This is a genomic window from Bradyrhizobium sp. Y36 (assembly GCF_002531575.1).
In the GTDB taxonomy this organism is placed as follows: Bacteria; Pseudomonadota; Alphaproteobacteria; order Rhizobiales; family Xanthobacteraceae; genus Bradyrhizobium.
This window is the reverse complement of record NZ_NWTI01000003.1, coordinates 224,782-338,930: the sequence shown is the minus strand read 5'-3', so window position 1 is coordinate 338,930 and position 114,149 is coordinate 224,782. Positions and strand designations below refer to the sequence as shown.

General features: G+C 65.6%; 102 protein-coding genes, 1 pseudogene and 3 riboswitches (2 of these 106 only partly in view). Of the genes and pseudogenes, 75 read left to right on the top strand and 28 right to left on the bottom strand.

The genetic code is table 11. The annotated features are described in order from the left end of the window. Together cbiB and cobD are read left to right on the top strand one after the other, a co-directional pair. A protein-coding gene (cbiB, locus tag CO669_RS08305) for an adenosylcobinamide-phosphate synthase CbiB (protein ID WP_097659405.1) crosses the window boundary here: on the top strand, window positions 1–532 show its 3' portion. It extends 392 nt beyond the left edge of the window; the window shows 532 of its 924 coding nt (coding positions 393–924); its start codon lies beyond the left edge, outside the window; its stop codon occupies window positions 530–532. Between the two features lie 11 nt (window positions 533–543). Next, window positions 544–1,509 carry a threonine-phosphate decarboxylase CobD gene (gene cobD, locus CO669_RS08300; RefSeq protein ID WP_198963895.1) on the top strand — a complete coding sequence of 322 codons (966 nt, stop codon included), beginning with the start codon at window positions 544–546 and terminating at the stop codon, window positions 1,507–1,509. Here cobD and CO669_RS08295 read toward each other — a convergent pair. Together CO669_RS08295 and cobO are read right to left on the bottom strand one after the other, a co-directional pair. Then, window positions 1,498–2,946 carry a cobyric acid synthase gene (locus CO669_RS08295; protein WP_097659288.1) on the bottom strand — a complete coding sequence of 483 codons (1,449 nt, stop codon included), beginning with the start codon at window positions 2,944–2,946 and terminating at the stop codon, window positions 1,498–1,500. The genes cobD and CO669_RS08295 overlap by 12 nt on opposite strands. Before the next feature lie 5 nt (window positions 2,947–2,951). Beyond that, the gene (cobO, locus tag CO669_RS08290) at window positions 2,952–3,587 is read right to left on the bottom strand and encodes a cob(I)yrinic acid a,c-diamide adenosyltransferase (RefSeq protein ID WP_097659287.1); all 636 of its coding nucleotides are present in this window, start codon (window positions 3,585–3,587) and stop codon (window positions 2,952–2,954) included. Between the two features lie 40 nt (window positions 3,588–3,627). After that, a riboswitch (cobalamin riboswitch) is annotated at window positions 3,628–3,849 on the top strand. A gap of 94 nt (window positions 3,850–3,943) precedes the next feature. Here cobO and CO669_RS08285 point away from each other — a divergent pair. Genes CO669_RS08285 through cobJ form a run of 7 tightly spaced genes read left to right on the top strand, consistent with a single transcriptional unit; the run spans window position 3,944 to window position 11,851 of the window. Further along, entirely contained in the window at window positions 3,944–4,318 is a 375-nt protein-coding gene (locus tag CO669_RS08285) for a DUF1636 family protein (RefSeq protein ID WP_097659286.1), read from the top strand. After that, complete coding sequence (gene cobW, locus CO669_RS08280) at window positions 4,315–5,349, top strand: cobalamin biosynthesis protein CobW (RefSeq protein WP_097659285.1); 1,035 nt, start codon at window positions 4,315–4,317, stop codon at window positions 5,347–5,349. Before CO669_RS08285 ends, cobW begins: the two co-directional genes overlap by 4 nt. Continuing rightward, window positions 5,349–8,597 (top strand): cobaltochelatase subunit CobN, encoded by a 3,249-nt coding sequence (gene cobN / locus CO669_RS08275; RefSeq protein ID WP_097659284.1) that lies wholly within the window; start codon window positions 5,349–5,351, stop codon window positions 8,595–8,597. Before cobW ends, cobN begins: the two co-directional genes overlap by 1 nt. Beyond that, entirely contained in the window at window positions 8,594–9,757 is a 1,164-nt protein-coding gene (cobG, locus tag CO669_RS08270) for a precorrin-3B synthase (protein ID WP_097659404.1), read from the top strand. Before cobN ends, cobG begins: the two co-directional genes overlap by 4 nt. After that, entirely contained in the window at window positions 9,757–10,386 is a 630-nt protein-coding gene (locus CO669_RS08265) for a precorrin-8X methylmutase (RefSeq protein ID WP_097659283.1), read from the top strand. Before cobG ends, CO669_RS08265 begins: the two co-directional genes overlap by 1 nt. A 2-nt stretch (window positions 10,387–10,388) precedes the next feature. Then, window positions 10,389–11,120, top strand: a complete 732-nt coding sequence (locus CO669_RS08260) for a precorrin-2 C(20)-methyltransferase (protein ID WP_097659282.1) — start codon at window positions 10,389–10,391, stop codon at window positions 11,118–11,120. After that, window positions 11,117–11,851 (top strand): precorrin-3B C(17)-methyltransferase, encoded by a 735-nt coding sequence (gene cobJ / locus CO669_RS08255; protein WP_097659281.1) that lies wholly within the window; start codon window positions 11,117–11,119, stop codon window positions 11,849–11,851. The genes CO669_RS08260 and cobJ overlap by 4 nt, the downstream gene beginning before the upstream one ends. Here the strand turns inward: cobJ and CO669_RS08250 are convergent. Then, on the bottom strand, window positions 11,827–12,591 hold the full coding sequence (locus tag CO669_RS08250) for a cobalt-precorrin-6A reductase (RefSeq protein ID WP_097659403.1): 765 nt from the start codon (window positions 12,589–12,591) through the stop codon (window positions 11,827–11,829). The genes cobJ and CO669_RS08250 overlap by 25 nt on opposite strands. Here CO669_RS08250 and cbiE point away from each other — a divergent pair. The 8 genes from cbiE (at window position 12,569) to cobT (ending at window position 19,765) form a co-directional block, all read left to right on the top strand. Further along, window positions 12,569–13,750 (top strand): precorrin-6y C5,15-methyltransferase (decarboxylating) subunit CbiE, encoded by a 1,182-nt coding sequence (gene cbiE, locus CO669_RS08245; protein ID WP_097659280.1) that lies wholly within the window; start codon window positions 12,569–12,571, stop codon window positions 13,748–13,750. The genes CO669_RS08250 and cbiE overlap by 23 nt on opposite strands. Then, entirely contained in the window at window positions 13,747–14,115 is a 369-nt protein-coding gene (locus tag CO669_RS08240; protein ID WP_198963894.1) for a cobalamin biosynthesis protein, read from the top strand. Before cbiE ends, CO669_RS08240 begins: the two co-directional genes overlap by 4 nt. Continuing rightward, a complete protein-coding gene (cobM, locus tag CO669_RS08235; protein WP_097659278.1) occupies window positions 14,112–14,894 on the top strand; it encodes a precorrin-4 C(11)-methyltransferase in 783 nt (260 codons plus the stop codon). The genes CO669_RS08240 and cobM overlap by 4 nt, the downstream gene beginning before the upstream one ends. Continuing rightward, window positions 14,894–16,204, top strand: a complete 1,311-nt coding sequence (locus CO669_RS08230; protein ID WP_097659277.1) for a cobyrinic acid a,c-diamide synthase CobB — start codon at window positions 14,894–14,896, stop codon at window positions 16,202–16,204. Before cobM ends, CO669_RS08230 begins: the two co-directional genes overlap by 1 nt. Further along, window positions 16,201–16,932, top strand: coding sequence for a uroporphyrinogen-III C-methyltransferase (gene cobA / locus CO669_RS08225; RefSeq protein ID WP_097659276.1), 732 nt, complete (start codon window positions 16,201–16,203; stop codon window positions 16,930–16,932). Before CO669_RS08230 ends, cobA begins: the two co-directional genes overlap by 4 nt. A gap of 45 nt (window positions 16,933–16,977) precedes the next feature. Then, a riboswitch (cobalamin riboswitch) is annotated at window positions 16,978–17,196 on the top strand. A 37-nt stretch (window positions 17,197–17,233) separates the two neighbouring features. Then, a complete protein-coding gene (locus CO669_RS08220; RefSeq protein ID WP_097659275.1) occupies window positions 17,234–17,911 on the top strand; it encodes an energy-coupling factor ABC transporter permease in 678 nt (225 codons plus the stop codon). Between the two features lie 41 nt (window positions 17,912–17,952). Further along, window positions 17,953–18,702, top strand: a complete 750-nt coding sequence (cobF, locus tag CO669_RS08215) for a precorrin-6A synthase (deacetylating) (protein ID WP_097659274.1) — start codon at window positions 17,953–17,955, stop codon at window positions 18,700–18,702. 10 nt (window positions 18,703–18,712) lie between these two features. Continuing rightward, a complete protein-coding gene (gene cobT / locus CO669_RS08210) occupies window positions 18,713–19,765 on the top strand; it encodes a nicotinate-nucleotide--dimethylbenzimidazole phosphoribosyltransferase (RefSeq protein WP_097659273.1) in 1,053 nt (350 codons plus the stop codon). Here the strand turns inward: cobT and CO669_RS08205 are convergent. After that, window positions 19,758–20,330 (bottom strand): histidine phosphatase family protein, encoded by a 573-nt coding sequence (locus tag CO669_RS08205; protein ID WP_097659402.1) that lies wholly within the window; start codon window positions 20,328–20,330, stop codon window positions 19,758–19,760. The genes cobT and CO669_RS08205 overlap by 8 nt on opposite strands. Window positions 20,331–20,405: 75 nt before the next feature. Beyond that, a riboswitch (cobalamin riboswitch) is annotated at window positions 20,406–20,607 on the top strand. Window positions 20,608–20,722: 115 nt separating this feature from the next. Between CO669_RS08205 and CO669_RS35915 the strand changes: the two genes are divergently transcribed. Beyond that, window positions 20,723–23,089, top strand: coding sequence for a TonB-dependent receptor (locus CO669_RS35915; protein ID WP_198963893.1), 2,367 nt, complete (start codon window positions 20,723–20,725; stop codon window positions 23,087–23,089). Window positions 23,090–23,101: 12 nt separating this feature from the next. Then, window positions 23,102–24,529 carry a PepSY domain-containing protein gene (locus tag CO669_RS08190; RefSeq protein WP_097659271.1) on the top strand — a complete coding sequence of 476 codons (1,428 nt, stop codon included), beginning with the start codon at window positions 23,102–23,104 and terminating at the stop codon, window positions 24,527–24,529. Between the two features lies 1 nt (window position 24,530). Here CO669_RS08190 and CO669_RS08185 read toward each other — a convergent pair whose 3' ends face one another. Continuing rightward, the gene (locus tag CO669_RS08185) at window positions 24,531–25,508 is read right to left on the bottom strand and encodes a serine hydrolase domain-containing protein (protein ID WP_245444232.1); all 978 of its coding nucleotides are present in this window, start codon (window positions 25,506–25,508) and stop codon (window positions 24,531–24,533) included. 428 nt (window positions 25,509–25,936) lie between these two features. Here CO669_RS08185 and CO669_RS08180 point away from each other — a divergent pair, with 428 nt between their 5' ends. Genes CO669_RS08180 through CO669_RS08160 form a run of 5 tightly spaced genes read left to right on the top strand, consistent with a single transcriptional unit; the run spans window position 25,937 to window position 31,415 of the window. Continuing rightward, window positions 25,937–27,538, top strand: a complete 1,602-nt coding sequence (locus CO669_RS08180) for an ABC transporter substrate-binding protein (protein ID WP_097659269.1) — start codon at window positions 25,937–25,939, stop codon at window positions 27,536–27,538. A 17-nt stretch (window positions 27,539–27,555) separates the two neighbouring features. Continuing rightward, window positions 27,556–28,497: an ABC transporter permease gene (locus CO669_RS08175; protein WP_097659268.1), complete on the top strand. Its 942-nt coding sequence runs from the start codon at window positions 27,556–27,558 to the stop codon at window positions 28,495–28,497. After that, on the top strand, window positions 28,494–29,417 hold the full coding sequence (locus CO669_RS08170) for an ABC transporter permease (protein ID WP_097659267.1): 924 nt from the start codon (window positions 28,494–28,496) through the stop codon (window positions 29,415–29,417). The genes CO669_RS08175 and CO669_RS08170 overlap by 4 nt, the downstream gene beginning before the upstream one ends. A gap of 19 nt (window positions 29,418–29,436) precedes the next feature. Next, on the top strand, window positions 29,437–30,426 hold the full coding sequence (locus CO669_RS08165; RefSeq protein WP_198963892.1) for an ABC transporter ATP-binding protein: 990 nt from the start codon (window positions 29,437–29,439) through the stop codon (window positions 30,424–30,426). Then, window positions 30,423–31,415 (top strand): ABC transporter ATP-binding protein, encoded by a 993-nt coding sequence (locus CO669_RS08160; protein ID WP_097659265.1) that lies wholly within the window; start codon window positions 30,423–30,425, stop codon window positions 31,413–31,415. Before CO669_RS08165 ends, CO669_RS08160 begins: the two co-directional genes overlap by 4 nt. Window positions 31,416–31,515: 100 nt before the next feature. Here the strand turns inward: CO669_RS08160 and CO669_RS08155 are convergent, their stop codons facing one another. Both CO669_RS08155 and CO669_RS36635 read right to left on the bottom strand, forming a co-directional pair. Beyond that, window positions 31,516–32,082: a hypothetical protein gene (locus tag CO669_RS08155; RefSeq protein WP_245444230.1), complete on the bottom strand. Its 567-nt coding sequence runs from the start codon at window positions 32,080–32,082 to the stop codon at window positions 31,516–31,518. A gap of 111 nt (window positions 32,083–32,193) precedes the next feature. Then, window positions 32,194–32,337, bottom strand: a pseudogene (locus CO669_RS36635) (HNH endonuclease); the annotation flags it as partial. Between the two features lie 36 nt (window positions 32,338–32,373). Between CO669_RS36635 and CO669_RS08150 the strand changes: the two are divergent. Both CO669_RS08150 and CO669_RS08145 read left to right on the top strand, forming a co-directional pair. Further along, on the top strand, window positions 32,374–34,563 hold the full coding sequence (locus CO669_RS08150; protein WP_097659263.1) for a GNAT family N-acetyltransferase: 2,190 nt from the start codon (window positions 32,374–32,376) through the stop codon (window positions 34,561–34,563). Further along, window positions 34,556–34,987 (top strand): ASCH domain-containing protein, encoded by a 432-nt coding sequence (locus CO669_RS08145; RefSeq protein ID WP_158228753.1) that lies wholly within the window; start codon window positions 34,556–34,558, stop codon window positions 34,985–34,987. The genes CO669_RS08150 and CO669_RS08145 overlap by 8 nt, the downstream gene beginning before the upstream one ends. Before the next feature lie 226 nt (window positions 34,988–35,213). Here the strand turns inward: CO669_RS08145 and CO669_RS08140 are convergent, their stop codons facing one another. The 11 genes from CO669_RS08140 to CO669_RS08090 form a co-directional block, all read right to left on the bottom strand. Continuing rightward, window positions 35,214–35,501 (bottom strand): YciI family protein, encoded by a 288-nt coding sequence (locus CO669_RS08140; RefSeq protein WP_097659261.1) that lies wholly within the window; start codon window positions 35,499–35,501, stop codon window positions 35,214–35,216. 73 nt (window positions 35,502–35,574) lie between these two features. Continuing rightward, window positions 35,575–36,549 carry a sugar ABC transporter substrate-binding protein gene (locus CO669_RS08135; protein WP_097659260.1) on the bottom strand — a complete coding sequence of 325 codons (975 nt, stop codon included), beginning with the start codon at window positions 36,547–36,549 and terminating at the stop codon, window positions 35,575–35,577. Window positions 36,550–36,591: 42 nt separating this feature from the next. Then, window positions 36,592–37,569 (bottom strand): ABC transporter permease, encoded by a 978-nt coding sequence (locus tag CO669_RS08130; protein ID WP_097659259.1) that lies wholly within the window; start codon window positions 37,567–37,569, stop codon window positions 36,592–36,594. Continuing rightward, entirely contained in the window at window positions 37,566–38,516 is a 951-nt protein-coding gene (locus CO669_RS08125; protein WP_097659258.1) for an ABC transporter permease, read from the bottom strand. Before CO669_RS08125 ends, CO669_RS08130 begins: the two co-directional genes overlap by 4 nt. Next, window positions 38,509–40,032, bottom strand: coding sequence for a sugar ABC transporter ATP-binding protein (locus tag CO669_RS08120; protein ID WP_097659257.1), 1,524 nt, complete (start codon window positions 40,030–40,032; stop codon window positions 38,509–38,511). The genes CO669_RS08125 and CO669_RS08120 overlap by 8 nt, the downstream gene beginning before the upstream one ends. Continuing rightward, window positions 40,029–41,423, bottom strand: a complete 1,395-nt coding sequence (locus tag CO669_RS08115) for an FAD-linked oxidase C-terminal domain-containing protein (protein ID WP_097659256.1) — start codon at window positions 41,421–41,423, stop codon at window positions 40,029–40,031. Before CO669_RS08115 ends, CO669_RS08120 begins: the two co-directional genes overlap by 4 nt. Before the next feature lie 55 nt (window positions 41,424–41,478). Beyond that, complete coding sequence (locus CO669_RS08110) at window positions 41,479–42,363, bottom strand: intradiol ring-cleavage dioxygenase (protein WP_097659255.1); 885 nt, start codon at window positions 42,361–42,363, stop codon at window positions 41,479–41,481. A 14-nt stretch (window positions 42,364–42,377) separates the two neighbouring features. Then, complete coding sequence (locus CO669_RS08105) at window positions 42,378–43,280, bottom strand: NAD(P)-dependent oxidoreductase (RefSeq protein WP_097659254.1); 903 nt, start codon at window positions 43,278–43,280, stop codon at window positions 42,378–42,380. A gap of 20 nt (window positions 43,281–43,300) precedes the next feature. Continuing rightward, complete coding sequence (locus CO669_RS08100; protein ID WP_097659253.1) at window positions 43,301–44,665, bottom strand: amidohydrolase family protein; 1,365 nt, start codon at window positions 44,663–44,665, stop codon at window positions 43,301–43,303. Between the two features lie 4 nt (window positions 44,666–44,669). After that, window positions 44,670–45,749 carry a maleylacetate reductase gene (locus CO669_RS08095; RefSeq protein WP_097659252.1) on the bottom strand — a complete coding sequence of 360 codons (1,080 nt, stop codon included), beginning with the start codon at window positions 45,747–45,749 and terminating at the stop codon, window positions 44,670–44,672. Then, entirely contained in the window at window positions 45,746–46,069 is a 324-nt protein-coding gene (locus CO669_RS08090) for a Dabb family protein (protein WP_097659251.1), read from the bottom strand. The genes CO669_RS08095 and CO669_RS08090 overlap by 4 nt, the downstream gene beginning before the upstream one ends. A 107-nt stretch (window positions 46,070–46,176) precedes the next feature. On the opposite strand from CO669_RS08090, the gene CO669_RS08085 reads away from it, so the two are divergent. The 7 genes from CO669_RS08085 to CO669_RS08055 all read left to right on the top strand — a co-directional run bounded on the left by CO669_RS08085 (window position 46,177) and on the right by CO669_RS08055 (window position 54,670). Further along, complete coding sequence (locus CO669_RS08085) at window positions 46,177–47,100, top strand: LysR family transcriptional regulator (protein WP_097659250.1); 924 nt, start codon at window positions 46,177–46,179, stop codon at window positions 47,098–47,100. A 13-nt stretch (window positions 47,101–47,113) separates the two neighbouring features. After that, entirely contained in the window at window positions 47,114–48,559 is a 1,446-nt protein-coding gene (gene xylB, locus CO669_RS08080; RefSeq protein WP_097659249.1) for a xylulokinase, read from the top strand. A 127-nt stretch (window positions 48,560–48,686) separates the two neighbouring features. Continuing rightward, window positions 48,687–50,210 (top strand): sugar ABC transporter ATP-binding protein, encoded by a 1,524-nt coding sequence (locus CO669_RS08075; protein ID WP_097659248.1) that lies wholly within the window; start codon window positions 48,687–48,689, stop codon window positions 50,208–50,210. Then, the gene (locus CO669_RS08070) at window positions 50,203–51,243 is read left to right on the top strand and encodes an ABC transporter permease subunit (protein WP_097659247.1); all 1,041 of its coding nucleotides are present in this window, start codon (window positions 50,203–50,205) and stop codon (window positions 51,241–51,243) included. The genes CO669_RS08075 and CO669_RS08070 overlap by 8 nt, the downstream gene beginning before the upstream one ends. Before the next feature lie 87 nt (window positions 51,244–51,330). Beyond that, window positions 51,331–52,278, top strand: a complete 948-nt coding sequence (locus CO669_RS08065; protein ID WP_097659246.1) for an ABC transporter substrate-binding protein — start codon at window positions 51,331–51,333, stop codon at window positions 52,276–52,278. A gap of 174 nt (window positions 52,279–52,452) precedes the next feature. Then, window positions 52,453–52,932, top strand: coding sequence for a MarR family winged helix-turn-helix transcriptional regulator (locus CO669_RS08060; RefSeq protein ID WP_198963891.1), 480 nt, complete (start codon window positions 52,453–52,455; stop codon window positions 52,930–52,932). A gap of 46 nt (window positions 52,933–52,978) precedes the next feature. Further along, window positions 52,979–54,670 carry an FAD-dependent oxidoreductase gene (locus tag CO669_RS08055; protein WP_097659244.1) on the top strand — a complete coding sequence of 564 codons (1,692 nt, stop codon included), beginning with the start codon at window positions 52,979–52,981 and terminating at the stop codon, window positions 54,668–54,670. 22 nt (window positions 54,671–54,692) lie between these two features. On the opposite strand, the gene CO669_RS08050 is transcribed toward CO669_RS08055, so the two are convergent. The 3 genes from CO669_RS08050 to CO669_RS08040 form a co-directional block, all read right to left on the bottom strand. After that, complete coding sequence (locus tag CO669_RS08050) at window positions 54,693–56,228, bottom strand: glucosamine inositolphosphorylceramide transferase family protein (protein ID WP_097659243.1); 1,536 nt, start codon at window positions 56,226–56,228, stop codon at window positions 54,693–54,695. 28 nt (window positions 56,229–56,256) lie between these two features. After that, entirely contained in the window at window positions 56,257–57,432 is a 1,176-nt protein-coding gene (locus CO669_RS08045; RefSeq protein ID WP_097659242.1) for a glycosyltransferase family 4 protein, read from the bottom strand. 238 nt (window positions 57,433–57,670) lie between these two features. Further along, window positions 57,671–59,017, bottom strand: a complete 1,347-nt coding sequence (locus tag CO669_RS08040; protein ID WP_097659241.1) for a lipopolysaccharide biosynthesis protein — start codon at window positions 59,015–59,017, stop codon at window positions 57,671–57,673. Between the two features lie 466 nt (window positions 59,018–59,483). Here CO669_RS08040 and CO669_RS08035 point away from each other — a divergent pair, with 466 nt between their 5' ends. Next, window positions 59,484–60,707, top strand: coding sequence for an FAD-dependent oxidoreductase (locus tag CO669_RS08035; RefSeq protein ID WP_097659401.1), 1,224 nt, complete (start codon window positions 59,484–59,486; stop codon window positions 60,705–60,707). A 28-nt stretch (window positions 60,708–60,735) separates the two neighbouring features. Here CO669_RS08035 and CO669_RS08030 read toward each other — a convergent pair whose 3' ends face one another. Continuing rightward, window positions 60,736–61,872 (bottom strand): GNAT family N-acetyltransferase, encoded by a 1,137-nt coding sequence (locus CO669_RS08030; protein WP_097659240.1) that lies wholly within the window; start codon window positions 61,870–61,872, stop codon window positions 60,736–60,738. A 210-nt stretch (window positions 61,873–62,082) separates the two neighbouring features. On the opposite strand from CO669_RS08030, the gene CO669_RS08025 reads away from it, so the two are divergent. Then, window positions 62,083–63,078, top strand: coding sequence for a Bug family tripartite tricarboxylate transporter substrate binding protein (locus CO669_RS08025; RefSeq protein WP_097659239.1), 996 nt, complete (start codon window positions 62,083–62,085; stop codon window positions 63,076–63,078). Between the two features lie 161 nt (window positions 63,079–63,239). Beyond that, complete coding sequence (locus CO669_RS08020; RefSeq protein WP_097659238.1) at window positions 63,240–63,695, top strand: potassium channel family protein; 456 nt, start codon at window positions 63,240–63,242, stop codon at window positions 63,693–63,695. Window positions 63,696–63,744: 49 nt separating this feature from the next. Here the strand turns inward: CO669_RS08020 and CO669_RS08015 are convergent, their stop codons facing one another. Beyond that, window positions 63,745–64,428, bottom strand: a complete 684-nt coding sequence (locus CO669_RS08015) for a helix-turn-helix domain-containing protein (protein WP_097659237.1) — start codon at window positions 64,426–64,428, stop codon at window positions 63,745–63,747. A 306-nt stretch (window positions 64,429–64,734) separates the two neighbouring features. Here CO669_RS08015 and CO669_RS08010 point away from each other — a divergent pair, with 306 nt between their 5' ends. Both CO669_RS08010 and CO669_RS08005 read left to right on the top strand, forming a co-directional pair. Beyond that, the gene (locus CO669_RS08010) at window positions 64,735–65,358 is read left to right on the top strand and encodes a response regulator transcription factor (RefSeq protein WP_198963907.1); all 624 of its coding nucleotides are present in this window, start codon (window positions 64,735–64,737) and stop codon (window positions 65,356–65,358) included. Window positions 65,359–65,610: 252 nt separating this feature from the next. Beyond that, entirely contained in the window at window positions 65,611–65,922 is a 312-nt protein-coding gene (locus CO669_RS08005; RefSeq protein WP_349627003.1) for a response regulator, read from the top strand. Between the two features lie 15 nt (window positions 65,923–65,937). Here the strand turns inward: CO669_RS08005 and CO669_RS08000 are convergent, their stop codons facing one another. From CO669_RS08000 to CO669_RS07990, 3 genes are read right to left on the bottom strand one after another with little or no spacing between them, the layout of a single operon-like run. After that, complete coding sequence (locus CO669_RS08000; RefSeq protein ID WP_097659235.1) at window positions 65,938–66,522, bottom strand: invasion associated locus B family protein; 585 nt, start codon at window positions 66,520–66,522, stop codon at window positions 65,938–65,940. Window positions 66,523–66,544: 22 nt separating this feature from the next. Beyond that, window positions 66,545–67,432: an alpha/beta hydrolase family protein gene (locus CO669_RS07995; protein ID WP_097659234.1), complete on the bottom strand. Its 888-nt coding sequence runs from the start codon at window positions 67,430–67,432 to the stop codon at window positions 66,545–66,547. Between the two features lie 12 nt (window positions 67,433–67,444). Then, the gene (locus CO669_RS07990) at window positions 67,445–69,133 is read right to left on the bottom strand and encodes an aspartate:alanine exchanger family transporter (RefSeq protein WP_097659399.1); all 1,689 of its coding nucleotides are present in this window, start codon (window positions 69,131–69,133) and stop codon (window positions 67,445–67,447) included. 135 nt (window positions 69,134–69,268) lie between these two features. Here CO669_RS07990 and CO669_RS07985 point away from each other — a divergent pair, with 135 nt between their 5' ends. From CO669_RS07985 to CO669_RS07965, 5 genes are all read left to right on the top strand, one after another. Beyond that, window positions 69,269–69,949 (top strand): YoaK family protein, encoded by a 681-nt coding sequence (locus CO669_RS07985; RefSeq protein WP_097659233.1) that lies wholly within the window; start codon window positions 69,269–69,271, stop codon window positions 69,947–69,949. Then, window positions 69,946–71,649, top strand: a complete 1,704-nt coding sequence (locus CO669_RS07980; protein WP_097659232.1) for a SulP family inorganic anion transporter — start codon at window positions 69,946–69,948, stop codon at window positions 71,647–71,649. Before CO669_RS07985 ends, CO669_RS07980 begins: the two co-directional genes overlap by 4 nt. A gap of 172 nt (window positions 71,650–71,821) precedes the next feature. After that, the gene (locus CO669_RS07975; RefSeq protein WP_097659231.1) at window positions 71,822–74,575 is read left to right on the top strand and encodes a decarboxylase; all 2,754 of its coding nucleotides are present in this window, start codon (window positions 71,822–71,824) and stop codon (window positions 74,573–74,575) included. A 17-nt stretch (window positions 74,576–74,592) separates the two neighbouring features. Further along, window positions 74,593–76,293, top strand: a complete 1,701-nt coding sequence (locus CO669_RS07970; protein ID WP_097659230.1) for an aspartate:alanine exchanger family transporter — start codon at window positions 74,593–74,595, stop codon at window positions 76,291–76,293. Window positions 76,294–76,313: 20 nt separating this feature from the next. Further along, on the top strand, window positions 76,314–76,748 hold the full coding sequence (locus CO669_RS07965; RefSeq protein ID WP_097659398.1) for a hypothetical protein: 435 nt from the start codon (window positions 76,314–76,316) through the stop codon (window positions 76,746–76,748). A 43-nt stretch (window positions 76,749–76,791) separates the two neighbouring features. Here the strand turns inward: CO669_RS07965 and ppk2 are convergent, their stop codons facing one another. Together ppk2 and CO669_RS07955 are read right to left on the bottom strand one after the other, a co-directional pair. Next, window positions 76,792–77,592 carry a polyphosphate kinase 2 gene (ppk2, locus tag CO669_RS07960; protein ID WP_097659229.1) on the bottom strand — a complete coding sequence of 267 codons (801 nt, stop codon included), beginning with the start codon at window positions 77,590–77,592 and terminating at the stop codon, window positions 76,792–76,794. A gap of 40 nt (window positions 77,593–77,632) precedes the next feature. Further along, window positions 77,633–78,085, bottom strand: a complete 453-nt coding sequence (locus tag CO669_RS07955; RefSeq protein WP_097659228.1) for a hypothetical protein — start codon at window positions 78,083–78,085, stop codon at window positions 77,633–77,635. 165 nt (window positions 78,086–78,250) lie between these two features. Between CO669_RS07955 and CO669_RS07950 the strand changes: the two genes are divergently transcribed. The 32 genes from CO669_RS07950 to CO669_RS07795 form a co-directional block, all read left to right on the top strand. Continuing rightward, complete coding sequence (locus tag CO669_RS07950) at window positions 78,251–78,664, top strand: hypothetical protein (protein ID WP_097659397.1); 414 nt, start codon at window positions 78,251–78,253, stop codon at window positions 78,662–78,664. After that, window positions 78,657–79,889 (top strand): HlyD family secretion protein, encoded by a 1,233-nt coding sequence (locus CO669_RS07945; RefSeq protein WP_097659227.1) that lies wholly within the window; start codon window positions 78,657–78,659, stop codon window positions 79,887–79,889. Before CO669_RS07950 ends, CO669_RS07945 begins: the two co-directional genes overlap by 8 nt. 104 nt (window positions 79,890–79,993) lie before the next feature. After that, window positions 79,994–81,877: a sensor histidine kinase gene (locus CO669_RS07940; RefSeq protein WP_097659226.1), complete on the top strand. Its 1,884-nt coding sequence runs from the start codon at window positions 79,994–79,996 to the stop codon at window positions 81,875–81,877. A 90-nt stretch (window positions 81,878–81,967) separates the two neighbouring features. Then, window positions 81,968–82,948 carry an ABC transporter substrate-binding protein gene (locus CO669_RS07935; RefSeq protein WP_097659225.1) on the top strand — a complete coding sequence of 327 codons (981 nt, stop codon included), beginning with the start codon at window positions 81,968–81,970 and terminating at the stop codon, window positions 82,946–82,948. A gap of 112 nt (window positions 82,949–83,060) precedes the next feature. Next, entirely contained in the window at window positions 83,061–84,773 is a 1,713-nt protein-coding gene (locus CO669_RS07930; RefSeq protein ID WP_097659224.1) for a DUF3300 domain-containing protein, read from the top strand. Further along, the gene (locus CO669_RS07925; protein WP_097659223.1) at window positions 84,770–85,687 is read left to right on the top strand and encodes a DUF2950 domain-containing protein; all 918 of its coding nucleotides are present in this window, start codon (window positions 84,770–84,772) and stop codon (window positions 85,685–85,687) included. Before CO669_RS07930 ends, CO669_RS07925 begins: the two co-directional genes overlap by 4 nt. A gap of 7 nt (window positions 85,688–85,694) precedes the next feature. Further along, entirely contained in the window at window positions 85,695–86,129 is a 435-nt protein-coding gene (locus CO669_RS07920) for a hypothetical protein (RefSeq protein WP_245444228.1), read from the top strand. A gap of 577 nt (window positions 86,130–86,706) precedes the next feature. Beyond that, window positions 86,707–88,833, top strand: coding sequence for a TonB-dependent receptor (locus CO669_RS07915; protein WP_245444226.1), 2,127 nt, complete (start codon window positions 86,707–86,709; stop codon window positions 88,831–88,833). A gap of 347 nt (window positions 88,834–89,180) precedes the next feature. Continuing rightward, a complete protein-coding gene (locus CO669_RS07910) occupies window positions 89,181–90,260 on the top strand; it encodes a HoxN/HupN/NixA family nickel/cobalt transporter (RefSeq protein ID WP_097659220.1) in 1,080 nt (359 codons plus the stop codon). Next, window positions 90,241–92,553, top strand: a complete 2,313-nt coding sequence (locus tag CO669_RS07905) for a TonB-dependent receptor (protein WP_097659219.1) — start codon at window positions 90,241–90,243, stop codon at window positions 92,551–92,553. The genes CO669_RS07910 and CO669_RS07905 overlap by 20 nt, the downstream gene beginning before the upstream one ends. Before the next feature lie 139 nt (window positions 92,554–92,692). Then, complete coding sequence (locus CO669_RS07900; protein ID WP_097659218.1) at window positions 92,693–94,012, top strand: DUF3422 domain-containing protein; 1,320 nt, start codon at window positions 92,693–92,695, stop codon at window positions 94,010–94,012. A 66-nt stretch (window positions 94,013–94,078) separates the two neighbouring features. After that, the gene (locus CO669_RS07895) at window positions 94,079–95,095 is read left to right on the top strand and encodes an NADH-quinone oxidoreductase subunit B family protein (protein ID WP_097659217.1); all 1,017 of its coding nucleotides are present in this window, start codon (window positions 94,079–94,081) and stop codon (window positions 95,093–95,095) included. Next, window positions 95,092–96,531: a nickel-dependent hydrogenase large subunit gene (locus CO669_RS07890; RefSeq protein ID WP_097659216.1), complete on the top strand. Its 1,440-nt coding sequence runs from the start codon at window positions 95,092–95,094 to the stop codon at window positions 96,529–96,531. Before CO669_RS07895 ends, CO669_RS07890 begins: the two co-directional genes overlap by 4 nt. Before the next feature lie 197 nt (window positions 96,532–96,728). Beyond that, a complete protein-coding gene (locus tag CO669_RS07885; RefSeq protein WP_097659215.1) occupies window positions 96,729–97,820 on the top strand; it encodes a hydrogenase small subunit in 1,092 nt (363 codons plus the stop codon). A 29-nt stretch (window positions 97,821–97,849) separates the two neighbouring features. Further along, window positions 97,850–99,640 (top strand): nickel-dependent hydrogenase large subunit, encoded by a 1,791-nt coding sequence (locus CO669_RS07880; RefSeq protein WP_097659214.1) that lies wholly within the window; start codon window positions 97,850–97,852, stop codon window positions 99,638–99,640. Between the two features lie 9 nt (window positions 99,641–99,649). Beyond that, on the top strand, window positions 99,650–100,393 hold the full coding sequence (cybH, locus tag CO669_RS07875) for a Ni/Fe-hydrogenase, b-type cytochrome subunit (protein WP_097659213.1): 744 nt from the start codon (window positions 99,650–99,652) through the stop codon (window positions 100,391–100,393). A gap of 17 nt (window positions 100,394–100,410) precedes the next feature. Next, window positions 100,411–100,989 carry a HyaD/HybD family hydrogenase maturation endopeptidase gene (locus tag CO669_RS07870; protein ID WP_097659212.1) on the top strand — a complete coding sequence of 193 codons (579 nt, stop codon included), beginning with the start codon at window positions 100,411–100,413 and terminating at the stop codon, window positions 100,987–100,989. Between the two features lie 26 nt (window positions 100,990–101,015). Then, the gene (locus CO669_RS07865; RefSeq protein WP_097659211.1) at window positions 101,016–101,312 is read left to right on the top strand and encodes a HypC/HybG/HupF family hydrogenase formation chaperone; all 297 of its coding nucleotides are present in this window, start codon (window positions 101,016–101,018) and stop codon (window positions 101,310–101,312) included. A gap of 269 nt (window positions 101,313–101,581) precedes the next feature. Next, window positions 101,582–102,028 carry a thioredoxin domain-containing protein gene (locus tag CO669_RS07860; protein WP_097659210.1) on the top strand — a complete coding sequence of 149 codons (447 nt, stop codon included), beginning with the start codon at window positions 101,582–101,584 and terminating at the stop codon, window positions 102,026–102,028. Continuing rightward, window positions 102,025–102,888 carry a hydrogenase expression/formation protein gene (locus CO669_RS07855; protein WP_097659209.1) on the top strand — a complete coding sequence of 288 codons (864 nt, stop codon included), beginning with the start codon at window positions 102,025–102,027 and terminating at the stop codon, window positions 102,886–102,888. Before CO669_RS07860 ends, CO669_RS07855 begins: the two co-directional genes overlap by 4 nt. Continuing rightward, a complete protein-coding gene (locus tag CO669_RS07850; protein WP_097659208.1) occupies window positions 102,885–103,094 on the top strand; it encodes a rubredoxin in 210 nt (69 codons plus the stop codon). Before CO669_RS07855 ends, CO669_RS07850 begins: the two co-directional genes overlap by 4 nt. Next, window positions 103,091–103,597, top strand: a complete 507-nt coding sequence (gene hybE / locus CO669_RS07845; protein WP_097659207.1) for a [NiFe]-hydrogenase assembly chaperone HybE — start codon at window positions 103,091–103,093, stop codon at window positions 103,595–103,597. Before CO669_RS07850 ends, hybE begins: the two co-directional genes overlap by 4 nt. Beyond that, window positions 103,594–104,682 carry a nickel-dependent hydrogenase large subunit gene (locus tag CO669_RS07840; RefSeq protein WP_097659206.1) on the top strand — a complete coding sequence of 363 codons (1,089 nt, stop codon included), beginning with the start codon at window positions 103,594–103,596 and terminating at the stop codon, window positions 104,680–104,682. Before hybE ends, CO669_RS07840 begins: the two co-directional genes overlap by 4 nt. After that, entirely contained in the window at window positions 104,675–105,016 is a 342-nt protein-coding gene (gene hypA / locus CO669_RS07835) for a hydrogenase maturation nickel metallochaperone HypA (protein ID WP_097659205.1), read from the top strand. Before CO669_RS07840 ends, hypA begins: the two co-directional genes overlap by 8 nt. Next, window positions 105,016–105,933, top strand: coding sequence for a hydrogenase nickel incorporation protein HypB (hypB, locus tag CO669_RS07830; RefSeq protein ID WP_097659204.1), 918 nt, complete (start codon window positions 105,016–105,018; stop codon window positions 105,931–105,933). Before hypA ends, hypB begins: the two co-directional genes overlap by 1 nt. Beyond that, complete coding sequence (hypF, locus tag CO669_RS07825) at window positions 105,930–108,191, top strand: carbamoyltransferase HypF (protein WP_097659203.1); 2,262 nt, start codon at window positions 105,930–105,932, stop codon at window positions 108,189–108,191. The genes hypB and hypF overlap by 4 nt, the downstream gene beginning before the upstream one ends. Then, window positions 108,191–108,427 carry a HypC/HybG/HupF family hydrogenase formation chaperone gene (locus CO669_RS07820; protein WP_097659202.1) on the top strand — a complete coding sequence of 79 codons (237 nt, stop codon included), beginning with the start codon at window positions 108,191–108,193 and terminating at the stop codon, window positions 108,425–108,427. The genes hypF and CO669_RS07820 overlap by 1 nt, the downstream gene beginning before the upstream one ends. Next, window positions 108,424–109,566: a hydrogenase formation protein HypD gene (gene hypD, locus CO669_RS07815; protein ID WP_097659201.1), complete on the top strand. Its 1,143-nt coding sequence runs from the start codon at window positions 108,424–108,426 to the stop codon at window positions 109,564–109,566. The genes CO669_RS07820 and hypD overlap by 4 nt, the downstream gene beginning before the upstream one ends. Further along, entirely contained in the window at window positions 109,563–110,603 is a 1,041-nt protein-coding gene (hypE, locus tag CO669_RS07810; RefSeq protein ID WP_097659200.1) for a hydrogenase expression/formation protein HypE, read from the top strand. The genes hypD and hypE overlap by 4 nt, the downstream gene beginning before the upstream one ends. A gap of 6 nt (window positions 110,604–110,609) precedes the next feature. Beyond that, window positions 110,610–112,313 carry a hydrogenase maturation protein gene (locus tag CO669_RS07805; protein ID WP_349627002.1) on the top strand — a complete coding sequence of 568 codons (1,704 nt, stop codon included), beginning with the start codon at window positions 110,610–110,612 and terminating at the stop codon, window positions 112,311–112,313. Continuing rightward, the gene (locus CO669_RS07800) at window positions 112,310–113,746 is read left to right on the top strand and encodes a sigma-54-dependent transcriptional regulator (protein WP_097659199.1); all 1,437 of its coding nucleotides are present in this window, start codon (window positions 112,310–112,312) and stop codon (window positions 113,744–113,746) included. The genes CO669_RS07805 and CO669_RS07800 overlap by 4 nt, the downstream gene beginning before the upstream one ends. Beyond that, window positions 113,739–114,149, top strand: partial view of a PAS domain-containing sensor histidine kinase gene (locus tag CO669_RS07795; protein ID WP_097659198.1) — the 5' end (the start) only. It continues 954 nt past the right edge of the window; only the first 411 of its 1,365 coding nucleotides appear in the window; its start codon is at window positions 113,739–113,741; the stop codon falls past the right edge of the window. Before CO669_RS07800 ends, CO669_RS07795 begins: the two co-directional genes overlap by 8 nt.

The following is a 114,149-nucleotide window of genomic DNA, read 5'->3' as shown; positions in this document are numbered from 1 at the left end:
GCTGGATGACGCCGGCATCGCCCGTGCGGCGATCGAGAGTCTTGCCGAGAATGCCTCGGACGGGATCGTAGCGCCGGTGTTCTGGGGCGCGCTGTTCGGTCTGCCGGGCATCCTCGGCTACAAGGCGATCAACACCCTGGACTCCATGATCGGCCACCGCAACGAACGGCACGAGGCCTTCGGCTGGGCCGCCGCGCGCATCGACGATGTCGCCAATTTCATTCCGGCGCGGCTGACCGGCTTTCTGTTCGTGCTGCTGGCGCCGAGGCGATCCGAGGCGCTGTCGTGCATGACGCGCGATGCGCGTCGTCACCGTTCGCCCAATGCCGGATGGCCGGAAGCGGCAATGGCGGGGGCGCTCGGCGTGCGGCTCAGCGGCCCCCGGATCTATCACGGAAGCATCACGAACGAGCCCTGGCTGAACGAGGGCGCCCGCGATCCGCGCGCGGCCGACATTGGCGAGGGGCTGACGGTCTATCGCCGCGCCATGCTGCTGCTTGCCGTCATGCTTGCGATCCTCGCCTTCGCGTGAAACAACGGGGCATGCGCGAGCACGGTGGAAATCTCGATCTGGCCCAGCAGGGTTTTGGTGGGCGCGCGGAGGACTGGATCGATCTGTCGACCGGGATCAACCGGCTGCCTTATCCCGCGGGCGAGGTGAGTGCGCGCGCGTGGAGCGCGCTGCCGTCACGTGCGGAAATCGACGCGCTGCATCAGGCCGCACGGCACGCCTATCGCACCAGCGCGCCGATTGTCGCGCTCGGCGGCGCGCAGGCGGCGATCCAGTTGCTGCCGCAATTGGCGCCGCGCGGTTGCGCGCGCATTCTCGCGCCGACCTATAATGAATATGCAGGCGTGCTGTCGGCCGCGGGCTGGGATGTGCTTGAGGCCAGCGAGCCCGGCGCGCTGGCAGGTGCGGACCTCGCCGTCGTTGTGAATCCCAATAATCCCGACGGCCGGCATCATTCGCCGAAGGATTTGCTGACATTGTTGCCGCGCGTCGGTCGTCTCGTGATCGACGAGAGCTTTGTCGATGCCGTTCCGCAATTGTCGCTCGCGCCCGAGGCGGACCGGCCGGGATTGTTGATCTTACGTTCCTTCGGGAAGTTCTATGGGCTGGCCGGCCTGCGGCTGGGCTTTGCGATCGGCAATGCCGCCGATATCGACCGGCTCGCGGCGATGTCGGGCCCGTGGCCGGTCTCGGGCGCAGCGATTGCGATCGGTTGCCGCGCCTTGCGCGACGATGCCTGGACCGAGGCCACGTCCACGCGCCTTGCGAAGGATTGTGCTCGCCTCGACGAGACGGCGCGCGCACAGGGCTGGCGGCTTGTCGGCGGCACGTCGCTGTTTCGTCTCTACGAGACGCCGGACGCATCGGCTGCGCAGGAGAAGCTCGCGCGTGGCCACATCTGGTCGCGTGTTTTCGCGAAAGAGCCGACATGGCTTCGGCTCGGGCTTCCCGGCAGCGAGGCCGAATGGACGCGCCTTGCCGAGGTGCTAGCGCGCTAGCGCAAGCAGACCTTCGACGTCGAGATGCTTCTCGATGTGATCGGCCAGCGCCTCGAGCGCGCCCTCGACCCTGGCGTGATAGGGCTCGTCGCCTGCGGGAATGTCCAGCTTCGCCAGATACGCCTTGCGGAAAGCGTCCGACGTGAACAGGCCGTGCAGATAGCTGCCCTGCACACGTCCGTCGCGCGAGATTGCGCCCTCCGGCTCGCCGTTCAGCTTTGCGAACGGACGGGCGCGATCGGGCCCGTCGGTGCGGCCGATATGAATTTCGTAAGCTTCGATCGGCTGCTCCGTGGCGGCATGCACCGCCGCGACGCGGGTCAGCGTCTTCTGCGGGCTCATGACCGTGTCCACATCGAGAAGTCCGAGGCCCGGCGTGTCACCTGCGGGGCCTTCAATGCCATCGGGGTCCGCGACGCTGCGACCGAGCATCTGATAGCCGCCGCAGAGGCCAAGCACATGGCCGCCCCTGCGGTAATGCGCGAGCAGGTCGATGTCCCAGCCCTGCGCGCGCAGGAAGGCGAGGTCGCCGCGGGTGGATTTTGAGCCGGGGATGATGACGAGGCGCACGTCGCCTGGAATGGCTTCGCCCGGGCGCACCATGACCAGATCGACGCTCGCTTCGAGCTTGAGCGGATCGAGATCGTCGAAGTTCGCGATGCGCGACAGCGCGAGGCAGGCGATCTTGCATTGGCCGGGCTTGCGTGCGTCGGTCAGGCCCAGCGCGTCTTCGGCCGGCAGTTCACCGGCGCGCGCAAACCAGGGCAGCACGCCGAATCCGCGCCACGATGTCCTTTGCTCGATCAGCCTGTAGCCATCGTCGAACAGCGTGGGATCGCCGCGGAACTTGTTGATGACAAAGCCCTGGATCATCGCGGCATCGTCGGGGGCGATCACCGTCTTGATGCCGACGAGCTGGGCGATGACGCCGCCGCGGTCGATGTCGCCGACCAGCACGACGGGTACGTCGGCCTTGCGCGCAAAGCCCATATTGGCGATGTCGGACTTGCGCAGGTTCACCTCGGCCGGACTGCCGGCCCCTTCGACCAGAACCAGGTCGGCGCGCGCCTTCAGCCGCTCAAAGCTCTCCAGCACCGCGCCCATCAGCGAAGGCTTCATCGCCGCATAGTCGCGGGCGCGCGCGGTCGCGATGCGCTTGCCATGCACGATCACCTGCGCGCCGACATCGGTCTCGGGCTTCAGCAGCACCGGATTCATGTCGGTGTGCGGCTCGACGCCGGCGGCGAGCGCCTGCAGCGCCTGGGCGCGGCCGATCTCGCCGCCATCGATGGTGACGGCCGCGTTGTTCGACATGTTCTGTGGCTTGAACGGGAGCACGCGCAAGGCCCGCCGCGTGAAGGCGCGCGCGAGGCCGGCGACGATGAGCGACTTGCCCACGTCCGAGCCGGCTCCCTGGATCATCAGCGCGCGTGCCATCGACGTCAGAACTCGACGCCGGCCTGCGCCTTGATGCCGGAGCGGAAGGGGTGCTTGACCAGCGTCATCTCGGTGACGAGATCGGCGATCTCGATCAGCTCGTCCTTGGCGTTGCGCCCGGTGAGCACGACATGGGTCATCTCGGGCTTCTGCGTCGTCAGGAATTCGACGACCTCGGCGATGTCGAGATAGTCGTAGCGCAGCGCGATGTTGATCTCGTCGAGCACGACCATGCGCAGGTTCTCGTCGAGGATCAGCTCCTTGGCCTTCTCCCAACCGGCGCGGGCGGCGGCGATGTCGCGGGCGCGGTCCTGCGTCTCCCAGGTGAAGCCTTCGCCCATCGCGTGGAACTGGCAGAGCTCGCCGAAATGGCCGGTGAGCAGGCGCCGCTCGCCGGTGTCCCAGGCGCCCTTGATGAACTGCACGACGGCGCAGGGAAAGCCATGCGCGACGCAGCGGACGATCATGCCGAAGGCGGACGAGGACTTGCCCTTGCCGGCGCCGGTGTGGACGATGATGAGGCCCTTCTCGCCGCTCTTGGTCGCCATGATCTTGTCGCGGGCGGCCTTCTTCTTCGCCATTTTTGCGGCGTGCCGGGCGTCTGTTTCCTCGGCTGTTTGGGTATCCGGTTCAGGCGTCATCGGTCCCGGTCCTTCGGCTTGACAAGAGGCGGCCACCGGCAAATGGTGGCCCGGCGTTGGTTCCTGTCCTATGACAGGCGAAGAGGGAATGCGATAGGGTCCGAATCGGCAAGATTTGGGTCCAAAATGCAGCCGCCCCCGCGACCGTGACCGGAGAGATGCCCGAAGCCACTGATTCCCTCTGGGAATCGGGAAGGCGGGGATCGAAGGGCCAAAACCCTGCTCCGCAAGCCGGGAGACCTGCCAGCGCGGACGAGTTTTGGACCGGCGGACGGGGTGTTCCGCGACGGGGAAACGGGCCTTCCGACGAATGGTCCGTGTGCCTCATCGCCTCCCGCTGATATCTGGAAGAGGCGATGACCGTCACACTTCATGTCTGCATCACCTGCCGTGCCGGCCAGACGCTCGGCGAGGGCGAGACCACGCCCGGCAAGCGCCTGCACGGCGCGATCCTCAAGGCCGGCGTGCCCGAGGGTGTCAATGTGGTTCCCGTGGAATGCCTCTCGGCCTGCAGCCAGGGCTGCTCGGTCGCGCTCAGTGCACCCGGCCGCTGGTCCTATGTCTATGGCCGGCTGTCGGATGCGCACGCGCAGGACGTGGTCGCGGGCGCCGCCGCCTATGCGGCCGCACCTGACGGACTCGTGCCCTGGCGCAGCCGCCCTGAAATCTTCCGCAAGCAATCGCTTGCGCGCATTCCCCCCATTGCCGTGTTGCCGGAGGCTGCCGAATGAACTCGCTCGCAAAAGTTCCGGTCACGGTGGTGACTGGCTTCCTCGGCTCCGGCAAGACGACGCTGATCCAGCATCTGCTCGCCAATCCCAACGGCAAGAAACTCGCCGTGCTCGTCAACGAGTTTGGCAGCGAGGGCGTCGACGGCCAGATCCTGAAATCCTGCGCCGATGCCAATTGCCCGGAAGAGAACATCGTCGAGCTCGCCAATGGCTGCATCTGCTGCACCGTCGCCGACGATTTCATTCCGACCATGGAGAAATTGCTGGCGCGCCCCGTGCGGCCCGATCACATCCTGATCGAGACCTCCGGGCTGGCGCTGCCAAAACCGCTGCTGAAGGCGTTCGACTGGCCGGAGATCCGCTCGCGCATCACGGTCGACGGCGTGATCGCGCTGGCGGATGCCGAGGCGGTCGCCGCCGGCCGCTTCGCGCCGGATCCGGACGCGGTCGAAGCGCAGCGCGCGGCGGACGAGAATCTCGATCACGAGACGCCGCTGTCGGAGGTGTTCGAAGACCAGATCGCCTGCGCCGACATCGTGCTGCTGACCAAGGCCGATCTTGCCGGTGCCGCGGGCATCGAAGCCGCCAGGGCCGCGATCACCGCCGAGATGCCGCGCCGCGTGCCGATGCTGTCCGTCACCGACGGCGCGATCGATGCGCGCGTCATCCTCGGCCTCGGCGCTGCCGCCGAGAACGATCTCGCCGCGCGTCCCTCGCATCATGACGGTGAGGAGGAGCACGAGCATGATGATTTCAATTCTGTCGTGATCGATCTTCCTGAGGTGACCGACGTCGATGCGCTAGTCGCATCGGTCCAGAAGCTCGCGCGCGAGCAGAACGTGCTGCGCGTCAAGGGCTACATCGCGGTGGCGGGCAAGCCGATGCGCCTCCTGCTGCAGGCGGTTGGCGAGCGCGTGCGCCACCAGTTCGACAAGCCCTGGGGCGCCGGCAACCGACAATCAAAGCTCGTCGTGATCGGCGAGCACGCCGATATCGACGAGGCTGCGATCAAGGCGGGATTGGGAGTCTGATGCACGTCGTCTTCCGCGAGAGCCGCGGTCTCGAGGAGACCGCGACGCCAAGGGACATCGGCCAGGATCCGGCCGATCTCGTGGTGCTCTCGTACTCGGATTCCGACTTGGCGGCGTTTGCGGCGGGCTGGCGGCGGGGGCGCGCGAGCTTGCCGTCGCTGCGGCTCGCCAATCTCGCCGAGCTGCGTCATCCGCTGTCGGTCGACACGTATGTCGAGCGCACGCTGTCGCAGGCGCGCGGCATTCTGGTGCGCCTGATCGGCGGTGAGTCCTATTGGCCCTACGGCCTCGCGGCCTTGCAGCAGCTCGCGAAGGACCGCGGCATCGTCCTCGCCGTGCTGCCGGCCGATGGCCGCGACGACATCAGGCTCGATGCGTATTCGACCTTGCCGGTCTCGACGCTGCGGAGGCTCAAGGTGCTCTGCGACACCGGCGGCCCGGTCGCGGCGCAAGCGGCGATCGCGCAGCTCGCGCTGGCCTCGGGTCTCTATGCCGGGCCTGTCATCGGCGAGATGACCGTGCCCGAGATGGGATTTTACGATCCCGCGCGCGGCGTCATTGCCGCGCCGGCAGCCGGCGAGGGGAAGCCGCGCGCGCTGGTGACGTTCTATCGCTCCTATCTCACCGCCGCGGACACGGGCCCGGTCGATGCGCTGATCGTAGCGCTGCGCGAGAAGGGTTTTGACGCCTGTGGCGCCTTCGTCACCTCGCTGAAGGCGCCAGGCGTCGCCGGTTGGCTGGGCGCGCATCTTGCGCAAAATCCGACGGCCGCGATCGTCAACGCGACGGCGTTTTCCGCCCTGGGCGACGAGGGCACCACGCCGTTCGATGTCGCCTCGTGCCCGGTGTTCCAGGTTGCGCTCTCCACAGCGCGGCGCGAGGACTGGGCGGACTCCCTGCGCGGCCTGTCGCCCGGCGACCTCGCCATGCATGTGGTGCTGCCCGAGGTCGATGGCCGCGTCTTCACCGGCGTGGTGAGCTTCAAGTCGGCTGCGATGCGCGACCGCGATCTGCAGTTCTCGCATCTGGCGCACCGGCCGGATGAGGAGCGTGTGAAAGCCGTCGCCGCGCGTGTCGCGGCCTGGCGGCGCCTTGCGGAGACGCCCGTTGCCGAGAAGCGGCTGGCGATCGTGCTCTCGAACTATCCGGGGCGCCCACACCAGATCGCGCATGCGGTCGGTCTCGATGCGCTGGCGTCGGTCGAGGCGCTGGTGTCCGATCTCGGGCAGGCCGGCTTCGAAATTGCGCCTGTCCATGCGCTCGGCGAGACGCTGCTGAAGCAGAGCTTGACCTGGAGCGTTGCCGAATATCGCGCCGCGCTCGCACGCCTGCCGCGATCTCTGCAGGATGATCTCGCGCAAGCCTGGGGCGCGCCGGAGACCGATCCGGGCTGCCGCGACGGTGCATTTCATTTTGCGGCCATCACGTGCGGTCGGTCGATCATCGCGGTCCAGCCGGAGCGCGGCGATGCGGCCACGCGCGATGGCGACTATCACGATCTCGCTCGCACGCCGCGCCACGCCTATGTCGCGTTCCATCTCTGGCTCCGCGAGCAGGGGATCGATGCCGTCGTGCACATGGGCGCGCATGGCACGCTGGAATGGCTGCCCGGCAAATCCGTCGCGCTGTCGTCTGCGTGCTGGCCGGAAGCGCTGATCGGCGATCTCCCCGTCATCTATCCCTTCATCGTCAACGATCCCGGCGAGGCCGCGCAGGCCAAGCGCCGCATCGGTGCCGTCACAATCGGCCATCTGCCGCCGCCGCTGGAGACATCCGCGGTGCCGGAAGGCCTGCGCCGGCTCGAACGCCTGCTCGACGAATATTCGACCGCCGACGGTCTCGATCCCGCGCGCCGCCAGCGGCTGATCGCGGCGATCCGCGACGAGGCGCGCGCGGCGGGCCTTGAGGACGATCTCGGCCTCGACGCCGCGGCCGCGCCCGCCGAAGCCATCCCGCGGATCGATCGCTTCGTCTGCGATCTCAAGGAAAGCCAGTTCGGCGACGGCCTGCACGTGTTCGGCCGCGGCGCCTGCGGCGACGCCGAGCGCGATGCGCTGCGTGCCGCGCTTGCCGGCCGGCGCGTTGCGCCGGGCCCATCCGGCTCGCCCTATCGCGGCCGTCAGGACGTGCTGCCGACGGGGCGCAATCTCTTTGCCGTCGATCCGCGCGCGGTGCCGACGCCGTCGGCGCATGCGCAAGGGATCAAACTCGCCGAAGAGCTGCTGCGCCGCCACCTGCAGGATCACGGTGACTGGCCGAAAGGCCTCGTGGTCGACCTCTGGGGCTCGGCGACGATGCGCACCGCCGGTGAAGAGTTCGCCATGGCGCTGCATCTGGCCGGCCTCGCGCCGCGCTGGGATCACGCCTCCGGCCGCGTCACCGGCTACGACATCGTCGCGCCGGCCGAGCTCGGTCGCCCCCGCATCGACGTCACGCTGCGGGTGTCGGGCCTGTTCCGCGACGTCTTCTCCGGCCTTGCGCAATTGTTCGAGGCAGCGTCCGAGGCGCTCGCGTCGCGCGACGACGAGGGCGAGGAGAATCCCTATCGTCATCGCACCTCGCGCGTGTTCGCGCCGCGTCCCGGACAATATGGTGTCGGCCTCTCGGCGATTCCCGATGCTTTCACGCCGGAAACGCGCGATGCCGCGGGCGAAGCCTGGCTGTCCGCGTCGTCCTGGGCGTTCGCGGCCGATGGCGAGATCAGGCCCGATCGCGCCGGCATCGAGCAGCGCCTCGCGGCCGCCGACGGCTTTGTCCACGTCCAGGACCTGCCGGAAACCGACCTGCTGCTCGCTGCCGATTATGCCGCGCATGAAGCCGGCGTTGCGGCGGCTGCAGCGCATCTCGGCGCCGCGGCGCCTGCGCTCTATCACTTCGATACGACGCGCCCGGAGCAGCCGAACGCACGCACGCTGACCGAAGAGATTTCTCGTGTCGTCCGCGCACGCGCGACCAACCCGGCCTGGATCGCCGGCATGATGCGGCACGGTTTTCGCGGCGCCGCCGAGATCACCGCGACGCTGGAGCACATGGCGGCCTTCGCGCATCTTGCCGGCGCCGTGCCGCCGCATCTGTTCGATCTCTATTACGACGCGACGCTCGGCAATGACGATGTCCGCGCCTTCATGGCGCGTGAAAATCCGTCGGCGCTCGCCGCGATGGAAACCTGTTTTGCGCGCCTGCATGATGCGGCACTGTGGCAGACGCGCCGCAATTCGATCGCCGCGGCGTTGCGGGAGGCCTCATGAGTGCGGCTTCGGTCAAGGGCTGGTGTCCCGGCGCGCTGCGCCCGATGCAGTCGGGCGACGGTCTGGTGGTGCGCGTGCGCCCGTTCGGTGGACGGCTCGAAGCCTCCCAAATCACCGGGCTTGCCGAGCTCGCCGGGCAACACGGCAATGGCCTGATCGACGTGACGAGCCGCGCCAATCTCCAGATCCGCGGCGTCCGCGAGCAAAGCCATCGGCCGCTGCTCGACGGGCTTGCACGGCTCCAACTGCTCGACCCCGACGCCGACGTCGAGGCCAGGCGCAACATTCTGGTGATGCCGTTCTGGAGCGGCGGCGACGAAACGCAGTCGCTCGCCGCCGGGCTGGAGGAGGCGCTCGCCGAGTGCGGCCTCGCGCTTCCCACAAAGTTCGGCTTCGCCATCGATGACGGACGTTCGCGGGTGCTTGCCGGAAACTCCGCCGACATCCGCATCGAGCGCGATCGCTCCGGCCGTCTCCTGGTGCGCGCCGACGGCGCGACGCTCGGCCGCTCCGTCGCGCGCGGCGAGGCCGTGAGCACGGCGCTGGCGCTCGCAAGCTGGTTCCTGGTTTCCGGCGGCGCGAGGGGCGGGCGAGGGCGCATGGCCGCCCACATGGCGTCCGGCGCGGCGTTGCCTGCATCGCTGCGGGGCGAGACCGAGCCTGCGCCCGTGATGGCCGCCTCGCGGCCCGGGCAGTATCCGCAAGGCGCGATGGTCGGCGTGGCGTTCGGGCAGATGCTGCACACGACGCTGCATCAATTCGCGGCCTGCGGGCATGCGCTGCGCATGACGCCGTGGCGGATGGTGCTGAGCGAGGGCAAGCGCGAGATGCCGAGCGGGGCGGGCCTCATCACCGAGCCCTTCGATCCGGCGCTGCGCGTCATCGCCTGCAGCGGCGCGCCGCGCTGCCGCGAAGCCCATGCCGATACGCGCGCGCTGGCCGCGGCACTCGCGCCGCGCATCGCCGCGGATGCACGCCTACACGTCTCCGGCTGCGGCAAGGGCTGCGCCCATTCCGGCACGGCCGCAGTCACGCTGGTTGCGACGCGCGCCGGCTTCGATCTCGTCCGCGACGGCTCGACGCGCGACGAGCCGTCCCTGCGCGGCCTGAACGGTGCCGACATCGTCAGCGATCCCTCCATCCTCGTGGGAGGGAACTGATGCCGCACACCTACGAGACCGATGGCGCGGCGATCTACCGGCAATCCTTCGCCACCATCCGGGCCGAAGCCGATCTCGCCCGCTTCACGCCTGACGAGGAGCAGGTGGTGGTGCGGATGATCCATGCCGCCGGCATGGTCGGCCTGGAGGCGCATATCCGATTCACGTCCGGCATGGCGACGGCCGCGCGCGCCGCTCTGCAACGAGGCGCGCCGATCCTGTGCGACGCGCGCATGGTCTCGGAAGGGATTACGCGCCCAAGGCTTCCCGCGGCCAATGCCGTCATCTGCACGCTCGGCGACGAGAGTGTGCCCGCGCTCGCGCAGTCCATGCGCAACACCCGCTCGGCCGCGGCGCTCGAACTGTGGCGGCCACATCTTGGCGGTGCGATCGTTGCGATCGGCAATGCGCCGACGGCGCTGTTCCATCTGCTCAATATGCTGGAGGACCCAGGCTGTCCGCGGCCGGCGGCGATCATCGGCTGCCCGGTCGGCTTCGTCGGTGCGGCTGAATCCAAGGCGGCGCTGATGGCTGATCCTCCCGTGCCGGCACTGACCGTGGAAGGCCGCCTCGGCGGCTCCGCGATCACGGTTGCCGCCGTGAACGCGCTGGCGAGCCGGAGCGAATAGCGATGGGACGCATCATCTGCTGCGGTCTCGGCCCCGGCGATCCTGACCTGATGAGCGTGCGCTCCGACCGCACGGTGCGGGCTGCGAAGCACGTTGCCTACTTCCGCAAGAAAGGCAGGCCGGGCCAGGCGCGGCGCATCGTCGAGGGCATGTTGGCCGCTGACGTCACCGAATATCCCATGGAATATCCGGTTACGACGGAGATCGCCTTCGACAGCGACGAATATGTGCAACTGCTTGCCGGCTTCTATGACGAATGGGCCGAGCGCCTGGCGCGGTTGTCGCGCGCGGTCGACGTCGTCGTGCTCTGCGAGGGCGATCCATACTTCTACGGTTCCTTCATGCATCTGCACACGCGCCTGCAAGGCCGTGTCGAGATCGAGGTGATCGCCGGCATTCCCGGCATGGTCGGCTGCTGGAACGGCGTCGGACAGCCGATTGCGCTTGGCGATGACGTGACGACCGTGCTGATGGGCACGCTGGCCGAGGACGAGCTGGAGCGGCACATGCGCGATTCCGATGCGCTCGTCGTCATGAAGACCGGTCGCAATCTCGCAAAGGTGCGCCGCGCGCTTCGCTCCGCCGGGCGGTTGGACGATGCCTGGCTGGTCGAGCGCGGCACCATGCCCGGCGAGCGCGTGGTGCGGCTGGCGGAGGTCGATGCCGCCGACTGTCCCTACTTTGCGATCGTGCTGGTGCACGGCAAAGGCCGGCATCTGGACGCCGCCGAATGACGGGCACGCTGACCATCGCGGGCCTCGGGCCGGGCAGCGATGCTCTGGTGACGCCCGAGGTCACAGCCGCGCTCGCTTCTGCGACAGACGTTCTGGGCTACGCGCCTTACGTCGCGCGCGTGCCGCCGCGATCGGGGCTCAACCTGCACCCGTCGGATAACCGCGAGGAGTTGCAGCGCGCGAGCGAAGCCCTGCGGCTTGCGGCCGAGGGCGGCCAGGTCGTCATCGTGTCCTCCGGCGATCCCGGCGTGTTCGCGATGGCCTCCGCCGTGTTCGAGGCGCTGGAGCAGGCGCCGCAATATCAGGCGTTGCCGATCCGTGTGCTGCCCGGCATCACTGCGATGCTGGCGGCCGCCGCGCGCACCGGCGCGCCGCTGGGCCATGATTTTTGCGCGATCAACCTCTCCGACAATCTCAAGCCGTGGACGGTGATCGAGAAGCGCCTGCGCCTTGCCGCGGACGCCGACTTCTCGATTGCGATGTACAATCCGCGCTCTGCAAGCCGGCCGGAGGGGTTTGGCCGCGCGCTTGCGGTGCTGAAGGACGCAGGCTGCGGCGAGCGTCTCGTGATCTTCGCGCGCGCGATCAGCGCTGCCGACGAGAGAATTGAGGTCGTTGCGCTGAACGATGCGACGCCCGAGATGGCTGATATGCGCACGCTTGTCATCGTCGGCAATTCGCAGACGCGCCGCGTCGGCCGCTGGGTCTATGCACCGAGGCGGGTCGAATGACCGATCCACTGCATCACCTCAGAGACGCTCTCGACCCGCTGGCGTTCGGGCAGCGCCGGTCGCGAGATCATGATCACGGGCAGGTCGAGCTTGCGGGCGGCGTCGATCTTGGCGCGCGCGCCGTCGCCGCCGGAATTGCGGGCGACGATCCACGCGATGCCGCGGCTGCGCAGCATTTCCAGCTCGCCGTCAAGCGTGAACGGTCCGCGCGACACGATGACATCAGCAGCGAAGGGCAGCGGCGCCTCGGGCGGATCGACGAAGCGCAGCGTGTAGGCGTGCTGCGGCTTCGCCGCGAAGGGCGCGATGTGCTGGCGGCCGATGGCGAGGAATATCTTTGCCGGGGCCTCGGGCAGGGCTGCGACCGCGGCGGTGACGTCGGGAATTTCGGTCCAGCGATCGCCGGGCGCGTTCGTCCAGGGCGCGCGTTCCAACGCAATCAGCGGCGTATCGGTTTGCGCGCACGCCTCGACCGCATTGCGGCTCATCTCGGCGGCGAACGGATGCGTCGCGTCGATCACGTGGGTGATGCTTTCGCTACGGATATAGTCGGCCAGCCCGCTCACGCCGCCGAAGCCGCCGATGCGGGTCGGCAGCGGTTGGTCGGCCGGCGCGCGCGTGCGGCCGCCATAGGAGTAGACGGCGTCGATGCGCGCGCGCGCGATGGCCGCAGCAAGCTCGCTCGCGTCGGCGGTTCCGCCCAGAATGAGGGCGCGTATGGTTGATCCCTGGCTGACCATCATCGGTATCGGCGAAGATGGCCTTGCCGGGCTGTCCGAGGCAAGCCGAAAGGCGCTCAATGATGCCGAAACCGTGTTCGGCGGCGAACGCCATCTCGCGCTTGCCGGCGTGACCGGGCGCGGCCGCGTCTGGCCGGTGCCGTTCGACGCGAACGTCGTGCTGAGCTGCCGTAACCGGCCGACAGTGGTGCTCGCTTCCGGCGACCCGTTTTGGCACGGCGCGGGAGCAAGCCTTGCCGAGAAGCTCGGTGGTGACGAATGGATCACCTATCCGGGCCCCTCGACGTTCTCGCTCGCTGCCGGGCGGCTCGGCTGGCGTCTGGAATCGGTCGCGTGCCTCGGGCTCCACGCCGCGCCGTTCGAGCGTCTGGTGCCGCACCTGGCGAACGATGCGCGCATCATCTGTCTGATGCGCGATTCAAGGGCGGTGGGCGATCTTGCGAGATGGCTAACGGCGCGCGGATGGGGCGCTTCGCTGCTGTGGACTCTCGCTGCCCTCGGCGGTCCGCGTGAAGTTGTCGAGCAGCATCGCGCCGATCTCTTTGCAGATGATCTCGATGAGAAGCTGATCGCGGTGGCGTTGCTGGCGAGAGGCGGGCAGGGCCTTCCCCGCAGTTCCGGACTGCCGGATGATCTGTTCGTTCATGACGGCCAGATCACCAAGCGGCCGGTGCGCGCGCTGGCGCTGTCGGCGCTGGCGCCGCGGCCGGGCGAACGGCTGTGGGACATCGGTGCCGGATCGGGTTCGATCTCGATCGAGTGGGCGCTGTGCGGAGGACTGGCGAACGCAGTCGAAGCGCGCGAGGATCGCACCGCGAATATCCGCAAGAATGCCGCGGCGTTCGGGCTGGCACACCGCGTCACCGTCATCACGGGGACAGCGCCCGAGGCGCTCGCTGCGCTGGATGCGCCCGACGCTGTTTTCATCGGCGGCGGCCTCGATGGCGCGCTGTTCGATGCCGTCTGGTCGCGGCTCACACCCGGGACGCGGCTCGTCGCGCATTCGGTGACGCTGGAAACGGAAGCGCTGCTCGGCGAGCTGCAGCAGCGCCACGGCGGCGAGCTGATGCGGGTTGAGATCGCACACGCCGCTCCGCTCGGCCGATACCGCTCCTGGGAGGCGGCGCGGCCGGTGGTGCAGTGGAGCGTGGTGCGATGAAGGTCGCCGGGCTCGGATTCAGAAGGGATGTTACGCTGGCTTCGCTGCGTGAGGCGCTGGTGGCGGCAGGCGGTTCCGATGGGCTCGCCGCGATGGCGACCGCCAGCGACAAGGCCGATTCCGAACCGCTGAAGCAGCTCGCGCGAGAGTGCGGACTGCCGATCAGGGCGATTCCAGCCGCGACATTGGCCGGCATCGACACGCCCACGCGATCGGAGCGCATCGCGGAAAAGTTCGGCACGGGATCTGTTGCCGAAGCCGCGGCGCTTGCTGCGGCCGGCCCTCGGGCCAAGCTGATTGCGACGCGCGTGGTCTCGCAGGATCGCACGGCGACGGCCGCGATCGCGGAAGGAGACGGCGCATGACGGTGCATTTCATCGGCGCAGGGCCGGGCGCACCCGATTTGCTGACGCTGCGCGGCCGCGACCTGATCGCGGCGTGTCCGGTCTGTCTCTATGCGGGTTCGCTCGTGCCCGAGGGCGTGCTGGCGCATTGCCCGCCGGATGCGCGGGTCGTCAACACCGCACCGTTGTCGCTCGACGAGATCATCGCGGAGATCGCCGCGGCGCATGCCGACGGCAAGGACGTCGCACGGCTGCATTCCGGCGATCTCTCGATCTGGTCGGCGATGGGCGAGCAGCTTCGTCGCCTGCGCGCGCTCGGCATTCCCTACACGGTCACACCTGGCGTGCCGTCCTTCTCTGCCGCCGCAGCTGCGCTGGAGGCCGAGTTGACGCTGCCGGGGCTTGCGCAAACGGTAGTGCTGACGCGCACACCCGGCCGTGCCAGTGCAATGCCCGAGGGGGAGAGGCTCGCCGCCTTCGCCGCGACCGGCGCGGTGCTTGCGATCCACCTCTCGATCCATCTGCTCGACCAGGTCGTCGCCGAGCTCATGCCGCATTATGGCGCAGATTGCCCGGTCGCGATCGTCTGGCGCGCGAGCTGGCCGGACCAGCGCATCGTGCGCGCGACGCTGGCAACGCTCGATGCGGCCGTGGGCGCCGAGATGGAACGCACCGCGCTGATCCTGGTCGGCAGGACGCTTGGCGCTGCGGATTTCGACGAGAGCCGCCTCTATGCGGTCGACTACGACCGTCGCTATCGGCCGGTCGGCGCCGCGCCGCGCTTTCCGGAGGCGTCGTGATGGCGGCAGGCCTCGTCATCTCCGCACCGGCCTCCGGCGTCGGCAAGACCACGCTGACGCTGGCGCTCGCGCGTGCCTGGCGCCATCGCGGCCTGCACGTGCAGTGCTTCAAGAGCGGACCAGATTATATCGATCCCGCCTTCCACGCCGCCGCCACGGGCCGCGCCTCCGTCAACGTCGATAGTTGGGCGATGGATCGCGCCACGATCGAAAACCTCGTCAGCCGCGGTGCGGATGCCGATCTCGTGCTCGCCGAGGGATCGATGGGCCTGTTCGACGGCGTCGCCGCGCGCGGCGTCTGCGGCACCGGTGCCACCGCCGATATCGCGGAGATGCTGGGCTGGCCGGTGGTGCTGGTGATCGATCCTTCCGGGCAGGCGCAGACTGCAGCCGCAATCGCCGCAGGCCTGCGCGATTATCGCGCCGGTGTGCGCCTTGCGGGCGTCGTGCTCAATCGCGTCGCTAGCCCGCGCCATGAGGACCTGGTGCGGCGCGCGCTTGTCGACGCCGGCATTGCCGTGTTCGGCGCGCTGCCGCGCCATGCCGAGATCAGCCTGCCGAAGCGGCACCTCGGCCTCGTCCAGGCCGAGGAGCAGGCGGAGATCGGACAGCTGATCGACGAAGCCGCGCGGTTCGTCGCCGAGCATGTCGATCTCGAAGCGGTGCTGCGATCCGCGGCCAGCTGGTCGCCGCAGCCGGCGGCGAGCGGACCGAAATTGGTGCCGCCGGGCCAGCGCATTGCGCTTGCGCGCGATGCCGCATTCTCCTTCGTTTATCCGCACATGCTGGAGGCCTGGCGCGCGGCAGGCGCGGAGATCTTGCCGTTCTCGCCGCTGGCCGACGAAGCGCCGGATGCGAGCGCCGATGTGTGCTGGCTGCCCGGCGGCTATCCCGAGCTTCATGCCGGCAGGATCGCGTCCAATGCCCGGTTTCGCAGCTCCTTGCGCGCCTTCGCCGACACGCGGCCCGTGCACGGCGAATGTGGGGGCTATATGGTGCTGGGAACCGCGTTGACCGACGCGGACGGTATCCGCCACGAGATGACGGGCCTGCTTGGCCTGGAGACCAGCTTTGCCAAACGCCGCATGCATCTGGGTTATCGCCTCGCAACGCTCGCCGCGCCCATGCCGGGCCATCGCCCCGGCGCGCGGCTGCGCGGCCACGAGTTTCACTATTCGACCATTCTTGCCCAGCCTGACACGCCGCTGGCCGTCGTGCATGATGCAACGGGCGCCGTCATCGCCGAGACCGGCTCAAGGCGCGGCCACGTCAGCGGCACGTTCTTTCACCTGATCGCGGAGGACCGGTGAGCGGATTCGTTTCCTTCATCTCCGCCGGGCCCGGCGACCCCGAGCTGCTCACGCTCAAGGGCGCCGCGCGGCTGCGCGAGGCCGACGTCGTGCTCTATGACGATCTGGCCTCGGGTGCGATCCTCGATCTGGCCCGGCCCGATGCCAATCTCGTCGCCGTGGGGAAGCGCGCAGGGCGCCCCTCGACCAAGCAGCATCACGTCAACCGCCTGCTGGTCGACTACGCCGCAACGGGGGTGCGCGTGGTGCGGCTCAAGTCCGGCGATGCCGGTATCTTCGGCCGGCTCGAGGAGGAGATCGAGACGCTGCGCGAGGCCGGCATCGGCTATGAGATCGTTCCCGGCGTCACCTCCGCTTGCGCCGCAGCGGCCCAGGCGGGCATTCCCCTGACCCGGCGTCACACTTCGCGCCGGGTGCAGTTCATCACCGGGGCCGATGTCACCGGCGAGCTGCCGCCGAACCTGAACTGGGCGGCGCTGGCCGATCCTGAAGCGACGACCGTGGTCTATATGGGCCGGCGCACCTTTCCCGCCCTTGCCGCAAAATTGATCACGCATGGACTCGCCGCAGATACCCCGGCGCTGGTCGCCGAATCCCTCGGCCGTTCCGACGAGCGGCTGGTTCGCACCACCATCGCCGAGCTTGCCGAGCAGCTTGCCCGCGGCGGCGCTCCCTCGACCGCGGCCGTGATCCTGTTCGGCGCGCTGGCAGGGGATTATCGGTCATGACCGCCTCCGCCGCGCCTCGGCCCTTGACGCCGGCTCAGCGAAAGGGGCACACAGGAGAGGCATGGTGCTCACCACGGCGCAAAGCGCCGGAGCATAATCGGGAATGGGGGTGGGCGGACCCAGTTGCGGCGCCCAAAACCCCAGCCGCCCCCGCGACTGTAAGCGGTGAGGGACTTCGATCAGCCACTGGGCCGCAAGGCTCGGGAAGGCCGAAAGTCCCAGTGAACCGCGAGCCAGGAGACCGGCCCTGCACGTTTTGAGGCCAAGGCCGTCGGGTGTGACGGCAGGAAGGATCTGAGCCATGCATATCGAACCCGGCATCGTGACGGGCGCCAAGCTCGTGTTGAGTTACGCAACCGGCATCGCCGCAGGCGGCGTTGCCTTGAAGCTCGCAGCCGAGACGGTGCGCGAGCAGGGCGTCGTGTCGTTCGCGGCGCGGACGCTCGCCACCACCGTCCTCGTCTTCACCTTCTTCGAGATCCTGCCGCACTTCCCGGTCGGCGTCTCCGAGGTGCACTTCATCCTCGGCTCGACCTTGTTCCTGCTGTTCGGGGCTGCCCCCGCCGCCTTCGGCCTCGCGCTCGGCCTCTTCTTCCAGGGCGTGTTCTTCGAGCCGGCCGACATCCCGCAATACGGCATGAACGTCACGACGCTGCTGGTGCCGCTGTTCGCGATCCAGGCGATCGCCTCGCGGATCATCTCGCGCAACACGGCTTATGTCGATCTGAAGTATCGCCAGGCGCTGGCGCTTTCGACGACCTATCAGGCCGGCGTGATTGCCTGGGTGGCATTCTGGGCGCTCTATGGTTCCGGCTTCGCCATGACGAACCTCGCGAACATCGCGACCTTCGCGGCGTCCTACGCGCTGGTCATCGTGATCGAGCCGCTGGCTGATCTCGCGGTACTGGCGCTGGCGAAGTCGCTGCGCGGCGTCACCGCGCCCGGCTTCGTCACGCCGCGCCTGCATAACGCGGCCTGAAGAGACAAGGGGCGGCCGTCATGGCCGCCCCCACGCCCGCGATGCTCACGCTTTCCCTGATCGGCATCGGTTGCGGCGATCCCGGCCAGCTCACGCGCGCCGCCGTTGAGGCCATCAACGCCGCCGATCTCATCCTGATCCCGCGCAAGGGAACGGCGAAGTCCGATCTCGCCGATCTCAGGCGCACGATCTGCGCGGATGCGCTGACCCGCGACAAGACAGCCGTCGCCGAGTTCGATCTTCCGGTGCGTGACGCAGGCGAAGCCGACTACCGTAAGGGCGTGGACGACTGGCACGACGCGGTCGCCGCAACCTGGTCGAAAGCGATCGCGGATCATCGCGGCGGCGACGGCAAGGTCGCGCTGCTGATCTGGGGCGATCCCTCGCTTTACGATTCCTCGCTGCGCATCGCGCGGCGCCTCGATCCCTTACCGAAGATTGATGTCGTGCCGGGCATCACCTCGATCCAGGCGCTGTGCGCGGCGCATGCACTGCCGCTCAACGACATCGGCGAGCCCTTTCTGGTCACGACGGGGCGCCGCTTGCGCGAGGGCGGTTGGCCGCAAGGCGTCGATACGATTGTCGTGATGCTCGACGGCGGCACGGCGTTCGAGTCGCTCGATCCGGCCGGGCTCCACATCTATTGGGGCGCCTATCTCGGCATGGAAGACCAGATCATCCTGTCCGGCGCGCTCGCCGAGATCGGTCCGCACATCGTCGCGGCGCGGCAACAGGCGCGCGCGCGGCACGGCTGGATCATGGACAGCTACATTCTCAAGCGCAGGCGTTAAGCGAGGCAGCATGCTCCCCGAATGGGTCACCCGGAAATGCCCCGAGATCTCCGCTGCCCATCGCGACGCGGCAATCTCGCGTCAGGCGCAGCTGACGAAGCCGACCGGCGCGCTCGGCCGGCTCGAGCAGCTCGCGATCGAGCTCGCCGGCCTGCAGGCGACCGGGCAGCCGCGCGCGGCGCGCGTGCCGATCATCGTTTTCGCTGGCGATCACGGCATCGTCGCGCAGGGTGTGTCGGCCTATCCGCAAGCCGTGACCATCGCGATGATGGCGAATTTCGCCGCGGGCGGGGCCGCGATCTCGGTGCTGGCGCGCGAGCTCGGCTCCAGCCTTGATGTCGTCGACGCCGGCACGCTGGCAAATGAGGCGATGGCTGGCGTCATCACCGACAAGCCGCGCCATGGCACGCGCGATTTCAGCGTGGAGGCCGCGCTCACTCCCGCGGAGCTGGCCTTCGCCTTCGAGGCCGGCCAGCGCGCGGTCGTTCGCGCAGAGGCGGGCAAGCCGGATCTCTTGATCTTCGGCGAGATGGGGATCGGCAACACCACGACGTCGGCGGCGATCGCGGCGAGCCTGCTCGGCATCAGCGCCGAGGAGATCGCCGGCAGCGGCACCGGCGTCGATGCGGCCGGCCGCGCGCACAAGGCCCGCGTGATCGATGCCGCGATTGCGCGGCATGGCGTCGGTGGCGCGTCGCCGGACAAAATCCTGTGCGCCGTCGGCGGCCTCGAGATCGCGGCGATTTGCGGCGCAATCATTGCGGCTGCGCAGCGCCGCATCCCCGTGCTGATCGACGGCTTCATCGTGTCGGTCGCCGCGCTTGCGGCGGTGCGGCTGAACCCGTCGTGCCAGCCCTTCCTGCTGCCTTCGCACCAGTCGGCGGAGCAGGGACATCGGCTCGTCCTGCGCGCGTTGAACGTGCAGCCGCTGATCAGCCTCGATCTCAGGCTCGGCGAGGGATCGGGGGCCGCCATCGCGCTGCCGCTGGTGCGGTTGGCCTGCGCGCTTCACAACGGCATGGCGACCTTCGCGCAGGCCAATGTGCCGGATCGGCCTAGCTGATCCGCTGGTTGACGGAAACGACGCGCCAGCCGCTCGCAAGCCGGTCGACCCGCGTCAGCGACAGCGGATCGATCACGAAGCGCAAGGCGGCCTGCGGCGTGAGGTCCAGCGCGATGCAGAGGATTGCGCGGATGGTGCCGGAATGCACGACCGGCGTGGCCGATCCGGCTTCGATCCGCGACAGACCGACCCGGACGCGCACGACCTGGTCCGCAAAGCTTTCGCCGCCCGGCGGCCGTCCGCCGGCCGGATCGTTCCAGAACTGCGCATAGGCCTCGCCGCCGGTTGCGGCGAGCGCGTCGTGCCGATGGCCGGTCCAGTCGCCGAAATCCTGCTCGCGGAATTCGCCGACCAGCTCCGGGTCGAGGCCGAGCGCGCACGCCGTCTCGACCGTGCGCCGCGACGGGCTGGCATAGCTGGCGGCATTCCGGGGCAGGCGCCGCCGCAACGCATCCAGCTGCGCGTGATCGCTGAGATCGGCCGGTGCGTCGGAGGCGTGGATGGTGCCTGCGACGCCCGCGACTGGCGCGTGCCGGATCAACCAGAGGAAGGTCTCGCCTTCCATGCTCATCTCTCCATAGGAAGTTGGCCGCTGTGGCAATAACGCCGCATGGGATACATTGACTCTGTCGTGATGGTAATCCTAGATGCTCGCGACGGTTTCCCCGAGAGGGGATGAAAAGGGAATGCGGTGCGGGGACGTTGTCCCCAATGCCGTGGCTGCCCCCGCAACTGTGAGCGGATAATCCTTCGTCAGAAGCCACTGGGCGCTCGGTCCCGGGAAGGCGACGAAGCGGTGATGACCCGCGAGCCAGGAGACCTGCCGTCAGCCGTGGTCACACGCGAAGATGTCGGTCGGGGAGTACAGACATTCGGCTTCATCGGAGGGCTGACAAGCCCGTGGTGAGACCTCGTTCGCTGTGACGTGCCACTGACGTCATACCGAGGTCCAGAATCGTGTCTTCCATTCAGATCGTACGACCGCGCGGCTTCCTGCTCGCCTCCGCTGCCCTTACGCTGGCTGCGGCTGATATGCCGGCCGCGCTGGCGCAGCAATCGCGCGAGCCGCTGCCGCCGATCGAGGTGTCGCCCGCCCAGTCCCGCAAGCAGGCGAAGCCTGCCGGGCGGGACGGGCAGAGCACACGTCGCGCGTCGTCGCGCAGATCCGCAACTGCCGCGGCCGCGCCGAGACCTGCCGTGCCGGGCACATCGTCGCAAGTGCAAGCGGCGACGCCGCTCAACTCCAATGCGGTCGCCGAAAGCGCCTCGCGCCTTGGCCTCACGGTGCGCGAGACGCCGGCGACCGTCGAGGTGATCTCGGCCGAGACCATGCGCGAGCAGGGCTATCGCACCGTGTCCGAGGTGGCGCAGGGCGCGGTCGGCGTCACCTCCGGCGACGCGCCAGGAGAGCCGGCGGGCTTCTCGATGCGCGGCTTCACCAACAGCCAGATCAACACGCTCTACAACGGCATCAAGATCGGCCCGCAGAACATGACGTCGCGGATCATGGACACGGCCAATCTGGAGGCCGTGGAATTCCTGAAAGGTCCGGCCTCGCTGATCTCGGGCGAGGGCGCGGCCGGCGGCGCGATCAACTTCGTCACGAAGCAGCCGCACACGGGGCCGATCCGCAACGAGGCGGACTTCTCGTACGACTCCCTGAACTCGTTCCGTGCCCATTACGGCTCGGGCGGCAGCACCAACGTCCAAGGTCTCGACTACCGCTTCGACGTCAGCCGCTCCTCGCTCAACGGCTTCGTCGACGACACCAACACCAGGACGCTCGACGTCTCCGGCCAGCTCAACTACCGCATCTCCGACAGCCTCAAGGTCTGGGGCGCGATCGAGTATCGCGAGGATCGCGGCAAGGCCTATTGGGGCGCGCCGCTGGTGCCGGTCGCCTTCAGCGGCTCGCACGCGACGAGCGGCATCGTCTCGGGCAATTACGTCTCGAACTACAACAAGACCAATCTCGGCGCGGTTACGATCGACGACCGCACCTTCAACACCAATTACAACGTCCTCGACAACCGCAACGTGGCGCAGGAAGTCTGGCTGCGCGGCGGTTTCGAGCTGAAGCTCGCGCCCGACCTGACCTTGAAGAGCCAGGCCTATGGTTATGGCGCCGAGCGCAGCTGGTTCAACAACGAGATCGAGGCGTTCAACTCCGGCACGAATCTGGTCGATCGCGAGCGCTTCTACGTCGCGCACAGCCAGCGCCTCGTCGGCAACATCACCGACCTGATCTGGGATGCGAACATTGCAGGGTTCGACAACCGTATGGTCACGACGCTGTCGTCGAGCTATCTCGATTTCGTCCGGCCGGGTGCGGCGAACTTCCCCGGGGATTCGGTTTCTCTTGTCGATCCCAACCGCGGATTCTACGGCCTGCTCACGACCAAGCAGCAGACCGCGCGCATCGACAACGAGGCACTCTCGTTCGAGGACCGGCTGAAGCTGACGCGGACCTTTGCGCTGATCGGCGGCCTGCGTGTCGAGCATATCGGGCTCGATCGCAATTCGACGGACGCTGCGGGGCTCGCGAACGCGGGCTTCCCGTACTCCAAGGACTGGGCACCGGTGACGGGACGCATCGGCTACACCTGGGAGGCCGTGCCCGGCCTGACCTTCTTCAGCCAGTACGCGACCGGCGCCGACGTGTCCGCCAACAACATCTTCCTGTTGCTGCCGACCCAGCCGCTGGACCTCACGACGTCGCGCACCTACGAGACCGGCGTCAAGCACCTGTTCTGGGACAACCGGGCGGAATGGTCGTTCTCGGCCTATGATATCCAGCGCAAGAACGTCTATGCCGCCGCCGGCGGGCAGGCGCTCAATATTGCCGGACGGCAGGAATCAAAGGGTGTCGAGCTTGCCGCCTCGGTGCGGCCGATCGAGCCGCTGCGGCTGTGGGGCAACATCGCCTATGTCGATGCGCGCTATGCCGACTACAATTTCGTCGGCGGCTCGTTCTCCGGCAACGCGCCGCCGAACGTGCCGCGCATCGTTGCCAATGCCGGTGCGTCGTATCGGTTCTTCACGCCATGGCCGGTCGAACTCGGCATCACCGGCCGCCATGTCGGCGATCGCTACAACACCGACGCCAACACGGTGACGATGAAGGCCTACACCGTCGCCGACGTCTATGCCTTCGTCGACATCCCCAAGACGGTGTTTGGCGCGGTCGACCAGGCCCGCCTGACCTTCCGCGTCCGCAACATCACCGACAAGCGCTACGCGATCTGGGGCGATCCGTTCTATCCCGATCAGATCCTCTTGGGCGCGCCGCGCACCTACGAGATCTCGGCGGCGTTCAAATGGTAGGACGCTGACCGCATGATGGGCGCGATCGTCCTGCTGCACCGCTGGCTCGGGGTCGCGTTCTGCCTGCTGTTCGCGATGTGGTTCGCGACCGGCATCGTCATGCACTTCGTTCCGTTTCCGTCGCTGACGGAAGCGGAGCGGGTTGCCGGGCTTGCGCCGGTGAATCCGGGCGAGCTGCGCGTCGCTATTGCCGATGCCGTGGCCGCGAGCGGCATCCCCGATGCCACGCGCGTGCGCTTGATCCTACGGAGCGATGGGCCGGTCTACGTCGTGTCGAGGGCCGCGCAGCTGCGCGCGGTTCGCGCGACCGACGGGCAGGATGCATCGGTGCGGTCGGCCGATCTCGCGCTCGCCATCGCGGTTGCGCATGCGCGTCAACGCGGGCTCGATGTCGCGCATGCCGCTCTCGTTGCCCATGCGGCCTACGACCAGTGGAGCGTCCCGAACGGCTTCGACCGTCACCGGCCCGTGTTTCGGGTGGCGCTCGGCGACACGGCCGGAACGGAAGTCTACGTCTCGTCGCGCACCGGCGAGGTCGTGCTGGATACGACGCGAAGCGAGCGCGGCTGGAATCTCGTCGGCAGCGTCCTGCACTGGATCTATCCAACGCTCCTGCGGAGCGATTGGGCGCTGTGGGACGGCGTGGTCTGGACGCTGTCGCTGCTGGCCCTGATCGCGGCCGTGCTGGGCGCAGTGCTCGGCCTCGTGCGGATCAGGATGCGGAGCGGCCGCCTTGCGACGCCTTATCGCGGCTGGCACGGGCTGCATCACATCCTCGGCCTTGCGGCGACGCTGTTCGTGCTCAGCTGGATCTTCAGCGGCTGGCTCTCGATGGATCACGGCCGGCTGTTCTCGCGCGGACAGCTGACGGGCCCTGAAGGCAATACCGTGAATGCCGTGCCAGTCTGGGCGGCCGCATCATCGCTTGACCGCAAACCGTTGCCGTCCTCGGCCCGGGAGGCCGAATGGTTCGCCTTCGCCGGCAAAGCCTACCGCCGCGATCGGCTCGCGCTGGATGCGCAGGCGCTGGTGAGGACAGAAGATGCGTCCGGTGCGGGACAAGCCGGATTTTTGAGCGCGCAAGAGGTTGGCGGCTTGACGACCCGCCTTGCTGCAAATTGCGGCATTCCCAGCGTTCTCGCGGGCAATGACGACTATCCCGCGCGGTCTACCGTCCCGGGCGCGCCGGTCTACCGGTCGCATTGCGGCGAGGTCTGGTTCGATATCGATGGCGCCGACGGCACTGTGCTGCAGAGGCTTGATGCTTCGCGTCGCGCCTATCGCTGGGCGTATGGCGCGCTGCACACGTTGGATTTTCCGACCCTGCTCGCGCATCCTCTCTTGCGCGAGATATTGATCGTCGCACTTTGCGGGTTCGGTCTTGTGTTCTCCGTCACGGGAATTGTCATCGGCTGGCGGCGCCTGCTTCTGTCGCGTTGAGTCAGCCCGCCACCGGAATGGCCCGCAAGACCTCCTTGAAAACGCCGGACTGCAGCTGAAACGCGCGCGGGCTGTAGTCCTGATAATAGCCCGCGGTCACGGCCACCACGAGGTCGAGCTCCGGAACGATGCGGATGGACTGCCCGCCGCGACCGAGCGCGGCGTCCCAATGGATTTCGCGTCCGCCGTGGAGGGATCGGCCGAGCCACCACAGATAGCCGTAGAAATAGGGACCCGTGGCTTCCAGCCGCGGTCGTGTCGAAGCGTCGATCCATGCCTTCGACACGATTTGACGATCGTTCCAGCGGCCGCCCGCGAGCACGAGCTGACCGATTTTGACCATGTCGCGCGGGCGCAGGCGCAATCCTCCTCCGGCATTGGTATCGCCCTTCACGCGCGTCCACTCGAAGCGGGTGATGCCGAGCGGCTCGAACAGCACCTCGCGCGCGAATTCGTCGAGCGGCTTTCCGACGGCCTTTCGGATGATGGCCGAGACCAGCGTGAGTGCGCCGGTGTTGTAAAAGAAATCTTGTCCGGCCGGCGTCACCGCGGGAAGACCGAGCACATAGCGACAGGGGTCGGCGGCCATGTGCATGCGCGCCTCGTCATTATTGTCGTTGCCCGTGCTCGGCGTAGCCTCCACCCATTTCAGGCCCAGCGACATGGTGAGCGCGTGCGACAGCCGGATGCGGTCCTTCTCGGGCGAACGCAGGTCGGACAATTCAGGAAAGAAGCTGAAGATCGGTTCGTCGACGCTCGCGATCAGCCCGCGATCGATCGCGATCCCGAGCGCGAGGCACGCCACGCTCTTGGACACCGATTTCATGTCGTGCAGCGTATCGGCATCGAAGGTGGCGTTTGCGATGGGACGGTCTTTGATCTCGTCGGAGCCCGTCAGATAGCGCTCGAACACCAGCTTGCCGCCGCGCGCGACCAACACGGCGTGCACATTGGCGGACGCCGCGAGCCGGTCGGTCATCCTGCACAGCGCCGCTGTATCGACGAGGCCGTCCTCAGTGCCGGACGCGGTTGGCCAACCATCGGCTTGCGGGGCAGGGATGCCGCAACTGGCGGGCTCCGCGGCTACGGGCATTCCGGCCAGCGGTGACAACGCCACCCCACCGACGAGCGACATGAATTGGCGTCGTTTCATTCGATTGTGCCGCCCGCGTCCACGACAACCTGATTAATGCATCGCACAATGCTGCCATCAGGAATTGTCGAGAGCAATAGCCGTTTCGCCAGCCGACGCTGTCGCCGGCTCTCGAAGTCAAGCTCACGAAAATGACAGTGAGATCGCGCTGGTGAAGGCGCGTTTAGTGGCATACCATTTGCAAGCCAATGAGCTCTGGTTTCACTGCTCTTGGCCAACGATGGCCGGCATCACGGCAATAACGGGAGGACTTCATGGATCGCAGGACCGTATTGAAGGGACTGGCCGGCGCGGGCGGTCTGGCATTGACCGGCCTCTCGGCACCGGCCATCGCGCAGGGCGCATCCGCACGTACCCTGCGCTTCGTGCCGCAGGCCAACCTTGCCAATTTCGATCCGATCTGGGGCACGCAATATGTGGTGCGCAATGCGGCCGCGCTGGTCTGGGATACGCTTTACGGCATCGATGCGCAGCTTCAGCCGCAGCGCCAGATGGTGGAGTCCGAGGATACCACCGACGACGGCAAGACCTGGACGTTCAAGCTGCGTTCCGGTCTCAAGTTCCATGACGGCGAGCCGGTGCTGGCCAAGGACGTCGTCGCGAGCCTGTCGCGCTGGGCTGCGCGCGATCCGATGGGCCTGATGATCATCGCGATCCAGCAGGAACTGACCGCCGTCGACGACCGCACCTTCAAATGGGTCCTGAAGCAGCCCTTCCCGAAAATGCTCTACGCGCTGGCCAAGAACAACGCGCCGTGCTCGTTCATCATGCCCGAGCGCATCGCCAAGACCGACCCCTTCAAGCAGATCACCGAATATGTCGGCTCGGGCCCGATGAAGTTCGCCAAGGGCGAATGGGTCCCCGGCGCCAAGGCCGTGTTCGAGAAATTCGCCGATTACGTCCCGCGGCAGGAGAAGGCATCGTGGCTGGCCGGCGGCAAGCAGATCATGGTCGATCGCGTGGAATGGATCGTGATGCCTGATCCGGCGACCGCGGCCGCCGCCCTGCAGAACGGTGAGGTCGATTGGTGGGAGAACCCGATCGCCGACCTCGTGCCGGTGCTGAAGAAGAACAAGAACATCAGCGTCGACATCGGTGATCCCCTCGGCAATATCGGCTCGTTCCGCATGAACCATCTGTTCGCGCCGTTCAACGACGTGCGGGCGCGGCGCGCGGTGCTGATGGCACTGAGCCAGGAAGACTATATGCGCGCGATCGTCGGCGACGACACCGCGCTGTGGAAGCCGCTGCCCGGCTTCTTCACGCCTGATACGCCTGTCTACAACGAGCTGGGCGGCGATATCCTCAAGGGCAAGCGCGACTTCGACGCGGCCAAGAAGCTGCTCGCCGAGAGCGGCTATTCCGGCCAGCCGGTGACCTGCCTCGTCGCGCAGGATCAGCCGATCACGAAGGCGCAGGGCGACGTCACCGCGGATCTCCTGAAACGGCTCGGCATGAATGTCGACTTCGTCGCCACCGATTGGGGCACGGTCGGCTCTCGCCGCGCGCAGAAGACGCCGCCCGGGCAGGGCGGCTGGAACATGTTCCACAGCTGGCATGCCGGCGCCGATTGCATCACGCCCGCCGCCTACACCGCCATCCGCGCCAACGGCGACAAGGCGTGGTTCGGCTGGCCCAACAGCCCGAATACCGAGAAGGAGATCACGGGTTGGTTCGACGCCAAGAGCATCGACGAGGAGAAGGCCGCGATCGGGCGGGTCAACAAGGCCGCGATCGAGGACGTCGTCTACGCGCCGACCGGGTTCTTCCTGACCTACACGGCATGGCGCAAGAACGTCTCCGGCATCGCCAAGGGGCCGCTGCCGTTCTTCTGGGGCGTGTCGAAGTCCGCTTGATCGTGCGCTGAAGCCAGATGCTCTCCTACATTCTCCGTCGCATCGTCGCGACCTTGCCGGTCATGGCAATCGTCGCGCTGTTCGTGTTCAGCCTGCTCTACATCGCGCCGGGTGATCCCGCCGTGGTGATCGCGGGCGATCAGGCGAGCCCGGAGGATGTGGAGCGCATTCGCCAGAGTCTCGGTCTCGACCGCCCGTTCCTGATCCAGTTCGGAAGCTGGGTCTGGCGCATCCTGCACGGCGATCTCGGCACCTCGATCTTCACCAACCTGCCGGTCTCCACGATGATCGGACAGCGTCTCGGGCCGACACTGTCGCTGATGATGGTCACGCTGCTGCTCACCATCGTGGTCGCGGTGCCGCTCGGCGTCGTTGCGGCATGGAAGGCGGGGAGCCTGATCGACCGCGTCATCATGGGCTTTGCGGTGTTCGGCTTCTCGCTGCCCGTCTTCGTGGTCGGCTACATGCTCGCCTACGTTTTCGCTCTCGAATTGGAATGGCTGCCGGTGCAGGGCTATACGCCGCTCGCGCAAGGCTTCCTGCCGTGGCTGGAGAATTTGATCCTGCCCGCGATCGCGCTCGGCTGCATCTACATCGCGCTGGTCGCGCGCATCACCCGCGCTGCCATGCTCGAGGTGTTGCAGCAGGACTATATCCGCACCGCCAAGGCGAAGGGCCTGGGGCAGGGTGGCATCCTGTTCATTCACGCGCTGAAGAACGCGGCGGTGCCGATCGTCACCGTGATCGGGATCGGCATTGCGCTCTTGATCGGCGGCGCCGTCGTCACCGAGAGCGTGTTCGCCATTCCCGGCCTCGGCCGGCTCACGATCGACGCGATCCTGCGCCGCGACTATCCGGTCATCCAGGGCATCGTGCTGCTGTTCAGCTTCGTCTACGTCCTCGTCAACCTGATGATCGACGTCATTTACACGCTCGTTGACCCGAGGATCCGCTATTGACCGACACCACCGTCAACCCGCAATCGCTTCCCGCAGGCCTCGTGCTTGCGCCGGAGCTGCCGGAGATCCTCCGGCCGGTCAGGATCCGGCGCGGCTTCGTCGGCCTGATGCGCGGCCACCCCACCGTCGCGATCGGCGGCGCGCTGTTGCTGGCGTTGGTCCTGATCGCGATCTTTGCGCCTTATCTCGGAACGGTCGATCCGACCGCGCTGGCACCTGCCAAGCGCACGCGGGCGCCGTCGGCGGATTTCTGGTTCGGCACCGACGTGCTCGGCCGCGACATCTATTCGCGCGTGCTCTATGGCGCGCGGGTCTCGCTTACGGTGGGCCTGTCGGTCGCGATCTTCGCATCCGCGGCAGGCCTTGCCATCGGCATGGTCTCCGGCTTCATCCGCTGGGCCGACGGCATCCTGATGCGCTTCATGGACGGGTTGATGTCGATCCCGCCGATCCTGCTGGCGATCGCGCTGATGGCCTTGACGCGCGGCAGCGTCGGCAACGTCATCCTCGCCATCACCGTCGCGGAGATCCCGCGCGTCTCGCGCCTCGTGCGCAGCGTCGTGCTGTCGCTGCGCGAGCAGCCCTATGTGGATGCCGCCGTGGCCTGCGGCACCCGCACGCCGATGATCATCCTGCGCCACATCCTGCCCAACACGGTCGCGCCGATGCTGGTGCAGGCGACCTATATCTGCGCCAGCGCCATGATCACGGAGGCGATCCTGTCCTTCATCGGAGCCGGCACGCCGCCGACCATTCCGTCCTGGGGCAACATCATGGCCGAGGGCCGCGCGCTGTGGCAGGTCAAACCCTACATTGTGTTCTTCCCGGCGGCGTTCCTGTCCGTCACCGTGCTCGCCGTGAATCTCCTCGGCGACGGCCTTCGCGATGCGCTCGACCCGCGCATGGCCAAGAGTCTCTGACGGATCGGGGCTGATCGCGATGGCATTGCTAGAGGTCGAAAATCTCCAGACCCATTTCCGGACCCCCAGCGGCGTCAACCGCGCGGTGGACGGGGTGTCCTTCCATGTCAACGAAGGCGAGACGCTCGCCATCGTCGGCGAATCCGGCTGCGGTAAATCGGTGACCTCGATGTCCTTGATGCGGCTGATCCCGGAGCCGCCGGGCAGGATCGCGGGCAGCATTCGTTTCGCGGGCAGGGATCTGCTGAAGCTGTCGGACCGCGAGATGCGCGCGATCCGCGGCAACGACATCTCGATGATCTTCCAGGAGCCGATGACGAGCCTGAACCCGGTCCTCACCGTCGGTCGCCAGATCCGCGAGACCCTGATGATCCATCAGGGGTTGGACAAGGCAGCCGCCGAGGCTCATGCGGTCGAGATGCTGACGCTGGTCGGCATTCCCGAGCCGAAGCGCCGGGTACGCGAATATCCGCATCAGCTCTCCGGCGGCATGCGCCAGCGCGTGATGATCGCCATCGCGCTCGCCTGCAATCCGAAACTTCTCATTGCGGACGAGCCGACCACCGCGCTCGACGTGACGATCCAGGCGCAGATCCTCAAGCTGATGCTCGACCTCAAGCGTCGGGTCGGTGCCGCCATCATCCTGATCACCCACGATCTCGGCGTCGTCGCCGAGATCGCCGAACGCGTCATGGTGATGTATGCGGGACGCAAGGTCGAGGAGGCGCCGGTGGCCGAGCTGTTCCGCTCGCCTCGCCATCCCTACACGCAGGGCCTGCTGGGTGCGGTGCCGCGGCTCGGCTCCTCGCTCGCGGGGACCGCGACGCGGCTCGCGGAGATCCCGGGGCAAGTGCCTGACCTCAGGAAGCCCATCGTCGGCTGCGTCTTCGCCGGCCGCTGCGCGCTCGCGACCGATCTCTGCCGGCAATATGCGCCCGGGCTGGAGGAGAAGGGCCCGCGCCACGTCGCCGCCTGTCACTACGCCACCAAGGGAGCGGTCGCGGCATGAGTCCTCCGCTGCTCCAGGTCAACGACCTCAAGAAGCACTTTCCGGTCAAGAAGGGCCTTTTCCAGCGCAAGTCCGAATGGGTCTACGCGGTCGACGGCGTCTCCTTCGAGATCGCACGCGGCGAGACGTTGTCGCTGGTCGGCGAGTCCGGCTGTGGCAAGTCGACGGTCGGCCGCGCCATATTGCGGCTGTTCGACATCACGTCGGGGCAGGTGATCCTCGATGGCCAACGCATCGACGACGCTCATCCGAGCACGATGCGCCAGATGCGGCGCCGTGTGCAGGTCGTGTTCCAGGATCCGTTCTCCAGCCTCAATCCGCGCATGCGCGTGCGCGATATCCTGGCCGAGCCGATCCGCAATTTCGGTCTCGCCAAGTCCGCCGAGGATCTCGAGGTCCGCGTCACCGCGCTGATGGACACCGTGCGGCTGCCGCGCGAGGCACTGAACAGGCGGCCGCACGAATTCTCCGGCGGCCAGCGCCAGCGCATCGGCATTGCGCGCGCGCTCGCGGCCGAGCCCGAGCTGATCGTCTGCGACGAGGCCGTTTCCGCGCTCGACGTCTCGGTCAAGGCGCAGATCGTCAACCTCCTGCAGGATCTCCAGCGCGAGTTCGGCCTCGCGCTGCTGTTCATCAGCCATGACCTCGCCATCGTCGAGCACATGACCCACCGCGTCGCCGTGATGTATCTCGGCAAGATGGTGGAGGTGGCGCCGCGCCGCGAGATCTTTGCGGCACCCCGGCATCCCTACACCAGGGCGCTGCTCTCCGCAGTGCCACTGCCCGAACCCGGCGCCCATCGCAATCCCATCATCCTCAAGGGCGATGTGCCGAGCCCGATCAATCCGCCGAAGGGATGCCGCTTCCATACCCGCTGCCCGCTGGTCTTCGACCGCTGCCGGACGGAAGAGCCGACGCTACGTGCGGTGGGAGGCGAGCAGTGGGTGGCTTGTCATCTCGAAGATGGCGCTGCGGTGGCGAACGGATAGTCTAATCGATGAGGCGTGCGGTGGGTTAGGCCATCAATGAAGGGATAGGAATTGAGGAACTGACGCCGTTCGAATCCGGCGCACTCTGTCGGCTCACGTGTCATTCGAACACAGGCGGAACAGGCAGCTTGTCGGAAGTGTAAAGCGGGCTCGTTCCGTCGTGGGCCTTCAGCCATCGTTCATAGCTGGCGATTTCAGGCTCCCCCAGATTGATGGCGAATTCCTCTCCAAAGATGCACACGACCGCGTAGAGGTCGAGGTGGCCGGGCTCAGACAACTGCTCGCACAGGATCGTGAATTCATGGAGAACCTGGTAACCGTCGCCGTCCCCGTGCACATCCCCCTCGCCATAAATCCGGCGACGCGAGAACGGCCATTTCTCCGGGCGGTCGCCGATCCGAGCGAAATGCCGAATCGGATCGAGAGCCTCCTTGTCCACGATTTCTTCATTCCAGCCTTCGACGCGGATAATGCGCTCGACAAGAACCTCAAGAGCGACCTTCGCTAAGAAGCGGGACATCAGGCGCTGGTCGATTGCCTCGATGATCGGGATGTAAACGGACCGCGCGCGGCCGGTTTGGATGGCCTCCGCGAGAGCGAGATGCTCCCTTTCGTTGCGCCCTCCGAGCGTGAGGTTGTTCCCATCCATCCATACATCGGCGTTCATGCGGGCTCCCGGCACAAGGCCTCCCATGGGTGGGATCAAGCCACGCTTGTTCGGGACCCATTGCCGAGAGCGGGCGTGGCGAAACCAGGATGTCGCCAGCAGTGGCCCTTCGACCTTACGTGCAAAATAGTTGTTGCAGGTATCGCAGACGGTGCCGCGCGGAAGCACGTGATCGATATTTCCGAGAGACTCGGGGATAATATGCTCTATACTCCTACTTTTGGTTGAGTCCCGTTTGCAGAAGATACAGCGCATAAAGTGTGCCTATGTTTGCCGCCCGGATAATTGCCTATGAGTGATAAGGGTATATCGCAGAAGCCGGCGAGCCGCTTCATTTATCGCACCGAGACTGATCCCGCCGTCGTGTTGCAGCATTTCGCAGCCATCCGCGCACTGGCCGATAGCGAGAAGGAAGCGCTCGGCTTCTTGCCGGAGGCGGCTTATCGCGACGCCGTTATAGAGAAGCGGCTAAGGGTGATGCTGGCCCGCGAGAACGGCATGTCGCAGCTTGCCGGGTTTATTTTGTTCAGCGGCGTGTTTCCCAATGCCCGCGTACAGGCTGTCGCGGTCAGGGCGGAGCATCGCCGCAGCGGCGTTGCGTCGGCGCTGGTCAGCGGGCTTGTGTCGCACCTTGAAAGCCGCGGGTACATTGCGATAACGGCGGCGGTCGCCTCCGATCTTGCAACCGCGCAAGCCTTTTACGAAAGCCGTGGCTTCGTCGCCCGGCATGTTCGTGACGGCGGCCAGGCGCGGCAACGCCGTATCGTGCTGCGCTCACGGGAGCTGGATACGGCGAACTTCTTCACGTTGATGGCGCCTCCCACCGTCTCCGGGCAGGGTGTTGTAAACCTCGGCCTCCGCCCGCGCAGCGCCTTCGAGGCGCCCTTATACCTCATCGATCTCAATGTTTTGTTCGACCTGATTAAGGAACGCGCGCGGTCTGCGACCGCCAACCGCCTTTTCGGAGCGGCGCTCGCACATTTGGTTCGCTTGGCGGTTGCGCCCGAATTCATTATCGAGCTCGAACGCACCTCGAAGGACCCTGCCAATGACACGCCCTTGAAGCTTGCGCGCCAACTGCCCAAGCTACCCGCCTTCCCGAAAGAAGATGTGGAGCCGTTGGCGGCTGCTATCCACAAAACCGTGTTCGTTGATACCAATCACGCGCAGGCGGGGACGCGCCAAGCGCTTAGTGACGCGCGACACCTCGCCGAAGCGGCTCTGATCCGCGCGTCCGGCTATATCACCAGCGACAATGCCCTGCTCAATGCCCGTGACGACCTGCTAAGGCTCATCGGCGTTGATATTGCGAGCCTCGACGAGTTCGTCGAACTGCTACCTGCGGAGGAGCCGAGCCGGGAACGCGGCCAGCTCAAGGGAACGAAATGCGAAACCAAGACGGCCACGGCCGCCGAGGCAAAAGCTTATCTGGCCTCCCAGAATGTGGGTGACGCGCTGGTTACCGATTATCTTCCATCGGCGGCGGCATTCCAGCGGGCGAGCACGCACGGAATCTTTGAGGATGGGGATCTCGTGGCGGTCGGGATGTACAGGGCGCCGGCGAGTGTTGATGCGCCCGCGCTTATGCTGGTGCACGTCAGGCCCGATCACGTCTCCTGCGAGACCTTCGCCGAGCATCTCCTTGACGAAGCCATCCGGGAGTCCTGTCATTCGGGCCCCGTCACTATTGAGCTACGGGCCATACCGGGGCAGTCGACCGTCAACCGCGCCGCCAAGCTCCGCGGCTTTTTACCCGCAGCCAATTCTGACATCCTGATCAAGGTAGCCTTGGGACGCCCCCTCACGCCATCGACCTGGACCGCGATTGCACGTCAGACGCGCCGCCGGACCGGCCTCGCCTTGCCCGAAGCCGTACCGGCCGCCAGCGCGATTCAAACCGGCCTTTCGGTCCGTGGTGCAGACGGAAGCGACATCACGGTCCAACTTGCCGCCCTGGAAGCCGCGCTCGCGCCAACCTTGATCGCCTGGCCGGGTCGGGATGGCGTCATTGTTCCAATTGCAAAATCATTCGCCGACGATCTGCTGGGGACTGCCGACCAACTTTATATGTTTGGTCGCCCGAACGCGGCCTTCGTGAGCCTGCGGACGTATTTCAACAGTCCGCGCACCGCCCCCCTGATGCGGTCCGGCGTTCCAATCCTTTTCTACGAGTCCAAGCGCTCCGGCGGCCGCGCTGCCATCGTGGCGGCTGGCCGGATCGTGGACGCCACTATCGTCTCTAAGGAGCGCGTATCGGATGAACTCCTCCAGCGCGCGGTTGTCGAGGATCTCGACCCCTTGACAACGTCATCGGATGTTCTGGCGACATCGTTCGATAGCCTAATTCGGTTCCCGAATCCCGTCACACTCGATACACTTCGGCAACTCGGCGCCGAAGGATCGTCGAATCTTCAAACAACAACTCCGCTACCCAACGCCCAGTTGGCTGCAATTCTCGATCGTGGATGGTCAAGTGCCTGAGGCAAGCGACGCAATCATTTCGATCCATCCCGGATATGCGAATGCGATCCTGGACGGAACGAAGACGATAGAATTGCGACGCCGGATTCCCGAACTCGCCAATGGCACGCGGCTCTGGATTTACGCGACTCGTCCGACGGCCGCGGTTGTTGGGGTCGCGACTATCAGCGATGTCAACCGTGCCCATCCGCGCACGATCTGGCAGAAGCATCGTGATGGCGCTGGCGTCGACCATGCCTCCTTCATGGAGTATTTTCACGGTGCGCCGCAGGCGGTCGCGATCCTGCTCGCGGCGGTCAAGCGGGTCGGTCCAATCACGATAGAAGAGTTGCGCGAAATCCGGGATCGCTTCCATCCGCCACAAGTCTTGCTGCGGCTAACGAATGCGGAAGCCAAGGCCCTGCAACGGCTCGCCAAGAAATGACGTCCGTCGCCTCACGAGGCGCACGCTCAGCTCGCGCAAAGCACCACTAACATCGGGCTACGATTGCATTATGCCCCTGTTTTGCCCGACGAGTCAAAATTCACCGCCGATGGGTCGGCATTGGCCTCTGATGCGAGGTCGCGCGATGTATCGGAAATTCGCCAGCAGAATCAAACCCCATTCTACTGTGCATGGGGTTGTTTTCGCACTTTTGACCAGGCCGGCCTCAGCCTTGCCGGCGCAGGAAGCCTGTGATCGTCACCTTTTCCCAGATGCCCGCCGCGGCAAAGGGATCGGCGCGGTTGAAGGCCTCGACTTCAGAGCGGCCCGGCGCCTCGATCAGGAACAGGCTGCCGATCATGGTCTGGCCATCGTCGGAGACCAGCGGTCCCGACATCACGATCTTGACGCCGAAGCGGGAGGTGTCGCTCAGGAACGCCTTGTGGGCATCGTAATTGGCGAGCCGCGTCGGCAGCGCACCGCTGCGGTCGATGGCGTGAATGGCGAACAACATGGCAGTCTCCGTTTCTTAGGCGTGGGTTCTTGGGACGGCCGCCGCGGCGGCCGTCCGGGCGCGATGGGCGGGCTTACTTGGCGCCGAGCTTGCTGGCGTCCTCGAAGGTCGGGCAGGTCCGCTGCTCCAGCGGGACGTCGAACGGCTGGTAATTGTCCTTGGTGATGACGGTGGGCTTCAGCACGATCTCGGCGATGACGGGCTGGTTGCGAAGGCTACGGATCGCCATCATGGTGCCGAGGCATCCTTGCGCAAATCCGTTGTAGTCGCCGCTGGCGAGCAGCTTGCCGGACTTGATCGCGTCGATCGCCTCCTTGGTGCCGTTGATGCCGATCACCTGGGCCTTGCGGTTGGCGCCGTCCAGCGCCTCGATCGCGCCGACCGCCATGGCGTCGTTGGCGGCGAGCACGCCGTCGATCTGCGAATTCGACTGCATCAGGTTTTCCATCACCTGGAGCGCTTGCAGCCGCTGGTAGTTGCCGGGCTGCGAAGCCAGGAGCTTGGCGCCCGCGTTCTCCTTCAGCGCATCGTTGAAGCCGCGGACGCGGTCGACATTGGTCAGCGAGCCCTTGACGCCCTCGATGATGACGATGTTGCCCTTGCCGCCCAGCGTCTTCAGCAGGAAGCGCGCGGTCTCGAGCCCGAGGCTGTAATCGTCGGCGCCGACGAAGGAGAGAAACTTGCCGCCGGCGGAGCGATCGGTGATGTTGACGACGGGGATCTTGGCTTCGTTGATCTTCTCGACACCAGGCACCATTGCCTTGTAGTCCACCGGCGTGAAGACGATGGCGCTCGGCTTCTTCACCACGACGTCCTCGATCTGGCTGAGCTGCTCGGGGATCGAGTCCGGCTTGGTCGGGATGTATTGCAGCGTCTTCGCGTTCAGCGTCTTCGCCATGTTGTCGGCGCCGACCCGTACCGTCTGGAAGAACGGGTTGGTCTGGTTCTTGGTGAAGACGGCGATGGTCTCGCCGTCGGCACGCGCGCCGGTGGTGAACGCGGCCGCCATCAGCAGCGGCAGTGCCATATAGCCCAGTTTCAGTTTCATGTTGCCTCCATCCCTCGTTTTGCTTGTTGGAACTCTAAGAACTCATTGCGTGCGGCGGCGCGTCTTCATGTCGAGCCAGACCGCGAGAATGACGATGATGCCGGTGACGAGCGGCTGCCAGTTGGCGCTGACCGACAGCAGGTTCATGCCGTTCAGCACCAGCGTCAGGATCAGCGCGCCGATGAAGGTGCCGAAGACGGTGCCGACGCCGCCGAACAGCGAGGTGCCGCCGATCAGCACGGCCGCGATCGCCGGCAGCGTCAGGCTCTCGCCGATGTCGGCCTCGGCCGAATTGAGCCGCGACAGGAAGATGATCGAGGCGAGACCCGCCATGGTTCCTGAGACCGCATAGACCAGGAGCAGGCGCCGCGCGACCGGAATGCCGGAGAGCCGGGCCGCAACCGGATTGGCGCCGATCGCATAGATCTCCTGGCCCCAGATCGTCCGCTGCGCGAAGAACGTCCCGATCCCGAGAAACACCAGCAGCAGGTAGACGGGGATCGGCAGGCCGAGCAGATAGCCGCTGCCGATCTGGCGGAAACCGGCGGGGAAGCCGTGCAGCGTCTCGCCTGCCATGTACCAGTAGGTGAGGCCGTTCAGCACCCAGAGCATGCCGTAGGTGGCGATGAAGGAGGGAATGCGCAGCGCCGTGACCATCACGCCGTTGAGCAGGCCGACGAGGCCGCCGCAGGCGAGGCCCGTGAGGATGCCGAGCGCCGGAGAGCCGGTCTTATGGATCACGGTGCCGGCGATGCAGGCTGACAGCGCGACATTGGCGCCGACGGAAAGGTCGAGGCCGGCGGTCAGCACCACCAGCGTCAGGCCGGAGGCGATGAAGAAGGTCAGGCTCGCCTGCCTGAGCACGTTGAGGATGTTGCCGAGGCTCAGGAAGGAATCGCTGAGCACGGCCAGCACCGCGCAGATCAGGAGCGCCGCGAGCAGGCGATAGAACACCTGGATGGCGTCCTGCGACAGGAAGGAGCGGGGCGGCATCAGCGCCTCTTTGGTGATGTCGGTCATGCGCGGCTCCGGAGGCCGTCGAGGAACAGGGCAACGATGACGAGGACGCCGACGCTGGCGACCTGCACCGAGGACGGCAGCGAGATCAGGTTCAGCCCGTTGCGCAGCACGCCGACGGAAAGCACCCCGAGCAGCGTGCCGAGCAGCCAGCCGTTGCCGCGTTCGAACGAGGTGCCGCCGACGGCAACGGCTGCGATGGCGTCGAATTCGAGTCCGAGGCCGGCGGTGGGATGACCCGAATTCATCCGCGCCGTCATCAGCAGGCCCGCGATGCCGGCCATGGCGCCCCCGATCGCGTAGACCGCGATCAGCAGCTTGTTGGGCGAGAGGCCGGCATAACGCAGCGCTTCGCGGTTGCCGCCGAGCGCGAAGATGTAGGTGCCGAAGCGGGTGTGATAGAGCAGCGCGTGGAAGGCCGCGTAGGTGACGAGCGCCATCACGATCGGCACGGGAATGCCCAGCAGCGTCGCCGAATAGATATCGCGCACGCTGTGGGGGATGCCGACCACGCTCTGGCCGTCGCTGACGATCAGCGACAGGCCCTGCGCCATGCCGAGCGTGCCGAGCGTCGCGACGAAGGGCGGGATGCCGAGGATGGCGACCAGCCAGCCGTTGGCGACGCCGAAGGCCGTGCCCACGAGCAGGCCGGCGCCGAGGCCCAGCAGCATCGATTTGGTCGCGAGCGAGACGATGGCGACGCAGAGCGAGGTCAGCGTCAGCACCGCGCCCATCGACAGGTCCAGCCCCTCGGTCATGATGATCAAGGTCATCGGCAGCGCGAGCATGGTCAGGATGGTCGACTGCACCAGCACGTTGGAGAGGTTGGCGATCGAGAGGAAGCCGGGCGCGATCGCGCTGAACAGCGCGATCAGCAGCACCAGCACGATGGCGACACCGGGAATCCGTTGCAGCGGATTGGGCTCCGAGACGACCGCGGCCTCACGCATGATGCATCCCCAATCGCACGATGTTTTCCTCGGTCAGTTCGTTGCGGGTCAGATGCCCGGCGATGCGCCCCTCGCGCATCACATAGGCGCGGTCGCAGACATGGCAGATCTCGATCTGCTCGGACGAGATCATCAGTGCTGCCGCGCCCTCGGCGACGAGCCGGTCGATCAGCGCAAAGATCTCGGACTTGGCGCCGATATCGATGCCGCGCGTCGGCTCGTCGAAGATGAATAGCTTTGAGCCCGCCGCCAGCCATTTGCCGATCACGACCTTCTGCTGGTTGCCGCCGGAGAGCAGGCCGACCGTCTGCCGCGCGCTTGGCGTGGCGATACGCAGTTGCCGGATCAGGCCGTCGGCGGTGCGCTGGGCGCTGCGCTGGTCGAACAGGCCGCTCGGAAACAGCTTCTTCAGCGCGGAGACCACGAGATTGTCGCTCACCGAGCGTAGCAGCGCGAGCCCTTCGCTCTTCCGGCTCTCCGGGATCAGCGCGATGCCGCGGCGGGCGGCGAGGTCAGGCTCGCCGGAGATGGTCTTGCCGTCGAAGACGATCTCGCCCGACGTCACGGGATCGGCGCCGAAGATGGCGCGGGCGACCTCGCTGCGGCCCGAGCCGACCAGGCCGCACAGGCCGACGATCTCGCCCCGGCGCACCTCGATGTTGATGTCGGAGATGCCGGTCGAAGCGGAGAGGCCCTTGACCTCGAGCAGGAGCTCTCCCGGTTTGTCGGCAAAGTTGCGCGGATAGGTCATGTCCACGTTGCGGCCGACCATCATGCGGACGAGCTGGTCCGGCGAGACATCGGCCGGCTTGACGCCGTCGATGCGGCGGCCGTCGCGCAAGACCGTGATGCGGTCGCCGAGCGCGAACACCTCGGCCATGCGGTGCGAGATATAGACGATCGAGACGCCGTCGGCCTTCAGCCGCGCGATCAGCGCGAACAGCAGCTCGGTCTCGCGGTCGGACAGCGCCGCGGTCGGCTCGTCCATGACGAGAATGCGGGCGTTCTGGCTGATCGCTTTCGCGATCTCGACCATCTGCTGCTGGGCGACGCCGAGCTTGTCGACGGTGGTGGAGGGATCGATGTCGAAGCCGATCGTATCGAGCACGCGCCTGGCGTCGGCCAAGATCCTGCGGCGGTCGATGGTGCCGGGAATGCGGCCCTTCGGCTCACGTCCGAGGAAGATGTTCTGGGCGATATCGAGATAGGGAACCAGCGAGAATTCCTGGAAGATCACCGCGATGCCGAGCTTCTGCGCATCCGCCGTGGACGAGATCGCGACCTTCTCGCCGTTGTAATAGAACTCGCCGGCATCGGCGCGGTAGGCGCCGCACAGCACCTTCATCAGGCTCGACTTGCCGGCGCCGTTCTCCCCGAGCAGCATGTGGACTTCGCCGGGGTAGACGGCAAAGGACACGTCGTCCAGCGCCTTGACGCCGGGGAACTCCTTGCTGATGCCGCGCAGCTCCAAGAGCGGCGTGGGCGAGGTGACCTCGATCGGGAGCGCGTCGCTCATGGTTTGTCTCCGCTCGCAAAGATCTTGCCGGGGTTCATCAGCCCGTCCGGATCAAGCGCGGTCTTGATGGATCGCATCACGTCAACGGCCTCGCCGAGCTCGTCGGCGAGATAGTCGATCTTGCCGAGCCCGATGCCGTGTTCGCCGGTGCAGGTGCCGTCCATGGCGATGGCGCGGGCGACCATGCGGGCCTGGAGCGCCTTGGCGGCTTCAGCCTCCTCGGGCTTGGCCGGATCGATCAGGATCAGCATGTGGAAATTGCCGTCGCCGACATGGCCGACGATCGGCGCGGTGAAGCCATGCTCGTCAGCATCGCGCCGCGTCTCGGTGAGGCATTCGGCGAGACGCGAGATCGGCACGCAGACGTCGGTGATCACGGCGCGCGCGCCGGGCCGCAGGCCGAGGCCGGCATAGAGCGTGTTGTCGCGGGCGTGCCAGAGCCGGCTGCGGTCTTCCTGTGCCTTCGCCCAGGCGAAGCCATGACCGCCGTGGTCAGCCGCGATTGTCTGCGCCGCTTCGGCCTGTTCGGCGACGGAAGCTTCGGAACCGTGGAATTCGAAGAACAGCGTCGGCGTCTCGCGATAGCCGAGCTTGGCGTAGGCGTTGATGCCGCGCATCATGACGTCGTCGAGCAGCTCGATGCGCGCGACGGGGATCGCGGACTGGATCACGGAGATCGCGGTGTCGACGGCATCGCGCAAGCTGTCGAAGCTGCAGACCGCGGCCGAGATCGCTTGCGGCACGGGATGCACTTTCAGCGTGATCTCGGTGATGACACCAAGCGTGCCTTCCGCGCCCACGAACATGCGCGTCAGATCATAGCCGGCGGCGGATTTACGGGCGCGCCTGGCGGTGCGGATGATGCGGCCGTCGGCCAGCACCACCTCGAGCGCCATGACGTTGTCCTTCATGGTGCCGTAGCGCACCGCCATGGTGCCGGAGGCGCGAGTGGACGTCATGCCACCGATCGAGGCGTCGGCGCCGGGATCGATCGGGAAGAACAGGCCGGTGTTGCGCAGCTCCGCATTGAGCTGCTTGCGGGTGATGCCGGGCTGCACCACGACATCCATGTCGCTGTCGTGCACGCTCAGCACCTTGTTCATGCGCGCGAAGTCGAAGCAGACACCACCCGCGACTGCGGCCGCATTGCCTTCGAGCGACGTCCCGGCGCCGTACGGCACGATCGGCATGCGCGCGCTCGCACACAGCTTGACGATCTCGGCGACCTCCTGCGTGGTTTCAGGGAAGACGACGATATCCGGCGGCAAATTGCGATAATGCGACTCGCTCTGCCCATGCTGATCGAGCACGCCGCGCGCAACGCTCGCGCGCGGGCCGATCATGCCCGAGAGGCGATCGGCCAATGCCGTCGTGCTGACCCGCGGTCCCATCCTTCTCCCCGTCTGCTCCCTGTCGGACTCTTGCCGGCCCGTCGCCGCCCCGAGCTTAGGCGGCTCTTGCGTTGCTTGCGACCTGCTTCAGGCCGAAATCGTAATTGAGGTGAAAATACTCGCCGTCCACCATGCGACCATCCGGCGCACGGCCGGCGGGCTGCCTGGTGAATTCGCGGATCAAGCTGTCCTTGACGCCGAACACCACGTCGCTGTCGAGATATTTGTCACCGGCCACGAACACGTGCGTCACGAGCGGCTCGAAGCCCGGTGCCGAGATCATGAAATGGACATGCGCGGGACGCCAGGGATGGCGGCCCTGGGCCTCCAGCATGTCTCCGACCGGGCCGTCATGCGGGACGGGGTAGGCGGCGGGCTTGATCGACCAGAAATGGAAGTGGCCGTTGGCGTCGGTGTGAAAGCGGGCGCGCATCGCCAGATCGCCGATCTGGTCGAGCTGTTGCACGTCGTAATAGCCGTCGTCATCGGAATGCCAGACGTCCACGACGGCGCCTGCGAGCGGCTTGCCGTCGACGGTTGAGACCGAGCCGGTGACCAGCATCGGATCGCCTTGCATCGGGCCGGAGATGTCGGCGCCGCTGTCCTTTTCCGGCGCGGCCTGAACGAAGAACGGGCCGAGCACGGTGGTCTCGGTCGCGCCTTCCGGCACGGGGTGGTTGATCGCATCGACCAGCATGGAGACGCCTAGCGTATCCGACAGCAGGATGAATTCCTGACGCTTGTCGTCGCACATATGCCCGGTGCGGGTCAGGAACTCGATGCCGAACTCCCATTCCTTCTGGGTCGGCCGCACCTCGCGGACAAAGGCGTGCAGGTGCCGCACCAGTGCCTCACTGACCTCCTTGATGCGCGGATCGGACGCGCCCGCGATCCGCTCCAGCACCGCGTCGGTGATCGTGTTCTCGTTGAAGTTACGCATGGAGGCTCCGTGGATCAGAGTTTGGGCTCGCCGAGACCGGACAGCCGTTCGAGATGCTTGACGGTCGCGATGAAATCGGTGTCGCCGTCGCCCTGCGCGACCAGCGAGCCGTAGGTCTCGCGCACCTGGGCGGCGAGCTGTAACGGCACGCCGACGGCATGGCCGGCGCCGAGGATCAAGTCGAGGTCCTTGGCCATCTGCTTGCAGGAGAAGGTCGACTCGAAATCGCGCGTGCGCAGCGGTGCGGTCTTGTATTTCACCATGGGGGATGCGACCGCACTGTCGTCGAGCACTTTCAGGATGTCCTGCCATGCGATGCCGCCCTTGCGCGCCAGCGCCAGGCTTTCCGCCATCATCGCCGCCGACACTGCGATCATCAGATTGACCGAGAGCTTTGCGTAGCGCGCTTCCTCGGCAGGCCCGAGATAGGTCTGGGCGCGGGTGAACGCGGCGAACAACGGCTTTGCGTTCTCGAAGGCGTCCTTCGGACCCGAGACGAAGCAGGAGAGGGCGCCGGTATGAACGATGCTGGCATTACCGGAGACCGGTGAGCGGAGATAGGCAATGCCGCGCGCCTGCGCCGCGGCCGCAACCTCTGTGGAGGCCTCGACGCTCACGGTGCTGGTCTCGATCAAGGCGGCTCCGGGGGCCATCGCTGCGATGAGGCCGGCGGGGCCGAGCAGCGCGCTGCGCAAAGCAGCGTCGTCGGGGAGGGATGTGATGACGGCGGCCTTGCCGCTCACCGCCTCGGCCGGTGAAGCTGCAATCGAAAGGCCTTGTGCACGCGCCTCATCGGCCCGCGCCGCGCTCCGGTCGAACGCGGTGACGGCGTATCCGGCCTTGGCGATCAGCACCGACATCGGCAAGCCCATCTTGCCGATCCCGATGAAAGCGACGTTTTTCGAAGCATCTATCATTGTTGTTGTCCCTGGGACGCTCAGGCGGCGCGCCCCTGTCGTTCGATGTCCTGCACCAGCCGCCGCCCCGATTGCGCCAGCCGTTCCTTCTTCGCTTCAAGTCCATCGACCAGCAGCCGGCCATTTCGCTTCTTCCAGGCGCCGCCGATCATGACCGCCTCGATATTGGCAAGGCTCGTCTGCATCACGACGGTCGCGACGGGATCGTGCACCGGGACGAGATTGAGCTCGCTGGCGTTGATGATGACGAGATCGGCAAGCTTGCCCGGCGTCAGCGATCCGATCTGATGCCCGCGGCCAAGCATCCGGGCACCCTCCGTCGTGATCCAGCGCAGCGCCTCGCGCACGGGGATCGTGGTCGTCGCCGGAATGGTGCCATTCGTTTTCCGCGCCTCTGCATTGTCGAGCGCCCGCTGCATCGAGAGCGCGACACGGGCGACGGAGAGGAGATCGCCGGCCAGAACGGATTCGAGATCGATGCCGATCGTCGGCCGCACGCCGCGCTCGAGCAGCCGTCCGGTGATCGGAAAGCCGTGGCCCTGGATCATCTCGTTCTCTGGCGTCACGGAGAAGGACACGCCGAGATCGACCATGCGGTCGAGCAGATCGTCTGGCAGGTCATTGCCGTGGACGATGTTGATGCCGGCGCCGACGAGGCCGGCCTCGATCAGCTTCTCCCAGCCGCCGGGCGTTTTCGCCGGACCGCCGCCCTGATGCATCGAGGCGATCAGGTTCAGCTCGCGCGCCAGGCGAAAATCCTGCATGGCGACGTCGAGCGTCGAATAATGCGGGCCCAGAATGGCGAGCCCGAGCGTAACAAGGCCGTCGCGATCGGCGAGCGGACCGGCCAGCAGCCGCTCGACTTCGCGGCGCGGATGCGGCACTTCCGAGAAATGCGGCTCACCCGGCTTCGGCTCCGGCTTGGGCGAGCCGTGGAAGAACGCTGCGCGGATGCCGCTCTCGATCAGGCCGCGCACGGCAGCGTCGGTGTGATCGGGCGTCGGGTTGTTGTGGCACCAGTCGACCAGCGTGGTGACGCCGTGGTTGATCTGGTTCAGCGCACCAACGAGGGTTGCGATGTGGATGTCGTCGGGCCGGAATACGGTCGCGAGTCCGGCATGCATGCGGCGGAAATATTCCAGCAGCGTCCAGTTCGCCGCGAAGCCGCGCAAGCCCGTCTGCCATGTGTGCATGTGCGCGTTGATCAGGCCGGGAATGACGATGCGGCCTTTGCCGTCGACGATCTCGGTGTCGGCCGCGACGTCGATCGACGGGCGCACATCGGCGATACGGTCGGCCTCGACCAGCACGTCGCAGGTCGCGAGATCGCCGATCGTGTCATCCATACTGATGACGGTCGCGGATCTGATCAGCGTGCGCCGCATCGCCTCACGCCGCTGCTTTGATGGTGCCCGGCGGCTGGCCGGCCCAGGCGCGCGCAATCAGGTCGCGGATGGCGCTGCGGTCGAGCGGCCGCGGATTCCAATAGAAATTGGTCACCGCGAGATCGGCCGCCCTGTCGATCCCGCTCTCGGGCATGCCGATGTCGCGGAGCGCCATCTTTGCACCGAGCTGTCTTGCGAGATCGTAGAGTCCCCGCGCTGCATCGGCTGCGCCGATGGCACGCGAAATGCGCGTCACCGCATCGGGCACATCAGGCGCGTTGTAGGCGAGCGCATGCGGCAGCACGATGGTGTGGGTTTCGGCGTGGGGCAGATCAAAGGTGCCGCCGAGTGTGTGACAAAGCTTGTGATGCAGCGCCATGCCGACGGTGCCGAGGCAGACGCCGCACAGCCAGGCGCCATAGAGCGCTTCGGTGCGGGCCTCGCGGTCGTCGCTTTTTGCGGCAATCGCGGGCAGGGCGCGGGCCAGCGCGCGAATGCCTTCTTCAGCCATCAGGGATGTGACGGGATTGGTGTCGCGCGCATAGAGCGCCTCGACCGCATGCGCGATCGCATTGATGCCGGAGGTCGCGGCCATGCGCGCCGGCAGTGTCAGCGTGAGATCGACATCGTAGATCACGGTCTCCGGCAGGATCGCCGCGTCGCGCACCGTGGTCTTCAGGCCGTTCTCGGTCTGGCCGACGATCGGCGTCATCTCCGAGCCGGCGTAGGTGGTGGGAATGCAGAGCTGGTTGACGCCGGTGCGCAAGGCCAGCGCCTTGCCGAGGCCGGTGGTCGAGCCGCCGCCGAGCGCCACGACGCAGTCGGCCTCGCATGCCTTCATCGCGGCGAGCGCGCGCTCGGTGACCTCGACCGGCGTGTGCATGGTGGCACCGGGAAAGATGCCGGCATAGAGCGTGCCGAGCGCGGTTCCGAGACTCTTGCCTTGCGCTTCCTGCTGCGGCGTCGTCAGCACCAGCGCGCGCGTGCCGCCGAGCCGCTCGACCTCGGCCTTCGCCGCAGCCAAGGTTCCGCTGCCGAACACGACGCGGCAGGGCAGGTTTTCAAAGGTGAACGAACCGATCATGCGCCGGTCTCTTTGATGGGATAATCGACCTGGAAGCGTCCGATCCGCAAGTCGCCAAGCGCCTCACGGACGCGCAGATGTTCCGGATGGTTGGCATAGGCGCTGAGCGCGGCCTGGTCGGTGAATTCGGAGAACAGGACCACGTCGCAGGCATAGTCGACGGCACTGACGTCCATGCCGACCTCGATATGGGTGAGGCCGTCGATCCGTCCCTTGAGGCCCTCGAACAGGGTCTTGACCTTGACCCGGGCGGCCGAGCGCTCCTCGGGGGTCTCCCCGCGCAGCCGCCACATCACGATGTGCCTGATCGGGCCCGACATTTCCTGATTTCCTCGCCTGCGATAGTGCTTTGTTGGGGGTATTTTGACTTGCAGAAATCGGAAATAAAGGTCAAAATTTGTAAGTCTCTTTTCCTTATTCCGCAAAAATGGACCGGCTGCTCCAACTCGAGGTCTTTGCCAAAACCGCCGAACTCGGCAGTCTTTCCAAAGCTGCCGAAATCCTGCGGATGTCGAACGCCGCCGCTAGTCGTCATCTCAGCGCGCTGGAGGAGCGGCTTGCAGTCCGGCTGATCGAGCGCAACACGCGCCGGCAATGGCTGACTGAAGCCGGGCAGGAACTGCTGCAGCGCTGCAGCACGCTGTTGAACGAGCTCGCCGAGGCCGAGGACGCCGTCTCGGACCGCGCGCTGTCGCCGAAGGGCATGCTGCGTGTGACGAGCTCGCTGTCCTTCGCGATGATCTATCTGGCGCCGATGCTGCCCGCCTTCCGCGCGCTCTATCCTGATCTCAGCGTGCAGATCATCAGCGCAAACCGCTATCTGGACTTCATCGAGGCCGGCATTGACGTCGCGATCCGCACACGCGAGCACGAGCCGGATTCCAACATCATCGTCCGTCGCATCGGCCAGATGCACCGCGTGCTCGCGGCAGCTCCGTCCTACCTGGAGAAGCACGGCCGGCCGGAGCACCCCGCCGATCTCGCCCGCCACGACATGCTGATCTACAACCTCGCCAACGATCCCTATTCGCTGCGGCTGAGCCAGGGCAGCACGACGCAGACGGTCCGGATCGCGCCGACGCTCGACAGCAATGACGGCCAGATCATCTGTGGTGCAGCGCGCGCAGGGCTCGGCATCCTGATCCAGCCGCTCTACATCGTGCAGGGCGATATCGCGGCCGGCCGGCTGGTGCCCGTCCTGACGGGCTGGGAGCTGCCGCTGCTCACCATGAACATCGCCTATCAAAACCGCGTCAGGCTGCCCGCCAAGATCAGGGTCTTCTCCGATTTCCTGGTCAGCTATATTCGCGAGCGTTCGGAGCCGGGGATCTGGATCGATACGGCGAAATGAGCGGGAAGCATCCATGTATCTCGGCATCGATCTCGGCACCTCCGCAGTCAAGACCGTTCTCGTCGACGATGCCCAGCGCGTGATTGCAGGCGAGAGCCGGCCGCTCGCGACCGCCTCGCCGCAACCGGGCTATTCCGAGCAGGACCCCGCCCAGTGGATCGATGCGACCTTCGCCACGCTCGATGCCTTGAAGGCGTCGCATGGAAAAGAGCTGGCGGCCGTCGAAGGCGTCGGATTGTCGGGCCAGATGCACGGCGCCACCCTGCTCGATGCGAGCTCGAGACCCTTGCGGCCCTGCATCCTCTGGAACGACGGACGCTCCGCCGCCGAGTGTCGCGTCCTGGAGCAACGCTGGCCCGCCTTGCGCGCGACAACAGGTAACAAGGCGATGCCGGGATTCACCGCGCCAAAATTACTTTGGATCGCAACGCACGAGCCTGACGTCTTTGCGGCGACGAAGCTCGTCCTGCTGCCAAAGGCCTATCTGCGCCTGGTGCTGTCTGGTGAGGCCATCGAGGACGTCTCGGACGCGTCGGGATCCCTGTGGCTCGACGCCGCGCGTCGGGACTGGTCGGACGCGGCGCTGGCGGCGACCGGCCTGTCGCGCGATCAGATGCCGCGTCTGGTCGAGGGATGCGCGCCAGCAACGACCCTGCGAGGTGAGCTGGCGAGGCGCTGGGGTATGACCAGGCCGCCGATCATTGCGGGCGGTGCCGGCGACAATCCGGCCGGCGCCGTCGGCATCGGCGCGATCCGGCCGGGAACCGCCTTCGTCTCATTGGGAACCTCAGGTGCCTTGCTGGCACCGACCAGCACGATCGCCGCCAACGCAGACCGTGCGGTGCATACGTTCTGCCACGCCGTTCCCGGCATGTGGATTCAGGCCGGCGCGATCCTCTCGGCCGCCTCCTGCCTCGCCTGGGCCGCGCGCCTGTTCGGCGTCACCGAGGCTGAATTGCTGGCGCCGCTTGGATCGCGCCCGCAGGCGCCGTCGCCGGTGAGCTTCCTGCCTTATCTTGCAGGTGAGCGGACGCCGCATGACGACCCCATCGTGCGCGGCATGCTCGACGGTCTGAGCCACGGCACGGATCGCGGGACGATCGTGCAGGCGGTGCTGGAAGGCGTTGCCTTCGCACTTGCCGATTGCCGCGATGCGCTCGTCGATGCCGGCATCGAGATTGCGGAGGCCGACGTCATCGGCGGGGGTTCACGGTCGGCGTTCTGGCTCTCGGTGCTGGCGAACGTGCTGAACGTACCGATCCATCGTTTGGCCGGAGGCGAGACCGGCGCGGCATTCGGTGCGGCGAGATTGGGGCGACTTGCTGTCACCGGTGAGGCAATCGACACGATATGCACGCGGCCGCAGCGCATCGAGGCGTTCGAACCTGACGCCGGGCTGACGGATGCGTATGCCGAGCGGCTTCCCGCGTGGCGCGAACTGTATCGGCCGCGCCACTAGCGACGGTTCGGTGTTGTATTCCTCCGTGTTCAGTATTGCCCTGCGCCGCGGCCTTTTGTTTAATGCGTGAGCCGCGCTGACAGAAGATCGAGACGCGGGTGGGAAACGCATTGCGCCGGGAGGCACGATGAACGATCCGATCCTCGAGATGCGTGGGGTCTCAAAATCCTTCTTTGGCATCAAGGCGCTGCGAGCTGTCGATCTCACCGTCTATGCCGGCGAAGTCCATGCCTTGATGGGGGAGAACGGCGCCGGCAAGTCGACGCTGATGAAGATCCTGTCCGGCGCCTACAGGCCTGATCCCGGCGGCGAGATTCGTATCGAAGGACACCCGGTACGGATCGAGGGTCCGCTCGGCGGCCGCAACGCGGGCATCGCCATCATCTATCAGGAATTGTCGCTCGCTCCCAACCTCACTGTGGCGGAGAACATCTATCTCGGCCGCGAGATCTCGCGTTCAGGAATGTTGGCGCGCGGCGAGATGCGCGATGGCGTCGGCTCCATCCTGAAACGGCTGGGCGCGGACTTCGTGCCATCGACGCTGGTGGCGCATCTCTCCATGGGGCAGCGGCAACTTGTCGAGATCGCGCGTGCGCTGCACGCGAGATCAAAGATTCTGATCATGGACGAGCCGACCACCGCGTTGTCGGCCGGCGAGAGCGCGCGGCTGTTTGCGCTGATCCGCCAGCTTCGCGCCGAGGGCCTCGCCATCATCTACATCTCGCATCGCATGGACGAGGTCTACGCGCTCGGCGACCGCGTCACCGTGTTGCGCGACGGCCGGCTGGTCGGCTCGCTCGACAAGGGCGAGATCCGTGCAGACACCATCGTGCGGATGATGGTGGGACGCGACGTCTCCTCGTTCTACAAGAAGGACCACGACCCGGAGGCGGGGCGGGGACATCCCGTGCTGGCAGCGATCGACATGGCTGACGGCCAGCGCGTCAAGGGCTGCTCGCTCACGGTGCATGCGGGTGAGGTGGTCGGGCTCGCCGGTCTCGTCGGTGCCGGCCGCACCGAGCTTGCGCATCTCATCATCGGCGCCTCGCCGCGAACGTCGGGGCGTCTCGAGCTTGAAGGCCGCCCGATCGAGATCCGCACGCCGGGTGAGGCGCTCGAGGCCGGCATCGCCTACCTGACCGAGGACAGGAAGGCGCTCGGGCTGTTCCTCGACATGTCGTGCCTGGACAATATCAATCTCGCGGTGCTTGGCCGTGATGCCAAGCTCGGCTGGTGGCTCGATCGCGACAAGGCGCGCGAGCGCGCCGACCGGGCCTTCGCAGGTCTCAGCATCCGCGCCGCCAATGTCGGCGTCCCCGCTGGCGGCCTGTCCGGCGGCAATCAGCAGAAGCTGCTGCTGTCGCGGCTTCTGGCCATCGCGCCAAAGGTGTTGATCCTCGACGAGCCGACGCGCGGCGTCGATGTCGGCGCCAAGTCGGAAATCTACTCGATCATCGACAATCTGGCCAAGGCTGGCACCGCGATCCTGGTCATCTCGTCCGATCTCCCCGAGATCATCGGCATCTGCGACCGCGTCGTCGTGATGCGCGCCGGGCACATCGGCGGCGAGGTCGCGCGCGGCTCCAATTCGCCGCTGACACAGGAAGACATCATGGCGTTTGCCACGGGGATGGAGCATCTCGATGCCTGACAATGGTGCTGCGGAGGTTAAGTCCGCCCCGACGACGACCAACGGTGCCGCCGCAGAGACGAGGCGCCAGCGGATGAGAGTGCTGATCAGCGCGCTGGGCATGTTGCCGGTGCTGCTGATCCTCTGCATCGGCTTCCATTTCCTGTCCGAGGGACGATTCTTCACCGGCCAGAATCTCGGCATCGTGTTGCAGCAGGCCGCCGTGAACACCGTGCTCGCCGCAGGCATGACCTTCGTCATCCTCACCGGCGGTATCGACCTCTCGGTCGGCTCGATCCTGGCGGCCTCCGCGATGGCCGGGTTGACGCTCTCCAAGCTGCCCGAGCTTGGGATGCTGTGGCTGCCGGCGTCGGTGCTTACCGGCCTTGGTTTTGGAATCGTCAACGGCGCGTTGATCGCGCTGCTCCGCCTGCCGCCCTTCATCGTCACGCTCGGCTCTCTCACCGCCGTGCGAGGCCTTGCGCGGCTGCTCGGAGCAGATACCACCGTGTTCAATCCGTCCATTCCCTATGCCTTCATCGGCAACGGCTCGCTGACCCTCGTTCCCGGCGTCGCATCGATCCCGTGGCTCTCGGTGATCGCCTTGCTCGTCATCGTCATTTCGTGGCTGGTGCTGCGCCGGACCGTGCTCGGCGTGCACATCTATGCGGTGGGCGGCAATGAAAGCGCGGCGCGGCTTGCAGGCATCAAGGTCTGGGCGGTGCTGATCTTCGTCTACGGGATCTCCGGACTTTTCGCCGGGCTCGGCGGCGCCATGCAGGCGGCGCGGCTCTATGCCGCCAACGGCCTGCAACTCGGGCAATCCTATGAGCTCGACGCCATCACCGCCGTGATCCTCGGCGGCACCTCGTTCGTCGGCGGCATCGGCTCGATCTGGGGTACGCTGGTCGGCGCGCTGATCATCGCCGTCCTCTCGAACGGCCTCATTCTCGTCGGCGTCTCCGACATCTGGCAATATGTCATCAAGGGCCTGGTGATCATCGGTGCCGTGGCACTCGATCGCTATCGGCTGCAAGGCTCCGCCAGAACTTGAGGGCTCCGCCAGAACCTGAAAAGCGAAGTTCCGTTGCGGCAACTGGTCTGCCGTGCCGGGGACGAAGACAGACCAGGGAGGAAGCCAATGTTGAAGAAGACCACGCTCGCCGGCGCCGCGATGGCGCTCGTCCTGACGACCGCACCATCCTTCGCCAAGGAGCTCAAGTCGATCGGCGTCTCGCTGGGCTCGATGGGCAACCCGTTCTTCGTCGCGCTGTCGAAGGGCGCCGAGTTCGAGGCGAAGAAGACCAACCCCAACGTGAAGATCACCGCCGTCGGCTTCGAATACGATCTCGGCAAGCAGGTCACCCAGATCGACAACTTCATCGCTGCCGGCGTCGACCTGATCCTGCTCAACCCCGGCGATCCCAAGGCGATCGGGCCGGCGATCAAGAAGGCGCAGGCCGCCGGCATCGTCGTCGTCGCGGTCGATACCGCGGCCGAAGGCGCCGATGCCACCGTGACCACCAACAACGTGCAGGCCGGCGAGATCTCCTGCCAGTACATCGTCGACAAGTTAGGGGGCAAGGGCGACGTCATCATCCAGAACGGCCCGCAGGTCTCCGCCGTGATCGACCGCGTCGTCGGTTGCAAGAACGTCTTCTCGAAGAACCCCGGCATCAAGGTATTGTCCAGCGACCAGGACGGCAAAGGCTCGCGCGAAGGCGGGCTCACCGTTGCGCAGGGTTATCTGACCCGCTTCCCCAAGATCGACGCCATCTTCGCCATCAACGATCCGCAGGCGATCGGCACCGACCTTGCGGCGCGCCAGCAAAACCGCAGCGGCATCGTCATCACCGCGGTCGACGGCGCGCCCGATATCGAGGCCGCCCTGAAAGATCCGCAGTCGCCGCAGATCCAGGCCTCGGCCTCGCAAGACCCGTTCTTCATGGCGCGGCGGGCCGTGCAGGTCGGCGTTGGCATTCTCAACGGCCAGAAGCCGGCCTCGACCGTCGAGCTGCTGCCGTCCAAGCTCGTGACCAGGGACAACGTCGCCGAGTACAAGGGCTGGACCTCGGATCGCTCTCAATAGGCGCTGTCGCCCCCGAGGGCGCTCGAAGCACCACATGACGGACGGCGTCTCGACTCACGCCGTCCGTTCTGGCGAGCCGCTGCCAAGCCGCGCCGATCACCTGTCCGAGCGCGTGACGTCGCCTCTTGTGCTAGCTTCGCGCAACCTCGATCGATCGAATCGGAAGCAGATCTCGTGAAGGCCAAAACACCCGGCACCGTATCCGGCACCGCGTGGCGGCATGCCAATATCGGTCGCCTGCTCAACAATGCCGTGCGGCGCTTCGAAGGCCGCGTGCTCGAATTGATGAGCGAGAAGGGCCACGACGAGACACGCATCGCCCATGTCAGCCTGACCCGCAATCTCGATGTGGAGGGGACGCGGCTCACCGAGCTTGCCCGCCGCGCCTCCATGAGCAAGCAGGCGATGGGCGAGCTGGTCGATCAATGCGCCGAGCTCGGTCTCGTCGATCGCATCGCCGATCCGACCGACCGGCGCGCGCGCATCGTGCTGTTCACGCCGGCCGGGCGCAAATGGCTCGATGCGTTCCGCGATGCGGTCGACATCGCCGAGCAGGAGATGCGCGCCGAGCTCGGCAAGGCCACCATGGACGCGATCCTGAAGGGACTGTCGGTCTATGGCGAGCGGTTCGACACGCTCGATGACGTGATTTAGTCAGGTTACTTGACGATATCGTCAGGCTTCCTTACCATGCAGGATAATGCTGGTAGGGAGAAGCGTCTTGGAAACACGTCTGACGGCCGCGGTGCTCATCGTAGGCGGGGGGCCCTGCGGGCTGATGCTGGCCAACGAGCTCGGCCGGCGTGGCGTGTCCGCGATCCTGGTCGACGAGAAGCCGGGTACCGCGTTCAATCCGCAAGCCAACGCGACGCAGGCGCGCTCGATGGAGCACTATCGGCGGCTGGGATTTGCCGACAAAATCAGGCGCGAGGGCCTGCCCGCCGATTACCCGACCGACGTTGCGTATTTCACGCGCTATACTGCTTACGAGCTGGCGCGCTTCGCCTTGCCGTCATCGTCACGCGCGGGCGAGCTCATCAAGGGCATGTCGGGCTCCTGGAGCGCGGCGGAGCTGCCGCATCGGGTCTCGCAAAAATATGTCGAAGCGGTGCTGCGCCGTCATGCCGAACGGCTCTCCGGTATCAAGCTGAACTATGGCCACCGGCTGGTCGGCTACGTCGAAAGCGATAAGGGCATCGTCGGCGAGGTCGAATCTCTCGATGACGGCAGTCGCTTTCAGGTCCATGTCGACTTCCTCGTCGGAGCGGACGGGCCACGCTCGCACGTCCGCCAGTCGCTCGGCATCGTCTTTGGCGGCGAGACGGGGACGCAGCGCGATTTCATGGGCGGCCGGATGCTGGCCGTGTATCTCCGCTCGCCGGAGTTCTATGCGAGCATCCCGCATGCCAAGGCGTGGATGTACAATTGCTTCAACGGCGACCGCCGCGCCTTCATGGCGTCGGTGAACGGCCGCGACGAATTCGCGTTTCACACGCAGTTGCGACCGGGTGAAGACGAGAATGCGATCACGGTCAACGAGGCCAAGGCTGCGTTTCAGCGCGCCTGCGGTGCGCCGATCGCGTGCGAGGTGCTGTCGTTCCTGACCTGGACCGCCGGTCACGCGCTGGTCGCGAACGGCATGCAGCGGGGCAGGGTGTTCCTCGGCGGCGATGCGGCACACCTGTTCACGCCGACCGGCGGGCTCGGCTACAACACCGCGATCGAGGATGCGGTCAATCTCGGCTGGAAGCTCGCAAGCGTCGTCAAGGGCGCAAGCCCGGTTTCGCTGCTGGACAGCTACGAGTTCGAGCGCCGCCCGGTGGCGCTCCGCAACACCGACTATGCGCGGCGCTTTGCCGACTCCCTTGGTCTGTTCGCACCGGCGCCTGAGATCGAGGACGCCACGGATGAGGGCAATGCCGCGCGGCGGACGGCTGGCGCCTATCTCGAGCAACACGCCCGTGCCGAGTTCAACATCCCCGGCGTCACCTTCGGCGGGCGCTACGACGGCTCTCCGATCATCGTCTCCGATGGCACCCAGCCGCCGCCGGATGCCGCGAACGTCTATATTCCGAGCGCCTGTCCCGGCGGCCGGGCGCCGCATGCGTGGCTGGATGACGGCGCGTCCTTGTACGACATGTTCGGATTCGAATGGACACTGCTGCAGTTTGGCGAGATCGCTTCTGCTGTCGTCGCTGACGCCGTCCGTGCTCTCGGGGTCGAGGTAAGGCTCGTCACGCTGCCGGCATCCCTGCGCGACCTCTACGAGGCGGACCTTGCCTTGATACGTCCCGACCAGATCGTGGCGTGGCGCGGCAGCGCCTCACAGGTGGGTGCGATCGGACGCGTGCTTGCCCGCGCACTCGGACATGGCGCGACGGCGCGCGGTTGACGGAGAGTTTGAGCGAGCCGCGCTAGCGAACGGTACTCGGGCTGGTTCGTGGCGGCGCGACGGCCGACGGAAATCTGCGCGTGAGTGTGCGGGTCTTGGGTTGCACATGCGATCCGTCGATCACCTCGAGCCGGCCGCAGCGGTTCAGGGTGTGGAGCTTCCTGCCGGGCCATGCCGGTCCGGGCTTCAGCGAATGGCGAACGATCTGCCTGAATGTCGTCGGCGACAGTTCGACCACTTCCGCCAGTGCGAGCGCCGCGCCGTATCCATCGGCGCAGTTCTGAACCGGGCGCCACAGCTTGTCGTTGATCGTGACGAAATTCCCCGCCGGCCGCGTGCTCGCACGGTCGATCAGGACCGGATTGCTGGCGTGCGGCAACCAGGGGCCCAGGAGGTGATCGGCGTAATAGATCGCTAGCGAATCCGAGTAGCCGCCGGTTCCGTCGCGCCAGGCTCCGAACAGATAGTGCAGGCCGTTGTGCCGCGTGATCGTGACGTCGGCCAGCTCGAGGCCTGCAAGCAGCGTCGTGTGCCGCTCCCATTTGTCCGGGAATCGGATGCATTTGTAGAGCGCGACGTCCCCGTGGATCGAACTCTCCGGGATCATCCACAGCTCGCCGCCGTCCTCGATCAGAAAGGGATAAGAGAGGTGCCAGGGCTCCTCCAGCACGGGCAAGACCTCGCCGACCGGCCCACTGTCGGCGAACTCGACCGCGGAAATAATGCCTTTTCCGACGCGGTGGTCGAGATCCTCGAAGAAGACGAATGTTCGTCCCTGCCAGGTGATGGGAAAGGGATCGGCGTAGAAGTGGTTTCCTGGATCTCCCAGAACGTTCCAGCCTGGACCTGATAGATCTCCGGTCTGCCAGACGCCTGCGCCATCATTGAACCGCCATCCGACGTGCCAATGCGGAGCATAACAGCAGAGGCGATAGATCTCCTTGGCAACCGACACGGCAAGGCCGCGTGCGACATAGCCAACGGGGCCACGGCGCGGGCCATGTCCGACGGGGGGCGCCAGCTGCGGAACAATTCGCGGCCTTCCCGACAGAACTGCAGCGACCATGGTCAGGGTTCGCGCCATGACGGTTTCGAGCGCGCCGCTGAGGCCTGCGGCAATTTCTCCAGAGGGATGACCGCGATCGAGGACGGAGCCGTCAACCTCGTTGACGATGTCGATGACCGGCAGGTCGCCGGCCAGGATGGCGGCGAGCGCGGCGTTTTCGCCTGCAACGCCATTGAACCGCGGACGCAGATACAGCCGGCCGGAGTTGTTCGGATCGCGCGCGCCGCCGGTGAAGTCGACGATCACGTCGGCTGTCTCGGTGCGCGCCCGCGTCGGTTCCGAATTGGCGATCAGCCTGTTGGCGCCGCTGTGCCGGCCTTTGTGCAGCACCAAACGCTCGAGCTCGAACAGGGCGTCGAGACCTGCGGGCCGCGGCTCGGCCGTTGCCGCCCACGCGATTTGAACCGGAATATCCCGGCCGTCGATCGATAGCGTCTCGCGGCTCATCCAGCGCCGCGCGTATTCACGTTCACAGCGAAACTCGATGATCATGTCGAGCCCATCTATTCCAATCGTCCGGTCAGAGGACCTGGCCGAGAATTCGAACGTATTCCTCCACCATGGCATCTACCGAATAGCGCAACCGCAGGCCTTTGGCGTTTTGTCGCAGCTCGTCGCTCAAATGCCGGTCCGTCAGCAGCCTGGAGACGGCCGCCGACAGCTTCGCATGATCGGAGGCGTCGACGAAGAGGGCCGTCGGCTTGCCTTCGTAAGACAACACTTCGCGCAGGACGGGAAGATCGGTGACGACCGAGGGGACACCGGCGTTCGCGGCTTCGACCGCAGCCAGACCGAAAGTCTCAGCCTGGGTCGGGAACACGAACACGTCCAGGCAGGCGAGAAAGTCCGCCATCCGGCTCGGGGGGATTTCCCCGAGCAGATGCAGCCTGTCCGACACCTTCAACTCGTTCGCCAGCCGCCTCAGCCGGGCTTCGTCGGCGCCCTGGCCGGCGAGCGCGAGATGCCAGGACGGCTCGTCCGGCAGCAGACGAATGGCCGCATCGAGTCGCTTGTGCGGATGCAGCCTTGCCGCGCAGCCAAGCAGGACGCGGTCCGGCGGCAAGTCGAATCGTTGCCGTGCGGCCTCTTTCGACAGGGTGAGGGCCTTGTCGTCGAAGCCGTGCGGCACATGCACCATGCGCGACCGGTAGGCAGCGGGATAGCCCGAATATTCGCGCTCCATGTCCTTCGAATTGAGCGTGATGCAGTCGAAGAAGCCGACGCTGCCCATCACGATGTCGGCGGTACGAACCGGCCAGCTCATCGACAGCGCGGATGAAACCTGATTGGCGATGACAGGTGCGCGGCTGACGAGGCGCGTCACGCCGGCGCCGATGACGTTGCCGAAATGCTGGAATGTCAGAACGGCGTCGGGCCTGATCGTCCTGACATGACGCCCGAGCATCCACAGCATCCGCAGCAGCGCCAGCGGATTTCCCGGCCGGCTCGGCGCGCAGTAGAGCGTATCGGGCGGCTCGTCGAAGGAGTCCGACTTGCGGAAGAAGAACAGATTGGTGACGCGGTAGCCGCGCGCGGTCAGCCCGGCGCCGAGCAGCCTCGAGATCTCCTGCGCGCCGGCGTTCTCGGCCTGGGTCTGCGCGAGAAGCACGTGCAGCTTCGGCCCACGGCCATTCGGCCCCGCGGGTGATGTCGCGGTCGTCTCGCCCAATTCCTTGTTCGGCTGATAGTGGAGCACGGATCCCGACCCGCTAGAGAAACGAAATCTTCACCTTCTTAGCACCGTACCTATCATGCAGGCATCGTGCGAACACCGGCTAGAAACAAACGGAGTTAATGCACGGCTCGGCTGTCGAGATCGTTCGCGCAGCCATTCGACCGCTTCCCGCACGCTGCGCGGGAAGCGCGTTAACCAATCGGACTTGCGCGGCGCAGACGTACGGCCAAGGGCTGCAGAGCGACGCCGCGATTGCGGACTATTCACCGGAGTCGGCGCCGCGGACGGCATATTTGCCGCGCTTCAAGGCGCCGAAGCGCAAAAGCACGAGGATTGAAGGATCCACGCCCGTCCGCCGGCGGCAGAGGACGTTCAGCGCAATGGTGGCGAGCGCCAGCGACGCCGTGGCGGAAATCGCCGCGCCGAGCACGCCGAGCCAGGGAATGAGGACGAGAAATCCAGCGAGCCGCAGCGCGACGTTGGCGGCGACGACGGGAACATAGATCCGTTCGTGGCCGGTCAGCTGCAGGATCGCAGCGGACGGGCCGCCAGCGGCCTGGATGGCGGTTCCGATTGCGAGCACGATCAGGACCGAATGCTGCTCGGTGAAATGAGGTCCGAACAGGTTGAGGAGATAGGGGCCGCCGACCCAGACGGTGGCGAGCCCGGCGGCCACGCAAAGCGCGGTCACTTCCGCCATCAACCGCAGCGTTCGTTCGAACTCCAGATGGTTCTTGCTGAAATACAGCGAGGGAAGCCGGCGCGCGCCGAACGTGTACAATGCCGCCGACACCATGGCGAAGATGTTGGCGAGGCGCGAGGCGGCAAAATAGATTCCCGCCGTCGTTGGGTCGAGCATCCAGTAAACCAGGATGACGTCGAAATACTGGTTGGCGACCTCGAGGATGGATGCGAGCCAGAAGTGAAGGGCGCTCGAGTTCCAGCGGGATGTTTCGGAACGCGCAGCCGTGCCGCGCAGATCAGGCAGCACGCGCGCGATCGAGATGATCTGCGCCGCGAGGCTGACGGACATGGCAATGGTCATCACCGCGAACAACTCGGCGGGATCAAGCTTCCGGTGCGCGAGCAGCATGACGAGCAGGAAGAGGACGACGATGACCCGCCAGAAGAACTCGCGATTTCCCTCGCCCATGAGGATGCTGACCAACGAGCGTGCGACCTGGCTGCCGAGCATCACGCCGGCGTTCACCGCCGTGTAGGCCGACACTGCGAGGATCAGCACCCACCAGTCGCCTCTCATGTTCGCCGCGACGGCGATGCCGACAATGACGATCAGCATGGCGACCGAGGTGATCTTGAAGCTCGACAGCAGGACGCCTTTGGTGAGGTCCGGCCGCTCGCCGACCTGGTATTCGTTCAGGAAGCGCACCAGCAATGATTCCTGCCCGACCAGTCCGATGACGGCGGCGATCTGCGCAACCGAAAGCCAGGTCGCAAAGATACCGAAGCCGTCGGGCGACATCGTTCGTGCCGCCAGCGAGAACAGCGCAAACGCGAGCGCGCCGCTACCGACCTTGAGAAGGATGGTACCGACAACACCGCGCGTGACGTCACGCCGCAATAGCTGGAGGATGGATTCGATCATGGAAATCTAAGGAGCTGCTCTCTCCCGGCGAGACATGTTCCGGTACGGACGACAACCTAGCATGCCGAAAAACCCCGAGTGTTAATGGGCGTCGTCCAGGATCCCGCCGGCGATGACGATACCGCGGTGAAACCGGTTGCCTCACTGTGGAACATCGTCGTCCCCATTGTCCCAATTAGAGCAAGGCGCGGTTCGGATCGACCGGTCGCGCAGCGTGGCGACGACGGCCGGGAAGGAGAGATCTGCGGTTTGCCTGCGGAACGGCTCGCCGGAATCGGCCGCCACGCTGTCAAAAGCCGCCATTGACGGAGATTCCCCAGCAAGAGACGTGCCGGCCGTCGCTGGAAGGACCGGCCCTCCCGCTCGTTAACCTCGATATCGAGAAATCATCGCATTTGGCCCTGCGATGCGAGATCAGGCGGGAGAATTGCACGTGCGACTTTAGTTGACCGTGGGAGCCCAGATCATGACGGCGGATAGAACCGTGACCGAGCCGAATGCCGCAGCTGAACCTGCGCGTACCGTTGCGGACATCGCGATCGTCGGCGGCGGCCTTGCAGGATCGCTTGCGGCTGCGGTGCTGGCGCGGGCAGGGCATCGCGTCGCCCTGATCGAGAAGCGCGCGGTTCAACCGGACGAATTCCGGGTCGAGAAGATCGGTGGCCATCAACTGGAGTTGTTGCGCAAGCTGGGTTTCTTCAACGCGCTCGAGACCATCGCTTGCCGATACGATCAGGTGCTCAACATCCGGGAAGGCAAGGTGGTCGATGTCAGCGTCGGCCAGGCTTATGGGTTTCCCTATGCAGATCTCGTCGCGATGGCGCGCAGCCAGATACCTGACCCGTCGCGCCTGATCGTCGACGAGGTCACCGCGATCAGCAGCAGCGACGACGTCCAGCATCTCGAGCTGGCCTCGGGACGGCGCGTGACCGCGCGTCTCGTCGTGCTCGCGACCGGCATGGCGACGGCTCTCGGATACAAGCTCGGTATCAAGCGACGGATTCTGGCCGAACGCCACTCGGTGTCGTTTGGTTTCACGATTGCCAGCCAAGACGGCCGCCCGTTCGATTTCGAGGCGTTGACCTGCTATGGCGAGCGCACGGCGGACGGCATCGACTATCTCAGCCTGTTCCCCGTTCGCGCCGGCATGCGCGCCAATCTCTTCATGTTCCGCGACCCGACCGATCCGATCATGCGCGAGCTGCGTCGCGAGCCGGAAGCGACGGTCTTGCGTCTGCTGCCGGGACTGCGGACCTATCTCGGCGACTTCCGCGTCATCGACAAGGTCCAGAACTGGGTAATGGACCTGACCGTCGTCGAGGGACATCTTCAGCCCGGAATCGCCCTGATCGGCGACGCCTCCCAGACCAATTGTCCCGCGGCCGGCACAGGCGTCGCACGCCTGCTGGTGGACGTCGATCGCCTGTGCACCGAATATGCGCCGAAATGGCTCGCGACTCCCGGCATGGGCCTGGACAAGATCTCGCAGTTCTATTCCGACCGCGACAAGGTCGCGGCGGATCAGCAGTCGCTGAAGATGGCGCGCTTCCGCCAGGCCCTGACGTCGCGCGATGATATCGGCTGGGATGTCCGGCGCCGGCTGCACTTCCTGCGGCGCAGCCTGGCGCACCGTGTCGATCAGATGCATCCGGGCTGGCTTGGGCGCGTCCGCGGCGCGCTGCGCGCCTGAGATGTGCGCGTCTTCGTCCGCCGCCGGATCAGCGCGTAGGTGTCGGGGTGCGGGCGGGCAGCAGCCGCAAATCCGATAGCCGCTTGGCCGCCAGCTTCAGCCAGGGCGCCTGCTTCAGCGCAAACAGCGCGATCGACCCTGCGGTGCTGCCGACCTGCGTGACCGCCCACATCGGCGAAGGCTGCCCGCCGAACAGCTTCTTGTAGGGCTCGTCGCCGATGGTGAAGTCGAGCATCTGGTCTCCGCGCTCGATGCAATCGCGCGCCACCTGCTCGAACATCAGTGCGCCCAGGGACTGGCTCTTGTAGCCGGCAATGTCGAAGGCGCTCATGATGATGAGGAAGCTGCCCCGATGGCACAGTCCGAGCACGGCGGCGATCACCTCGCCGTCCATCTTCATGGCATAGAGGCGCACAAAGCTGCCGAGGCCACGGAGCGCGACGTCGGAATAGAAGCCGAAATACTCCGGACGCTGAAGCAGGTCTCCGTCGCCCTGCGCCTGAAAGCGCGGACCGCGAAACTTCTTCATCACTTCCAGCGCTTCGAGCAAGGTGGCGCTGTCGTTGCAGCATGAGAAGCTCAGCTCGCCCTTCTTCTGGAGCTGGCGATATTTCTTCGCGAGCTCCTTCTGATAGGAACGATCGATCGCGCTGGCCCGCCATTGCTCGTACGGTGCGACGAGAACCGTCGCATAGGCATTGGTGTCCATCGAGACGCGGCGGGATGCCGCCAGGAGGTTTTCGATCGGAAGCCGCGCGTCGGGCAGCTTGGTCATGCGCAGCAGGTCAAAGGGGCGAACGAGGCGCCGGATCTCCGCGCACGCTGCCGCATCGTCGAGCAGTTGCGAAAACACCTCTAGGCTGCAGACCGGTGCCAGATAGTCCGAGACGCGCAGGTCGGCGAACTCGACGGTCCGGATCGGACCACGCCGGATCCGGAGCAGGGGCAGCACCATCGCGAGGGCCCCCGTTGTGCGGTGGCGGACGACTACGACCAGAGGTGTTGCACCGGCATTCGAGGCAAGCCGGGCATAGAGGCTGTGCAGCCAGATCGGATGCTGAAACGCGGTGGCCGCCGAGCGATCGAACAGCTCGGCATATTCCGGAGACAGAAAATCGAACGATGGCTCGATGCCGACGTCGAACGTGTTGCTGGGCTTGTTCATGCGCAATCAAGGAAACCGGACAATTCGCGAAGATCGATCGAGCCGTAGCTGCGCTTTATAGCAGGGTCGTTTCGGGCTAGACACCGGCGGCGTGCGATTTGCATTAATGTGCGCAATCGCGTTGGTATCGTTACCAAATCCTTAAGTCCCGGAGCCGCCCGGCCTCCACAATCGTGTCGCACGCTCACCACGGTCCCGAATTCGCAGCCAATGACGCTCCTCTCGCGACGAGAACTGCTTGATAAGGCGGCCCGGATGGCGGCGCTGGCCGCCTGGCCCGGTGGCGCAGCCGCTGACGATTACCCCGTCCGGCCCATCCGGCTGGTCATTCCTTATACGGCCGGCGCCGCAGGCGATCAGATTGGCCGTCCCTGGGCCGACAGGGTCGCCCCGCTGCTAGGGCCGATCTATGTCGAGAACATCGGCGGCGCGGGCGGCGCGATCGGCTCCGCCGCGGTGGCGCAGAGCGCGCCCGACGGCTATTCGCTTCTGCTCGGGAATGGCAGCACGCAGGTGATGATTCCGTTGTCCTCGGCGCAGCCGGCCTACGACGGGGTTCGCGACTTCCGCGCCATCTACCGGCTGATCACCAGCACGCTCGCATTCGCGGTCCATCCTTCCTTGCCGGTCAACGACCTGAGGCAACTGATAGCTTTTGCCAGGGCCAATCCGGGCAAGCTTTCCTACGGCACTCCGGGCGTCGGCACCGGCAATCATCTCATCGGAGAGATGTTCAGGCAGCAATCCGGCCTTGCGGCGGATTTCGTCCACGTTCCCTATCGGGGCATGGGGCCCGCGACCAACGACCTGGTGAGTGGACAGATTTCTTCGGTGATCGCCGTGGTGTCGAGCCAGATCCTGCAACTGCACTCTGCGGGCAAGCTGCGGCTGATCGCGGTGACGAGCGATCATCGGTTGAGCGGCGCGCCGGAGATTCCGACGGTGATCGAGGAAGGCATGCCGGGCCTCGGATATGCCGGCTGGTTTGGCTTGTTCGCTCCGAGAGCGACCCCGGATGCGATCGTGGAGCGGATCGCCGCGGCGACACGCACGGCGATGAACGATCCTCATTTGCAGGAGGGCTATCGTTCCCAGGGTCTGGAGCCGGACCTCGATTCGGGCCCCGACAAATTTCAGCGCCTGGTCGAGGACGAGCTGGCTCGCCTTACTCCCATCGTCAGGTCGATCGGGCTCAAGCGCGGCTGAGATCGCGCCGGGCGCGTGCGAGCTACCACCGGCTCCGTGGCGAGACATCGCGTTCGTTGAAGCTCCATTGACCTGGATCAACCGTTGCAATGGTCGATTGGCGCCGAGTGTGGCGTGCGGATCAAGGCAGCCGGGGGCAATATGACGTCTGGGTTATTACCATGATGCTGCAGTTTCTCGTCGGCACGCTAGTGAGCGTGATCAATATCGGGATTCACGCGCTCGTGACGGTGGTTGCCGTCGGGATCGCGCGCAGCGCGGGTCTGCGTCATACCAGGCGACCGAGATTGCACTTGATGGGCGTCATGATCGCAACCGCCGTGGTGCTGATGCTTGCGCACATGTCGGAAGTCCTGACCTGGGCCGCGATCTACGAGATCGTCCGGGCTGCCGCTGCAGGCAGTGACTTGCTCTACTTCGCTTTCGTCAACTACACCACGCTCGGCTACGGCGACATCACGCCGGTCAGCGAATGGCGGCTGATCGGCCCATTGACCGCCATGAATGGCGTCCTGCTGTTCGGCTGGTCCGCCGCCATTCTTTTCGAGGTGCTGCGCAAGACGCTCGAGCATCTCGGACTGACCGAAGCGCCCGGCCCAGGTTCACGCCAGATCTGACGAGGCCGCAGAGCTCCCGATCGGTGGTCGACCGCGATCGGCGTTCCGTTCAAGATTGAAGATCGAGGCCGGCGAGCTGGGTCCGGTCGAGCAACACGATCTGACGCTGGGTGTTGCCGATGAAGCCGAGGACGCCGAGCTCGTGCAGGCGCGACAGGGCGCGCGAGACCGTCTCCAGCGTCAGGCCGAGATAGTCCGCGATATCGCGCCGCGACATCGGGAGCGCCATGACGCCCGCCGCCGTCAGCCGCTTGTCCATTTCGAGCAGGAACGCCGCGACCCGCTCCAACGAGGTCTTGCGGCCAAGCAGCAGCATGTGGTCTTCAGCATGCTGGAGATTGGTCGTGGTCATGCTGAGCAGGTTCTTGGCCACCATTGCATCGCTCTCGGCCACCGTTTCGAGACTCTGCCGCTTGATCAGGCGCACCGTGGTGTCGACGACCGCTTCCGTCGTGAACCGGTGCTCGGCGCCGTTCTCGAGGCCGAAAATATCGCCGCTGAGGTGGAATGCTCCGATCTGCCTGCGGCCGTCCGACAGCAGCTTGTAGCTTCGGACGGCGCCAGCCTTGACCTGATAGACGTATTCGGCGGGCTCCTTCTCACCGTAAATCTCTGTTCCCTTTCTGTAAGAAAATTCGCTCAAATTGACGAGCGCCCTTGAATCGCTGGTCATTCCGAGGTCGCGGAGGGAATTGGGGCGCAGTGCGGAATCGGTGGTGATGCGAACAAACATGGCAAAACCCTCAACTCATCGCCGAATTGATCCGTCGGACGATATATTTCCAAGCCGGGAATACGCCGCGCTGTCCCGCTCCCGCCGAGGTTGATTTTCGACCAAGGCGGTATTCCAATCCATTGTCCCTAGGTTCATTGTACCAAGGGGCAGCCCCGGAGCTTGGTGCGTGGAATGAGAAGTCGCTGCTGCCCCCGGAGATTTGGCTCATTGCGTGCCGAAATTCCGATTCGCAGACTGTCGGAGATGGACTTTGCAGAGCGGGGCCGTCGATGAGCTTCGCTGGAACTGGTCGAGAGGTTGAAGGTGCCGGGTCTGGTTCACGTAGTTGACGACGATGAGTCGTTTCGGACGGCAATCGGGCGGCGCCTGAAACTCGCGGGCTACGAGGTCGTGACCTATGCGTCGGCGCTGGAGTTGCTGGACTCCTCGCTCGACGACGCGCAGGCGGGATGCATTTTGCTGGACGTGCGTATCCCCGGATTGAGCGGTCCCGATTTGCAGGCGCGGCTGGTCGCATCCGGCTCGACGCTGCCGATCATCTTCCTGACCGGGCACGCCGATACTCCGACCACCGTGCGGGCGATCAAGGCGGGGGCGGAAGACTTCCTGACCAAGCCGATATCATCGGAGCAATTGATTGATGCCATCGAGCGGGCTCTGGCGGGACAGCGGGCCGCGCGCGCCCAGCGCACCAAGCTCGACACGTTTCGAACTCATCTGGCCACGCTGACGCAACGCGAGCGGCAGGTGTTCGACCTCATCGTGCGCGGCCGGATCAACAAGCAGATTGCGCATGAGCTCGGAACCACCGAACGCACCGTGAAAGCGCATCGCCATCAGGTGATGGAAAAGATGCAGGTCCAATCGCTTGCAGCGCTGGTTTCGATCGCGGAGCGGCTCGGAATGCTGGGTGCCAACGAGCATTAGCTACCCGCACATCGGGATTCGGTTCCGACCCTGTGACTGCCCCAAAGGACAGTATCGAAGCGTGTTGACACGGCATGACGAGCCGTGCGCAATGACGGACAGGCGCCGGGCCGGCAACGCGGAGCAAGCGCATCCGGTATCCAATTGCCATCACGGCGTTTGCCGCGCGATCATCTTTCGAAGAGGCGCATCGCCTTGCCGCTACGCAGGTCCGTCTTTGTCGTCGATGACGATCCGTCCATGCGAACCAGCATGAACAGATTGCTGCGCGGATACGGCTTCAACGCCACGCTGTTCGACTCCGCGGGGGCCTTGCTCCAGCACGGCAAGTTCGACACCGCGATCTGCATCGTTCTCGATATCGATCTCGGGGGACAATCCGGTATCGACGTGCGGCGAAGCCTGGCCGAGCAGGGCGTCACGGCGCCGGTGATCTACATTACCGGCAATGACAGTCCTGCGAACCGTGCCGCGGCGCTCGGGTCCGGCTGCATCGCCTACCTGACCAAGCCATTTGCGGCGAAGTCACTGATCGAATCCGTCGCGCGCGCCGGGATCTCCTGACATCGACGCCGGCGATCATTCGTCGATATCCTGCTCCAATGTCCTGGCTGGCGCTCCCTTATGCACGGAGGCGAATTGCGACAGGGGGATCGACGTCGTCATGGCGAGGAGGTTCGAGTCGATCAGCTCGAGCGTCAGGATCTTGCCGGACTCCATGTCCTTGACGATCTTCGGCGATGCGACATCCGCGGCGATGCAGAGATTGGTCAGACACCAGGTATAGGGCACGCGGAACGGAGTGCCCTGGTCGACGCTCAACCTCGGTGGCTGTTGCAGGTACATGCCGACGGGAACGAACAGTTGCAGCCGGGCCGCGGCAGAGTCTTCGCGCTCGATCAGATCGACCCGGATTGCCGTCTGTCCGGTCGCGAACTGGCCCGTGATCGAGGTCCGGCAAAGCGTGGGCGCGCCACCGGCCTTGTAGCAGAGCTTCTGCCAATTTCCGTAGCTGATGTCCTTTGCTTCACGCTGGCCGCGCGGCACGATCTCGGCCGGCCTCTCGGCCCGGGTGCCCTTCGGTGCGGCACGGCCAGGCAACGTCGTGGTGCCGGCGAGGGTGATGACCAGAAGACCGGCAAGGCAGTCACGAACATTGGGCATGTTTGGCCTCACGGTCGGGCTCTCATTTCTGCGTGTCGAGGAATTTCGTGACCAGCGGCGACCAGAGCGGGATCGCATCTTTCGACCCGATGAAGAAATGCCCCTCATCGCCGAACGGCGGCATCAGATGATATTCGGCGCGGCCGCCGGCGGTTGTGAAAGCCGCGTGCATGCGCTTCGACAGGGCGGGGCCGAAGAACGTGTCGTTCTCGATGTAGATCCACAGCATCGGCACACGCGACGTGCGGCCGAAATCCGCGGTCGCTTCCACCAGTCTGTCGGGCGCGCAGTTGTTGTTCGGCCGGCCGCCGACGCGGCCACCACGGCCTGCTGCGAAGGTGATGATGGCTTTGACCTGCGGCGGGTTCAGGCTCGACAAGGCGATCGAGGCCCAGCCGCCGGCGGACTGCCCGACCACGATCACGTCCCTGGGGATGATGCGCTTCTCGGCGGCGAGATAGTCGATGATCGCGAGGTCGGTCTTGGCAACCGCAAGGCCGGCGTCGCGGAAGTTGGGGTTGCCGCACCTGCCGATCTTGGAGAAGAACGGCCCGTACACCGCGCGCTCCGGAATGTCGATGGCAGCTGCGCCATAGCCGGTGCCGACCGGCGCCACCACGAGGTAGCCGCGCCTCGCGAACCATTGGGCGGCGTCGCGGAATTCGACCAGCGGAAAGAAGCTGCGGTCGATCGGGTTGAGCGAAACGCCGTGATTCATGATCACGAGCGGGAAGGGGCCGTCGCCGATCGGACGTGCCAGATAGGCGAACATCGGGAGCGGGAGCGGCAGCGCCCAGATTTCCTCCTGGATGCGGACGTCGTCCGCGGCGCGCGCGCTCGCGGCGAAAGCGACCCACGCGAGCAACAGGGCTGCGAAGCATCCCAGCGTCGATCTGGCCAGCTGCCTCATCACCGGGCTCCATCATCCGCTGTAGGTTGCAGCCACGATGATCGGTCCGAGGACGGTGAGCACCACGTTTCCGACCGCGTAGGGGACGGCGACGCCGAGGACCGGCGTCTGGCTCTCTGCCACCTCGCAGGCGCCGGTCACCGCGGCATCGACCGTCATGGCACCGGCCAATGCGCCGCAGGTGATGACCGGATTCATGCGCAGCACGTGATAGGCAAACAGCGTGGCGACGACCAGCGGCACGACGGTGATGACGAGTCCCATGCCGACCAGGAGCAGCCCGTGCGCCTGGATCGCGGTCCAGGCGGCAGCGCCGTTGCCGAGGCCGATCGCCGCGATGAAACCGCCGAGCCCGAGGTCACTCAGGGTCTGTTGCGCGGCCGGAGGCATCGCACCCAGGGTCGGCTTGCGCGACCTCAGCCAGCCGCAGACGAGGCCCGCGATCAGGGCCCCGCCGCCACCGCCGAGCGTCAGGGCAACGCCGCCGATCCTGAAGCTGACGAGCCCCGCGAGCAGACCGGCTGCGATGCCGGCGGCCAGAAACGCAATGTCGGTGCGATCGCCCGAGCGCAGGATCTGACCGATCGACTTTGCCGCGCGCTCGATATGGCGCGTGCTGCCGACCAGCGTCATGACATCCCCGACATAGACCCGCGTATCCGCGCTCAGGGGCACCTCGCGGCTCATGCGGGTGAGGCCGCGGAGGAAGACGCCGCGGGCGTCGGCGCCGACGCGTGCTGCGATGTCCTGGATCGAAAGGCCGTGGAGATGGCGATTGTCCACGAGCACCTCGATCACGTTGCCCGGGACGGCCTTCAGGATCTCGTCGGCGTCGATCTCGGTGCCGATGATCGGCCTGGCGGCGACAATCACGGCTGTGCGGCCGGCGATGACGATGTCGTCGCCGGCTTCGAGCACGGTCTCCAGATGCGGCTCGACGTCCGCGCCTCGACGGACGATGCGTTCGACGACGGTGCGGCTTCCGATTTCCTCCTCGATCGACTTGACGGTGCGGCCGGCGCCTGCCGTCACCCGATAGGCGCGGGCCTGGAACTTGCGGTAGGAGAGGTTCTCGGTCTTGGGCGGATCACCGCCGGCAAGCTCGGCCTCCAGCTTCTTGGCCTCGGCCTTCAGGTCGATCCGCATCAATTTCGGTGCGACGAAGGGGACGAACAGCAGCGTCAGGATGTAGCCGAGCACGTAAGTCACCGCGTATCCCGCCGCGATGTTCGCCTCCTGTTGGCTCAGCAGATCCTTGGAGAGGCCGAGCTGGGCCAATGCGCCCGAGGCCGTTCCGATCACCGAGGATTGCGTCAGCGCTCCGGCCGCAATTCCGGACGCAGTGCCGGGATCGAGGCTGAAGGCGCGGGCGAACAGCAGGACGATGACGAGGCCCGTGCCGCCCAGCACCAGCGCCACGGCGACTTGAGCCAGCGTGCGGACGCTCAAGGAGGCGAAGAATTCGGGGCCCGATCGATAGCCGATCGTGAACACGAACAGGCTGAACAGAGTCACGCGCAGCAGAGCGGGAAACGCAAAATGGCCGAGTTGTCCGAGCAGCACGGACACGATCAGGATGCAGGCGGTGGTCCCGACGGCAAAACCGCGGATCCGGACCCGGCCAAGGATGGTGCCGATGGCAACGGCCAGCAGCAGGAAGATTTCCGGGGCGGTGGTGATGATCCACCTGACGGTATCCATGTCGCATCTCCCCTGACGCGTCGTCACGATCTCGTTCGCGAAATCGCGGGATAGCTTGATCCAGATCAAGACTTGCGAGCGACAAGGCACGGCCAATCGGATGATGCACCGTTCGCGTCAATCGGCGTCGTCGACATGAGCCTACTTGATCTCGCAGCCGGCGCGACCCGTCGCGACGAGACGGTCGAGATCGTTCTGTTGCTCGCCTTCGCGGGCGGCTACATCGACGCCTATACCTGGATCATCCACGGCGTGATGGCGAATGCCCAGACCGCCAATCTGATCTTCCTCTGGGTCCATGCGACGGCCGGCGACTGGACCAGGGCCCTTCACTTCGTGCCACCGCTTCTTGCCTTTGCAGCTGGGATCGTGACCGCCGCGTGGCTGCGCCGTGCCGCGGGCGAGCGGGCCAGCGCAATCAGCACCTTGCTCGAGATATTGCTGCTGATCGCGATCAGCATCCTCCACAACAGGGTGCCGGATCTGGCTGGCACGCTCGGCATCTCGTTCGTTGCCGCAATGCAGACCGCGATCTTCACCAAGGTCGAAGGCGTTCTTTGCAGCACGGTGATGGTCACGGGCAATCTGCGGCAGGCGATCGAGACGGTTTTCGTCGCCGTCGCCGGCGGCACGCCGCCCGGCACGCTGCGCCGTTCGGGCATCTTCTTCGCGCTCTGCGCCGTGTTCGGCTTCGGCGCTGCGGCCGGCGCGTTCGCCACGCAGGCCATTCCGAACCTCGCGCTCGGCATTCCCGTGGTCGCGCTGCTCGCCGTGTTGCTGCGCTGCGAAGCCTCGGATCAAAGGGCGGCCCGATGAATGCGCCGTCGGAGCGCGGGTGGATACGCTTCTTTCCGCCGACCGGCTGGCTTGCCGCCTATCGGCGAGATTGGCTGTTCTCCGACGCGGTCGCCGGCGTCACGCTCGCGGCTTACGCTATTCCGGTCTCGCTCGCCTATGCCGCGATGGCCGGGCTGCCGCCTCAGGTTGGCGTTTACGGTTATCTGCTCGGCGGCCTCGGCTACGCGTTGCTGGGAGCCTCGCGGCAACTCGCGATCGGGCCGACCTCGGCGATCTCCCTGATGATTGCGAGCACCGTCGGTGCGCTGGCGGGAGGCGATGCCGTTCGCTATGCGCAGATCGCGAGCCTTGCGGCCTTTGCGGTGGCGGTGCTGTGTCTCATCGCCTGGCTGTTCAAGCTGAGCGTGCTGGTCCGCCTCGTCAGCGACAGCATCCTGGTTGGTTTTAAGGCCGGGGCCGGGCTCACGATCATCATGAGCCAGTTGCCGAGCCTGCTCGGTGTCGCCGGCGGCGGCCACAATTTCTTCGACCGGGCGATCAAGCTGTCCGGACAGATCGGCGCGACAAACCCGCTCGTGCTCGCCATCGGCGCCGTCGCGCTGTCACTGCTTCTGTCTGGCGAGCGGCTCCTGCCGGGCAGGCCGGTCGGAATCGCGATCGTCGCCCTGGCGATCGCGACAGCGACGCTGCTCGGCCTTCCTGCTCTCGGCGTGCCCGTCACCGGCACGATACCGCAGGGCCTGCCGGCGTTGTCGCTGCCGACCTTCGGCCTGCTGGAGTTCGACGATCTCTTCCCGCTCGCGGCCGGCTGTGTGCTGCTGGCCTATATCGAGGGCATCTCGGCCGCGCGCAGCTTCGCCGCCAAGCACGGCTACTCCCTCGATGTCCGGCAGGAATTCCTGGGATTGGGAGCCGCGAACCTCGCGGCGGCGCTCGGGCACGGCTATCCCGTCGCCGGGGGCCTGTCGCAATCAGCGGTCAACGACAGCGCCGGCGCGCGGACCCCGCTGGCACTGGTGATCTGCTCGGCGGCGCTCGGGCTGTGTCTTCTGTACTTCACGGGACTGCTCACCAATCTGCCCAAGGCGGTGCTTGCGGCAATCGTCTTTGCCGCGGTCTACAGACTGGTCGATATCCGTGCGCTTCTGCGGATGTGGCGGGTCAGCCGGATCGATTTCTATGCCGCGGGAATTGCCTTGATTGCCGTGCTGCTGCTCGGAATCCTCCAAGGCGTCCTGCTCGCCTCGATCGCGTCGATCCTGTTGCTGCTGGCGCGGGCTTCGCAACCGCATGTCGCCTTCATCGGTCGTTTGCCCGGCAGCGGCCGTTATTCGGACAGCGCGCGGCACGAGGGGGTCGAGCCCCTGACCGGACTCATCGCCTTCCGGCCCGAAGCCTCGCTGCTCTATATCAACGCCGAGACCGTCCTCGACCGGGTTCTGGACGCGCTCGCGGCCTCGTCCGAGCTTCGGCTGGTGATCTGCGACCTCTCGGCATCGCCCTATATCGACCTCGCGGGGGCGCACATGCTGCACGACCTTCATGACGAGCTCGCCTCGCGCAAGGTTGCGCTCTGCATCGTCGGAGCGCACGCGCAGCTCCGCGATCTCCTGCATGCCGAAGGGCTCGCGGAGAAGACCGATAGCGTCCAATGGCTGCGCACGCTCGACAGCGTGCTCGGTGACGCGCAGGCCGTCACCGCGCACCGGACAGCCTGACGGCTGCGTGTTGCAATGCGATCTGTCGTGTCGGGCGATGCTCTCCCGAGAATGAGTCCGACCGTTGACTTGGATCAATGGAGTCGCCGGCCCCGAACTCACGATGACGCATCATTCTTGTCCCAGAGACCATCAAGAGATCAGCAGGGACTGTCGAGGTACGGAGAGACACATGGCCAAGGACACGAAGCCGGCGCAAAAGCGCATCGACCAGTTCTTTTCCGGTCCGGGCGCCCGGGCGGACGACTGGCGAGACCTGGTCGAAGCAGCCAAGACCTGGGCGCGGGACGGCAATCGCGCGGCCTACGATGCGGTGCTGGCTGATCTTTCGATCACAGAAGAATTTCACGGCTATCCCGGGATGCATCTGATGGCGGCGGTGCGGGAAGCCGCGGCCGCCGGCGACGGCGCGACCTCCTTCGCTCTTGCGACGAGGATTGCCCAGGCGCTGGCCACCCGGTCCTTCCGCCAGCATGCCGGCGACTGGAACGTCAAGGATGACGGCAATGGCGATGCGCCCGAGCTGGTGCCGCCGAGCTTCGGCGCGCCTACCGCGCGCAGGCCGTATTTCGAGACCCTGGTCGTCACCGGCGTGTCGCCCGGCCAATGGCCCGCCCTTGCGGCCGAGTGGCGCAAGCTACGGCGTCCGGTCGATGCCTTCATTTATGAACCGGTCATCGTCGGCAGCCTGGAGGATGCTTTCTGCGCGACGATGCTCAATTCAAACATCGGCGCCGTCATCATCAACGAGGGCTTTGGCCTGCGTTCGCGGCACAATGCGCCTGTGCTGCGCTCGATCATGGCTACCGCCGGTCTCAACGACGAAACCGACGCGTCGGCGCTGCGGCTCGCGCAGATCATCAAGCGCATCAGGCCCGAGCTCGATCTCTACATGATCTCGAACCGTGACGTGGAGGAATTGGCCGGCAATCCCGAGGCGGCGGTGGTTCGCCGCATCTTCTATTCCGTTGAAGAGCTTCTGGAGCTGCATCTGTCGATCCTCGAAGGCATCCAGGATCGCTATGACACGCCGTTCTTCGACAATCTGAAGAAGTACGCGCAGCGTCCGATCGGGACTTTCCACGCGCTGCCGATCGCGCGCGGCAAGTCGATCTTCAAGTCCGACTGGATCCGCGACATGGGCGAGTTCTACGGGCCGAACCTGTTCCTGGCCGAGAGCAGCGCCACCACCGGTGGCCTCGACAGCATGCTCGAGCCGACCGGAAACATCAAGAAGGCGCAGGAGAAGGCGGCGAGGGCACTCGGCGCCGACCGCGTCTTCTTCGTCACCAACGGTACCTCGACCTCGAACAAGATGGCGGTGCAGGCGCTGCTCGCGCCCGGCGACATCGCGATCGTCGACCGGAACTGCCACAAGTCGCATCACTACGGAATGGTGCTGGCCGGAGCGCAGCCGCTCTATGTCGAGGCGTTCCCGATGACGGAATATTCGATGTACGGCGCGGTGCCGCTGAAGACGATCAAGCAGGCGCTGCTGAACGCCAAGGCGGACGGCCGGCTCGACCGCGTCAAGATGGTCGATCTCACCAATTGCACCTTCGACGGCCACATCTACAACACCCGCCGGGTGATGGAGGAATGTCTCGCCATCAAGCCCGACCTGATCTTCCTGTGGGACGAGGCCTGGTTCGGCTTCGCGCGCTTCTCGCCGTTCCTGCGCCGTCGCACTGGACTTGGCGCCGCCAACGAGATCGAGGCGTGGATGCGCGATCCGAAGTCGGTTGCGGCCTATGAGAAGCAGCAGACCGAGCTCGGCAAGAGCCCGTCCGAGGAGGTGCTGCTCAAGACCCGGCTGATCCCGGATCCGCGCCTGATCCGGCTGCGTGTCTACCAGACCAACTCGACCCACAAGTCGATGTCGGCGATCCGTCAGGGCTCGATGCTCTCGGTCAAGGACGTCGAGTTCCACACGGTCGAGCAGCAGTTCAAGGAGGCGGTGTTCACCCACGCCTCGACCAGTCCGAACCAGCAATTGATCGCCAGCCTCGACATCTCGCGGCGGCAGATGGAGCTGGAGGGCTATGGTCTCGTCGCCAATGCGATCGAGATCGCATTCGCGATCCGCCAGGCGGTCAACAACAATCCGCTGATCTCGAAATACTTCCGCATCCTCGGTGCCGACGCCATGGTGCCCGCGCAATACCGCCAGAGCGGCTTCACGGATTTTCTCGCTCCCGGCGTCAACTGGGCGAATACGCTCAAGAGCCTGGATGAGGACGAGTTCTGCCTCGACCCGACCCGCATGACGCTGGTGTGCGGCATGGCCGGGTATGACGGCACGCAGTTCAAGGGCATTCTCGCCAACGAATACAATATTCAGGTCAACAAGACCTCGCGTAACTCGGTCCTGGTCCAGTCCAACATCAACAACACCCGCAGCGACGTCGCGCATCTCGTCCGCGTGCTCGCCGAAATCGCGGGCGAGATCGACCGCGGCCTTGCCCACGGCGGCGCCAATGCCCGCAAGACGTTCGAGGCCCGGGTGACGAGCCTCATGAAAGACGTGCCCGACCTGCCGAACTTCTCGCATTTCCACCCGAGCTTCCGCGGCGACGCCGGCACCAAGACCAACGAAGGCGATATCCGCACCGGCTTCTACACTGCCTATGACGTCGCCGGCTGCGAGCACATCCGCCTCAACGATCCCGAGATCGACCGGCGGCTGAAGGCCGGACCGGAGCTCGTCTCGGCCAACTTCGTGATCCCGTATCCGCCCGGCTTCCCGATCATGGTGCCCGGGCAGGTGATCACGCAGGAGACCATCGACTTCATGCGCAAGCTCGATGTGAAGGAGATCCACGGCTACGACGCCAAGGAAGGCTTGAAGCTCGTGCGCACGGAAGCCTTGGCGAAACTCGGACGGCCGAAGCCGGGCGCGCAGCCGAAGCTCAAGGCCGCGTCATAGGTTTGGAGGGGACGAACATGCAGGCGTTCTTCACGTTCCTGCAGCAGAACCCGTATCTGCTGCTGTTCTTCGTCGTCGGTCTCGCCGTCTATATCGGCCGGGCCAGCATCAAGGGCTATGGCCTCGGCATGGTTGCCGGCGCCATCGTGGTCGGGGCGGGCGTTTCCGTTTGGGCTTCCAGCTACGGAGTGAAGCTGGAGCTGAACAATTTCGCGAAGAGCCTGTTCTACTACCTCTTCATGTACGGCGTCGGCCTGCGTGTCGGCCCGTCCTTCCTCAACAGCCTCAGGGGCGACGGGCTGAAGTTCTGCATCCTGGCGGTGGTGTCGAGCGTGATCGGCCTGGCGCTGGTCGTCATCGGCGCCAAGATGTTCTCGCTACCGCCCGGTGCGGCCGGCGGCATGCTGGCGGGATCCCAGACCATGTCGGCGGCGATCGGTTCGGCCGAGCAGGCCGTCACTTCGGGCGTCGTCAAGCTGCCCGAGGGCATGAAGGCCGAGGATGCCTCCGGCATGATCGCGCTGTCCTACGGCATCACCTATATCTGGGGCACCGTCGGCATCATCCTGATCTGCAAATATCTGCCGCGCTGGTGGGGCGTCGACGCGAAGGCGGCGGCCCGGCAGTACGAGCAGGAATTCGGCGTCAAAGATCTCGAGGGTGGCGGTCTCACCGGTTTCCGCCAGTTCGGCCTGCGCGCCTATCGACTGGAGAACGCCGCAACGGCCGGCATGAGTATCGCCAAGTTCCGGGCGGTCAATCCGGAATACCGCATCGTCAACGTCTCACGCGGTGGCGAGGCGCAAGGCGCCGATCCGGAGCTCGTGCTGCAGAGGGGCGATATCGTCGCACTCGGCGGCTCGACCGAACATCTCACCGACAAGATGGGCCTGATCGGGCCAGAGGTCGCCGATGCCAAGACTCTCGGCATCCCGATGGACCAGGCCGAGATCCTCGTCACCAACAAGGAGATGGTGGGACGTACGTTCGAGTCCTTCCGCGACAACGCGCTCGCCGGCCAGTTGCAGGTCACCAAGGTCGAGCGGGGCGGCGTGCAGATCCCGGCCGGTCTCAAGACCAAGCTGGAGCGGATGGACATCGTCTCCGTGGTCGGCCTGAAGTCCGCCGTGAACGAGCTCGGCGAGATGTGGGGCCGGATTGCCCGGTCCAACACCTCGACCGATCTGCTGACGCTGGCCGTCGGCATGATCATCGGCTTCCTGATCGGCAAGATCGAATTCCCGGCGTTCGGCGCCAAGATCGGTCTCGGCAACGCCGGCGGCCTGCTGTTGTCGGGTGTGATCGTGTCCTCGATCGTGTCGCGCCTGCGCTTCTTCGGCAACACGCCGAATGCCGCGCGCAACGTGCTGGAGGATCTTGGCCTCGTCGTCTTCGTGGCCATCGTCGGCGTCAATGCCGGCGCAGGGCTGCTGGCCCAGCTCACCGGCGCGGTGGCACTGAAGATCTTCATCGTCGGCTTCATCGCCTGCACGATCCCGCCGTTCATCGTCTGGGCGATCGGCTTCCACGTCTTCAAGATCAATCCAGCGGTGCTGATGGGCGGCGTTGCGGGCGCGCGGTCGCATTCCGGTCCGTGCCGCGAAGCCGCAGTCGAGATCCAGAGCTCCGTGCCCTGGATCGGATTCCCGGTCGGCTACGCCGTGTCGGGCATCCTTCTCACCGTGTTCGGCTATTTCGCGATGATCCTCGCGCAATGATCAAAAGGGGAATGAAAGTCATGAAGAAACTTACCAAGAGCATTGCACTGGTTGCCTCGATTGCAGTCCTGACCGGTGTCAGCACGCCGTCGCGCGCTGACACCGGCCAGGTCGCCGTCGTCTTCACCAAGGGCGGCTTCATTGTCGGCGTCGGCGGTGGAGAGGGCGTTCTGCTCTATCGGGGCAAGAAATATCCGTTCACGGTCTCCGGCATGAGCGTGGGACTCACGGTGGGCGCCTCGACAACGAAGTTCGTCGGCCGGGCGCTCAATCTGAAGGGGCCTGGATCGATCGAGGGTTCCTATGCCGTGGGCGGAGCCGGTGGGGCGATCGCCGCGGGGGCCGGTGCCGTTCAATTGCAGAACGGCAACGGCGTGATCCTCCAGCTCAGCGGTCCGAAGGTCGGCGCGGAAGTGTCGGCGGCGGTGGGCGGCGTCACGATCCGCCTGAAGTGACCTGAGGCGGCAACGGGCTGCGGCAGCGCAGCCCGATCGCGTCTCAATATCGCTCGGCGACGAAGTTCATCCCCTTCAGGCTGGCCTGATCGTTGTAGCGTCCCTTGTCGGAGCGCTTCGGCAGCTTGATCTTGTCCTTCCTGATGCGCTTGTAGGGGATGGCGCCAAGGAGATGAGCGATGCAGTTCAACCGAGCCTTCCGCTTGTCGTCGGAGCGGATGATGTACCAGGGCGCATCCCTGGTGCTCGTTTTCTTGAGCATGAGATCGCGCGCCCGCGAATAGTCGTACCACCGTCGAAAGGACTCCAGGTCCATCGGACTGAGCTTCCATTGCCGGACGGGGTCGTCGATGCGAGCCTTGAAGCGGCGCTCCTGCTCGTCCATCCCGACCTCGAGCCAGATCTTGATCAGGATGATGCCGCCCTCGATGACGTATTTCTCCATCTGCGGACAGAGGTTGAGGAAGCGCTCGTGCTCGGCGGGCGTGCAGAAGCCCATGACATATTCGACGCCGGCGCGGTTGTACCAGCTGCGGTCGAAGATCACGATCTCGCCGCCGGCCGGAAACTTCTCCATGTAGCGCTGGAAGAACAGCTGGGTCTTCTCGCGGTCCGACGGGGCGGGGAGGGCGACAACGCGAAACACGCGCGGGCTGACCTTCTCGGTGATGGCCTTGATCGTCCCGCCCTTGCCGGCGGCATCGCGGCCCTCGAACAGCACGATGACGCGGAGCTTGTTCTGCCGCACGTAGTCCTGGAGATGGCAGAGCTCGACCTGAAGCTTTTCCAGCTGCTTCTCGTAGTCCTTCCGCTTCATGCGTTCCGCGGGCGCATCCTTGGCCATGCCGGTTCTCTCTTTGGCGACATCGTCAATCGCGAGGTAATCAATCGTCCCAGGAAATGGTCACGCCGATATCGCCGGGCACGCCGCCCGGGAAATCGATGATCTGGTAGGCGATGCGATAGCCGCGCGGCTTCAGATAGTCGGTCCAGAGCTGGAAGATCTCCTTGGGGATTCCGGTCAGCGTGGTCTCCCAGCCCTTTTCCATCTGGTTGATGGCGCGCCCCTTGTCGGTGCAGAGCGAGTTGGGGAAACGATAGACCAGCACCTCCGTCAGACCGTTTCGCACCGCACGCTGGATGATGGTCGAGGCGAGCTTGATCTTCTCTTCCTCGCTCTTGCCGGAGGGCTTGCCGAGTCGCTCGATCAGTGCGCGCTTCTCGGCATCGGCCGCCGCGGCGAGGCGGACGTACTCTTCGGCCTTCTCGGCCTCCTTGAGGGCGGCTTCCTTCCGAATCTGGGCGGCGTTGGGGATGAGATCGTCGAGGCCGGACATGGTTGCGGCTCCTCATGGTTATCCAATCAGCATCGGCCAAACGCTAGGTCCGGCCGAGTACATTCCCTTGATTCAAGTCAAGCAATCGGGGAAGCTGCCTGAACACAATGACGCAAGTCGACCATCGCTTGCCGGGAGAGACGCTTGAGCGACCAGCTGCATCCGATGGCACCGCACCATCTGCCGTTCTATCTGGCACCAGGGAGCGGAACCGATACGCTGATGGTGGTGATGGGCCTGTTCCTGATCGGCACCGTGCTATGGGTCGGCACGCTCTATTGGAAACTGCACAGCCTGCCCGAGCGGATGGCGCACAAGTCGCAAAAGCTGCAATTCGAATTCGTCGCGGTGCTCGGCCTGATCTCGCTGTTCACGCACATGCATATCTTCTGGATTGCAGGCCTGCTGCTCGCGATGATCGACCTTCCCGACTTTGGCACACCGCTGCGCAGCATTGCCGGCTCCGTGGAGAAGATTGCCGATGCGACGCCAGCCGCCGATGGCGTGAGTGTCCCGCCCGAGCCCGCGGCGCCCGCGGCAGGCAAGCCGGCGCCGGCAAGGGAGCACAGCGATGTTTGAGCTGATGTTCTGCTCACTGCTGACGATCCTGCCCGACTATCTCTACCGCCGTTACGGCCAGGGCAAGCGCTTCGGCAAGGAGATCACGTTCTTTTCGATCTGGTACGAGCTGCGCTGGGGCATCACGGGCTGCCTGATGCTGACGGTGTCGCTGATCACCATGATCTTCTATTTCCATCCGGCGACATCGTCGGCGACGCTCTATTTTCGTACCGTGCCGATCCTGCCGGAAGGCTCGGGCCGCGTCGCCGACGTCAAGATCGGCTTCAGCGCTCCGGTGAAGAAGGGCGATGTCCTGTTCACGCTCGACGCTTCCAAGCAGCAGGCCGCGCTCGAGACCGCCAAGCGGAAGGTCGCGGAAGTCGATGCGGCCATACAGACGACACAAGCTGACGTGGTCAAGGCAGAGGCGCAGATCGGCGAGGCGAAGGCCAATTACCAGCAGGCCAAGGACGAGCTCGAGGTCAAGACCGAGCTGCAGCGGCGCAATCCCGGCATCGTTCCACAGCGCGATATCGACAAGCTCCAAGTCCTGGTCGAGCAACGTCAGTCGGGGGTCGACGCGGCGAGTGCCGCCAAGCAATCCGTGTCGATGCAGGTCTCCGTCCTGCTGCCGGCGCAGAAGGCGAGCGCCGAGGCCGCGCTCGACCAGGCGCAGGTGGATCTCGACAAGACCGTCGTCCGTGCCGGCATCGATGGGCGTGTCGAGCAATTCCTGGTGCGCCCGGGTGACGTCGTCAATCAACTGATGCGGCCCGCCGGCGTGCTCATTCCGGAGGGAGCCGGCCGCAAGGTGCTCCAGGCCGGGTTCGGCCAGATCGAGGCGCAGGTGATGAAAGAGGGCATGGTCGCGGAAGCGACCTGCATCTCCAAGCCATGGGTGATCATCCCGATGGTGATCACGACCGTGCAGGATTACATCGCGGCCGGACAGTTCCGGTCCGGAGAGGTGCTGGTCGATCCACAGAACGCGGTTCGTCCCGGCACCATCCTGGTGTTTATGGAGCCGCTTTACAAAGGGGGGCTGGATGGCGTGACCCCCGGCAGCAGCTGCGTCGTCAACGCCTATACGAGCAATCATGAGGAGATCTCGGCCAAGGATACGCCGACCATCCGGAAGATCGCGCTGCACGTCGTCGACGGTGTCGGCCTCGTCCACGCGCTGCTGCTGCGCATTCAGGCGTTGCTGCTGCCGATCCAGACCCTGGTGCTGAGCGGACATTGAGCGGGATTTGATCGCGTCGCCGGCACTGTCCCGGCAGCGCCATTCCCGCTAGATTTGTTCGGAACGCAGCCGTCGGAAGCTGCGGGAGTGGAGCAGAGCGGACCATGTGCGGTGTTTCGGTCAGGCCCAGGTCAGCTGCGGCCGCGCTGGTGTGCCTCTGCCTGGTCCTCGCCGCGTGCCTTGCGCCCAGGCGCGCGGAGGCCGTCGGACGCAACCTCCGCGGCGAGCTCAAGCGCGTGCTGGTGTTGCATTCCTTCGGCCGCGAGTTTCGACCCTGGAGCGAGTATGCGCGCGACATCAAGGCCGAGCTCGAGCGGCAATCGCCCTGGCCGCTGGATATCCAGGAGCATGCGCTGCTCACGGCCCGTTTCAACAATCCCGGTCCCGAGGCGCCGTTCGTCGAATATCTGCAGTCGCTCTACCAGGGAGCGACGCCCGATATCGTGCTGAGCATCGGCGCGCCCGCCGCCCGGTTTGCGCAGAGATACCGTGCAACACTGTTCCCCGATACGCCGCTCATTCTGAGCGCGGTGGAGCGCCGGCTGATTGATCGCGCCGATCTCGGCGAGAACGACGTCGTCGTGGCGATCCACAACGATTTCGTCGCCGCATTCGAGAATGTTCTGCAGGTTCTTCCCGACACCAGGTCGGTTGCGATCATCATCGGTGCCTCGCCGCTCGAGAAATTCTGGGTCGAGGAGGTGAAGCGGGAGCTCAAGCCTTTCGCCGGGCGTCTGGAGTTCGTCTGGTATTCGGATTTGTCGTTCGATGACATCCTCAAGCGCGCATCGACGCTCCCGCTACACACCGCGCTGTTCTGGGGCCTGATGTCGGTTGACGCGGCTGGCGTCGTGCATGAGAGCGACCTCGCGCTGCGCAGCCTGCATGCCGTCGCGAATGCTCCGATCTTCTCCTACCAGGAGCCGTTCTTCGGGGACGGCACGGTCGGTGGACCGATGCAGTTGATCAAGGACACGAGTTCGCGGACGGTCAGTGCCGCGGTCGGCATTCTCGGCGGTGCGAAACCGGGAAGCATCAATTTTGAAACGATCGGCTTCGCGGCGCCGCGATATGATTGGCGGGAATTGCAGCGTTGGGGCATCAGCGAAAGCCGGCTGCCTCCCGGCAGTGAGATCCTGTTTCGCGAACCCAACATCTGGGAACGCTACCGCTGGCAGATATTGATGATTGCGGCGGTGTTCCTGGTGCAGGCCGGCCTTATCAGCGGGCTGTTGCACGAGCGCAGGCGCCGCCGCTTCGCCGAGATCGAGTCGCGCCAGCGCATAGCCGAGCTCGCACACGCCAATCGCTATTCGGCCGTCGGCGAGCTGACCACGTCCATCGCCCATGAACTGAACCAGCCGCTCGGCTCGATCCTGACCAACGCCGAAACCGCCGAGCTCCTGCTGAGAGCAGCTTCACCCGATATCAAGGAGGTCCAGCAGATCCTCGCGGACATCAGGCGCGACGATCAGCGGGCGAGCGAGGTCATCCGCCGGCTGCGCAGCGTTCTGAAAAAGACGCCGTTCGAGGTCAAGGACATCGAGCTCAATGATACGGTGCGCGAGGCGATCGGCCTCGTGCAGGCAGTCGCCGATGGACGCCGGATCACGTTGATCTACATGGCCGCCGCGACCGCCCTGCCGGTCAGAGGCGATCCGATCCAGCTTCAGCAGGTCGTTCTCAACCTGATCATCAACGCGATGGATGCGATTTTCGACGCGGACAGCGGCAAGCGCGAGGTGAGTGTCTCGACCTTGCGCGCCGGCAAGGATGCCGAAATCAGGGTCGTCGACACCGGCCCCGGGATGGACGTCTCCGATCTCGCCAACGTCTTCAATCCGTTCTTCACGACCAAGCCGCAAGGCATGGGCATGGGGCTCGCGATCGTCAAGACCATCATCGAGGCCCATCACGGTTCGATCTCGGCCGCGAACCAACTCGCGGGCGGCGCGCTGTTCACGATCCGGCTTCCCATCGCCCGCTGACGACGGATGTCTTGATCCTGATCAAGCCTCTGGGGCGACGAGGTCGTTTTCCTCTCCCCGCTGCAGGACGATGCGACGGGTGTGGGAACCATGAGACGCCGTGAATTCATGTCGCTTGCCGGTGCGGCGGCGGTGTTTCCGGTCCTGGCGAAGGCCCAGGACAGGATGCCGTCGGTCGGGGTGCTCACTGGCAATGTTGGGGGAGATCCCGGCGCGCAGATGCGTGTCGATGCCTTTCAGCAGGGCCTTGCCGATCGTGGCTGGATCGCCAACCAGAACTATCGCCTTGAGGTGCGCTGGCCGGGGCCCAATCCGGCCCGGCAGCAGGCGGAGGCGCGCGAGCTCGTTGCCACCGAGCCGGACGTGCTGTTCTCCACCAGCACTGGAACGACCCGGGCGCTGCGCGATGCAACGCAGAAGATCCCGATCGTTTTCGTCGGGTTGTCCGATCCCGTCGGGACAGGCCTCGTCGCCAATCTGGCGCGGCCGACCGGAAATCTGACTGGCTTTTCGCTTTATGAGCATTCCATGAGCGGAAAGTGGCTCGGTCTCTTGAAGGACATGGTGCCCGGCCTCAGCCATGCGGCGCTGCTGTTCAATCCGGAATCCTCCCCCTATGCGCAGCACTATCTCCAGGCCGCTCATCGGATGGAGGGCCGTCTCGGGCTCAAGGTCACCGGGGCCAGCGTTTACAGCGGCGCCGAGATCGCGGCGGTGATCGAGACGGCCGCACGCGTCGGCGGCGGCCTCGTCGTCTTGCCGGACGGCGGCTTCGTCGGGCCGCAGAGCGCGATGGTGATCGCGCTGCTCGCGCAGCGTCGGGTGCCGGCGATCTTCGCCGTCCGCTTCTACGCAGTGAACGGCGGGCTGATGTCCTACGGCGCGGATCTCACCGAACAGTTCCGTGACGGCGCGGGCTATGTCGACCGGGTCCTGCGCGGTGCTGATATCCGAAGCCTGCCGGTGCAGTTCGCCACCAGGTTTGAGCTCGTCATCAACATGAAGACCGCCAATGCCCTCGGATTGAGTGTGCCCGGCCGGCTCCTGATGGACGCCGAGCTGATCGAATGAATGTTTGCTTCCGCGCTGCAACAGCCATGTCGACCTCGTTTCGTTGATCTCGATCAACAAACCTCGGTGTTGCGGTCCGATCGTGCCAACTGGAAGTCCGAGGGAGGATGCGATGTTCCGCTGCTGCAAGACCCTGATGGCACTCGCGCTCTTGATGACGACGTCGGTCGCCGCGACGGCGCAGACCACGACGGCGCCTCCAACTCCGCAGGCGCAGCCCGCAAGCCCGCCCGCTCCGACCGCCGAGGTCCTGAAGCCGGAGCAGCTCGAGGCCCTGGTCGCGCCGATCGCGCTCTATCCCGACGAGCTCCTCGCCAACGTGCTCGCCGCCTCGACCTATCCGCTGGAGGTGGTGCAGGCCGACCGCTGGCTGAAGGAGCGCAAGTCTCTCAAGGGTGATGCGCTGAAGACGGAGGTCGACAAGCAGGCCTGGGACGACAGCGTCAAGGCCCTGGCCAGCACCGCCGACGTGTTGACCATGATGAGCGACCAGCTCGAATGGACCAAGAAGCTCGGCGATGCCTTCCTCGCCCAGCAGCCCGACGTGATGGACGCGATCCAGCGCCTGCGCACCAAGGCGTATGACAACAAGAAGCTGGTCACGACCAAGCAGCAGAAGGTCAGTGTCCAGGCGCAGCAAGGCAAGCAGGTCGTCGTGATCCAGCAGGCCAATCCTGCCGAGATGTACGTCCCGTATTACGATCCGGCGACGGTCTATGGCAGTTGGCCTTATGCGGAGTATCCGCCGTATTATTGGGGCTACCCGTCCTATATCGGGGCAGGCGTGGTTGCAGCGGGACTGGCCTTCGGCACCGCCTGGGCGATCGGGCGCTGGGGCAATTACTGGGGTGGCGGCTGCAACTGGGGCAACCGCAACGTCTACGTCAACCATCGCACCACCAACATCGGCAATGGCTGGCAGCACAATCCGGCGCATCGCCAAGGCGTGCGCTACAACAACAGCAATGTTCAACAGCGCTTCGGCAACAACAACCTGAAGGCCGGCGTGTCGGACCGGATGGATTTCCGCGGCCGTGACGGCAACCAGGTGCTGCGGCCCAATCAGGGTGCGGGAGATCGGGCAGGCGATCGCGCGGGAGACCGTGCTGGTGATCGCGGTGGTCCCGGTGACCGCGCCGGCAATCGCGGCGATCGTCCGGGTGCGGGAGATCGTCCAAGCGCAGGGACGCGGGATCGGCCGGGCGGCGGCGACCGCGCCGGTGCCGGGGATCGCGCCAAGGGCGCAGGTGATCGCGCAAAGGGCGGAGGTGACCGGGCCAAGGGCGGCGGCGATCGCGCCAAGGCGGCGAACCGCGCGGGCGGAGGTGCTGCAGCCAACCGCGGCGGCGGCGGCAATCGCGGCGGCGCGATGAACGTCTCCGCGGGCCGGTCGGCGGCCGCAGCATCTGCACGCGGACGATCCAGCATGGCGAGCATGCCGCGCGGCGGTGGCGGCGGACCGAGCATGGCCGGTCGTGGCGGCGGTGGCGGGATGGCGACGCGTGGTGGCGGCGGCGGCTTCGGGGGAGGCGGCCGTGGCGGTGGCGGCGGTGGCCGACGTTCCGATATCGCGCTGAAGCATGACGTCGTCTTGCTCGGCCATCTCGCCAATGGCCTCGGCTATTACCGCTTCAGCTATATCGGCAGCGACAAGGCCTATGTCGGCGTCATGGCGCAGGAAGTCGAGCAGGTGATGCCCGGTGCCGTGACGCGCGGTAGCGATGGCTATCTGCGCGTTTACTACGAGAAGCTCGGGCTGACATTCCGCACCTACCGCGAGTGGCTCGCCCGCGGCGCGAAGATCCCAGCAGAGGTGACGCCATGACCGGTCTGACATTGATCCGCCGCGCAATGTTGCCGGCTCTCATGGCGCTGGCGATGCTGGGATCTGCAGCGCAGGCACAGCAATCCTTCAAGACGCCTGAGGACGCGGCCGCGGCGCTCGCGGCCGCGGTGAAGAGTGGACCTCGCGATATCCTCAAAGTGCTCGGCAACGCTGCCGACGACATCGTCTCCTCCGGCGACGAGATCGCGGACAACGATATCCGCCAGCGCTTCACGTCGATGTATGACGCCAAGCACGGCATCAAGACGGAAGGCAACAAGAGCGCGACCCTGATGCTCGGGCCTGACGATTTCCCGTTCCCGATCCCGCTGCTCAACACCAAGACCGGCTGGGAGTTCGACACCGACGAGGGACGGATCGAGGTGCTGCGCCGTCGCATCGGCCGCAACGAGCTCGACGCGATCCAGACCGCGCTCGCCTATGTCGATGCGCAGAACGAATATGCCGACAAGGATCGCGGCGAGGGCGCCGGCGTCTACGCCCAGCGCATCGTCTCGACGCCCGGCAAGAAAGATGGTCTGTTCTGGCGCGACGACAGCGATCCGAGCCCGCTCGGCGCACTGGCGGCCGAGGCTTCGAAGGAGGGTTACCGCGCAGGCGATGTCGGACCTTCGCCCTATCACGGCTACTATTTCCACATCCTCAGAGGGCAGGGCCCCGATGCGCCCGGCGGCGCGCTCAACTATGTCGTCAAGGGCAAGATGATCGGCGGCTTCGCGCTGATCGCCTGGCCTGCGGAGTACGGCAATTCCGGGGTGATGACGTTCCTCGTCAATCATGCCGGCACCGTCTATCAGAAGGATCTCGGCAAGCGCACGACCTTCATCGCCGAGCGCACCACGCTGTTCGATCCGGACCAGACCTGGAAGAAGGTCGATGCCGCAAAGCCGTGATCGACGCATGCTGGGCTTTCGCCTGATCGCAATGTTGCTGCTGGCGCTTGGACTGGCTACGCCGGCGACACCGTCGTTCGCGCAGGCGGCGGGTCACGTCCGCGCCAAGATCCTCAAGGGCGGCCTTCTGATCGGCGGCGGCGCCGGCAGCGGCGTGCTGACCTATCGCGGTCGGGCCTATCCCTTCAAGATCACGGGCATGAGCTTCGGCATCACGGCCGGTGCGACGGTCGGCCGGCTTGACGGTTGGGCTTCTGGGATTCGCGAGATCAACGACTTTGCCGGCACCTACAGCTCGGTCGGCGGCGGCTTTGCGTTGGTCGGCGGCGTCAACGGCGTCCACCTTCGCAATGAAAAGGGAGTGACGATCGTGATGCAGGGGCCGAAAGCGGGACTGGAGCTTGCGGCCAATGTCAGCCAGATCACGATCTCGCTGAGGTAGCGCGTCAGCAGCAGTTGTCGCCGGAATATCGGCGACATCAATGAGATGCAGCGCGGAGCATTCCTGACCCGCGCATTCTTCCGGATATTCCCGCGACATTTTGACCGCACCGATTTGGAATCATCCAGGGCGCATTTGAATCGTTCCAGACATTCGCCTGTCGATCGCTAACGATCGAGGCATTCTAAGTCGTAGCGGACGCAATTGCGTTGCCGTCGCGACGGCCTCTTCCTAAAGAGGCCATGCAGGTCGCTCGCATTCGCATGTCGCCGCCCAGACGATGGCAGCGAACGGGCGTGCGCGTCTGCAGAGCAATTGATTGACGGGGCATGTGTGCCGGCCGGACTTGGATCCGAAGAGCTGCTCTTCGGTCGATGATTGTTGCTGGCCAAGTGTGGAGCCGCCTCACGGCGGTTGCGCACCATTGATGAAGGACTTGCGGGGAATGCGACGTGCGGGTGGGGTTGGGACGGTGGCGCGCGTAGCCGTGGCGCTGCTGGGCGGAGTGGCGTTTCTCACGTGGTTCGAATTGCCTGCGCGATCCCAGACATCGCAAGGCGGAAGCTCTCTTCCACCAGTGACCGTCGAAGCGCCGGCGAAACAGTCGGCTCGCCGTGCGCCTGTCAGGCGAAACGATGCCCGCATCCGATCGACCGCGCGGCGCGCACCGCAGGCGCCAGCGGTCGCGGTGCAATCGCAGGCCGCTGTCGCCCCGCCATTCGCCGGCGGCCAGGTCGCCCAGGGCGCGCGGCTCGGGCTGCTCGGCAACACCAGCACGATGAAGTCGCCGTTCAGCGCGACCAGCTACACCGACAAGTTCGTTCGGGATCAGCAGGCGGCAACGGGCGCCGATGCCTTGATCCTCGATCCGTCGGTGCGGAGCTCCCACCCGACGGGCGGCGTGGTGGACTCCTTCAACATTCGCGGATTTCCGATCAACGAAGGCAACAATGGTGAGTTCGCTTTCGAGGGGCTTTACGGAATCGCGCCGACCTATCGCATCTTCACGGATTACGTCGAGCGCATCGAAGTGCTCAAGGGTCCCTCGGCCGCGCTGTCGGGCATGGCGCCCAATGGCGGCGTCGGCGGCGTGATCAACGTCGTGCCAAAGCGGGCGGACGAGGATCTGACCCGTCTGACCGCAAGCTACGGCTCGACGGCGCGCTTCGGCGGTCACTGGGACGTTGCGCGGCGTTACGGCGACGGCAAGGAATGGGGCGTACGCGCCAGCGGTAGCGTTCGCGGCGGTAACACGCCCATCGATCGCCAATCCGAAACGACAGGTGTCGGATCGCTAGCTCTCGATTATCGGGGCGAGCGCTTCAGGTCGTGGCTCTATCTCATCGCGCAGACCGATCGGTTCGACGCGCCGTCACGGCCCTTTTTGATGGCCTCCGGCCTGCAGGTGCCGAAGGCGCCGGACGGCAAGCTGAACGTGACCCAGCCCTGGGAATGGTCGCGCATCACCGACCAATCCGCCTTGCTGCGGACCGAATACGATGTCAGCGACCAGGTCACGCTGTTTGCGGATGTCGGCGGCTCCAAGACCAATGTCGAGCGGTTCTTCGGTCTTTCGACGATCGTCAACGGGAGCGGTGACACGACCTCCACGCCCCAGTTCTTCGGCCTCAGCATCGATCGAACCACCTATGATGGCGGTGTCCGCGCCCGCTTCGACACCGGCTTCGTGCATCATGCGCTCGCCGTCCAGGCCTCGGTCTATCATGACGCCCTGTACCGGCGGCTGACCAACGGCACGCTTGTCACATCGAACATCTACAATCCCACTGTTGCGCCAACTCAATTCGCCAACGAGAGCAGCGGCCGTCCGCGGCTCTCGGACAGTGAACTTACGGGGCTTTCGATTGCCGACACCTTGTCCGTGCTCGACGAGCGCGTCCTGCTGACTCTCGGTGTCCGGCGCCAGGGCATCGAGGCCAACAACTATCTCTCCAACGTCGGGACGCTGACGTCGTCCTACGACAAGAGCGCGGTGACCCCCGTTGTCGGGCTCGTGGTCCGGCCCGTGGAGAACGTCTCTCTGTACGCGAACTATGTCGAAGGTCTCGCCCGGGGCGACGTCGCTCCGCAGACCGCGTCCAATTTCGGCGAAGTGCTGCAGCCTTACGTCGCCAAGCAGTATGAGGCCGGTATCAAGGTGGATTTCGGCCGGATCGCAACCACCTTCAGCGCCTTCGAGATTTCGAAGGCGAGCGGCGAGCTCTCCGCCGGGCGCTTCGCGGCGACGGCCGAACAACGAGTCCGGGGGCTGGAGTTCAACGTCTACGGCGAGCTCATGCCGGATGTTCGAATCCTCGGAGGCGTTTCGCTGCTGGACGGCACGCTGACGAAGACCGCCGTCGCGGCGAATGTCGGCAACACGCCGATCGGCGTGCCGAACGTGCAGGCCAATCTTGGTGCGGAGTGGGACCTTCCGTGGATGAGGGATCTCACGTTGAACGGAGCCGTCATCTACACGGGCAGGCAGTTCATCGATTCCGCGAACAAGCAGTCGATTCCGGAGTGGACGCGACTCGACGTCGGGGCTCGCTACACCACGGCGATCAACGGCAAGAAGACGGTTTTCCGCGCAAACATTCAGAATGTGACCGGTGAGAGTTACTGGTCCAGCGTGGCTTCGTTCGGAACGTTCTTCCTGGGAGCACCACGCACATATCTCCTGTCGATGACCGTGGACATGTGAAACGCCTCCGGGCGGTCGTGAAGGCACGGTCGGGCGAGAGCCGTCGGCGGCAGCACGTCCGCCAGCGGCGATCCATGTCGAACGTCCGCAGACGATCTTTTGCAAATATCCCCTCAGGGGGCGTGTGCGGACCGGTCAACCTGGTCGGCAAAGTGGATAGTTGCTTGCCAACAAAGGCGCAGCATCCCGATTTGGCGTTGCGCCGGGCTGAGCCAAAAATCTTCCATGGAATCAATGAGGTGTGACCGTCTCCAGGAGTCTGCCGGCCGCAGGGTCGAAAGTGGCGCGGCTCTTGCTCTTGTCAGTATGAGGGTTCTTGATAAACGTCATACTGCGGGGCGGGAGCGATGGAGCAGGCGGTGAGGCTGACTTTTCGGACGATCGAATCCGGAACGCTGGTGCTGTTCGGAGGGCTGATCGCCGCCAACATTGCCGCTTGGGCCTGGGCTTTCGCGCTGTTCGGCGACCGGCCGACGGTGCTGGCGACAGCGCTGCTGGCCTGGGTGTTCGGCTTGCGCCACGCCGTCGATGCCGATCACATCGCCGCCATCGACAACGTCGTGCGCAAGTTGATGCAGACGGATGGCGCGCCGCACAGCGTCGGCCTTTATTTCGCGCTCGGCCATTCCACCGTCGTCGTGGTCGCGACGCTGTTGCTTGCGCTCGGTGTGGTCGGCCTTGGCGGCGACAGCCTGCTCAAGGAAATCGGCGGTCTCATCGGCACCTCGGTGTCGGCGCTTTTTCTGCTCGCGATCGCAGCCATCAATCTCGTCATCTTCGCCGGGCTGTGGCGGACATTTCGCGCGGCGCGGGAGCAGGGCGTTCACGATGCCGAAGGGCTCGAGAGGCTGCTTGCCAATCGTGGGTTCCTGGCCCGACTGCTTGGCCCGCTATTCCGCCTGGTCACGAAACCCTGGCACATGTATCCGCTCGGCTTCCTGTTCGGGCTCGGCTTCGACACCGCGACCGAGATCGGACTGCTCAGCATTTCCGCCACCGAAGCTGCGCGCGGTGCGTCCGTTGCCGATATCCTGGTTTTCCCCGCGCTGTTCGCCGCCGGCATGGCGCTGGTCGACACTGCCGATTCAGCGCTGATGGTGAGCGCCTATCGATGGGCCTTCGTCGATCCCTTGCGCAAGCTCTGGTACAATCTCACGATCACCGGCGCCTCCGTGGCGGTCGCGCTCTTCATCGGCGGTATCGAGGCGCTTGGGCTCGCGGCCGACCGGCTCGGCCTGTCCGGCGGCGTGTGGGCGCTGGTCGACGGCCTCAACGAGTCGCTCGCCAATGTCGGCTTTGCCGTGATCGCGCTGTTTGCGATCGCCTGGCTCGTCTCGGTCGTGCTCTATCGTCGCATCTTCGAGGGCAGCCGGCACCGCGCCGCAACGAAAGCTCTGGAATGCGCCGATGCGACCGAAGCGGCGTGAGCCCCGTCGTGGCGGCGGCGCGCTGACGGTACTCTCGGCCGCGGTGCTGCTTGCGGATGACGGCCGCGCTTTCGCGCAAGGCAGCCAGACCTCGCGCGAGCTGCCGCCGATCGAGATTGGTGGCGGCGAAACGTCGGCGCGCAGGAAGCCGATCGCATCGCGCCACACCGGCAAGCCGTCTCCGGCCGGCCACCGCATTTTCGTGTCTCCGGCGACGGCGCAAGGAGAGGATGTACGCAGCGCCGGATCGGGCGCGAAGAGCCAGCCCAGCATGGCGAGCGAGATCACCATCACGGGCGAACAGCTCAACGCGCGCCCGTTCACGCGGCCGGGCGAAGCGCTCGAAGCCGTGCCGGGTCTGATCGTGACGCAGCATTCCGGCGAGGGCAAAGCCAACCAGTATTTTCTGCGCGGCTATAATCTCGATCACGGGACCGACCTTGCGATCACCGTCGACGGCGTTCCCGTCAACATGCGCACGCACGCGCACGGCCAGGGCTATGCCGATCTCAACTGGCTGATCCCGGAAACCGTCGCCGCGATGGATGTGCGCAAGGGTCCGTACTTTGCCGACGAAGGCGATTTCGCCTCGGCCGGGAGCGTCCATATCGGTTTGATCGATCGCACCAGGGGGCTGGCGCAGGTGAGCGTCGGCAGCTTCGGCTACCGCCGCCTGCTCGGCATGGATTCGGCGAAGGTCGGCGACGGTTCGCTGCTGGTGGCCGGCGAGATGGGCACCTACAACGGCCCGTGGGACAGTCCGGACAATGTGCGGAAGCTCAATGGCCTTCTGCGCTACAGCCAGGGCACCGCGACCGATGGCGTGTCCATCACCGGCATGGCCTATGCCAATTCATGGAATTCGACCGACCAGGTGCCGCAGCGCGCGATCGCATCCGGCTTTCTCAGCCGCTTCGGCTCGGAAGATCCAAGCGATGGCGGCAACACCAACCGCTTTGCGCTCTCGGGCCGCGTCGCGCAAAGCGACGATCTCGGCTCCTGGAAAGCCAACGCCTATGTCGTGAAGAGCCAGCTCGACCTCTTCAACAATTTTACCTACTACCTCAGCGATCCCGTGCTCGGCGACCAGTTCCACCAGCACGACGATCGCCTGATGGCGGGCGCCAACATCTCGCGCACGCTGAACGGTTCGTTCGCGGGATTGCCGATGCAGACGACCTTCGGCCTGCAGTCGCGCTATGATGCGATCGACCTCGCGCTCACCAACACGTTCCGTCGCGGCTTTCTCTCCAACATCCGCAGCGACAAGGTCGGCGAGGGCAGCGTCGGCCTCTACGCCGAGAACACCGTGCGCTGGACCGATTGGCTCAGGACGACGGTAGGGTGGCGTGGCGACTATTATGCCGCCGACGTCACGTCTCAGTTCAACGCCAACAACTCCGGCCGCGCGGACGCCGCGCTCGGCAGCCCGAAATTCAGGATGGTGCTCGGCCCCTTCCATCAGACCGAGTTCTTCTTCGGTGCTGGCTACGGCATGCACTCGAACGATGCCCGCGGCGCGACCACGACGGAAGACCCCGGTGATCCCGCAACGCGGCTGACGCCGTCGCCGCTGCTGGTTCGGACGAAGGGGGCAGAGGTTGGCGTGCGCAGCAGGATCGTCCCCGGCCTTGACAGCTCGCTCAGCTTCTTCATCCTCGACCAGGATTCCGAGATCCTGTTCTCCGGCGATGCCGGCGATACCTCGGCGACCCGCGCCAGCCGCCGCTACGGCTTCGAATGGACCAACCACTACCGGCCGAGGTCATGGATCGACGTCGACGCTGATCTCGCCATGACCCATGCGCGATTCCGCGGGTATGACAGTGAGCAGGCGCGAGTCTATGCCTCGCTCGCCGGCTATCCCGAGGCGCAGATCGGCAACGCGCCCGGCAATTTCATTCCGAATGCGCCGGCGATGGTGGCATCGGTCGGCGTCACGCTGGGCGAGAAGACCGGCTGGTTCGGAGGCTTGCGCTGGCGCTATCTTGGATCGAGCCCGCTGACCGAGGACAACGCGTTCCGTTCCGCCCCGACCAGCATCGTCAACGGCCGCCTCGGCTATCGCATCGACAATGGCTGGCGCGTCCAGCTCGACGTGCTGAACCTCCTCAACACCAAGGCCAGCCAGATCACCTATGCCTACGGCTCGATGCTCAAGACCGATACGCTCTACAACCTCTGCACGGCAGGCACTGCGCCGGCCGCAGTCTGCCAGAATGGCGTGATGGACTACGTGCTGCATCCCGTGGAGCCGTTGACGTTCCGGCTCACCATCGCCGGGGCGTTCTAGGGTTGTCCGAGGTCGCTGGTTGAGTGAGTGCGTTTGGCCGTCTCCGTCATCCGGGATTGCAAGACCATGGGTGTGTTGTGGTAGTGAACGACAGGGTTGGCGGCAGATCGCGGCCTGACAGCGCAGCAGGGAACCGTCGATGAACCTTGACCTCGATCTCGCCGGCTTTGAATTGCATCCGCAGCGTGGTGCAGTGCTGGCCGAGGTGCATGCGCGCCCGTTCACGCGGTTGACGGCGCCGGTCACGGTGCTCCGCTTTGCCTTTCTCGGCCAGGGCGAGGTTGCTGCAGCGGACCGGCAGACCTTCGTCGCCTTCTGCTTGTCGCACGGACGGGTGCCGCCGGATGCCGGAACCAAGCATCACCAGGTGACGATCGGTGAGACCCAGCTCCGCTGGGAGCAGCACTCGGAGTTCAGCACCTTCACCTGGATCCTGGCCGATTCCGAGACGTCCGGGCGCGGCTTCGGCGAGATCGGCGCTGACGCCGCCGCGCTGATCCGGTCGCTGCGCCAGTCCGGTCAATTGCTGGTCGCGGTCAAGCTCGAGGTCGAGCAGACCTCGGCGGCGCTGGAGCGGGCGCAGCAGCTGTTCGAACGTGGCAGCCTCGCCGTCGCCGCGGTGCGCAGCGGACCCGCCGTCGTTGCATCCGACTTTCGCACCGACGATCAGGGCTTCGTTCGCATTCTCGTTTGCAACGACGGTCTTTCGCCGGGCCGGCTCGGTGCCCTCGTGCAGCGCGTGCTGGAGATCGAGACCTATCGCACGCTGGCGCTGCTCGGTCTGCCCGCTGCGCTTGAGCTTGCGCCTTCCGTCGATCATATCGGCCGCCGTCTCGTCGAGGTGCTCGAGGAGATGCAGCGCGCGGAAGACCTCAAGCTCAACAATCATCTCCTGACGGAGCTGACCGCATTGGCGGCCTCGCTCGAAAGAGGCGCGGCCGGCAGCCTGTTCCGGTTCGGCGCCAGCCGGGCCTATAACGACATCGTGCAGGCGCGCCTCGCCGTGATCGAGGGCGGCGAGATCGCGGGCTATCCGACCTGGTCGTCCTTCCTCGCTCGTCGCATGGCACCCGCAATGCGCACCTGTGCGACGATGGAGGACCGGCAGGCCGATCTGTCGATTAAGCTGGCGCGCGCGGCCGATCTGTTGCGCACGCGCGTCGACGTCGAGCTCGAGGAGCAGAACCGCGACCTGCTGCGCTCGATGGACGAGCGCACCAAATTGCAGTTGCGGCTTCAGAGCACGGTCGAAGGCCTCTCGGTGGCGGCCATCGGCTACTACGTCGTCAGCCTGTTCGGCTACCTCGCCAAGGGCGCCCATGACGGCGGTCTGCATGTCGAGCCGTCGCTGGCAACCGCGATCTTCGTCCCGGTCGCCGTGGCCCTGGTCTGGATCGTCACCCGCAACATCCGCAGGCGGCATTTGAAGCACGACGAAATGTCGGGCGACCATGGCTGAAGGGATCAACGAGCCTCTTGCACTTCGCCCGTGAGCGGTCGAAGCTGGGCGACCGGGAGAGACGAGATGAGCCGATCCGATGCAATGACCAACGTGCTCTGGCTGCAAGGCGCCAGTTGCGGTGGCTGCACCATGTCGATCCTCGAAAGCGGCGGCTCGGGCTGGTTCGACGAGCTGCGCCAGTTCGGCGTCAATTTGCTGTGGCATCCGTCCGTCAGCGAGGAGACGGGTGAGGAGGCGGTCGAGATCCTGCAGTCCGTGCTCGACGGCAAGGTGCGGCTCGACCTGCTCCTGCTGGAAGGTTCCGTCGCCCGCGGGCCGAACGATACCGGCCGCTTCAACATGCTCGCGGGCACCAACCGTTCCGTCTATCGCTGGATGCTCGATCTCGCGCCGCATGCCGGCTACGTGATCGCGGTCGGAAGCTGCGCGGCCTATGGCGGCGTGCCGGCCGCCGGATCGAATCCGACCGATGCCGTCGGCCTGCAGTTCGAGGGCGCCGACAGTGGCGGCGCGCTGGGGGCGGCGTTCCGCTCGCGGCTCGGTCTTCCCGTCATCAACGTTGCCGGCTGTGCGCCGCATCCCGGCTGGATGATGGAAACCATCTTGGCACTGACCACCAAGGATATCGCCGCGAACGATCTCGACGGGTACGGGCGGCCGAAATTCGTCGCCAATCATCTCGCCCATCATGGCTGCTCCCGCAACGAGTTCTACGAATTCAAGGCCAGTGCCGAGACCATGTCGGAGCGCGGCTGCCTGATGGAGCATCTCGGCTGCAAGGCGACGCAGGCGGTGGGCGACTGCAACCAGCGCTCCTGGAACGGCGGCGGATCCTGCACCAAGGGCGGCTATGCCTGCATCGCCTGCACCTCGCCGGGGTTCGAGGGTGCGCAGAATTTCCTGGAGACCGCCAAGCTTGCCGGCATTCCGGTCGGCTTGCCGACCGACATGCCCAAGGCCTGGTTCGTCGCGCTCGCCGCATTGTCGAAGTCGGCGACGCCGCGACGCGTGCGGCTGAACGCGACCGCCGATCATGTCGTCGTGCCGCCGGGCCGGACGACGACCAAGTCCAAGCCATGACCCGGATCACGATCGGCCCGTTCAACCGCGTCGAGGGCGATCTCGAAGTCCGTCTCGACGTCGAGAGCGGACGCGTCATGCGTGCCGAGGTGACTGCGCCGCTGTACCGCGGGTTCGAGCAGATTCTGGAAGGACGCCCGCCGCTCGACGCGCTGGCGCTGGCGCCGCGGATCTGCGGCATCTGCTCGGTCTCGCAATCGGTGGCCGCAGCCGCGGCCTTGCGTGCCGCCATGGCGATCGAGGCTGCGCCCAACGGGTTGCTTGCCACCAACATCGCGCACGCCGCGGAGAACGCCGCCGATCATCTCACCCATTTCTACATCTTCTTCATGCCAGACTTCGCCCGCGAGGCCTATGCCGCGCATGACTGGCACGCCGCGGCGCGCGAGCGCTTTGCCGCGACCCGCGGCAGCGCGGCACGCGACGCCTTGCCGGCGCGTGCACGGCTGCTCGAAACCATGGGCATCATCGCCGGGAAATGGCCCCACAGCCTGGCGTTCCAGCCCGGTGGCACCACAAGGGCGATCGATCTCGGTGAGCGCGTCCGGCTGCTGTCGATCACGACCGCGTTCCGAAGCTTCCTCGAGCGTGTCGTGTTCGCGGATTCGCTGGAGAACGTGCTGGCGATTGCCAGCGCTGACGAACTCGATCGCTGGCGTGACGGCCGCGGCGGCGACTTCGCGCACTTCCTGCGGCTTGCGGACAGTCTCGCGCTGAGCGGCCTCGGCAAGGGCACGGGCCTGATGATGAGCTACGGCGCCTATCACGGCACCGAGGGCGAGCTGTTTCCGCGCGGCCTGTTCGGTCCGCGCGCCGCCATCGAGCCGCTGCCGTTGACGCAAATAACGGAGGACGTCTCGCATGCCTGGATGCGGGATTCCTCTGTCGATCCGGCCCACAGCAGCACGATCCCGGATCCGGACAAGCCGGCCGCCTATAGCTGGTGCAAGGCGCCGCGGCTCTCCGGCCAGCCGATCGAGGTCGGCGCCATCGCGCGCCAGACGGTGGCGGGGCAGGCGGTGATTGCGGATCTGGTGTCGGCCAGCGGGACCAATGTCCGCAACCGCGTGATCGCGCGGCTGATCGAGACCGCGCGCATTGCGCTCGCCATGGAGCAGTGGACGCGCGCGCTCCGCCTGTCGGAGCCGTTCTGCCACAATTCGCGCGAGATGCCCGACGGGAGCTATGTCGGACTGGTCGAGGCCGCGCGCGGCAGTCTCGGGCACTGGATGGCGGTTCGCGACGGCAAGATCGCGCGCTACCAGATCATCGCGCCGACCACCTGGAATTTCTCGCCGCGCGATACCTTCGACGTCGGAGGACCGCTGGAGCAGGCGCTGGTCGGCACCGAGGTCGGCGACGCCGGCGCGCGCGCGGTTGCGATTCAGCACATCGTGCGTTCGTTCGATCCCTGCATGGTGTGCACCGCGCACTGACCGGAAACTTCGTTGCCGGCTGCAAATCGACTTGTTTCCGCTTCTCCTCTTTTTGCCGTCTGCGCCCACCATGCTGAGTGCAGTTCAAATGCGTAACGTTCTGGAATCTCTCTACATTTGAATCGCTCCAAGCTGTTGGCCTGCTTCTTGCTGTCTTTGGCGTCATCGAAAAGTCAAAGCCGAAGACGGGAGGATTCATGGGCACGGCGACGGAAACGTTTTACAGCGTGATCAGGCGGCAAGGCATCACGCGTCGAAGCTTTCACAAATTCTGCAGCCTGACCGCGACGAGCCTCGGGCTCGGGCCGCTGGCGGCAAGCCGCATCGCGAACGCGCTGGAGACCAAGCCGCGCGTGCCCGTCATCTGGATGCACGGGCTCGAATGCACCTGCTGCTCGGAGAGCTTCATCCGGTCGGCGCATCCGCTGGTCAAGGATGCCGTGCTCTCGATGATCTCGCTCGACTATGACGACACCATCATGGCGGCGGCGGGCCATCAGGCGGAAGCGATTCTCGAGGAGACCCGCGCCAAGCACAAAGGTCAGTACATCCTCGCCGTGGAAGGCAATCCGCCGCTGAACGAGGGCGGCATGTTCTGCATCGACGGCGGCAAGCCCTTCGTCGAGAAGCTGAAGATGATGGCCGAGGACGCGATGGCGATCATCGCCTGGGGCGCCTGCGCGTCCTGGGGCTGCGTGCAGGCGGCCAAGCCCAATCCGACGCAGGCAACCCCGATCGACAAGGTGATCACCAACAAGCCCATCATCAAGGTGCCGGGATGCCCCCCGATCGCCGAGGTGATGACCGGCGTCGTCACCTTCATCACCACCTTCGGCAAGCTGCCCGAGCTCGACCGCCAGGGCCGGCCAAAGATGTTCTACTCGCAGCGCATTCACGACAAATGCTACCGGCGGCCGCATTTCGACGCCGGCCAGTTCGTCGAGGAATGGGACGACGAAGCCGCGCGCAAGGGCTATTGCCTCTACAAGATGGGCTGCAAGGGCCCGACCACCTACAACGCCTGCTCGACCGTGCGCTGGAACGGCGGCGTCTCGTTCCCGATCCAGTCCGGTCATGGCTGCATCGGCTGCTCGGAGGACGGCTTCTGGGACAAGGGCTCGTTCTACGACCGTCTCACCACCATCAAGCAGTTCGGCATCGAGAAGAACGCCGATCAGATCGGCATGGCGGCAGCCGGCGCGGTCGGCGCCGCGGTGGCCGCACATGCGGCCGTGACGGCGGTGAAGCGGCTCGCGTCGAAGCGCGAAGACGTCGATCACAACAGCTGAACAAAGCGACAGACTAGGGTAGGGCAACCATGGGCATCCAGACTCCCAACGGCTTCAATCTCGACAATTCCGGCAAGCGCATCGTCGTCGATCCCGTGACCCGCATCGAGGGTCACATGCGGGTCGAGGTCAATGTCGACGCCGACAACGTCATCCGCAACGCGGTCTCGACCGGCACGATGTGGCGCGGCATCGAGGTCATCCTGAAGAACCGCGATCCGCGCGACGCCTGGGCGTTCACCGAGCGGATCTGCGGCGTCTGCACCGGCACGCACGCGCTGACGTCGGTGCGCGCGGTGGAGAACGCGCTCGGAATCACCATTCCCGAGAACGCCAATTCGATCCGCAATCTGATGCAGCTTGCCTTGCAGGTGCATGACCACGTCGTGCATTTCTACCATCTGCATGCGCTGGACTGGGTGGACGTGGTCTCGGCGCTCTCGGCCGATCCGCGTGCGACCTCGACGCTGGCGCAGTCGATCTCGAGCTGGCCGCTGTCGTCACCGGGCTATTTCAAGGATCTGCAGACCCGGCTGAAGAAATTCGTCGAGTCCGGGCAGCTCGGACCGTTCAAGAATGGCTATTGGGGCAGCAAGGCCTACAGGCTGCCGCCCGAGGCCAACCTGATGGCGGTGGCGCACTATCTCGAAGCGCTCGATTTCCAGAAGGAGATCGTCAAGATCCACACCATCTTCGGCGGCAAGAATCCGCATCCGAACTGGCTGGTCGGCGGCGTGCCCTGTCCGATCAATGTCGACGGCACCGGGGCCGTCGGCGCCATCAACATCGAGCGGTTGAACCTGATCTCCTCGATCATCGACCGGCTGATCGAGTTCAACGAGATGGTCTATCTGCCCGACGTCGCGGCGATCGGCTCGTTCTACAAGGACTGGCTCTATGGCGGCGGCCTGTCGAGCACGAGCGTGCTTGCCTATGGCGACGTGCCCGAGCATGCCAACGACTATTCCGCGAAGAGCCTGAAGCTGCCGCAAGGGGCGATCATCAACGGCAATCTGTCCGAGGTGTTTCCAGTCGATCACACCAACCCGGACGAGATCCAGGAGTTCGTGGTCCACTCCTGGTACAAATATCCTGACGAGACCAAGGGCCTGCACCCCTGGGACGGCATCACCGAGCCGAATTACGTGCTGGGCGCCAATGCCAAGGGCACCAAGACCGCGATCGAGCAGCTCGACGAAGCCGGCAAATATTCCTGGATCAAGGCGCCGCGCTGGAGAGGGCACGCCATGGAGGTCGGTCCGCTGGCGCGCTGGATCGTCGGCTACGCCCAGAACAAGGCGGAGTTCAAGGACCCCGTCGACAAGTTCCTGAAGGATCTGAACCTGCCGACCTCGGCGCTGTTCTCGACGCTCGGCCGCACCGCGGCGCGCGCACTCGAGTCGGTCTGGGCCGGACGCCAGATGCGCTACTTCCAGGACAAGCTCGTCGCCAACATCAAGGCCGGCGACTCCTCGACCGCCAATGTCGACAAGTGGAAGCCGGAGAGCTGGCCCAAGGAAGCCAAGGGCGTCGGCTTCACCGAGGCGCCGCGCGGCGCGCTCGCGCACTGGATCAAGATCAAGGACACCAAGATCGACAATTACCAGTGCGTGGTGCCGACCACCTGGAACGGCTCGCCCAGGGATCCCAAGGGCAACATCGGTGCCTTCGAGGCGTCGTTGATGAACACGCCGATGGTCAATCCCGAGCAGCCGCTGGAGATCCTGCGCACGATCCATTCCTTCGATCCGTGCCTGGCCTGTTCGACTCACGTCATGAGTCCGGACGGTCAGGAGCTCGCCAAGGTCAAGGTCAGGTAGGAGGCCACCATGATGGATGCCATTGCTCCCGGCTCGGACGGCAGGCCGGATCTTGCGGTGATCGCAGCGGATGCGTCCGGAGAACGCGCGGTGGGTCGGCCCACCGTCTATGTCTACGAAGCGCCGGTGCGGATCTGCCACTGGGTGAATGCGTTCGCGATTCTCGTGCTGATGGTGACCGGCTATCTGATCGGAGCGCCGCTGCCGACGGTCGCGGGCGAGGCGTCCGACAACTTCGTGATGGGCTACATCCGCTTCGCCCATTTCGCCGCCGGACAGGTGCTCGCGGTGTTCTTCCTCACGCGCATCCTGTGGGCCTTCGTCGGCAACCACCACTCCCGGCAGATCTTCTACATCCCGGTTCACCGCAAGCGGTTCTGGAAGGAAGTGCTGCACGAGATCCGCTGGTACGCGTTCCTGGAGCGCGAGCCGAAGATGTATGTCGGCCACAACCCGTTGGCGCAGACGGCGATGTTCACGGGCTTCACCCTGTTCGTGGCCTTCATGATCGTCACCGGCTTCGCGCTCTATTCGGAAGGCCAGGGGATCGACAGCTGGCAGCACAAGCTGTTCGGCTGGGTGTTCGCGATCTGGCCGAACAGCCAGGACGTTCACACCTGGCATCATCTCGGCATGTGGGCGCTGGTGGCGTTCGTGATGGTGCACATCTACGCGGCGATCCGCGAAGACATCATGTCACGCCAGAGCATCATCTCCTCGATGATCTCCGGCGAGCGGCAATTCCGCGATTGAAAACGGGAACGTGACCGATGCCGACATCTTCGCAAGACGACCGCATCCTGGTGCTCGGCATCGGCAACATCCTGTGGGCCGACGAGGGCTTCGGCGTGCGCGTGGTGGAAGAGTTCCACCGCCGCTACGCCGTGCCCGACAACGTCACCATCCTCGACGGCGGCACGCAGGGACTCTACCTCGTGAACTATCTGGAAGAGGCCGACCGCCTGATCGTGTTCGACGCCATTGATTATGGCCTCGCGCCCGGAGAGTTGAAGCTGGTGCGCGACGACGAGGTGCCGCGCTTCACCGGCGCCAAGAAGATGAGCCTGCACCAGACCGGTTTCCAGGAAGTGATCAGCGCAGCCGATCTGCTCGGCCGATGTCCGAAGCATCTCGCGCTGATTGGTTGCCAGCCGCTCGATCTCGAAGACTGGGGCGGGCCGCTGACGTCGCCGGTGCGCGACCAGATCGCGCCCGCGATCGATCTTGCCTGCCGGGTTTTGGCCGAGTGGGGCGTGACGGTGAGCCGCCGCAGCGCGCCGTTGGCGGACACCGATCGGTTGCTCGCCAATGACATCGACCACGCCAATTACGAGATGCGGCCGGCCTGACCGGCCGGCCCATTGGAGAAAGCACGATGTGCCTCGGCTTGCCGATGACGATCGTCGAGACTGACGGAATGTCCGCGCTGTGCGAATTTCGCGGCGAGCAGCGCCGCGTCTCCATGCTGCTGCTCTCCAACCCGCCGGTCGGCGCCCACGTGCTCGTCTATATCGATACCGCGATCCGGCTCCTGGACGAGGACGAGGCGCGGTTGATTGGTGCTGCGATCGACGGGCTTGGCGCTGCGCTCGATGGCGAGGATTGCGACCGCTTCTTCGCCGATCTGATCGACCGCGAGCCGCAACTCCCTGCACACCTTCGGTCCGAATAGACGAAGCTCCCGCAGCCTCGATCGCCGCGCCCGCCGCCTGATCGGCCTCGGGGGCTGTCGGCTGGCCTGGAAGTCATCTTTCTATCTGCAAAGATAACTTCCACATCGATTGGAAAGTGTCTTATCATTGATGGATGCAGCGCTCCCGGAGGCTGAAAAATCACTGATTTAAATCAATTAGATAGCCGGTGAATATTGCTGGAATATCCTGGCATGTGCCTTGCTAATCCTATGCCGAGCAAAATCATAAGCTTGTCAGGGGAGGTCTGATGGAATTCCAGGTGGGGAAGCAGGATCTGACGCGGTATGGCCTGCCCGAGGTCGATGCCGCCACGGTCGATCATTTTCTCGCTGCGGCCGACGAGGCCGGCGCAATCGCGGTGCTGCTGTCGGCAGGCGATCCCAACCGTTTCCCGGAGGCGATCGACGTCGCCGTGGTGCTGCCGGAATTGGTCACCGCGTTCAATGGCCGGCTGCGCGGCGCGATCATCGCCCGCGGCGACGAGAGCGCGCTCGGCCAGCGCTTCGGCGTGCGGGTGCAGCCGACGCTGATCCTCGTGGCCAAGGGCGAGACCCTCGGCCTGATCGCCAAGATCCAGGACTGGTCGGTCTATATCGACCGCATCACGAAGCTGATCGACCGGCCGCGCGGGCAGACCGCCGCGGTCGCCGTCACCATCGTTCCGCAGCATCGCGCGCAAGGGGCCGAGCTATGAAGGTCGGATTCTGGGATGCGCCCGAAGGCGCCGAACAACCGGTCAGCGTGTTTCCGATCGGCGAGGAGAGTCTCAATGCGTCGAAAGGCAGCCTGACGGCGGCCGGCGCACTGGCAAAGCTTGCAACGCTCGACAGCGCCGAGCTTGCCAAGAGCTGCCCGAACGCCGTGGCGCTGCTCTCGCAGATCGCCGAGGCCATCGCGGGCCAGAAGGCGGATGCGCCGACACAGCTGCTCCGGCTTGCCAATCTCAACGAGCTCGAAAGCAAGCTCATCGCCGACGTGCTCGGCGAAGGCGAAGTCGGCGGCGTCGTCGCGTTGCCCGACGGGTCGCTGGCCCAGATCCAGGAATCGGTGCTGGCCGGGATCTGGCGCGTGCGGCTCGAAACCGATGCCACGTCCGAATATCTCGAGATCGGCGCCGTCCCGGAGATCGTCAAGCGGGCGGCCGCCGATCTGACGTCTGCCGATTTCGAGATTGGCGAGGTGCCGGAGGGCGCCATGAACGTGCTGCCGGTGCTCGCCGAAATCCGCGAGCGCGCGCTGGTTTGGCGGCCGGGTATCCGCTCGCAGATCATCAATTTCACGCTGCTGCCGATGAGCCCTGTCGACATGAGCTTCCTGCAGGACACGATCCGCAACGGACCGATCCAGCTGGTGTCGCGCGGCTACGGCACCTGCCGGGTGCTGTCCACGGGCATCCGCAATGTCTGGTCGGTGCAGTTCTTCAATGCCATGGACACCATCATCCTCGATACGCTCGAGGTCGGCGGCGTGCCGACCGTTGCGCTCGCTGCGGATGAGGATTTCGAGGATTCCGCCGAGCGGCTGCAGGAGATCATCGAGGCCTATTTCAGATGAGCGCCTTCGAGAATTTTGGCGTGCGTCAGGACGTCACCGAGGCCACGCGGCTGGAATGCGGCATCTGCTGGACGGTCTACGATCCCGCCGACGGCGACGAGGTCGCGCAGATCGCGCCCGGCACGCCGTTCGCGGCGTTGCCTGAGGAGTGGCACTGCCCGAACTGCGATGCGCCAAAATCAAAATTCATGGCGATCGAAGCATGACGGGGAGCGCGCCCAATCCAGAAGCCGACGCCGTGGCGTGGGGCGAGCTGCTGGCCGAAAGCTACCGAAGCATCGGCGACCGCGCGATGCGCGATCTGCCGATCTACAACGATGCGCTCGGCGTCGAGGCAGTCGGCTTCCGCTGGTTCAATGGCACGATCGTCGGCATCATGGTGACGCCATGGTTCATGAATGTGGTGATGCCGGCGAGCGCGGCGCGGGAGACATCCGGCGCGAGCCTGCGAATCCGTTTTCCCGCGGGCGACATCGAGTTCAGCCAGAGCGAGATCGGCCAGATGGGCAGGATCGCAAGCTGCTCGCTGTTCTCGCCGATGTTCGAGTTCGCCGACATGGCGGGGGCGCGGGCAACGGCCGAAGCCGCGCTTGCCGAGCTGATGTTGCCGGCCGAGAGCGAAGAGGCGGTTCGCCGCCGCGAGCCCGCGACAACCCCGATCGATCGGCGTAGCTTCCTGCGCGGCACCCTGACGGAGCGGCGCGAATGAGCCTGGCCTTCCGCAATGAGATCGACATTACGGTGTGGCTTGACGGCGGCGTGATCGCCGATGTCGCGATCCAGCCGCGCAGCCGGCCGCCGCTGACGCGGCTGTTCACCGGGAAGCCGGCCGCGTCGCTGCTTCCGGTGCTGCCGCGGCTGTTCTCGCTCTGCTCGGTGGCGCATCAGGTGGCGTTCCTGTCGGCGATCGAGGCCGCGCACGGCCAGCAGGCGGCACCCGCGATGGCGCGCTGTCGCCTCACGGCGGTCGTTGCGGAGCGGCTGACGGAACTGCTGCGCAGCCTGTTCGTAGGCCGGCTCGCGCTCGACGGTGCGAGCGCTGCGGCCGTCCGCGCCATGATGCAGGCGACCACCGTTCTCGGCGGCGCCAGCGAAGGCGTGTCGGAGACCTTGCGGCGCGAGGCCGTGGCACAGATCAAGGCCGCGCTCGCAGCGCTCGGGATTGCCGGCGAAGGCCAGGCTCTCGCGCCGGGCAGCGTGCTCGCGGCCCATGTCGAAAGCTGCGAGGGGGAGGGCTTGTCGCCACCGTCGGTCGAGCAATCCTTCCTGACGGTGGCTGACGATCTCGACGTCATCACGCGTCTGCTTGCGGGCGGGGCTGCCTATTCCGACGCGCCGGAACTTCGCGGTGAGGTTCCGGAGACCGGTGTCTGGGCGCGGTGGGCGCGGCGCGGTCCGGCCTTGCCGGCCGCGGATCCGGCCGCGCGCCTCGCGGCGCGCATCGCCGAGATCGCGCGGCTCTGCGCCTGGCTCGATCGCGGTGACGATGTTCTCGACGACAACGTCGTCGCGACCTATCGGCTCGGCGCGGGCAAGGGAGCCGCCGCCGTCGAATGTGCACGGGGCCGACTGTACCATGCCATCGTGCTTGACGAGGAAAATCGCATCGTCAATTTTGAGTTCCTGGCGCCGACCGAATGGAATTTCCATGCCCGCGGTCCGCTGGTCAGGAGCCTCAAGGGCGCGATGCTGGCGGCTGGTCGGCGCGGCCGGGACGCGGTTCGCGCACTGGTCGGCGCGTTCGATCCTTGCGTCGGGTTCAAGCTCGATTTTCGCGAGGTGGGCCATGCATGAGATGGCGCTCTGCGAAGGCATTATCGGCATCGTCGAGGAGGAGGCGCGCAAGCGTTCCTTTTCCAAGGTGAACGTCGTCTGCCTCGAAATCGGTGCGCTCAGTCATGTCGCGCCGGAGGCGATGAAATTCTGCTTCGAGGCCGTCGCAGCGCGGACCATCGCAAAAGGCGCCAGGCTCGAGATCGTCGAGACGCCGGGAACCGCGTGGTGCATGGCCTGCTCAGAGAGTGTCGAGATCAAGCAGCGTTACGAGCCGTGCCCCACCTGCGGTGGCTATCAATTGCAGGTGACGGGCGGCGAAGAAATGCGCGTGAGGGAATTGGAGGTCGACTGATGTGTACGGTTTGCGGCTGCAGCGACGGCAAGACGTCCATCGAACACGCGCATGATCATCATCACCACGATCATGGTCACGGTCACGGCGGGCACCACCATCATGATCGTGGTCATGGGCATAGCCATGACCACGACCATGTTCACCATCACCACCATGACCACGCCCAAGACGAGGCGGGCTTGCTCGATTGCAGCGCCAATCCCGCGGGGCAGGCGATCGCCGGCATGAGCAGCGAGCGCATCATCCAGGTCGAGCGCGATATTCTCGGCAAGAACGACCGGCTCGCCGCCGACAATCGCGCGCGCTTCCAGGCCGACGCGGTGCTTGCCTTCAACCTGGTGTCGAGCCCGGGCGCCGGAAAGACCTCGCTGCTGGTTCGCGCCGTCTCTGAATTGAAGGACAGCTTCCCGATCGGCGTGATCGAGGGCGACCAGCAGACCTCCAACGATGCCGAACGTATCCGCGCCACCGGCGTCGCGGCGATCCAGGTCAACACCGGAAAGGGCTGTCACCTCGATGCCGCCATGGTCGGCCAGGCCTATGACAGGCTGCCCTGGCTGAACGGCGGCATTCTTTTCATCGAGAATGTCGGCAACCTCGTGTGTCCGGCGGCGTTCGATCTCGGCGAAGCCTGCAAGATCGTGGTGTTCTCGACCACCGAGGGCGAGGACAAGCCGCTCAAATACCCTGATATGTTCGCGGCGGCATCCTTGATGCTGATCAACAAGATCGATCTTGCGCCGGTGCTTGATTTCGACTTGGCCAAGACCGTCGAATATGCGCGGCGGGTCAATCCCGGCATCGAGGTGATGACGGTGTCGGCGCGCACCGGCGAGGGATTTTCGGCCTTCTACGCCTGGATTCGCAGGCGCTGGGCGAAGCTGAAGCAAGCCGAGATGGCGGCGCAGGGATGACGATGAACGGCGGGACCAGCGCAGCCGAGGTGACGAGACTGCGCCTGCACGTGCGCGGCGCGGTGCAGGGCGTCGGGTTTCGCCCCTATGTCTACGGTCTCGCCACGCGCTATCGTCTCGGCGGTTTTGTTGCCAACGATCCCGACGGGGTCGTCATCGAGGTCGAGGGGGAGCGCGCCGCCGATTTCATCACGGCGCTGCCGCTGGAGAAACCGCCGCTTGCCCGCATCGACGACATCTCGGTGCATCCGGTCAGGTCGGTGGCGGGCGAGGGATTCTGCATCCGCGCCAGCGAACAGGGCAGGGTGTCCACGCGCATCGTCGCCGACGCCGCGACCTGCAAGGAATGCCTGCGCGAACTGTTCGATCCGAGCAGCCGCTTCTATCGCTATGCCTTCGTCAACTGCACCCATTGCGGCCCGCGCTATACCATTGCCGAGCGGCTGCCCTATGACCGTCCGGTCACGGCCATGAAGCATTTCGCGATGTGCGCGGCGTGTGCGGACGATTATACCGATCCCGGCAGCCGCCGTTTCCATGCCGAGGCGATTGCCTGCCCGGCCTGCGGCCCAAGGCTCAGCCATGGGATCCCTGACATTGCCGCGGCGATTGCCGGCGGCAAGATCGTCGCGATCAAAGGGCTCGGCGGCTATCAACTGCTGTGCGACGCGCGCGACGACGCCGCCGTGCGGCGGCTGCGCCAGCGCAAGCCGCGCGACCAGAAGCCCTTTGCGGTCATGGTCGGATCGGTGGACGTGGTGGCGGAGATCGCTGATGCCGATCGAGACGAGCTTGCGTTGCTGGAAAGCTCGCCGCGGCCCATCGTGCTGATGAGATCACGCGGTCGGCTCGCGCCGGCGATTGCACCCGGATTGTGTCGTCTCGGCGTCATGCTGCCGGTCGCGCCGCTCCATCACCTGATCCTCGATGAGCTGCATGCGGTCCGCCAACCGGCCGGCGAAAGCTGGGCGATCGTCGCCACCAGCGCCAACCCCGGCGGCGAGCCGCTCCTGATCGACAATGGGGAAGCCGAGCAACGCCTTGCCGCTATTGCCGACCTCGTCGTCACGCATGATCGCGACATCGTCACGCGTGCCGACGATTCCGTGGCGGCAGTGGTTTCGGGCCGGACGCAATTCATCCGTCGCGCCCGCGGCTACGTGCCGGAGCCGGTTCGCCTCGCGCGGTCGGTACCGCCGATCCTGGCCGTCGGCGGCACGCTGAAATCGACCGTGACGGTGACGCGCGGCAATGAGGCGTTCGTCTCCCAGCACATCGGGGACCTCGACACCGCGGAAGGCGTCCGCTTCTTCGAGGAGACGGTGGCGCATCTGCTGTCGACGCTCGACGTCGAGCCCGTCGTCATTGCGCACGATCTGCATCCCAACATGGCCTCGACCCGCTTCGCCGAGGCGAGCGGCAAGCGGCTGATCGCGGTTCAGCATCATCACGCCCATGCCGCCTCCGTGATGGCCGAGCATGGCACTACGGGCCCTGCGCTGGCGCTGGTGCTCGACGGTTTCGGTCACGGCCGCGACGGCGGCAATTGGGGCGGCGAGCTGCTCGCCTGCGAGGGCGCCGGCTTCCGGCGGCTCGGACATCTCGCGCCGATGAAGATGCCGGGCGGTGATCGCGCCGCGCGCGAACCGTGGCGGATGGGCGCCAGCGTGCTGCATGGCCTCGGGCAGCGCGACGAGATCGCGACCCGGTTCGATGCTCAGCCGCAGGCCCTGCGCCTCGGTGCTCTCCTCGATCAGCCGGGTGTGCCGACGACGACCAGCGCCGGCCGGCTGTTCGATGCGGCGGCGGGGTTGTTGGGTCTCTGTCCGGTGCAGAGCTACGAGGGCGAAGCTGCGATGAAGCTGGAAGCGCTGGTGCGGAAACCCCGCATCGCGCAAGACGGCTGGGTCATCGAGCGCGGCGTGCTGTCCCTGGCGCCGCTGTTCGAGCGCCTGACGGCCGGAAAGGTCGATCCGGTCGAAGGCGCCGAGCTGTTTCACGGCACGCTTGCCGCGGCCTGTCTCGACTGGATCGGCCGGGCGGCGCGTGCGACCGGAATCACCAGCATTGTCCTTGGTGGCGGCTGCTTCCTCAACGCGACCCTGTCGGACGAGATCGCGCGCGGCTGCATCGCCGCCGGTCTCACGCCGCTGCTGCCGCGCCAGCTGCCGCCCAATGACGGTGGCCTCAGCCTGGGGCAGGCCTGGATCGCCGCGTTGACACTTCACGAACAACAAGATCTGGAAGGAAACGCCTGATGTGTCTCGCGATACCGGCCGAGGTCACGAAACTACTGCCCGACGAGATGGCCATCGTCTCGATCGACGGCGTCAGCAAGGAGATCTCGGTCGCCCTGATCGAGAATCTCGTGGTGGGCGACTACGTGATCATTCATGTCGGGTATGCCCTGACCAAGATCGATCCCGAGGAGGCGCGGCGCACGCTCGAATTGCTGCGCGAGCTGAGCGTCGAGGGACAGGGAGTGGCGCCATGAAATATGCCGACGAGTTTCGCGACAAGGAGATCGCCCTGGGCCTCGCCAGGACCATTCGCGCCGAGACCGATCCGGCGCGGCCGTATCGCTTCATGGAGTTCTGCGGCGGCCACACCCATGCGATCTCGCGCTACGGCCTGGAGGACATGCTGCCGAAGAACGTGCGGATGATCCACGGCCCAGGCTGCCCGGTCTGCGTGTTGCCGGCCGGACGCATCGACATGGCGATCCGGCTTGCGGAGCGGGCTGAGATCATCCTGTGCGTCTATGGCGACCTGATGCGCGTGCCCGGCTCGCAGGGCGCTTCGCTGCTGAAGGCGAAGGCGCGGGGGGCGGATGTCCGCATGGTCTATTCCACCATCGACGCGATCAGGATCGCGGAGGAGAATCCCGAGCGCGAGATCGTGTTCTTCGCCATCGGCTTCGAGACCACGACGCCGCCGACCGCGGTGATGATCCGGCTGGCCGAGAAGAAGCAGCTTTCGAATTTCAGCGTGTTCTGCAATCACGTGCTGACGCCGCCGGCGATGCAGAACATCCTGGAGAGCCCCGACATCCGCAACATCGGCCGTGTCGAGATCGACGGATTTGTCGGGCCGGCGCATGTCTCGACCATCATCGGCACGGCGCCTTACGAGTTCTTCGCCGAAGAGTTCGGCAAGCCGGTGGTGATCTCCGGCTTCGAGCCGCTCGACATGATGCAGGCGATCCTGATGCTGGTGCGCCAGGTCAACGAGGGCAGGCACGAGGTCGAGAACCAGTATAGCCGCGCGGTGACGCGCGACGGCAACCTGCGCGCCAAGGAGGAAGTGTCCGACATCTTCGAGCTCCGCGACCAGTTCGAATGGCGCGGGCTCGGGCAGGTTCCCTATAGCGGGCTGAAGCTGAAGCGCACTTACGCGACATACGACGCCGAGGTCCGCTTCGGCATGAACGAGCTTCGTGTCGACGACAATCCGGCGTGCGAATGCGGCGCCATCCTGCGCGGAGTGAAGAAGCCGGTTGACTGCAAGCTGTTCGGCACCGTCTGTACCCCCGAGACGCCGATGGGATCCTGCATGGTCTCCTCGGAAGGCGCCTGCGCCGCGCACTGGACCTACGGCCGGTTCCGCGACCATCAGCAGAGGCGGGCGTCATGAAGGCCTACCAGCGCAAGCTCGACATCAAGAACGGCTGTGTCGACCTGTCCCACGGCTCGGGCGGCCGGGCCATGGCGCAGCTGATTTCCGGGCTGTTCCACGAAGCCTTCGGCAATGAATGGCTGGCGCGCGGCAACGACCAATCGGCCTTCGACGTCGGCGCCGGGCGCATGGTGATGACGACCGACGGCTACGTGGTCTCGCCCCTGTTCTTTCCCGGCGGCAATATCGGCTCGCTCGCGGTCCACGGCACGGTCAACGACATCGCCATGGCCGGCGCGAGGCCGCTTTATCTGTCGGCGAGCTTCATCATCGAGGAAGGCTTTCGCTTCGCCGACCTCAAGACCATCGCGGAATCGATGGGCGAGGCGGCGCGCGCGGCCGGCGTCCACATCATCACCGGCGATACCAAGGTGGTCGAGCGCGGCAAGGCGGACGGGCTGTTCATCTCGACAGCGGCCGTCGGGGTCGTCCCCGACGGGCTCGATCTGTCGGCCGAGAACGCGCGCGTCGGCGACCGTGTCCTGATCTCGGGCACGCTCGGCGATCACGGCGTGGCCATCATGTCGAAGCGGCAGAATCTCGCTTTCGAGACCGAAATCGTGTCGGATTCGGCGGCGCTGAACGGTCTCGTCGCCGGGATGGTCGAGGCCGGCGGCGCCGGCATCCGCCTGATGCGCGATCCCACCCGCGGCGGGCTCGCTGCCACGCTGAACGAGATTGCCCAGCAGTCCAGCCTCGGCTTTCACCTCCAGGAGGAGGAGATCCCGGTCAAGCCGGGCGTGGCGGCTGCTTGCGAACTGCTCGGGCTCGATCCGCTCCATGTCGCCAATGAAGGCAAGCTGGTTGCGATCGTTGCGCCCGAGGTTGCCGGCGCCGTGCTCGCCGCCATGCGCGCACATCCGCTCGGCCGGGATGCCGCCGACATTGGCGAGGCCGTCGCCGACGACCATCATTTCGTGCAGATGGCAACGAGCTTTGGCGGCGGCCGGATCGTCGACTGGTTGTCGGGCGAGCAATTGCCGCGGATTTGCTGAGGGATCATGATGCGCATCCTGCTGCTATCGCATTCCTTCAACAGCCTGACGCAGCGGCTTCATGTCGAGCTGCGCGAGCGCGGCCACGAGGTCTCGGTCGAGCTCGACATCCACCCCGACGTCACGCGCGAAAGCGTGGCGCTCCATCAGCCGGACCTCGTGATCGCGCCGTTCCTCAAGCGGGCGATTCCGGAAGATGTCTGGCGGAGCGTGCGCTGCCTGGTGGTGCATCCCGGGCCGCCCGGCGATCGCGGTCCGGCTGCGCTCGACTGGGCCATTCTCGAGGGCGCGGCCGAATGGGGTGTCACGGTGCTGCAGGCGGACGGCGAGTTCGACGCCGGTCCGGTCTGGGCGTTCCGCACGTTCCCGATGCGGCGCGCCGCAAAATCCAGCATTTACCGCAACGAGGTCACCTCATGCGCGGTCGAGGCTGTGCTGGAGGCCATCGAGGCGATCGCGGCGGGACGGCCGACACCGCAGCCGATGCGCGAGGGCGATGCGCGCATTCGCGTGCGCGGGCCCTGCCGGCAGTCGGACCGGGCGATCGACTGGCAGCACGACACGACTGAGACCGTGCTGCGCAAGATCAACAGCGCCGACGGCATGCCGGGGCTCCTCGACAGCCTGTTCTTCCAGGACGTACGGCTGTTCGATGCCCACGAGGCCAGGGATATCTGCGGCGTTCCCGGCACGGTCGTCGCACGATGCGAGGGCGCCCTGGCCCGCGCGACGGTCGATGGCGCGGTCTGGATCGGCCACGTCCGCCAGCTCGAAGCGAAAAGCTTGAAGCGATCGGCGACAAGGGTTTTTGCCGAGCAAGCCGCGAACCTGCCGCAGCGGCCGGATTGCGGTTATGCTCCGATTCGGTATCGCGAGCATGGCGAGGTCGGTGAGTTGCAGTTCTCCTTCTACAACGGCGCCATGACGACGTCCGACTGCGAAGCGCTGCTGGAAGCCTACCGGGCCGCGCTGGCGCGCCCGACAAAGCTACTGCTTCTGACCGGCGGTTTCGACTATTGGTCGAACGGCATTCATCTCGCCGAGATCGAGGCCGCCGACAGCGCTGCCGACGAGTCCTGGCGCAACATCAATGCCATCGACGATCTGGCGCGGGCGATCATCGAGACCACGGACCGGTTGGTGATATCGGTCATTCGCGGCAATGCGGGGGCGGGCGGCGTGTTCCTGAGCCTGGCGGCCGACGAGGTCTGGGCCAGCGATCAGGTCGTGCTCAATCCGCATTACAAGGACATGGGCAATCTGTTCGGCTCCGAATACTGGACCTATCTGCTGCCGCGCCGCGCGGGCGCCGAGAACGCGACACGGATCACGCAGTGCCGGCTGCCGATGGGCGTCGCCGAAGCGGAGCGCCTCGGGATCGTCGATCGCGTCCTGGCAGGCGACGAGCTGAGGCGCGAAAGCCTCGTGAAGCGCGCCGCCGCTGCAACTGCCGATCAAGGCTTCGCGGCGCGGCTCACCGACAAGCAGAGACGCCGCGCGGCGGACGAGGCCGAAAAGCCGCTGCAAGCCTATCGCGACGAGGAACTGCGGCGGATGAGGCTCAATTTCTACGGCTTCGATCCGAGCTACCACGTCGCCCGCTATAACTTCATCCACAAGGTGCCGAAGTCGCGCACGCCGCTGACCATCGCCAATCATCGGTCGCGGCGGACGACCGGGCGGCAGAGAGCCATGGTGGTGCCCTCATGAGCGTTTTGGGAACCATTCTCGTCGTCGACGACGAAGTCCGCTCGCAGGAGGCGCTGCGGCGCGTGCTCCGGGAGGATTTCGAGGTGCTCTGCGCCGGCAATGCGGCGGACGCGGAAAAGCTGCTGGAAGGCGAAATCGTCCACGCCATCCTGTGCGACCAGCGCATGCCCCATGAATCCGGCGTCAGCTTCCTGAAACGCGTGCGGGAGCTGTGGCCCGATCCGGTGCGGATGATCATCTCGGGCTACTCCGACTCCGAGGACATCATCGCGGGCCTCAACGAGGCCGGCATCTATCAATACATCACAAAGCCCTGGCAGCCGGAGCGGCTGGTCGACATCGTCAAGGAGGCGGTGCAGCTCTATCGTCTGCAGAAGGAGACGGAAACCGCCGGCGTCGACGTCAAGGCGACGCCGGGGCACATCAAGAAGGTCGTCTCGGTCAAGCGCGGGGTTGCCAAGCAGCTCTACGACTTCGATCGCATCGTGCATTCCGCCGAGAGCCCGATGCACAAGGTGATCGAGCTCGGCAGGCGCGCCGCGGACTACGACATCTCCGTGCTGATCACGGGCGAGTCCGGGACCGGAAAGGAGCTGCTGGCCCGCGCCATTCACTATGGCTCGGCGCGCGCCAGCAAGGCCTTCGTGGTCGAGAACTGCGGCGCATTGCCGGACGAGCTGCTCGAAAGCGAGCTGTTCGGCTGCAAGAAGGGCGCCTTCACCGGCGCCTATCAGGACCGGATCGGCCTGTTCGAGGTCGCCGACGGCGGCACCATCTTCCTCGACGAGATCGGCGAGACCTCGCCGGCATTCCAGGTCAAGCTGTTGCGCGTGCTGCAGGAGAGCGAGATCCGCCCCCTCGGCGCGCAGCGCGTGCGCAAGGTCGATGTCCGCGTGGTGGCGGCGACCAACCGCGATCTCGAGGCGGAGGTCGAGGCGGGCCGCTTCCGGCGCGATCTCTATTATCGGCTGGCGGCGTTCCCCGTCCACATGCCGGCCCTGCGTGAGCGGCCGATGGACGTCTCGCTGATCGCCGAAGGCGTGCTGTCCTCGGTGAAGACCTCCTTCAACCGGCAAGGCCTGCGCTTTGCGCCTTCCGCGCTCGAGGCCTTCGCCAGGTACCATTGGCCCGGCAATGTCCGCGAGCTGCAGAACGAGATCCAGCGCATGGTGGTGCTGGCGGACGCCGATGAATTGCAGCCCCCGCCGCTGCTCGGCCGGCGCAACGGCAAGCCGCCGGCGCCTGCGGTCCGGGGCAAGCTGAACGGCGCGGCAACCCTCAAGGACAAGGTGGAGGATCTGGAGAAGGCGGTTATCATCAGCACTCTGGAGCGCTACGAAGGCAATATCAGCCGGGTGGCCAATGAGCTCGGGCTGTCGCGCGTGGGGCTCAGGAACAAGCTGTCCAGGTATGATTTGAGGAAGAATGCCTGAGGTAACGCACCCTCCCGAGACCAGCGAGCCCGAAACGCTGCTCAAGATGATCAGCAAGCGCGGCACGATGGAGCTCGACCAGGAGCGCGAAGGCGCCTGGATCGAAGTCATCCGCAAGATGGACGAGGTCTATTCCGACCTCCTGCGCTACGAGGTCGACCTCGAGCACAAGAACGCGGAGCTGGAAGAGGCGCAGGCCTTCGTCACCAACGTCATCGAATCCGTCTCCGACATCCTCATCGTCTGCGACGCCAAGGGGCTGGTGCAGCAGGTCAATTCAGCGTTCCAGCACACGCTCGGCAGCAGCGTCACCGACATCGTCGGCACGAACATCGCCGATGTCATCGATGCCAAGGACACGGCCAAGCTGGTGCCGCTGCTGAAGCCGCGCAGCGCCTCGGAT

Bases quoted from the DNA above. Each gene is read 5' to 3' on its own strand.
- CO669_RS08030 (WP_097659240.1), bottom strand. From the start codon at position 61,872: ATGAACAAGCCCAGCAACACGTTCGACGTCGGCATCGAGCCATCGTTC.
- CO669_RS08165 (WP_198963892.1), top strand. From the start codon at position 29,437: ATGGCATTGCTAGAGGTCGAAAATCTCCAGACCCATTTCCGGACCCCC.
- CO669_RS07890 (WP_097659216.1), top strand. From the start codon at position 95,092: ATGACCCGGATCACGATCGGCCCGTTCAACCGCGTCGAGGGCGATCTC.
- cobW (WP_097659285.1), top strand. From the start codon at position 4,315: ATGAACTCGCTCGCAAAAGTTCCGGTCACGGTGGTGACTGGCTTCCTC.
- CO669_RS08095 (WP_097659252.1), bottom strand. From the start codon at position 45,749: ATGATCGGTTCGTTCACCTTTGAAAACCTGCCCTGCCGCGTCGTGTTC.
- CO669_RS08085 (WP_097659250.1), top strand. From the start codon at position 46,177: ATGGACCGGCTGCTCCAACTCGAGGTCTTTGCCAAAACCGCCGAACTC.
- CO669_RS07805 (WP_349627002.1), top strand. From the start codon at position 110,610: ATGATGCGCATCCTGCTGCTATCGCATTCCTTCAACAGCCTGACGCAG.
- hypF (WP_097659203.1), top strand. From the start codon at position 105,930: ATGACGATGAACGGCGGGACCAGCGCAGCCGAGGTGACGAGACTGCGC.
- xylB (WP_097659249.1), top strand. From the start codon at position 47,114: ATGTATCTCGGCATCGATCTCGGCACCTCCGCAGTCAAGACCGTTCTC.
- CO669_RS08070 (WP_097659247.1), top strand. From the start codon at position 50,203: ATGCCTGACAATGGTGCTGCGGAGGTTAAGTCCGCCCCGACGACGACC.
- CO669_RS08130 (WP_097659259.1), bottom strand. From the start codon at position 37,569: ATGACCGACATCACCAAAGAGGCGCTGATGCCGCCCCGCTCCTTCCTG.
- CO669_RS07925 (WP_097659223.1), top strand. From the start codon at position 84,770: ATGACCGGTCTGACATTGATCCGCCGCGCAATGTTGCCGGCTCTCATG.
- CO669_RS08065 (WP_097659246.1), top strand. From the start codon at position 51,331: ATGTTGAAGAAGACCACGCTCGCCGGCGCCGCGATGGCGCTCGTCCTG.
- CO669_RS07990 (WP_097659399.1), bottom strand. From the start codon at position 69,133: ATGGATACCGTCAGGTGGATCATCACCACCGCCCCGGAAATCTTCCTG.
- CO669_RS08135 (WP_097659260.1), bottom strand. From the start codon at position 36,549: ATGAAACTGAAACTGGGCTATATGGCACTGCCGCTGCTGATGGCGGCC.
- cbiE (WP_097659280.1), top strand. From the start codon at position 12,569: ATGGTTGATCCCTGGCTGACCATCATCGGTATCGGCGAAGATGGCCTT.
- CO669_RS07820 (WP_097659202.1), top strand. From the start codon at position 108,191: ATGTGTCTCGCGATACCGGCCGAGGTCACGAAACTACTGCCCGACGAG.
- CO669_RS08190 (WP_097659271.1), top strand. From the start codon at position 23,102: ATGATGGGCGCGATCGTCCTGCTGCACCGCTGGCTCGGGGTCGCGTTC.
- CO669_RS08285 (WP_097659286.1), top strand. From the start codon at position 3,944: ATGACCGTCACACTTCATGTCTGCATCACCTGCCGTGCCGGCCAGACG.
- cobT (WP_097659273.1), top strand. From the start codon at position 18,713: ATGCTCCCCGAATGGGTCACCCGGAAATGCCCCGAGATCTCCGCTGCC.
- CO669_RS08110 (WP_097659255.1), bottom strand. From the start codon at position 42,363: ATGCGTAACTTCAACGAGAACACGATCACCGACGCGGTGCTGGAGCGG.
- CO669_RS07930 (WP_097659224.1), top strand. From the start codon at position 83,061: ATGTTCCGCTGCTGCAAGACCCTGATGGCACTCGCGCTCTTGATGACG.
- cybH (WP_097659213.1), top strand. From the start codon at position 99,650: ATGATGGATGCCATTGCTCCCGGCTCGGACGGCAGGCCGGATCTTGCG.
- CO669_RS07840 (WP_097659206.1), top strand. From the start codon at position 103,594: ATGAGCCTGGCCTTCCGCAATGAGATCGACATTACGGTGTGGCTTGAC.
- CO669_RS08035 (WP_097659401.1), top strand. From the start codon at position 59,484: ATGACGGCGGATAGAACCGTGACCGAGCCGAATGCCGCAGCTGAACCT.
- CO669_RS07895 (WP_097659217.1), top strand. From the start codon at position 94,079: ATGAGCCGATCCGATGCAATGACCAACGTGCTCTGGCTGCAAGGCGCC.
- CO669_RS07905 (WP_097659219.1), top strand. From the start codon at position 90,241: ATGCGACCGAAGCGGCGTGAGCCCCGTCGTGGCGGCGGCGCGCTGACG.
- CO669_RS08205 (WP_097659402.1), bottom strand. From the start codon at position 20,330: ATGGAAGGCGAGACCTTCCTCTGGTTGATCCGGCACGCGCCAGTCGCG.
- CO669_RS07975 (WP_097659231.1), top strand. From the start codon at position 71,822: ATGGCCAAGGACACGAAGCCGGCGCAAAAGCGCATCGACCAGTTCTTT.
- CO669_RS07860 (WP_097659210.1), top strand. From the start codon at position 101,582: ATGGAATTCCAGGTGGGGAAGCAGGATCTGACGCGGTATGGCCTGCCC.
- cobO (WP_097659287.1), bottom strand. From the start codon at position 3,587: ATGACGCCTGAACCGGATACCCAAACAGCCGAGGAAACAGACGCCCGG.
- CO669_RS07980 (WP_097659232.1), top strand. From the start codon at position 69,946: ATGAATGCGCCGTCGGAGCGCGGGTGGATACGCTTCTTTCCGCCGACC.
- CO669_RS08295 (WP_097659288.1), bottom strand. From the start codon at position 2,946: ATGGCACGCGCGCTGATGATCCAGGGAGCCGGCTCGGACGTGGGCAAG.
- CO669_RS07995 (WP_097659234.1), bottom strand. From the start codon at position 67,432: ATGAGGCAGCTGGCCAGATCGACGCTGGGATGCTTCGCAGCCCTGTTG.
- cobG (WP_097659404.1), top strand. From the start codon at position 8,594: ATGAGTGCGGCTTCGGTCAAGGGCTGGTGTCCCGGCGCGCTGCGCCCG.
- CO669_RS08105 (WP_097659254.1), bottom strand. From the start codon at position 43,280: ATGATAGATGCTTCGAAAAACGTCGCTTTCATCGGGATCGGCAAGATG.
- CO669_RS07935 (WP_097659225.1), top strand. From the start codon at position 81,968: ATGAGACGCCGTGAATTCATGTCGCTTGCCGGTGCGGCGGCGGTGTTT.
- CO669_RS07950 (WP_097659397.1), top strand. From the start codon at position 78,251: ATGGCACCGCACCATCTGCCGTTCTATCTGGCACCAGGGAGCGGAACC.
- CO669_RS08040 (WP_097659241.1), bottom strand. From the start codon at position 59,017: ATGATCGAATCCATCCTCCAGCTATTGCGGCGTGACGTCACGCGCGGT.
- cobD (WP_198963895.1), top strand. From the start codon at position 544: ATGCGCGAGCACGGTGGAAATCTCGATCTGGCCCAGCAGGGTTTTGGT.
- hypD (WP_097659201.1), top strand. From the start codon at position 108,424: ATGAAATATGCCGACGAGTTTCGCGACAAGGAGATCGCCCTGGGCCTC.
- CO669_RS07880 (WP_097659214.1), top strand. From the start codon at position 97,850: ATGGGCATCCAGACTCCCAACGGCTTCAATCTCGACAATTCCGGCAAG.
- CO669_RS08025 (WP_097659239.1), top strand. From the start codon at position 62,083: ATGACGCTCCTCTCGCGACGAGAACTGCTTGATAAGGCGGCCCGGATG.
- CO669_RS08260 (WP_097659282.1), top strand. From the start codon at position 10,389: ATGGGACGCATCATCTGCTGCGGTCTCGGCCCCGGCGATCCTGACCTG.
- CO669_RS08090 (WP_097659251.1), bottom strand. From the start codon at position 46,069: ATGTCGGGCCCGATCAGGCACATCGTGATGTGGCGGCTGCGCGGGGAG.
- CO669_RS08005 (WP_349627003.1), top strand. From the start codon at position 65,611: ATGAACAGATTGCTGCGCGGATACGGCTTCAACGCCACGCTGTTCGAC.
- CO669_RS08020 (WP_097659238.1), top strand. From the start codon at position 63,240: ATGATGCTGCAGTTTCTCGTCGGCACGCTAGTGAGCGTGATCAATATC.
- CO669_RS07965 (WP_097659398.1), top strand. From the start codon at position 76,314: ATGAAGAAACTTACCAAGAGCATTGCACTGGTTGCCTCGATTGCAGTC.
- CO669_RS08140 (WP_097659261.1), bottom strand. From the start codon at position 35,501: ATGTTGTTCGCCATTCACGCCATCGACCGCAGCGGTGCGCTGCCGACG.
- CO669_RS08100 (WP_097659253.1), bottom strand. From the start codon at position 44,665: ATGCGGCGCACGCTGATCAGATCCGCGACCGTCATCAGTATGGATGAC.
- CO669_RS07970 (WP_097659230.1), top strand. From the start codon at position 74,593: ATGCAGGCGTTCTTCACGTTCCTGCAGCAGAACCCGTATCTGCTGCTG.
- CO669_RS08175 (WP_097659268.1), top strand. From the start codon at position 27,556: ATGCTCTCCTACATTCTCCGTCGCATCGTCGCGACCTTGCCGGTCATG.
- CO669_RS08075 (WP_097659248.1), top strand. From the start codon at position 48,687: ATGAACGATCCGATCCTCGAGATGCGTGGGGTCTCAAAATCCTTCTTT.
- CO669_RS07900 (WP_097659218.1), top strand. From the start codon at position 92,693: ATGAACCTTGACCTCGATCTCGCCGGCTTTGAATTGCATCCGCAGCGT.
- CO669_RS08160 (WP_097659265.1), top strand. From the start codon at position 30,423: ATGAGTCCTCCGCTGCTCCAGGTCAACGACCTCAAGAAGCACTTTCCG.
- CO669_RS07800 (WP_097659199.1), top strand. From the start codon at position 112,310: ATGAGCGTTTTGGGAACCATTCTCGTCGTCGACGACGAAGTCCGCTCG.
- hypB (WP_097659204.1), top strand. From the start codon at position 105,016: ATGTGTACGGTTTGCGGCTGCAGCGACGGCAAGACGTCCATCGAACAC.
- CO669_RS08050 (WP_097659243.1), bottom strand. From the start codon at position 56,228: ATGATCATCGAGTTTCGCTGTGAACGTGAATACGCGCGGCGCTGGATG.
- CO669_RS08115 (WP_097659256.1), bottom strand. From the start codon at position 41,423: ATGGGACCGCGGGTCAGCACGACGGCATTGGCCGATCGCCTCTCGGGC.
- CO669_RS08230 (WP_097659277.1), top strand. From the start codon at position 14,894: ATGGCGGCAGGCCTCGTCATCTCCGCACCGGCCTCCGGCGTCGGCAAG.
- hypA (WP_097659205.1), top strand. From the start codon at position 104,675: ATGCATGAGATGGCGCTCTGCGAAGGCATTATCGGCATCGTCGAGGAG.
- CO669_RS08000 (WP_097659235.1), bottom strand. From the start codon at position 66,522: ATGCCCAATGTTCGTGACTGCCTTGCCGGTCTTCTGGTCATCACCCTC.
- CO669_RS07850 (WP_097659208.1), top strand. From the start codon at position 102,885: ATGAGCGCCTTCGAGAATTTTGGCGTGCGTCAGGACGTCACCGAGGCC.
- CO669_RS07855 (WP_097659209.1), top strand. From the start codon at position 102,025: ATGAAGGTCGGATTCTGGGATGCGCCCGAAGGCGCCGAACAACCGGTC.
- CO669_RS08120 (WP_097659257.1), bottom strand. From the start codon at position 40,032: ATGAGCGACGCGCTCCCGATCGAGGTCACCTCGCCCACGCCGCTCTTG.
- CO669_RS08220 (WP_097659275.1), top strand. From the start codon at position 17,234: ATGCATATCGAACCCGGCATCGTGACGGGCGCCAAGCTCGTGTTGAGT.
- CO669_RS07865 (WP_097659211.1), top strand. From the start codon at position 101,016: ATGTGCCTCGGCTTGCCGATGACGATCGTCGAGACTGACGGAATGTCC.
- CO669_RS08150 (WP_097659263.1), top strand. From the start codon at position 32,374: ATGAGTGATAAGGGTATATCGCAGAAGCCGGCGAGCCGCTTCATTTAT.
- CO669_RS07885 (WP_097659215.1), top strand. From the start codon at position 96,729: ATGGGCACGGCGACGGAAACGTTTTACAGCGTGATCAGGCGGCAAGGC.
- CO669_RS08055 (WP_097659244.1), top strand. From the start codon at position 52,979: ATGCTGGTAGGGAGAAGCGTCTTGGAAACACGTCTGACGGCCGCGGTG.
- cobF (WP_097659274.1), top strand. From the start codon at position 17,953: ATGCTCACGCTTTCCCTGATCGGCATCGGTTGCGGCGATCCCGGCCAG.
- CO669_RS07945 (WP_097659227.1), top strand. From the start codon at position 78,657: ATGTTTGAGCTGATGTTCTGCTCACTGCTGACGATCCTGCCCGACTAT.
- CO669_RS07920 (WP_245444228.1), top strand. From the start codon at position 85,695: ATGCTGGGCTTTCGCCTGATCGCAATGTTGCTGCTGGCGCTTGGACTG.
- CO669_RS07985 (WP_097659233.1), top strand. From the start codon at position 69,269: ATGAGCCTACTTGATCTCGCAGCCGGCGCGACCCGTCGCGACGAGACG.
- ppk2 (WP_097659229.1), bottom strand. From the start codon at position 77,592: ATGGCCAAGGATGCGCCCGCGGAACGCATGAAGCGGAAGGACTACGAG.
- CO669_RS08185 (WP_245444232.1), bottom strand. From the start codon at position 25,508: ATGACCGACCGGCTCGCGGCGTCCGCCAATGTGCACGCCGTGTTGGTC.
- CO669_RS07910 (WP_097659220.1), top strand. From the start codon at position 89,181: ATGGAGCAGGCGGTGAGGCTGACTTTTCGGACGATCGAATCCGGAACG.
- CO669_RS07940 (WP_097659226.1), top strand. From the start codon at position 79,994: ATGTGCGGTGTTTCGGTCAGGCCCAGGTCAGCTGCGGCCGCGCTGGTG.
- CO669_RS08180 (WP_097659269.1), top strand. From the start codon at position 25,937: ATGGATCGCAGGACCGTATTGAAGGGACTGGCCGGCGCGGGCGGTCTG.
- CO669_RS08250 (WP_097659403.1), bottom strand. From the start codon at position 12,591: ATGGTCAGCCAGGGATCAACCATACGCGCCCTCATTCTGGGCGGAACC.
- CO669_RS08265 (WP_097659283.1), top strand. From the start codon at position 9,757: ATGCCGCACACCTACGAGACCGATGGCGCGGCGATCTACCGGCAATCC.
- cobJ (WP_097659281.1), top strand. From the start codon at position 11,117: ATGACGGGCACGCTGACCATCGCGGGCCTCGGGCCGGGCAGCGATGCT.
- CO669_RS07955 (WP_097659228.1), bottom strand. From the start codon at position 78,085: ATGTCCGGCCTCGACGATCTCATCCCCAACGCCGCCCAGATTCGGAAG.
- CO669_RS08125 (WP_097659258.1), bottom strand. From the start codon at position 38,516: ATGCGTGAGGCCGCGGTCGTCTCGGAGCCCAATCCGCTGCAACGGATT.
- hypE (WP_097659200.1), top strand. From the start codon at position 109,563: ATGAAGGCCTACCAGCGCAAGCTCGACATCAAGAACGGCTGTGTCGAC.
- cobM (WP_097659278.1), top strand. From the start codon at position 14,112: ATGACGGTGCATTTCATCGGCGCAGGGCCGGGCGCACCCGATTTGCTG.
- hybE (WP_097659207.1), top strand. From the start codon at position 103,091: ATGACGGGGAGCGCGCCCAATCCAGAAGCCGACGCCGTGGCGTGGGGC.
- CO669_RS08240 (WP_198963894.1), top strand. From the start codon at position 13,747: ATGAAGGTCGCCGGGCTCGGATTCAGAAGGGATGTTACGCTGGCTTCG.
- CO669_RS07870 (WP_097659212.1), top strand. From the start codon at position 100,411: ATGCCGACATCTTCGCAAGACGACCGCATCCTGGTGCTCGGCATCGGC.
- cobN (WP_097659284.1), top strand. From the start codon at position 5,349: ATGCACGTCGTCTTCCGCGAGAGCCGCGGTCTCGAGGAGACCGCGACG.
- CO669_RS08155 (WP_245444230.1), bottom strand. From the start codon at position 32,082: ATGAACGCCGATGTATGGATGGATGGGAACAACCTCACGCTCGGAGGG.
- CO669_RS08015 (WP_097659237.1), bottom strand. From the start codon at position 64,428: ATGTTTGTTCGCATCACCACCGATTCCGCACTGCGCCCCAATTCCCTC.